At 34.8% G+C, this 115,343-nt stretch carries 105 protein-coding genes and 1 pseudogene (1 of these 106 running past the window's edge); 64 read left to right on the forward strand and 42 right to left on the reverse strand.

The features are described 5' to 3' along the window. From kdpB to PGH12_RS02330, 7 genes are all read left to right on the forward strand, one after another. On the forward strand, positions 1–249 hold the final stretch of the coding sequence (gene kdpB / locus PGH12_RS02300; RefSeq protein ID WP_267598828.1) for a potassium-transporting ATPase subunit KdpB. The gene continues 1,761 nt to the left of window position 1, outside the view; 249 of the gene's 2,010 nt are visible here — the last part of the coding sequence; the start codon falls outside the window, past its left edge; the stop codon is at positions 247–249. Between the two features lie 102 nt (positions 250–351). Beyond that, positions 352–918, forward strand: a complete 567-nt coding sequence (locus PGH12_RS02305; RefSeq protein ID WP_267598829.1) for a K(+)-transporting ATPase subunit C — start codon at positions 352–354, stop codon at positions 916–918. A gap of 318 nt (positions 919–1,236) precedes the next feature. Further along, a complete protein-coding gene (locus PGH12_RS02310) occupies positions 1,237–2,316 on the forward strand; it encodes a porin (protein WP_267598830.1) in 1,080 nt (359 codons plus the stop codon). A gap of 328 nt (positions 2,317–2,644) precedes the next feature. Continuing rightward, positions 2,645–3,769 (forward strand): sensor protein KdpD, encoded by a 1,125-nt coding sequence (locus PGH12_RS02315; protein WP_267598832.1) that lies wholly within the window; start codon positions 2,645–2,647, stop codon positions 3,767–3,769. Next, a complete protein-coding gene (locus PGH12_RS02320; RefSeq protein ID WP_267598833.1) occupies positions 3,769–5,496 on the forward strand; it encodes a HAMP domain-containing sensor histidine kinase in 1,728 nt (575 codons plus the stop codon). The genes PGH12_RS02315 and PGH12_RS02320 overlap by 1 nt, the downstream gene beginning before the upstream one ends. Positions 5,497–5,639: 143 nt before the next feature. Continuing rightward, on the forward strand, positions 5,640–6,338 hold the full coding sequence (locus PGH12_RS02325) for an SDR family oxidoreductase (RefSeq protein ID WP_267598834.1): 699 nt from the start codon (positions 5,640–5,642) through the stop codon (positions 6,336–6,338). A 184-nt stretch (positions 6,339–6,522) separates the two neighbouring features. Continuing rightward, positions 6,523–6,741: a hypothetical protein gene (locus PGH12_RS02330; protein ID WP_267598835.1), complete on the forward strand. Its 219-nt coding sequence runs from the start codon at positions 6,523–6,525 to the stop codon at positions 6,739–6,741. A 73-nt stretch (positions 6,742–6,814) separates the two neighbouring features. Here the strand turns inward: PGH12_RS02330 and PGH12_RS02335 are convergent, their stop codons facing one another. The 4 genes from PGH12_RS02335 to PGH12_RS02350 all read right to left on the reverse strand — a co-directional run bounded on the left by PGH12_RS02335 (position 6,815) and on the right by PGH12_RS02350 (position 11,737). Continuing rightward, positions 6,815–7,222, reverse strand: coding sequence for a hypothetical protein (locus tag PGH12_RS02335; RefSeq protein WP_267598836.1), 408 nt, complete (start codon positions 7,220–7,222; stop codon positions 6,815–6,817). 120 nt (positions 7,223–7,342) lie between these two features. Beyond that, positions 7,343–7,633 carry a DUF3817 domain-containing protein gene (locus PGH12_RS02340; RefSeq protein ID WP_267598837.1) on the reverse strand — a complete coding sequence of 97 codons (291 nt, stop codon included), beginning with the start codon at positions 7,631–7,633 and terminating at the stop codon, positions 7,343–7,345. Between the two features lie 107 nt (positions 7,634–7,740). Then, a complete protein-coding gene (locus PGH12_RS02345; RefSeq protein ID WP_267598838.1) occupies positions 7,741–9,006 on the reverse strand; it encodes an NAD(P)/FAD-dependent oxidoreductase in 1,266 nt (421 codons plus the stop codon). Positions 9,007–9,253: 247 nt separating this feature from the next. Then, complete coding sequence (locus tag PGH12_RS02350) at positions 9,254–11,737, reverse strand: hypothetical protein (protein WP_267598840.1); 2,484 nt, start codon at positions 11,735–11,737, stop codon at positions 9,254–9,256. 133 nt (positions 11,738–11,870) lie between these two features. Here PGH12_RS02350 and PGH12_RS02355 point away from each other — a divergent pair, with 133 nt between their 5' ends. After that, entirely contained in the window at positions 11,871–13,013 is a 1,143-nt protein-coding gene (locus tag PGH12_RS02355; RefSeq protein ID WP_267598841.1) for a 1-acyl-sn-glycerol-3-phosphate acyltransferase, read from the forward strand. Between the two features lie 7 nt (positions 13,014–13,020). On the opposite strand, the gene PGH12_RS02360 is transcribed toward PGH12_RS02355, so the two are convergent. Continuing rightward, positions 13,021–13,245, reverse strand: coding sequence for a hypothetical protein (locus tag PGH12_RS02360; RefSeq protein ID WP_267598842.1), 225 nt, complete (start codon positions 13,243–13,245; stop codon positions 13,021–13,023). A 277-nt stretch (positions 13,246–13,522) separates the two neighbouring features. Here PGH12_RS02360 and PGH12_RS02365 point away from each other — a divergent pair, with 277 nt between their 5' ends. The 12 genes from PGH12_RS02365 (at position 13,523) to PGH12_RS02420 (ending at position 29,694) form a co-directional block, all read left to right on the forward strand. Then, complete coding sequence (locus PGH12_RS02365) at positions 13,523–14,992, forward strand: hybrid sensor histidine kinase/response regulator (RefSeq protein WP_267598844.1); 1,470 nt, start codon at positions 13,523–13,525, stop codon at positions 14,990–14,992. Between the two features lie 4 nt (positions 14,993–14,996). Next, positions 14,997–18,620 carry a response regulator gene (locus PGH12_RS02370; protein WP_267598845.1) on the forward strand — a complete coding sequence of 1,208 codons (3,624 nt, stop codon included), beginning with the start codon at positions 14,997–14,999 and terminating at the stop codon, positions 18,618–18,620. 15 nt (positions 18,621–18,635) lie between these two features. Then, positions 18,636–19,001, forward strand: coding sequence for a response regulator (locus PGH12_RS02375; RefSeq protein WP_267598846.1), 366 nt, complete (start codon positions 18,636–18,638; stop codon positions 18,999–19,001). Further along, the gene (locus PGH12_RS02380) at positions 19,002–19,832 is read left to right on the forward strand and encodes a CheR family methyltransferase (protein ID WP_267598848.1); all 831 of its coding nucleotides are present in this window, start codon (positions 19,002–19,004) and stop codon (positions 19,830–19,832) included. Between the two features lie 6 nt (positions 19,833–19,838). Continuing rightward, a complete protein-coding gene (locus tag PGH12_RS02385) occupies positions 19,839–20,420 on the forward strand; it encodes a chemotaxis protein CheB (protein ID WP_267598849.1) in 582 nt (193 codons plus the stop codon). A gap of 18 nt (positions 20,421–20,438) precedes the next feature. Next, positions 20,439–20,804 (forward strand): response regulator, encoded by a 366-nt coding sequence (locus tag PGH12_RS02390; protein ID WP_267598851.1) that lies wholly within the window; start codon positions 20,439–20,441, stop codon positions 20,802–20,804. Positions 20,805–20,978: 174 nt separating this feature from the next. After that, positions 20,979–23,309, forward strand: a complete 2,331-nt coding sequence (locus PGH12_RS02395; RefSeq protein ID WP_267598852.1) for a TonB-dependent receptor — start codon at positions 20,979–20,981, stop codon at positions 23,307–23,309. 4 nt (positions 23,310–23,313) lie between these two features. Next, positions 23,314–24,120 carry a DUF4249 domain-containing protein gene (locus PGH12_RS02400; RefSeq protein ID WP_267598853.1) on the forward strand — a complete coding sequence of 269 codons (807 nt, stop codon included), beginning with the start codon at positions 23,314–23,316 and terminating at the stop codon, positions 24,118–24,120. A gap of 330 nt (positions 24,121–24,450) precedes the next feature. Further along, positions 24,451–25,044 carry a (2Fe-2S)-binding protein gene (locus PGH12_RS02405; RefSeq protein ID WP_267598854.1) on the forward strand — a complete coding sequence of 198 codons (594 nt, stop codon included), beginning with the start codon at positions 24,451–24,453 and terminating at the stop codon, positions 25,042–25,044. Continuing rightward, positions 25,041–26,018, forward strand: coding sequence for an FAD binding domain-containing protein (locus PGH12_RS02410; RefSeq protein WP_267598855.1), 978 nt, complete (start codon positions 25,041–25,043; stop codon positions 26,016–26,018). The genes PGH12_RS02405 and PGH12_RS02410 overlap by 4 nt, the downstream gene beginning before the upstream one ends. 40 nt (positions 26,019–26,058) lie before the next feature. After that, complete coding sequence (locus PGH12_RS02415; RefSeq protein WP_267598857.1) at positions 26,059–28,275, forward strand: xanthine dehydrogenase family protein molybdopterin-binding subunit; 2,217 nt, start codon at positions 26,059–26,061, stop codon at positions 28,273–28,275. Between the two features lie 231 nt (positions 28,276–28,506). Further along, a complete protein-coding gene (locus PGH12_RS02420; protein ID WP_420710319.1) occupies positions 28,507–29,694 on the forward strand; it encodes a PQQ-dependent sugar dehydrogenase in 1,188 nt (395 codons plus the stop codon). Positions 29,695–29,754: 60 nt separating this feature from the next. Here the strand turns inward: PGH12_RS02420 and PGH12_RS02425 are convergent, their stop codons facing one another. Both PGH12_RS02425 and PGH12_RS02430 read right to left on the reverse strand, forming a co-directional pair. Further along, entirely contained in the window at positions 29,755–30,918 is a 1,164-nt protein-coding gene (locus PGH12_RS02425) for a cytochrome-c peroxidase (RefSeq protein ID WP_267598859.1), read from the reverse strand. 102 nt (positions 30,919–31,020) lie between these two features. Beyond that, the gene (locus PGH12_RS02430) at positions 31,021–31,398 is read right to left on the reverse strand and encodes a DoxX family protein (RefSeq protein WP_267598860.1); all 378 of its coding nucleotides are present in this window, start codon (positions 31,396–31,398) and stop codon (positions 31,021–31,023) included. Between the two features lie 194 nt (positions 31,399–31,592). On the opposite strand from PGH12_RS02430, the gene PGH12_RS02435 reads away from it, so the two are divergent. Together PGH12_RS02435 and PGH12_RS02440 are read left to right on the forward strand one after the other, a co-directional pair. Next, positions 31,593–31,859, forward strand: a complete 267-nt coding sequence (locus PGH12_RS02435; protein ID WP_267598861.1) for a hypothetical protein — start codon at positions 31,593–31,595, stop codon at positions 31,857–31,859. Between the two features lie 137 nt (positions 31,860–31,996). Next, positions 31,997–32,704: a DUF421 domain-containing protein gene (locus PGH12_RS02440; protein ID WP_267598862.1), complete on the forward strand. Its 708-nt coding sequence runs from the start codon at positions 31,997–31,999 to the stop codon at positions 32,702–32,704. An 84-nt stretch (positions 32,705–32,788) separates the two neighbouring features. On the opposite strand, the gene PGH12_RS02445 is transcribed toward PGH12_RS02440, so the two are convergent. The 7 genes from PGH12_RS02445 to PGH12_RS02475 all read right to left on the reverse strand — a co-directional run bounded on the left by PGH12_RS02445 (position 32,789) and on the right by PGH12_RS02475 (position 38,218). Then, a complete protein-coding gene (locus PGH12_RS02445; protein ID WP_267598864.1) occupies positions 32,789–33,211 on the reverse strand; it encodes a hypothetical protein in 423 nt (140 codons plus the stop codon). 354 nt (positions 33,212–33,565) lie between these two features. Continuing rightward, positions 33,566–34,273, reverse strand: coding sequence for a lycopene cyclase domain-containing protein (locus tag PGH12_RS02450; RefSeq protein WP_267598865.1), 708 nt, complete (start codon positions 34,271–34,273; stop codon positions 33,566–33,568). Position 34,274: 1 nt separating this feature from the next. Next, a complete protein-coding gene (locus PGH12_RS02455) occupies positions 34,275–34,733 on the reverse strand; it encodes a sterol desaturase family protein (protein WP_267598866.1) in 459 nt (152 codons plus the stop codon). 1 nt (position 34,734) lies between these two features. After that, positions 34,735–35,202, reverse strand: a complete 468-nt coding sequence (locus PGH12_RS02460; protein ID WP_267598868.1) for an SRPBCC family protein — start codon at positions 35,200–35,202, stop codon at positions 34,735–34,737. 28 nt (positions 35,203–35,230) lie between these two features. Then, complete coding sequence (locus PGH12_RS02465; RefSeq protein WP_267598869.1) at positions 35,231–36,067, reverse strand: phytoene/squalene synthase family protein; 837 nt, start codon at positions 36,065–36,067, stop codon at positions 35,231–35,233. 11 nt (positions 36,068–36,078) lie between these two features. Continuing rightward, the gene (gene crtID, locus PGH12_RS02470) at positions 36,079–37,542 is read right to left on the reverse strand and encodes a bifunctional phytoene desaturase/3,4-desaturase (protein ID WP_267598870.1); all 1,464 of its coding nucleotides are present in this window, start codon (positions 37,540–37,542) and stop codon (positions 36,079–36,081) included. A gap of 1 nt (position 37,543) precedes the next feature. Then, entirely contained in the window at positions 37,544–38,218 is a 675-nt protein-coding gene (locus PGH12_RS02475) for a MarR family winged helix-turn-helix transcriptional regulator (protein WP_267598872.1), read from the reverse strand. 803 nt (positions 38,219–39,021) lie between these two features. On the opposite strand from PGH12_RS02475, the gene PGH12_RS02480 reads away from it, so the two are divergent. From PGH12_RS02480 to PGH12_RS02505, 6 genes are all read left to right on the forward strand, one after another. After that, the gene (locus PGH12_RS02480) at positions 39,022–39,651 is read left to right on the forward strand and encodes a TetR/AcrR family transcriptional regulator (RefSeq protein ID WP_267598874.1); all 630 of its coding nucleotides are present in this window, start codon (positions 39,022–39,024) and stop codon (positions 39,649–39,651) included. An 86-nt stretch (positions 39,652–39,737) separates the two neighbouring features. Continuing rightward, the gene (dnaX, locus tag PGH12_RS02485) at positions 39,738–40,823 is read left to right on the forward strand and encodes a DNA polymerase III subunit gamma/tau (RefSeq protein ID WP_267598876.1); all 1,086 of its coding nucleotides are present in this window, start codon (positions 39,738–39,740) and stop codon (positions 40,821–40,823) included. Positions 40,824–41,059: 236 nt separating this feature from the next. Further along, positions 41,060–41,446 carry a DUF8439 domain-containing protein gene (locus tag PGH12_RS02490; protein WP_267598877.1) on the forward strand — a complete coding sequence of 129 codons (387 nt, stop codon included), beginning with the start codon at positions 41,060–41,062 and terminating at the stop codon, positions 41,444–41,446. A 372-nt stretch (positions 41,447–41,818) separates the two neighbouring features. Continuing rightward, positions 41,819–42,901, forward strand: coding sequence for a chorismate mutase (locus PGH12_RS02495; protein ID WP_267598880.1), 1,083 nt, complete (start codon positions 41,819–41,821; stop codon positions 42,899–42,901). Between the two features lie 99 nt (positions 42,902–43,000). Further along, positions 43,001–43,927: a ribosome small subunit-dependent GTPase A gene (rsgA, locus tag PGH12_RS02500; RefSeq protein WP_267598882.1), complete on the forward strand. Its 927-nt coding sequence runs from the start codon at positions 43,001–43,003 to the stop codon at positions 43,925–43,927. A 330-nt stretch (positions 43,928–44,257) separates the two neighbouring features. Next, positions 44,258–44,674 (forward strand): nucleoside-diphosphate kinase, encoded by a 417-nt coding sequence (locus PGH12_RS02505; RefSeq protein ID WP_267598884.1) that lies wholly within the window; start codon positions 44,258–44,260, stop codon positions 44,672–44,674. 365 nt (positions 44,675–45,039) lie between these two features. On the opposite strand, the gene rpe is transcribed toward PGH12_RS02505, so the two are convergent. Both rpe and chrP read right to left on the reverse strand, forming a co-directional pair. Beyond that, a complete protein-coding gene (gene rpe / locus PGH12_RS02510; protein ID WP_267598886.1) occupies positions 45,040–45,690 on the reverse strand; it encodes a ribulose-phosphate 3-epimerase in 651 nt (216 codons plus the stop codon). A gap of 82 nt (positions 45,691–45,772) precedes the next feature. Then, complete coding sequence (chrP, locus tag PGH12_RS02515) at positions 45,773–46,849, reverse strand: chryseobasin maturation metalloprotease ChrP (RefSeq protein WP_267598887.1); 1,077 nt, start codon at positions 46,847–46,849, stop codon at positions 45,773–45,775. A gap of 52 nt (positions 46,850–46,901) precedes the next feature. Here chrP and PGH12_RS02520 point away from each other — a divergent pair, with 52 nt between their 5' ends. Next, the gene (locus PGH12_RS02520; RefSeq protein WP_267598889.1) at positions 46,902–47,609 is read left to right on the forward strand and encodes a DUF4294 domain-containing protein; all 708 of its coding nucleotides are present in this window, start codon (positions 46,902–46,904) and stop codon (positions 47,607–47,609) included. Between the two features lie 19 nt (positions 47,610–47,628). Here PGH12_RS02520 and PGH12_RS02525 read toward each other — a convergent pair whose 3' ends face one another. Both PGH12_RS02525 and mnmC2 read right to left on the reverse strand, forming a co-directional pair. Further along, positions 47,629–48,045 (reverse strand): NUDIX domain-containing protein, encoded by a 417-nt coding sequence (locus PGH12_RS02525; protein ID WP_267598891.1) that lies wholly within the window; start codon positions 48,043–48,045, stop codon positions 47,629–47,631. Between the two features lie 133 nt (positions 48,046–48,178). Continuing rightward, a complete protein-coding gene (mnmC2, locus tag PGH12_RS02530) occupies positions 48,179–48,853 on the reverse strand; it encodes a tRNA (5-methylaminomethyl-2-thiouridine)(34)-methyltransferase MnmC2 (RefSeq protein ID WP_267599328.1) in 675 nt (224 codons plus the stop codon). Positions 48,854–48,937: 84 nt separating this feature from the next. On the opposite strand from mnmC2, the gene PGH12_RS02535 reads away from it, so the two are divergent. The 3 genes from PGH12_RS02535 to PGH12_RS02545 all read left to right on the forward strand — a co-directional run bounded on the left by PGH12_RS02535 (position 48,938) and on the right by PGH12_RS02545 (position 51,860). Then, positions 48,938–50,011, forward strand: a complete 1,074-nt coding sequence (locus PGH12_RS02535) for a branched-chain amino acid aminotransferase (RefSeq protein ID WP_267598892.1) — start codon at positions 48,938–48,940, stop codon at positions 50,009–50,011. A 252-nt stretch (positions 50,012–50,263) separates the two neighbouring features. Then, positions 50,264–50,776, forward strand: coding sequence for an FKBP-type peptidyl-prolyl cis-trans isomerase (locus PGH12_RS02540; protein ID WP_267598893.1), 513 nt, complete (start codon positions 50,264–50,266; stop codon positions 50,774–50,776). Between the two features lie 79 nt (positions 50,777–50,855). Further along, positions 50,856–51,860: a peptidylprolyl isomerase gene (locus tag PGH12_RS02545; protein ID WP_267599329.1), complete on the forward strand. Its 1,005-nt coding sequence runs from the start codon at positions 50,856–50,858 to the stop codon at positions 51,858–51,860. Between the two features lie 344 nt (positions 51,861–52,204). On the opposite strand, the gene PGH12_RS02550 is transcribed toward PGH12_RS02545, so the two are convergent. After that, positions 52,205–54,007 (reverse strand): ABC transporter ATP-binding protein, encoded by a 1,803-nt coding sequence (locus tag PGH12_RS02550; protein WP_267598894.1) that lies wholly within the window; start codon positions 54,005–54,007, stop codon positions 52,205–52,207. Positions 54,008–54,169: 162 nt separating this feature from the next. Between PGH12_RS02550 and PGH12_RS02555 the strand changes: the two genes are divergently transcribed. Then, a complete protein-coding gene (locus PGH12_RS02555; RefSeq protein ID WP_267598896.1) occupies positions 54,170–54,748 on the forward strand; it encodes a hypothetical protein in 579 nt (192 codons plus the stop codon). 103 nt (positions 54,749–54,851) lie between these two features. On the opposite strand, the gene PGH12_RS02560 is transcribed toward PGH12_RS02555, so the two are convergent. Then, positions 54,852–55,631, reverse strand: coding sequence for a DUF6261 family protein (locus tag PGH12_RS02560; protein ID WP_267598897.1), 780 nt, complete (start codon positions 55,629–55,631; stop codon positions 54,852–54,854). Between the two features lie 448 nt (positions 55,632–56,079). Here PGH12_RS02560 and PGH12_RS02565 point away from each other — a divergent pair, with 448 nt between their 5' ends. Next, on the forward strand, positions 56,080–56,628 hold the full coding sequence (locus PGH12_RS02565) for a hypothetical protein (protein WP_267598898.1): 549 nt from the start codon (positions 56,080–56,082) through the stop codon (positions 56,626–56,628). A 39-nt stretch (positions 56,629–56,667) separates the two neighbouring features. Next, a pseudogene (locus tag PGH12_RS19095) lies at positions 56,668–57,072 on the forward strand (retropepsin-like aspartic protease); the annotation flags it as partial. Positions 57,073–57,917: 845 nt separating this feature from the next. On the opposite strand, the gene PGH12_RS02575 reads toward PGH12_RS19095, so the two are convergent. From PGH12_RS02575 to PGH12_RS02600, 6 genes are all read right to left on the reverse strand, one after another. Further along, positions 57,918–58,319 carry a hypothetical protein gene (locus tag PGH12_RS02575; RefSeq protein ID WP_267598901.1) on the reverse strand — a complete coding sequence of 134 codons (402 nt, stop codon included), beginning with the start codon at positions 58,317–58,319 and terminating at the stop codon, positions 57,918–57,920. 4 nt (positions 58,320–58,323) lie between these two features. Beyond that, complete coding sequence (locus PGH12_RS02580) at positions 58,324–59,721, reverse strand: M28 family peptidase (RefSeq protein ID WP_267598903.1); 1,398 nt, start codon at positions 59,719–59,721, stop codon at positions 58,324–58,326. Between the two features lie 309 nt (positions 59,722–60,030). Then, positions 60,031–61,272: a DUF1015 domain-containing protein gene (locus PGH12_RS02585; RefSeq protein ID WP_267598904.1), complete on the reverse strand. Its 1,242-nt coding sequence runs from the start codon at positions 61,270–61,272 to the stop codon at positions 60,031–60,033. Positions 61,273–61,279: 7 nt separating this feature from the next. Then, a complete protein-coding gene (locus tag PGH12_RS02590) occupies positions 61,280–62,239 on the reverse strand; it encodes a D-2-hydroxyacid dehydrogenase (RefSeq protein WP_267598905.1) in 960 nt (319 codons plus the stop codon). A 110-nt stretch (positions 62,240–62,349) separates the two neighbouring features. Next, positions 62,350–63,414 carry a 3-phosphoserine/phosphohydroxythreonine transaminase gene (gene serC / locus PGH12_RS02595; RefSeq protein WP_267598906.1) on the reverse strand — a complete coding sequence of 355 codons (1,065 nt, stop codon included), beginning with the start codon at positions 63,412–63,414 and terminating at the stop codon, positions 62,350–62,352. Between the two features lie 121 nt (positions 63,415–63,535). Next, a complete protein-coding gene (locus tag PGH12_RS02600) occupies positions 63,536–63,886 on the reverse strand; it encodes a 4Fe-4S binding protein (RefSeq protein WP_267598907.1) in 351 nt (116 codons plus the stop codon). A 59-nt stretch (positions 63,887–63,945) separates the two neighbouring features. Here PGH12_RS02600 and PGH12_RS02605 point away from each other — a divergent pair, with 59 nt between their 5' ends. The 3 genes from PGH12_RS02605 (at position 63,946) to PGH12_RS02615 (ending at position 66,292) form a co-directional block, all read left to right on the forward strand. Beyond that, a complete protein-coding gene (locus PGH12_RS02605; RefSeq protein WP_267598908.1) occupies positions 63,946–64,980 on the forward strand; it encodes an acyl-CoA reductase in 1,035 nt (344 codons plus the stop codon). 147 nt (positions 64,981–65,127) lie between these two features. After that, a complete protein-coding gene (locus PGH12_RS02610; protein WP_267598910.1) occupies positions 65,128–65,595 on the forward strand; it encodes a peptidylprolyl isomerase in 468 nt (155 codons plus the stop codon). Between the two features lie 13 nt (positions 65,596–65,608). Next, complete coding sequence (locus tag PGH12_RS02615; RefSeq protein ID WP_267598912.1) at positions 65,609–66,292, forward strand: Bax inhibitor-1/YccA family protein; 684 nt, start codon at positions 65,609–65,611, stop codon at positions 66,290–66,292. Between the two features lie 138 nt (positions 66,293–66,430). Here PGH12_RS02615 and PGH12_RS02620 read toward each other — a convergent pair whose 3' ends face one another. The 3 genes from PGH12_RS02620 to PGH12_RS02630 form a co-directional block, all read right to left on the reverse strand. Further along, on the reverse strand, positions 66,431–66,679 hold the full coding sequence (locus PGH12_RS02620) for a DUF6952 family protein (protein WP_027375263.1): 249 nt from the start codon (positions 66,677–66,679) through the stop codon (positions 66,431–66,433). Positions 66,680–66,681: 2 nt separating this feature from the next. Then, positions 66,682–66,987: a thioredoxin family protein gene (locus PGH12_RS02625; protein WP_229984819.1), complete on the reverse strand. Its 306-nt coding sequence runs from the start codon at positions 66,985–66,987 to the stop codon at positions 66,682–66,684. Between the two features lie 124 nt (positions 66,988–67,111). Next, the gene (locus tag PGH12_RS02630; RefSeq protein ID WP_267598916.1) at positions 67,112–67,744 is read right to left on the reverse strand and encodes a peroxiredoxin; all 633 of its coding nucleotides are present in this window, start codon (positions 67,742–67,744) and stop codon (positions 67,112–67,114) included. A gap of 203 nt (positions 67,745–67,947) precedes the next feature. Between PGH12_RS02630 and PGH12_RS02635 the strand changes: the two genes are divergently transcribed. Continuing rightward, positions 67,948–68,124, forward strand: coding sequence for a bacteriocin-like protein (locus PGH12_RS02635; protein WP_267598918.1), 177 nt, complete (start codon positions 67,948–67,950; stop codon positions 68,122–68,124). A 41-nt stretch (positions 68,125–68,165) separates the two neighbouring features. On the opposite strand, the gene PGH12_RS02640 is transcribed toward PGH12_RS02635, so the two are convergent. Then, a complete protein-coding gene (locus PGH12_RS02640) occupies positions 68,166–69,356 on the reverse strand; it encodes a pyridoxal phosphate-dependent aminotransferase (protein ID WP_267598919.1) in 1,191 nt (396 codons plus the stop codon). Between the two features lie 209 nt (positions 69,357–69,565). Between PGH12_RS02640 and rsmG the strand changes: the two genes are divergently transcribed. The 4 genes from rsmG (at position 69,566) to PGH12_RS02660 (ending at position 73,905) form a co-directional block, all read left to right on the forward strand. Continuing rightward, a complete protein-coding gene (gene rsmG / locus PGH12_RS02645; RefSeq protein ID WP_267598920.1) occupies positions 69,566–70,201 on the forward strand; it encodes a 16S rRNA (guanine(527)-N(7))-methyltransferase RsmG in 636 nt (211 codons plus the stop codon). A 64-nt stretch (positions 70,202–70,265) separates the two neighbouring features. Further along, entirely contained in the window at positions 70,266–70,673 is a 408-nt protein-coding gene (locus PGH12_RS02650; protein WP_267598921.1) for a hypothetical protein, read from the forward strand. Beyond that, positions 70,673–71,209, forward strand: coding sequence for a DUF922 domain-containing protein (locus PGH12_RS02655; protein ID WP_267598922.1), 537 nt, complete (start codon positions 70,673–70,675; stop codon positions 71,207–71,209). Before PGH12_RS02650 ends, PGH12_RS02655 begins: the two co-directional genes overlap by 1 nt. Further along, positions 71,206–73,905, forward strand: coding sequence for a PD-(D/E)XK nuclease family protein (locus PGH12_RS02660; protein ID WP_267598923.1), 2,700 nt, complete (start codon positions 71,206–71,208; stop codon positions 73,903–73,905). The genes PGH12_RS02655 and PGH12_RS02660 overlap by 4 nt, the downstream gene beginning before the upstream one ends. 49 nt (positions 73,906–73,954) lie before the next feature. On the opposite strand, the gene PGH12_RS02665 is transcribed toward PGH12_RS02660, so the two are convergent. The 4 genes from PGH12_RS02665 to PGH12_RS02680 all read right to left on the reverse strand — a co-directional run bounded on the left by PGH12_RS02665 (position 73,955) and on the right by PGH12_RS02680 (position 79,235). Then, on the reverse strand, positions 73,955–75,898 hold the full coding sequence (locus PGH12_RS02665; protein ID WP_267598924.1) for a T9SS type A sorting domain-containing protein: 1,944 nt from the start codon (positions 75,896–75,898) through the stop codon (positions 73,955–73,957). A 137-nt stretch (positions 75,899–76,035) separates the two neighbouring features. Beyond that, entirely contained in the window at positions 76,036–77,214 is a 1,179-nt protein-coding gene (locus PGH12_RS02670; protein ID WP_267598925.1) for an acyl-CoA dehydrogenase family protein, read from the reverse strand. 70 nt (positions 77,215–77,284) lie between these two features. After that, a complete protein-coding gene (locus PGH12_RS02675) occupies positions 77,285–78,025 on the reverse strand; it encodes an NUDIX hydrolase (protein WP_267598926.1) in 741 nt (246 codons plus the stop codon). Positions 78,026–78,047: 22 nt separating this feature from the next. Then, positions 78,048–79,235, reverse strand: coding sequence for an MFS transporter (locus tag PGH12_RS02680; RefSeq protein ID WP_267598927.1), 1,188 nt, complete (start codon positions 79,233–79,235; stop codon positions 78,048–78,050). Between the two features lie 177 nt (positions 79,236–79,412). Between PGH12_RS02680 and PGH12_RS02685 the strand changes: the two genes are divergently transcribed. The 9 genes from PGH12_RS02685 to PGH12_RS02725 all read left to right on the forward strand — a co-directional run bounded on the left by PGH12_RS02685 (position 79,413) and on the right by PGH12_RS02725 (position 92,969). Beyond that, positions 79,413–82,340 (forward strand): SusC/RagA family TonB-linked outer membrane protein, encoded by a 2,928-nt coding sequence (locus tag PGH12_RS02685; RefSeq protein WP_267598928.1) that lies wholly within the window; start codon positions 79,413–79,415, stop codon positions 82,338–82,340. A gap of 11 nt (positions 82,341–82,351) precedes the next feature. Continuing rightward, a complete protein-coding gene (locus tag PGH12_RS02690) occupies positions 82,352–83,920 on the forward strand; it encodes a RagB/SusD family nutrient uptake outer membrane protein (RefSeq protein ID WP_267598929.1) in 1,569 nt (522 codons plus the stop codon). A gap of 1 nt (position 83,921) precedes the next feature. Further along, the gene (locus tag PGH12_RS02695; protein WP_267598930.1) at positions 83,922–85,337 is read left to right on the forward strand and encodes a glycoside hydrolase family 30 protein; all 1,416 of its coding nucleotides are present in this window, start codon (positions 83,922–83,924) and stop codon (positions 85,335–85,337) included. A 164-nt stretch (positions 85,338–85,501) separates the two neighbouring features. Then, positions 85,502–87,724 carry a beta-glucosidase BglX gene (bglX, locus tag PGH12_RS02700; RefSeq protein ID WP_267598932.1) on the forward strand — a complete coding sequence of 741 codons (2,223 nt, stop codon included), beginning with the start codon at positions 85,502–85,504 and terminating at the stop codon, positions 87,722–87,724. A 343-nt stretch (positions 87,725–88,067) separates the two neighbouring features. Further along, positions 88,068–88,880, forward strand: a complete 813-nt coding sequence (locus PGH12_RS02705) for a glycoside hydrolase family 16 protein (protein ID WP_267598933.1) — start codon at positions 88,068–88,070, stop codon at positions 88,878–88,880. 59 nt (positions 88,881–88,939) lie between these two features. Continuing rightward, on the forward strand, positions 88,940–90,379 hold the full coding sequence (locus PGH12_RS02710) for a glycoside hydrolase family 30 protein (protein WP_267598934.1): 1,440 nt from the start codon (positions 88,940–88,942) through the stop codon (positions 90,377–90,379). 199 nt (positions 90,380–90,578) lie between these two features. Continuing rightward, positions 90,579–91,052 (forward strand): hypothetical protein, encoded by a 474-nt coding sequence (locus PGH12_RS02715; protein ID WP_267598935.1) that lies wholly within the window; start codon positions 90,579–90,581, stop codon positions 91,050–91,052. Beyond that, the gene (locus PGH12_RS02720) at positions 91,006–91,590 is read left to right on the forward strand and encodes a terpene synthase family protein (protein WP_267598936.1); all 585 of its coding nucleotides are present in this window, start codon (positions 91,006–91,008) and stop codon (positions 91,588–91,590) included. The genes PGH12_RS02715 and PGH12_RS02720 overlap by 47 nt, the downstream gene beginning before the upstream one ends. Positions 91,591–91,766: 176 nt before the next feature. Next, the gene (locus tag PGH12_RS02725) at positions 91,767–92,969 is read left to right on the forward strand and encodes an IS256 family transposase (RefSeq protein ID WP_267598937.1); all 1,203 of its coding nucleotides are present in this window, start codon (positions 91,767–91,769) and stop codon (positions 92,967–92,969) included. Between the two features lie 856 nt (positions 92,970–93,825). Here the strand turns inward: PGH12_RS02725 and PGH12_RS02730 are convergent. Together PGH12_RS02730 and PGH12_RS02735 are read right to left on the reverse strand one after the other, a co-directional pair. Next, positions 93,826–94,632 (reverse strand): enoyl-ACP reductase FabI, encoded by an 807-nt coding sequence (locus PGH12_RS02730; RefSeq protein ID WP_267598938.1) that lies wholly within the window; start codon positions 94,630–94,632, stop codon positions 93,826–93,828. A gap of 121 nt (positions 94,633–94,753) precedes the next feature. Beyond that, a complete protein-coding gene (locus PGH12_RS02735; protein ID WP_267598940.1) occupies positions 94,754–95,053 on the reverse strand; it encodes a hypothetical protein in 300 nt (99 codons plus the stop codon). A gap of 350 nt (positions 95,054–95,403) precedes the next feature. On the opposite strand from PGH12_RS02735, the gene PGH12_RS02740 reads away from it, so the two are divergent. Continuing rightward, a complete protein-coding gene (locus PGH12_RS02740; protein ID WP_267598941.1) occupies positions 95,404–96,546 on the forward strand; it encodes a phage tail-like protein in 1,143 nt (380 codons plus the stop codon). 38 nt (positions 96,547–96,584) lie between these two features. Here PGH12_RS02740 and PGH12_RS02745 read toward each other — a convergent pair whose 3' ends face one another. After that, the gene (locus tag PGH12_RS02745; protein ID WP_267598942.1) at positions 96,585–97,439 is read right to left on the reverse strand and encodes a nucleoside phosphorylase; all 855 of its coding nucleotides are present in this window, start codon (positions 97,437–97,439) and stop codon (positions 96,585–96,587) included. 205 nt (positions 97,440–97,644) lie between these two features. Between PGH12_RS02745 and PGH12_RS02750 the strand changes: the two genes are divergently transcribed. From PGH12_RS02750 to PGH12_RS02760, 3 genes are all read left to right on the forward strand, one after another. Beyond that, positions 97,645–99,429, forward strand: coding sequence for a cytochrome-c peroxidase (locus tag PGH12_RS02750; protein WP_267598943.1), 1,785 nt, complete (start codon positions 97,645–97,647; stop codon positions 99,427–99,429). Positions 99,430–99,665: 236 nt separating this feature from the next. Then, positions 99,666–101,813: an alkaline phosphatase PhoX gene (locus tag PGH12_RS02755; RefSeq protein WP_267598944.1), complete on the forward strand. Its 2,148-nt coding sequence runs from the start codon at positions 99,666–99,668 to the stop codon at positions 101,811–101,813. Positions 101,814–101,870: 57 nt separating this feature from the next. Further along, complete coding sequence (locus tag PGH12_RS02760; protein ID WP_267598945.1) at positions 101,871–102,770, forward strand: leucine-rich repeat domain-containing protein; 900 nt, start codon at positions 101,871–101,873, stop codon at positions 102,768–102,770. A 1-nt stretch (position 102,771) separates the two neighbouring features. On the opposite strand, the gene PGH12_RS02765 is transcribed toward PGH12_RS02760, so the two are convergent. Then, positions 102,772–103,095 carry a translation initiation factor gene (locus PGH12_RS02765; protein ID WP_229984884.1) on the reverse strand — a complete coding sequence of 108 codons (324 nt, stop codon included), beginning with the start codon at positions 103,093–103,095 and terminating at the stop codon, positions 102,772–102,774. A 613-nt stretch (positions 103,096–103,708) separates the two neighbouring features. On the opposite strand from PGH12_RS02765, the gene gpmI reads away from it, so the two are divergent. From gpmI to PGH12_RS02790, 5 genes are all read left to right on the forward strand, one after another. Next, on the forward strand, positions 103,709–105,250 hold the full coding sequence (gene gpmI, locus PGH12_RS02770; RefSeq protein WP_267598946.1) for a 2,3-bisphosphoglycerate-independent phosphoglycerate mutase: 1,542 nt from the start codon (positions 103,709–103,711) through the stop codon (positions 105,248–105,250). 148 nt (positions 105,251–105,398) lie between these two features. Beyond that, complete coding sequence (locus PGH12_RS02775; RefSeq protein ID WP_267598947.1) at positions 105,399–106,379, forward strand: acyl-ACP desaturase; 981 nt, start codon at positions 105,399–105,401, stop codon at positions 106,377–106,379. A 97-nt stretch (positions 106,380–106,476) separates the two neighbouring features. Then, positions 106,477–106,908 (forward strand): BT0820 family HAD-type phosphatase, encoded by a 432-nt coding sequence (locus PGH12_RS02780; protein WP_267598948.1) that lies wholly within the window; start codon positions 106,477–106,479, stop codon positions 106,906–106,908. Positions 106,909–107,067: 159 nt separating this feature from the next. Next, positions 107,068–107,877, forward strand: a complete 810-nt coding sequence (gene map / locus PGH12_RS02785) for a type I methionyl aminopeptidase (protein WP_267598950.1) — start codon at positions 107,068–107,070, stop codon at positions 107,875–107,877. Beyond that, positions 107,877–108,644: a class I SAM-dependent methyltransferase gene (locus PGH12_RS02790; protein ID WP_267598951.1), complete on the forward strand. Its 768-nt coding sequence runs from the start codon at positions 107,877–107,879 to the stop codon at positions 108,642–108,644. Before map ends, PGH12_RS02790 begins: the two co-directional genes overlap by 1 nt. A 49-nt stretch (positions 108,645–108,693) precedes the next feature. Here the strand turns inward: PGH12_RS02790 and PGH12_RS02795 are convergent, their stop codons facing one another. The 3 genes from PGH12_RS02795 to PGH12_RS02805 all read right to left on the reverse strand — a co-directional run bounded on the left by PGH12_RS02795 (position 108,694) and on the right by PGH12_RS02805 (position 110,456). After that, a complete protein-coding gene (locus tag PGH12_RS02795) occupies positions 108,694–109,413 on the reverse strand; it encodes a T9SS type A sorting domain-containing protein (protein WP_267598952.1) in 720 nt (239 codons plus the stop codon). A gap of 88 nt (positions 109,414–109,501) precedes the next feature. Next, the gene (locus tag PGH12_RS02800; protein ID WP_267598954.1) at positions 109,502–109,828 is read right to left on the reverse strand and encodes a DMT family transporter; all 327 of its coding nucleotides are present in this window, start codon (positions 109,826–109,828) and stop codon (positions 109,502–109,504) included. A 64-nt stretch (positions 109,829–109,892) separates the two neighbouring features. After that, entirely contained in the window at positions 109,893–110,456 is a 564-nt protein-coding gene (locus tag PGH12_RS02805; RefSeq protein ID WP_267598955.1) for a Crp/Fnr family transcriptional regulator, read from the reverse strand. A gap of 215 nt (positions 110,457–110,671) precedes the next feature. Between PGH12_RS02805 and era the strand changes: the two genes are divergently transcribed. The 3 genes from era (at position 110,672) to PGH12_RS02820 (ending at position 114,608) form a co-directional block, all read left to right on the forward strand. Next, positions 110,672–111,547: a GTPase Era gene (era, locus tag PGH12_RS02810; protein WP_262147215.1), complete on the forward strand. Its 876-nt coding sequence runs from the start codon at positions 110,672–110,674 to the stop codon at positions 111,545–111,547. A gap of 66 nt (positions 111,548–111,613) precedes the next feature. Beyond that, on the forward strand, positions 111,614–112,042 hold the full coding sequence (locus tag PGH12_RS02815) for a DoxX family protein (RefSeq protein ID WP_267598956.1): 429 nt from the start codon (positions 111,614–111,616) through the stop codon (positions 112,040–112,042). 163 nt (positions 112,043–112,205) lie between these two features. Then, entirely contained in the window at positions 112,206–114,608 is a 2,403-nt protein-coding gene (locus PGH12_RS02820) for an alpha/beta hydrolase family protein (protein WP_267598957.1), read from the forward strand. Between the two features lie 53 nt (positions 114,609–114,661). Here PGH12_RS02820 and PGH12_RS02825 read toward each other — a convergent pair whose 3' ends face one another. Then, complete coding sequence (locus PGH12_RS02825; RefSeq protein ID WP_267598958.1) at positions 114,662–115,180, reverse strand: GNAT family N-acetyltransferase; 519 nt, start codon at positions 115,178–115,180, stop codon at positions 114,662–114,664. Positions 115,181–115,343 lie beyond the last annotated feature (163 nt).

The following is a 115,343-nucleotide window of genomic DNA, read 5'->3' on the forward strand; positions in this document are numbered from 1 at the left end:
ATTCCTGCTTTGCAAGGTTTAAATATTATGAATCTTCACAGTCCGGAAAGTGCAATTTTATCGGCAGTCATCTTCAATGCAATTATCATTCCTATCTTGATTCCGTTGGCATTGAAAGGGGTGGCTTATAAACCAATCGGCGCATCTGCGTTGCTGAGAAGGAATTTGTTGATCTTCGGATTGGGCGGAGTCGTTATTCCTTTTATCGGAATTAAAATCATAGATATTATCGTTTCATTATTTTTCTAAATAGCTCACAGGCACGGCAGGAAGAAACTTTTATCATGCAACTTTTCGTCCTTTTAACTATCTCAATTCTTCCTGTTTCATGCCTTTTTAAATTATTATCAAATGAAAAAACATATTTTACCAGCAATTAAACTGACCGCTTTGTGCATTGTTTTTCTTACCATTGTTTATCCGATATCCATCTGGGCGATTGCTCAGCTTTCGCCTAATCAGGGAAAGGGAGATTTAATAAAACATAATAATAAAACTTACTATTCGAATATCGGACAGTCATTCACAAGCGAGAAATATTTTAATTCCCGTCCTTCGTCAGTTGATTACAATGCAGCAGGTTCGGGAGGAAGCAACAAAGGTCCATCGAATGAAGAGTATTTAAAACAAGTTCAGGCTCGTATCGATACGATTTTGATGAAAAATCCTGGAATTGTAAAGTCAGATATTCCGGCAGATTTAGTGACAGCCAGCGGAAGCGGATTGGATCCTAACTTTTCTGTGCAGGCAGCCAAAATTCAGGTTAAGAGAATTGCAAAGATCAGAAATATTGATGTAGAAAAAATTAACAATCTCATCATTCAGAATACTGAAAAGCCCTTGATCGGTCTATTTGGTCCTGAAAAAATAAATGTTCTCAAACTGAATATCGCACTCGACCAATTAAGCGGGAAGTAATTTTTAATACTCAATATTTATCATCGTGAGTTTTATTTTTAAATCCGCTGTGCATTAAAATCTTTAAATTCCTAAAATAAGTGAAACGCCTTTGTTTAAATTAAAGATTGTATTTGTGAAAAAATCTTAGTTTTTCTTTGCGTTAAATTAAACGCAAGGTTAAACAAAAGATAGGGAAAACTGTTTACTTTAAAGAAAAACAAGGCCACTTCGTTTATTGAAGAAATACAAATATTTGCATTTAACTACGTTTAAAGTTTTTAAAAAATCTGCAATAGATTTTTAAATGAAATTCTAAAATTTTTTAATTTAAATTCAATGAAAAAAATAATATTTGGACTTTTAGCATTGTTAAATTTTTCTGCAAAAGCTCAGAGTGATTCACTTAAAAAACCACTTACAATCAGTGGATATGCAGAAGTTTATTTTCAGGCAGATTTTAATAATTCTAAAAACAATAGCCGTCCGTCATTTATATACAGTCATAATCGTAATAATGAGATTAATGTAAATCTTGCATTTATAAAAACAGGGTACAATACAGATCAGATCCGTGCAAATCTTGCAATTGCTGCGGGAACTTACATGAATGCCAATTATTCTGCTGAGCAAGGGGTCATGAAAAATATATATGAGGCAAATATTGGACTGAAGATTTCGAAAAAACATAATATCTGGATAGATGCGGGAATTTTTCCTTCACATATCGGCTCCGAAAGTGCAATCGGAAAAGACAATTGGGCGCTTACAAGAAGTCTTGCAGCCGACAATTCTCCATATTTTGAGACGGGAGCAAAAATTTCTTATACTTCGGAAACAGGAAAATGGTTTGTCAGCGGTTTGGTGCTCAACGGATGGCAAAGAATTCAGAGAGTTGACGGAAATTCTACGCCTGCATTCGGACATCAAATTACATTTAAACCTAACGAGAAACTGACCATCAACAGCAGTTCGTTTGTAGGAAATGATAAACCCGACAGCATAAGACAGATGAGATACTTCCATAATTTGTACGGAATTTATCAAATAATTAAGAAGATAGGAATCACAGCCGGATTTGACATTGGTGCCGAACAAAAGTCGAAAGGAAGCGAACAGTATAATATTTGGTATACGCCTGTTTTAATTGCTAAATTTTCTCCTACAGAAAAATTCAGTATTACTGCGAGAGGAGAGTATTATCAGGATGAGAATGGTGTAATCATTTCAACAGGAACAGAAAATGGTTTTAAAACATTCGGATATTCCTTAAATGCTGATTATCAGATTTTGCCGAATCTTGTATGGCGAACAGAAATTAGAAATTTAAACAGTAAAGATGCTATCTTTATGAACAGAACTGATGCGTTTAATAAAAATAGTTTGACGGCAACGACGGCATTGGCCATTTCATTTTAGTAATTAGTATATATACTTAAATATAGGTTGTGCATTATTTAGACGCCATCGATTAATTCACATATAATTAAAAATTGTATTTCCTTGTTAAATGAAATGCCATTGTCTATCTTAAAAAAGCATTTACTGTAAAAGCTTTGTTTTACCTAGCGATTAAAAAACGCAAGGTTTGACAAAAAAATTGAGAAAGTAGTGAAAAATAAGGTAAACGAGGCCGTTTTACTTATTTGCGAAAGACAAAGATTTAAAACGATATGGCTGTTACCCAAGTGTAATTTGAAAACCTCAAAGGTCTTAAATACCTGATATAAAATAATCATTTCTAAAAATGAACGAATCAAAAAAATCTGCCGAAGAATTTCTGCATCTCATCAACAGCGCAAAACGCGGCAAACTGAAAATTTACATCGGGATGAGTGCGGGCGTAGGGAAAACATACAGAATGTTGCAGGAAGCTCACGTACTTCTTCAAAACGGAATTGATGTAAAGATCGGGTATGTGGAAACGCATAACCGGAAGGAAACTCACAGTTTACTGGAAGGTCTGCCTATTATTCCCAGAAGAAAATTATTTTACAAAGGCAAAGAACTTGAGGAACTTGATGTTTCTGCAATTATCGTTCTCCGTCCTGAGATTGTGATTATTGATGAATTGGCTCACACCAATATCGAAGGAAGTAAGAATAATAAGCGTTGGCAGGATGTGATGGAAATTTTAGATGCCGGCATCAACGTTATCAGTGCTGTAAACATTCAGCATATTGAAAGTCTGAACGAAGAAGTGAAAGCTGTTACCGGAATCGAAGTAGCAGAAAGAATTCCGGATACTATACTTTCTGCGGCAGACGAGGTTGTGAATATTGACCTCACGGCAGATGAATTGATCTCCAGATTAAAAGAAGGTAAAATCTATGATCAAACTAAAATACAGTCTGCCCTCAATAATTTTTTTAAAAACGAAAATATTCTACAGCTCCGTGAGTTGGCTCTAAAAGAAGTTGCATCACAGGTCACAAGGAAAGTAGAAACGGAAATTGTTACCGGAAAAGTTTTAAAGAAAGAAAGATTTCTAGCCTGTATCAGTTCGAATGAAATTACTGCAAAAAATGTAATCCGGAAAACTGCAAGACTGGCAAACTATTACAACAGTCAGTGGTTTTTGCTCTACGTGCAGGTTCCCAAAGAAAGTGCCGACAGAATCGCCCTGAATAAACAGCGGCATTTGATTAATAATTTCAGGCTGGCAACCGAATTAGGCGCAGAAATTATTAAAATTCAAAGTAGAAATGTTGCAATGACTATTATGGAACAGTGTGAAGAAAGAAAAATAACGACCGTATGCATAGGAAAACCTCATATTGATATCTGGAGAATTATTCTTGCGACAGATACTTTTAATTCTCTTCTCAAAAGACTTTCAAAACAAAATGTAGATTTAGTAATTTTGTCGTAATGAAGATAAAAACAAAGCTTAATGCAGGAGTCGGTCTTCTGTTTTTGATGATTATTATACTTTCTGCACTTGGCGGATGGTTTATCTACCAGCTGAAAAAAGACACGCAGAATATTCTGGTTGCCAATTACAATACGTTGCAGTATTCCAGAAATATGCTTTTGTCTCTGGAAGAGATAGAAAGAGACCCTTTTTCGGTAAAAGAATTTCAGAAAAACCTTAATCTTCAAAGCCAGAATATTACTGAAAGCGGAGAAAGAGAAGCGACCCGAAATATCATTAGCCATTTTTCAGATTTAAATAAAAATAGACACGATGCAAATTTAAAATCGGTCATCAGAAAAGATATTGCCGAATTGATGCAGTTGAATATGAATGCGATTCAGATTAAAAGCGGAATTGCCAACACAACAGCAGAAAATGCAATTGCGGTAATTTCTGTCGCGGGGACGCTCTGTTTTCTGATTGCTTTTACTCTCATGATCAATCTTCCTTCAAATATTGCCAATCCTATACGCGAGCTCACATTCAGCATTCATCAGATTGCACAGCAGAACTATAGAGAAAGAGTTAGGTTTGAGGGAAACAGCGAATTTGGCGAACTTGCAAAATCGTTTAATACCATGGCTGAAAAGCTTCAGGAATATTCTGAAAGCAGACTTGATAAAATTTTGAAGGGGAAAAAGCGTATAGAAACGCTGATAGACAATATGCACGATGCCGTCATCGGAATAGACGAAAACAGGAAAGTTCTTTTTGTAAACGACCAGGCTTTAAAAATAACAGGACTAAAAAAAGATCATTTTATAGGAAAACTGATTCAGGATGTTGCGGTAGGAAATGATTTGGTGAGAGATTTAATAAGAGAAATTATAGATCCTCTAATAAGCAAAAAAGCAGATTCTGAGCTTTTGAAGATTTTTGTAGAAGGCAAAGAAAATTATTTTGAAAAGGAAATTTTAGACATCAACGTTTTACCAACCGGAGAAGATGACAAACGTTTTATCGGGCAGGTAATTATGCTGAGAAACGTGACTCCGTTCAAAGAACTTGATCTCGCAAAAACTCATTTCTTGGGAACCGTTTCACATGAATTTAAAACTCCGATATCTTCTATTCAAATGGGTGTGCAGTTGCTGGAGAACGAAAGAATAGGAAACCTTAATGACGAACAGCAAAAATTGGTGCTCGGAATTAAAGATGATACAATCAGACTTTTAAAAATTACTGGCGAACTCCTGAATCTTACCCAACTGGAGACTGGAGTGGTAGAGTTGAATATAAAACCTGCAGAAATCAAAACGATGGTTGAGAGCGTAATTGCAGCCAACCAATCTGCTGCAGATTTTAAAAATATTAGTATAAAGTCTGAAATTGACCCTAATCTAAAATTTATTAATGCTGATTTCGAGAAAACATCTTGGGTTTTGAGCAATATTCTGTCTAATGCAATTAGATATTCTTATGAAAATTCGAATATCGAAATTTGTGTAAAAAATGATCAGAACCAAATTCAATTTTCTGTGAAAGATCAGGGCTATGGGATAGAAGAGCAATATCTTGATAAAGTCTTTACGCGATATTTCAGAATTCCCGGCACCAAAGCAGACGGTACTGGTTTGGGTTTGAGTATCAGCAAAGAATTTATTGAAGCTCAGGGCGGAAAAATTTCTGTTAAAAGCGAAATAGGTGTCGGAAGTATTTTTTATTTCAGTCTAAAAGCTTAGATGACAATAAAAACTTTGATTTGAATACAAAATTCCTGATTCTCACTACATGGTAACGTTTTGTCTTTAGGATCTTTGTTCTGTGAAAATGATTTAGATAAGAAAATCTTACGATCAGAAAAAAAAATATAAATATCTCTATTATGGAAATTAAAAATTCGAAAGTTATCATTACAGGCGGAACAACGGGAATTGGCTATGAAACCGCAAAATTATTACGGTCATTGGGAGCCGAAGTTGTTATTTGCGGACGAACCGAAGAAAAAGTGAATACCGTTGCAAAAGAGCTGGACGTTTTTGGAATAAAAGCAGATGTAAGCATCGAAAAAGATGTCGACAATTTATTTAGTTTTGCATTTGAAAAACTTGGTGGACTTGATATTTTGATCAACAATGCCGGTCTCGGCTTCATGAGTTCGCTCACCGAAACTTCAACTGAAGATTTTATGCGTATCTGGGAAACGAACACAAAAAGTACATTTCTCTGTGGAAAACTCGCTGCTCAATATTTTATCAAACAAAATTCAGGAAACATCATTAATATTTCGTCGATGGGTGCAGTGAAAGGTTTTATGAACGGTTCTGCTTATGTTTCCAGTAAAGCTGCGATTTCCGGACTCACAATGTGCTGGCAGATGGAACTTAGGAAGCATAATATTCGCGTAATGCAGGTAAACCCAAGTGAAGTGATAACAGAGTTTGCCGAAAAAATTGGCTACGAATCTGTGGATACTGAAAGAAAACTTAAAGGTTTGGAGATTGCGCAGGTTATCGTATCAATGCTTTCCATCAGCAATATTGCTTTTCTTCCGGAAGTGAATGTTTGGGCGACGAACCCTTAATTTTTTTTTTGCTGAAATAATATTTTTCGGAAATCTACATATTTTCAGCGATTTTAAAAGTGTTGAAATTTATTTTCGTTTTAAATTAATAATAAATGTGTATTGTTTTCGATATTTTTAGATTTTGGTAGACAAATTGCTTATAGTTAAATCATAACCAGTTCTAATCATAAAAACTATACTTATGGATATTTCTTATTACGAGTTTACCAATCTGCCTGACGAAATGCAATTTGATATAGTATTGAGACAGGGAAAAATGATTAATGAAAGCACAGTGAGCAACTCAAGATATGTTTTGTATGAACTTTCAAGTTTTTCTGTAGAAATTATTTATAGTTTGTCGAAAAATAAAATAGCAGGGAAAAACATATTTTTGAACAGAGCTGCATATTCTGCCTGATTAAATTTAAACGTAAAATATAAAAGACTCGATTGAATGCAATCGAGTCTTTTTTCTTAGTAATAATTTATGATCACTTTATTCTGTGATAAATAAATTTGGTCACAAGTGCTCCAAAAATATAATAACCTACAGTCATCAGTTTTTTCTGAGTATTTTCTGCGACAGGATCGTCATTAAGACCCAGTTTTTTTGGAAGTGCAATCGCTCCCACACCGGCAAGCAAACCTGAGGTGAGATCATTTTTGGTCGCAGTAGTTGCATAATAAATACCGTTACTGATCACATCTCCTACAAGTGTGGCCGCATAGAGATTATTCTCTCCTGTAATATTAATTGATGTATTGTCTGTGATCTTTAGGAGAGCCTCTTCACCGACTTCGTTGATGTGAGGAACGTTAGTAAAATTTTTCCTGATGGTCTCATGTAGAATGTTGAGCGCAATGGCACCGCCTAATCCTGCTAAAATTTTCTTGTACATAATATTTTGAATTTGTTGATTTGGTATAGAAGAAAGTCTGTTACTTCCTACCAAAACTGATTCAAAATTTAGACCATAAAAAGACTCATCTTCAATTTCGACCTTGAATTTTAATTAAAGCTACCTGATGTTTTCATATTCTTTTTTCAAACTCTTATCAAGGTAAAAAGGTACGAACGGCAAAACTGAACCGATTAAATAAATAATCACTCGCTTAAAACTCCATCTATACTTTATTGTTGCCGCAAGAAGAACTGCTGCAAAAACTAAAAATAAAACACCGTGAATCCACCCAAAATATTTCACTGCTTCATTGATGTTAAAAATATATTTTAAAGGCATCGCAATGAAAAGAAGAATCAAATAAGAAACCCCTTCAATAAGAGCTGTTTTTCGATAAAGATTAATCATGTCTATATTAAAAAAAAATACTGAATTTCTTGCAAGATAGTATATTCAAGTTTGACAGACAATTTATAAATGTTATTCAGTTCTAAATCTTGTGCATGATAATTTAGCTAATTATCTGTATTTCTTTTAGGATACAAGATCATTCGAATTGAAGGATTGTTGGTGATAAATAACCTGAACCAATCTAGCGCCAGTCTTATTTTGCTTCTGAAACTCACCAACGGTATTACATGAATAAAAAGCCAGGTAAGCCAAGCTATAAATCCGTTAAAAGAGAATTTCGGAAGATCTACAACCGCATTGAATTTTGAAATAATCGCCATACTTCCTTTATTATTATACGAGAATGGAGTGAGTGTTTCTCCTTTTTCCATTTTCTTAAAATTTTTACCTAAATTTTTTGCCTGTTGTATGGCAACCTGTGCAAGCTGAGGATGACCTTTTGGAAAATTTTCATCAGTAAGCTGAAGACAGATGTCACCTAAAGCAAAAATATCGTTCGTATGATTTACTTTATTGAATGCATCAACAGCGATTCTTCTTCCTTTTACAATACTTTCTGCGGGTAGACCGGGAACTTCTCTGCCGATTACACCCGACGTCCAGATTAAAGTCTCTGTCTCGATAAAATTTCCGTCAGAGAGCATTACTTTTTTGTCTTTATAATCTTTTACAGAGACGTTGAGGATAATCTTCACTCCGAGGTTTTTTAGTTTATCGTACGCAGTTTTCTGCGCCATTTTGCTCATCGGCGAAAGAAGGGAAGGAAGAGCGTCAATAAGATAAATACTTGATAGGCTCAATTTCATTTCCGGGTATTCTTTTTCAGCAATATATTTTCCCATCTCAGCAATCATTCCTGCTAATTCTACACCTGTGGGTCCGCCGCCGGCAATGACGATATTTTGTAGACGTTGAGCAATCCGAACATCTTTGTTTCTGGCAGCTTCCTCAAGGGTCAGAAGCATATGGTTTCGAAGATATAATGCTTCTTCTATGCTTTTCATCGGAAGGCTGCATTTTTGTACATTTTCCATTCCGAAAAAATTTGTTTCTGTTCCCATAGATAAAATCAGATAATCATATGAAAGATTTCCGGTATCTGTTTCAATAGTTTTACTTTCAGGATTTACTTTTACAAGACTACCCATATGAAAGTGTACATTATCAAAATTGTCAATCATCTTTCTGAAAGGGTAACTGATATTGGTCGCCTGGATAAAAGATGTTGCAACCTGATAAATGAGAGGGGGAAAAAAATGGTAGTTGTTTTTGTCGACTAAAGTGATTTTAAAACCAGGATCGTTTTTCAGTGATTTAATAATATGCACACCGGCAAATCCGCCGCCAACGATGATAATATGCTTTGCCATAAGTAAGAGTTTTATGTGTGATATATTCTTCAACAATAAGACCAAAATTACCGGATCGCCTTGCTAACTTTAATAATGTGTTGATGCAGAACTGTAATACTTACCATAAAAATGAAAAGCCCTCTCCGAAGAGAAGGCTAAAAACACAAATGATGAAAAAAAATTATACCATATAGAATGGTATAACGGTGCAAATTTAAGTCAAAAATTTCGCAATTCGAAACGTTTGATCATGTTTTTGTTTTTTTTAGATAAGATATTTCTTTAAACCCTCCATGATTCCTTGCCAAAGCATACTGAAAAAACTTCTGTCAGATTCCCTTTCTTTCTCAATAACAACATGATCAGGTTCTCCGGTAGACTCATTTTTTATAAACCAATTGGCTATAGTGTTGAGTAGCTTTCTTTCATTTCCTTTTTTGTTAAGGAGATTCACATACATTTCGTTGTATTTAAAATAAAATTTACCACCAATTCCTGCATCAGTTCCCTGGTAATCAAATTTTAGATAATCGATATTTCCATCAAGTGTTACGTTGAGGTAAGGTCTTACGAAAAGATTTACGTTATCTGCGGAAAGTTTTTGAATATTTCCTTTAATGTAAAACTGATCATTGGGATTCATTACATCAAATTTCCAATTAATTGTTGTGTTTGCCGTTCCGTAGAAAGCAAAATTTGCATCTGCTGTAATGGTGGTTGGTCTGCCTTTAATCTTTCCGTTGTTGACGTTGCTGATATCAATAAAAAAGCGGTCGAAAGTTAACTTTCCGGGAATTTTGCTGTTCTCAGCATTCTCTTCATACGTAAGATTTGAATTTCGTATAGCAACATTTTTTACAAAAAGAGGAATTTTAACTTCGCGAAGTTTTTTACTGAAAAGGTATCGCGCGGCATCATCATCGGGTGGTGCGAGATCATGGTAAATGCCACACTTCAAACCGTCAATATTTACTTTGCTGATGTCAATCACCGGGTTTTTAATCAATTTTGAATTTAGATCTGTAATTCCGATTTTTTTGACCGTGATCGTATAAAGATCAGTCTCTTTTGCAATGACTTTGCTGAATGCTGCTCTAGAGTATTTCGGAAGATACTGAAGACCAGTCATGTCGGTTTGCTTACCGGTATTTTTTACTTCATCAACTTTTAATGTGTAATATTTTCCTGCATCCAGAAAAACTTTTTTTGCAATCACAGAATGATTCTTAATTTCAAATGGCAAATCATTTTTCAGGTATTGATTTCCGGAAATAATACGGTTTACCACAATGTCAAACTTCCCTACCGACAATTTTTCTTTTCCCAGAGCCGACTGGGATAATTTTCCGTTAGCAATTTTTATAAATCCAAGATTCAATGCAAATTCAGGAACCTCAGAGTCGGCCTTTTTACTTTTAGATTTTTTACTTGCCGAAATTATTTTAACCTCAGGATTTCTAATTTCCAAGCCCGCAATATTTACATTCAGTTTTTGACCGATATATTTAGTCTTGTTATTGATGATTTTTATTTCGTCTGTAGTGACGTTGAAAAGATCTTTATTTGTACTCTTGCCCAAAGCAGCCATCTGAAATTTCTCAATAAGAATATCAGAATTTTTTGATGATATTTTCTTTATCTTCACGGCTTGCAGCGCGTTTGCCTTAAGGTAAATATTATCAGCTTCTATATCATGATTGGTAAATCTGAAAGGTATTTTTTCTTTTACAGTATTTTTATCAAAAACAATATTGGTAAGTTTAAAATTAAAATTATCTATCGATGCTGTTTTATCTTGATCAGCCTGTAGAACCACTATTTTTCCTTTTTGGAAACTAATGTTCTTCATGCCGATCTTCATCTCAACTTCTTTAGGATTTTTTTCTTTTTCTACTATGTTTTTTCCTGTTGAGGTTACTTTTAAATCAGGTTTTGTAAATGTGATGTCTGAAACAATCAAAGAATCTTTGCTGATATTAAAATCTGTAGCTAAGAGTCGCTCTGATGCAAAGTCAAAAACATTTTTCGAATTATATTTTGCAGGATTCTGTATAGGAATAAGATGGAATTTTGTTAAATCCAAAGTTTTATTAGCAGCAAAAATCTTATCTGAACTTATTTGATAAAAATCATTTACACCTATCTTTATATCCTCCGCATCTATTTTAAATTCTTTAAAAGCAAAAGGAATTTTAGAATCATCTTTATTCTGCTCAATATCTTTCAGTTTTACATTGATGTTTTCTCCGGTAAAGACAGGTTTTCCTTCAGCATTCATTATTTCTGCAAATACATTACTTACAACAATATTATTGATATGAATATCCGGTTTTTCAGATTTTTCCTTTTGTTTTTCAGACTTCGGTGCAAGACGCATTTTGATGTCTGAGTCCTGAAGCAGAAATTGATCTGCGGTATATGATTTGCTGAAAATGGCTTTCCATACCCCAAAATCAGTTATCTGAATCTTTTTGATATTGCCTTTTATCTGAGTGATTTTTTTGTCATCAGGATTTTTGGTTGAAATCTTCAGATCTGTAGCAGTAAAATTCCCTGAAATCAAACTTAGATTAAAATTTTTCAACTCTAGTTTGTAAGGTGTTTTACTGTTGACAAGATCGGGAAGTTTTTTCTGTAAGTAAAAATCTAGTGCGAAAGGAAATATTGCTAAAAGCAGAACAATAGTTGCAGTAATTCCCCAAAACCATTTTTTGCGGTTGCTTCTCGGGGCAGAGTTGTTTTTTTTCATCGGTTATTGATCAGACATATACACTAAACAAAACGTATTCCAATTTGTGACATACTAATCTGTTTAAAGTTACTATGGTGTCGTCAAAATTTTTTCGTTCTTTTGCAAACTGTAAATAAAAGTTAGTATTTCAATGTCTAAATTTGATGCGATAAGGTCTTTTTACGACCACGAAGTCAATGAAGCCGTACAAAGTATCGTCCGCCATCCTATGATGAAAGCGCTGATGAATTTTACTTTTCCTGATACCGATGAAAAAATTTGGATAGATCAACTGAAAGTTACGGACTCAATTTTTGATTTTCAGAAAAATTTTATCTCGCATACCATCAGAAAAATTCTGGAAACAAGTTCTCAGGGGTTAACGACATCAGGATTCGAGAAGTTAGATAAAAATACTTCATACCTTTATATTTCAAATCACAGAGATATTGTTTTGGACACTTCTTTGCTCAATTTGGTTCTCCTGGAGAAAGATTACATAATGACATCTTCAGCAATAGGCGATAATCTGGTGGAGCAAAATTTTCTGCATATTCTCGCCAAACTAAACCGAAACTTTCTGGTTCAAAGAGGGTTGTCTTTGCGTGAGCAACTAAAAAGTTCGCAACTGATGTCTGATTATATTTACGACCTTCTAAAATCTGAGAACCGATCTGTTTGGATTGCTCAGCGTGAAGGCCGTACAAAAGACGGAAACGATGCAACACAGCAGGGTGTTTTAAAAATGTTGGCGATGGCGTCACAACACCATTCTTTGGCTGAATTCTTTAAGAATCTAAAGATTGTTCCTCTCTCAATCTCTTATGAATATGATCCCACCGATGTTCTGAAAATGCCACAGATATTGGCAAAACAGAAAGACGAAGTGTACATCAAAGCAAAAGATGAAGATTTTACGACTATGATGAGTGGAGTACTGGGTCAGAAAAAACGAATTCATCTGCATGCAGGCGATGTGCTTGATTTTGACCTAGATGCAATATCTGCTTCGCAAGATAACAAAAACAAACAGCTTCAATCGATCGCTCAACTTATTGATGAATCAATTATCAGAAATTATAGACTTTGGCCAACAAACTATATTGCTTATGATATTATAAATCATACAGATAAGTTCTCGGATAAATATTCTCAGCAGGAAAAACTACTTTTTGAGCGTCGACTGGAAATGCGGATTGATGTTGATGACGAAGTTCTGAAAAATGGCTTTCTGTCGATGTATGCAAATCCTGTTAACAATCAATTGAGGTACACTGAGAAATTATTTAATTGAATTTAATTTAATTCTCCTTTTTAAAACTCACAACCTCGTATTCTCCGTCTGTACAATATTTTTTACAGCTTTCATCGTTAAATTTTTCAGGATTTTTCGTGAAGTCTTCGATGTATTTGTAGCTCTCGTCAGTATTTGCAGGAGTTATAACGATATGATATAATTTTAGGATAGAGTCGTCTGCTTTTTCTACAGATTCTTTTTTGTGTTGTAAAGCTTCTTTGTAATTCATAATATTTTTTTAAGACAATAGAATAAAGTGTGCCACTTTATAAGATTTACGATTAATTTTTTGTGATAATAAATCTAATTTTCCTAGTATTTATATAAAGAATGCTAATTTTTGCGATTGATGAGAATTTAAAAATAACATGTTATGATGTATTTGATTCTCTACTTAATAATTTTTTGCTTCAAGATTGTTAAAATAATAATATGTTTTTTAAAAATTTGTCAGTATTTTTGGTAACTGATGAAGTATAACCTGTTTCCAGATTATTTTACGTTTTATGATTTTAATTGTCGATGATAACCAAAACAATATATATTCTTTAAAAAAGCTTTTAGAATCGAAAGATTTTCAAGTAGATACAGCCAATTCCGGTGAAGAAGCACTGGGTAAAGCTTTAAAGAATAATTATGCATTAATTATTTTAGATGTTCAGATGCCGGGAATGGATGGCTTTGAGGTTGCCGAGACCTTTGCAGGATACAGCAAGACAAAAGAAATTCCTATCATATTCTTATCTGCCGTCAATACAGACAAAAGATTTATCACAAAAGGATACAATTCCGGTGGGATGGATTATGTGACTAAGCCTATAGATCCTGAAATTTTAATGCTCAAAGTAAAGACATTCTACAATCTTCAGGAGAACAATCTTGCCATGAAGAAGACCAAAGAAAGTCTGGAGATGGAAGTAAAAGGCAGACGTGAAGCGCAGGTTTCTATGAAGTCTGAAATTGAACATTTTCATCTGATGCTAGAGGCATTGCCGCAGATTGCATTTACTTTAAATCAGGATGGTATCGTCAATTTTGTTAATAAAAAATGGTTTGAATATTCTGAATCTGATCAGCAGTTTCCAGATACGCATCCGGACGATCTTAATATTGAAGAGGAATTTCAAAGATGCAGGAAAAACGGAAAAGCACTCGAATTGGAGATCAGAATTAAAAATCTTGATTCCGGAGATTACAGATATCATTTATTGAGAATGTCGCCGGTTTATCAAAACGAAAAGGTAAAAAACTGGGTAGGAACATTTACAGACATTGAAGATCAGAAAAAAGTTGAGAAAGAAAAAGATGAGTTTTTAAGTATTGCAAGTCACGAACTCAAAACGCCTTTAACGAGTATCAAAGCTTATATGCAGTTGCTTGACAGAAAATTAAAGCTCAATACAGAAAATACTGAAGCTGTTTTTGTCGCTAAAGCTTTAGATCAAATAGAAAAGCTTAACACATTGATTACGGATTTATTAGATGTGTCAAAAATTGAAAACGGGAAGCTTAAAATAAACAGAAAACCGGCCGATCTGGAAAAACTTATTCATAATACGATCGATACTATTCTTCAGACCAATGATAATCCTAATGTGAAAATTGAGCGTCATATTGCAAATATTAATCAGCTCATATCATTTGATGCGATTCGTATTGAGCAGGTTCTAATTAATTTTTTAACCAACGCAATCAAATATTCTCCAGAAAACAATCAGGTCATTGTTACAACTTTTGTAGATGATGACGAGGTGAAGGTGAGTGTTACAGACTTTGGAATAGGCATTCCTGAATTTAAGCAGGAAGCAGTTTTCCGTAAATTTTACCGGGTAGAAGAATCGTCGGTGCAGTTTCAGGGAATGGGCATCGGTCTCTACATCTGTTCAGAAATCATCAAACAACATCACGGTACGATAGGTTTATCCAGCAAGCTTGAAGAAGGATCTACTTTTTATTTTACATTACCATTAAATTAATTTTATGCCGAAAAAAGTTATAAGAAATCTTCAATTTGGGATTGGATTTTCCTTACTTATTTTAATTGCGAGTTCGGTCGCATCATATTGGAGCATCAAAAATCAGATGCAGCACCGCGAAAGCGTTTCAAAGAGCAGAAAATCTGTAACAGCAGTAAAAGATGTTTTGATTGCACTTTTAGATGCAGAAACAGGAAATCGTGGATATCAACTCACCGGAAGAGAAAGTTTTTTGGATCCGTACAATGCAAGTTTGCAAGAATATTCCAAATCTATGGAACGCGTAAGATCTCTCGAAATAACTGATCCTTCACAGCTTGCACGTCTGAAAAATCTTGAAGAAAATGTTGATGCGAATATCAATAACCTCAAGTTGTTTGTAGATAACAAGCGTAAAGGCTTGGAAATGACGCAGCAACAGATTGAGATGAGTAAAATTTACATGGATAAATGTAGATCTTTGGTTCAGGATTTTGTGAAGTTTGAGGAAAGCGAACTTGCAAAAAAGAATGAAGATCTTGACAGCTCATCAAAAACCACTGTGCTTTTTATTATTTTTTCATCCTTAGCAGCAATTCTCGTTACTGTGTTTTTCTATGTGAAATTGCGAAACGATCTACTGAGAAGAGAAAGGCTGGAAAACGCACTGAAGACTAAAGATCTTGAGATCTCAAGAAGGGTAAGCGTCATTCAGCAGGTTGCAAACCGGGTTGCAAACGGCGATTATACTCAAAAACTTACAGACGATTCTGCAGATGATCTGGGCGATCTTGTAGAATCTCTCAACCATATGACAGATTCTCTTAAGAAATCTTTTGACGAAATTAATAAAACCGACTGGAGACAGAAAGGTCTTGCTTTATTAAATGAAGCTTTGGTTGGTAATAAATCTGTGAAGCAGATCAGCAATGATTCTCTTAATCAGCTTATTGAATACGGAAATTGCATCAATGGAGCAATTTATCTCATAGACGATGGCAAATTAAAACTAAACGGTTCATTTGGTTTAGAAAATACGATGAAACAGTTCTTTGAACCAGGCGAAGGTATGGTAGGGCAGGTGTTTGTTCAGAAAAAGCCGAAAGTTTATAATGATTTAGATGAAAATGATTTTGCGGTAACTTTTGCCAGCAGTAAAGTTAAAGTAAATGCAATTCTTTTGCTTCCGGTAATGTCTGACAGACAGACGGTTGGTGTATTAGAATTAAGCTCAGCCGAAAATTTTGATCAGGATAAAATTGAATATTTTGTAGAAGGCTGCAGGAATGTTGCTATTGCGATAAGAGCTGCAAAAAGCCGTGAAAAAGAACAGCGTTTACTAGAAGAAACTCAGGCGCAATCTGAAGAGTTGCAGGTTCAGCATTCTGAGCTTGAAAATCTTAACACAGAACTTGAAGCACAGACTCAAAAACTTCAGGCTTCGGAAGAAGAACTGAAAGTGCAGCAGGAAGAGCTGATGCAAACCAACACCGAGTTGGAAGAACGTTCAAAATTACTCGAAGAAAAGAATCAGCTCATTGCAGAAAGAAATATTGAAATTCAAAGAAAAGCAGAAGAATTAGCATTAAGTACACAATATAAATCTGAGTTTTTGGCTAATATGTCGCACGAACTGCGTACACCTTTAAATTCTATCTTACTTCTTTCTCGTCTGATGGCAGAAAATCCGGATGAAAATTTAAATGAAGATCAGATAGAATCTGCGAAAGTGATCCAAAGTTCCGGAAGCAGTTTGTTGACTTTGATTGATGAGATTTTAGATTTAGCCAAAATAGAATCTGGCAAAATGTCTCTTGAGTACCAGAATATTGAAATCGGTGAAGTTGTAAAAGATCTTAAAAATTTGATGAATCCTTTAGTTAAAGAAAAAGGAATTGAATTTAACATCAATATAGAAAATGATTTGGAGAAAACCCTTGAAACTGACCGTTTACGTTTGGATCAGGTGTTGAGAAATCTCTTATCTAATGCATTAAAATTTACCAAGGAAGGAAGCGTAGAGTTAAATATCAAAAAAGACCCAAAAAACAGCGATTTTATAGTCTTCTCGGTAAAAGATACGGGAATCGGAATTCCCGATGATAAACAGAAAATCATCTTTGAGGCCTTCCAGCAAGCTGATGGATCTACGCAACGTAAATTCGGAGGTACAGGATTGGGATTATCGATCAGTCGTGAGATTGCTAAATTATTAGGAGGTTATTTAGACCTAAAAAGTAAGGTCGGCGAAGGAAGTGAATTCAGTCTCATCATTCCGAAAAATGAGAAATTGAAGGTAATCACAGCCAGTTCAAATACCAGTTCTGATCAAAATTTATTGGATGTGATTCTTGAGGATGTTGAAGAAATAAAACATATCATAGATTCTGACGAGCACAATATTTCTGAGATCATCAATCATTTGGAAATACCTGATGATGTGGAGGATGACCGAGAAAATATTTCAAAAGATGATAAGGTGATTCTCATCGTAGAAGATGATACAAATTTTGCAAAAGCTCTATTGAAATATGCAAGACTCCAGAATTATAAAGGAGTTGTAGTTGTACGTGGAGATTTGGCTTTGTCTGCGGCGATGCAATACCATCCGAATGCAATTTTACTGGATGTTCAGCTTCCTGTGAAAGATGGCTGGAAGGTAATGGATGAGCTGAAATCTAATCCGCATACAAAACCGATTCCGGTTCATATGATGTCATCACTTCATGTAAAACAGGAAAGTCTGATGAAAGGGGCTATCGATTTTATCAACAAACCGGTTGCTTTAGAACAAATGACAGACGTTTTCAAAAAGATTGAAGAAGCGTTGCAGAAGTCTCCCCAAAAAGTTTTAATTGTAGAAGAAAATGCTAAGCATGCAAGTGCATTATCCTACTTCCTAAGTAACTTTGATATCTCATTATCAGTTGAAGATAACGTAGAAGACAGTGTGAGAGCGTTCAATACAGATGGAGTAGACTGTGTAATTTTAGATATTGGCGCAAACAGGAGAAATGCCTATAAAATTATAGAATCTATCAAAAGCTATGAAGGATTAGAAAATCTGCCGATCATTATATTTACCGAAAGAAATCTTTCTACATCCGAAGAGCTGAAAATAAGGCAGTACGCAGATTCAATTGTTGTAAAAACTGCTCATTCTTATCAGAGAATTTTAGATGAAGTAGGGTTGTTTTTGCATTTGGTAGAAGAAAAAAACAGCTCGGTTGAAACGATAAGAAATAAAACTTTAGGTTCATTAACTGAGGTTTTGAGCGGTAAAAAAATACTGATCACCGATGACGATGTGAGAAATATTTTTTCTCTTACGAAAGCTTTAGAAAAGTATAAAGTTGAAGTTGTTTTGGCGATGGATGGCGTTCAGGCTTTAGAACAGATCAAAGAACATCCTGATGTAGATGTTGTTTTGATGGATATGATGATGCCGAATATGGATGGCTACGAAACCATTCAGGAAATCAGGAAAATGCCAAAATTCAGGAGACTTCCTATCATTGCTGTCACCGCAAAATCGATGATTGGTGACCGTGACAAATGTATCGAAGCAGGCGCTTCAGATTACATTACAAAGCCTGTGGATATCGATCAGTTGCTGTCTCTCCTTCGGGTTTGGTTATATGAAAGTTAAATCATCAATTATCTTATGAACAAGAAAATTTTGATTGTGGATGATGATCCGCGAAATATATTTGCTTTAAAACTAACACTGAAAGCTCGCGGTTTTCAGATGGAAACGTCTACAATGGCACAAGAAGCGATTCAGATTTTAAAGAATAATCCCGACATCGGCGTAGTACTGATGGATATGATGATGCCCGATATGGATGGTTATGAAGCTTTAAGAATCATAAATAAAACCCCCTCGATACAACATATTCCTGTAATTGCAGTAACTGCGCAGGCAATGGAAGAAGACCGCCAAAAGTGTCTGGATGCTGGTGCGAGAGATTATGTGAAAAAACCGATCGATGTAGATAAATTATTAACCGCTATCGAAAAACTGTCGTAAATGCTGGAACCGAGTATCGTAAAAGACCAGGAAATTGAATTTCTCATAAAAGACGTGTACGACCTGTACGGATACGATTTTTCTATGTACAGCAGAGCTTCTTTTAAAAGACGTGTGAACAGGATTTGCCTTATCGACCGTTTTACAAGCTTTGCCGAATTACGATATACGATTATTAACGATCCGGATTATCTAAAGCATTTCATTGAAGAAATTACGGTGAATGTAACAGAAATGTTCCGCGATCCTTATTTTTTCAAAAAATTAAGGGAAGAAATTTTACCTCAGCTGGGAACTTATCCTCTGATAAGAATCTGGGTTGCGGGTTGCTCTACCGGTGAAGAAGCGTACTCTATGGCCATTTTGTTGAAAGAGGCCAATCTTTATCATAAATGTCTGATTTACGGAACAGACATTAATCCGTCAGTTTTAGAAACGGCAAGATCAGGCGTTTTTCCGATGAATCAAATGAAAGTGTATTCCGAAAATTATATACAGTCTGGTGGTAAAGAAGATTTTTCAGATTATTATACAGCAAATTACGACAGCGCGAGATTTGATAAAAGTCTTCAGGAAAAATTAATTTTATCAACTCATAATCTGGTCTCAGACAGCTCGTTCAACAGTTTTCAGCTGATTATCTGCAGAAATGTGATGATTTATTTTGAAAAGGCTTTGCAGGAAAGAGTTTTTCATCTTTTTGACGCAAGTCTGGAGAATCTTGGTTATTTGGCTTTAGGATCAAAGGAAACTCTTCGGTTTTCAAATTTAGATAAATTTTATCATCAGATAGAAGATCAGAAGATCTGGAAAAAACTTGATCCTAATTAAACTAATATGGAAACATCAGAAAAAACAGAATTAGTGGTCATTGGAGGATCTGCAGGAAGTCTGCAGGTTATTCTGGCGATGATTAAAAATCTGAACGAAAACTTAGGTTTTCCGGTTTTGTTGGTGGTTCACAGAAAGGCTTATTCCACGAGTATTTTGCCAACATTACTGCAGCAATTTACTTCAATGGAAGTTATTGAGATTGAGGATAAAACTGAAATTTTTAAAAATAAAATTTATATAGTTCCCGCAGATTATCACTTGCTTTTTGAAGATAAAAAAACGGTTTCTCTAGACAGTTCAGAAAAAATGAATTACTCCAGACCGTCTATTGATGTCACCTTCAAATCTGCCGCCGAGACTTTCGGTGAACATTTGGTAGGAGTTCTTCTTTCGGGAGCCAACGCAGATGGAGTGGAAGGTCTCAATTATATTAAAAAAAACAATGGCAAAGTGTGGGTTCAAGATCCGGATACTGCAGAAGTAGATTATATGCCAAGACAAGCAACCGTACGAGTAGAATACGATTTGCTGATCGAGCAGAAGAATCTTGCAGAATATGTAAATAATTTAAATAGAACTAAATAGAAAATTAACAATAGAAATATGAACAGAAAGAAAATTTTGATTTTTGATGACGATAAAGTTATTCTCGAAGTGATCAGTATTATTTTTGAGGAAGGCGGTTATGATGTCGAAATTTCAGAAACCTCACACGATATTATACAAAAGGTTTCGCAGTTTCAGCCGGATGTAATTTTGATGGACAACTGGATTCCGAATATCGGTGGTGTAGAAGCAACCAAACTTTTAAAGAGTCATGATGACTACAAACACATTCCCGTCATCTATGTGACGGCTAATAACGACATTGTAGCTCTTGCTAAAAGTGCGCAGGCTGATGATTATGTCGCAAAACCTTTTAATCTTGAAGATCTTGAAGAAAAGGTAGCAAAACATATAAAAGACTAATTATTAAAGAATAATATTCCTCATTTAAAATGGGGATTTTTTATGAACAGGATTTCACATTGCGAAAACAATTTTAAATATAATAATCCGTTTATTCACTTTCGTGCCCATTTAATTAAAGCTTATCTTTAGACATTTAATCTTTAAAAAATTATTTCTAATAAACATTTAATAATGCAAACAACTTATTGTAGAATTTTTGCCACAATCGGACTTTCGGTTTTCAGCATGACAGCTGTTGCGCAGGAACGGAAAACCATTAGCGGAACAGTGCGAGACGGAAAAAACGGCGAGCTCATTATAGGAGCCACAATAAAAGTAGAAGAAGACCCGAGCATTAATATCACAGCCAACGAATATGGGTTTTATTCGCTTTCGCTTCCACAGGGAAACTATACAATCGCTGTTGCATTCGGAGGTTACCAAAATTACCGACAGACGGTACAACTTGATCAGAACGTAAAATTAGATTTAATTCTTTCTCAGGAAACAGAACGTACTGCCACAATTGATGAAGTCATTATTTCGGCAGTTAAAAAAGATAAAAACCTTACGTCTGCGCAGATGGGAACGGAAACGTTGAGCATTAAAAGTATCGAAAAACTTCCTGTTCTCTTTGGCGAAAAAGATGTTTTGAAAACAATTCAGTTATTGCCCGGAATCAAAAGCAATGGTGAAGGCAGCAGCGGATTCAGCGTGAGAGGTGGTGCTACAGATCAGAATTTAATTTTATTGGATGAAGCTCCGGTTTACAATGCATCACATTTATTAGGATTTTTCAGTACATTCAATAGTGACGCGCTGAAGGATGCAAGCATTATTAAAGGAAACAGTCCTGCACAATATGGCGGTCGGCTTTCTTCTGTGATGGATATTAAGATGAAAGACGGAAACAATAAAGATTATAATGTAAACGGAGGTATTGGTTTGATCAGCAGTCGATTGAGCGTAGAAGGGCCTCTTCAAAAGGAAAAATCATCATTTATTGTTTCAGGACGACGGACTTATGCTGATGTTTTTCTGAAGGCGACAGATGATTTTAAAGACAGTAAGCTTTATTTTTATGATTTAAATTTAAAAGCCAATTATCAGATTAATGAAAACAACCGTCTTTATGTTTCGGGATATTTTGGAAGAGATGTTTTAGGATTAGGAAATACTTTTGCGACAGATTGGGGAAATACCACTGCTACAGTACGTTGGAACAGTATTATCAACAGTAAATTATTTTCAAATACTTCACTTATATATAGCAACTATGATTATAAAGTGAGCCTTTCGAGCAACAATAATACTTTTGGTTTGGATTCACAAATTCGGGATTGGAATCTGAAGCAGGATTTTAGCTGGTTCGCCGGCAATAAACATTCAGTTCGTTTTGGTTTGCAATCAATATATCACACGATTACACCGAGTAGTGCTTCCGGAACCAGTGTGAGCAGTTTTCCGAGAAACTCCAGATATTCCTGGGAAAATGCACTTTATATTAATGATGATTATAAAGTCACAGAAAAGCTTACTGTAAATTATGGTCTCAGATTATCCATGTTCAGTGTTTTAGGCGGCGATAGGTTTAACCTTTATGACAACGGAGTTTTAACAGGAAGTAAATTTTTGGAAAAAGGAAAATTCGGAAACACATATGTAAATCTAGAACCTAGAATTACGGCAAATTACAGAATTAATGAAGTAAGCAGCATCAAAGGAGGTTACGCAAGAAATACGCAGAATCTTCATTTGCTAAGCAACAGCAGCAGCGGAAATCCTACAGATCAGTGGATCGGCAGCAGCTATTCTGTGAAGCCGGAAATTGCAGATCAGATCAGCGCAGGGTATAGCAGAAATTTTAATAACAATAATTATGAGATCAACGCAGAAGTTTACTACAAATCGATGCAGAATCAGATTGATTTTAAAAACGGAGCAGAAATAACTTTTGATGCAGCGGCAGATGTAGAAGCAGAATTACTGTTCGGAAAAGGCAGAGCGTATGGATTAGAATTGATCGCCAAGAAGAAAAGTGGAAAGCTTACAGGCTGGGTTTCTTACACTTTGTCAAAAACCGAAAGAAAAATAAATGGCATCAATGATAACGAATGGTACAATGCGAGGCAGGATAAAACACATGATTTATCAATGGTTGCAACGTATGAGCTCAATCCGAAATGGTCATTTTCAGGATTGTTTGTCTATAGCACAGGAAATGCGGTGACTTTCCCGACAGGAAAATACGAACTGCAGAACCAGACTATTTTTCAGTACAGCAGTCGAAATGCCGACAGAATGCCTGCATATCACAGAATGGATTTGAGCGCAACCTATGAGCCGAATAAAAACAAACGCTGGAAAAGCTCGTGGACATTCGGTATCTATAATGTATACGGAAGAGAAAATGCTTACACCATCGCATTCGAAGATAATCCCGACAAACCAGGCACAACAAGAGCAGTTCAAACCTCGCTTTTTAAATTTGTACCAAATATTACTTATAATTTTAAATTTTAATTCGATGAAAAATTTATTTTTAATAATAATCTCTCTTTTTTTATTTGCAGGTTGTGAAAAAGAAATTGATCTCGACCTTGATGATAAAAGCGGAAGCATCGTCATAGAAGGTAATATCACAGATCAGGATGGGCCGTACTACGTGAGAATTACAAAATCTGTAGCTGTTACAGCAGATAATATATATCCTATTATAGGCAATGCTGTTGTAATTTTAAGTGATGATGCGGGACAGAATGAAGTACTGAAGCACGTTGGTGAAGGATTCTATGAAACAAATACCTTTACCAGTGCACCAGGAAGAACGTATACTCTTAAAGTTTCTGCGGAGGGAAAAGAGTTCACAGCAAAAAGTACAATGCCTCAACCTGTTGTGCTTGATGGTCTTCAGCAAGATTCTTTTATGGTTGGCGGCGAACTTTCATATACACTTTTACCCATATTTACTGATCCTCAGGCTTTGGGAAACAGATATCTTTTCAAATATTCAGTGAATACTTCTGGGGAAATTTTTGAAGCTTTTTCTGACAATGTGAATAATGGTGTGGTCAATCAGAGACCTTTGTTACTTCCGAATGATGACGAAGATGGCGAAAGCGAAAAAACTAAGGTCGGAGATACAATTTATGTCGAAATGCAGTGTATAGATACCAATGTGTATACTTATTTTACCTCTTTACTACAGATTATCGATGGCGGCGGCCCTGGCGGCGGAATTACACCTTCCAATCCACCAAGCAATATCAGCAACGGTGCTTTGGGATATTTCTCAGCCCATACGGTGAGTAAAAAAACATATGTCATTCAGTAGTTTAATTTAGTTTAAATATATCTTCCGGCGAAAATCAGTTTTTGCTGGATTTTTTTAGCGCTTAATTTATTTTAATTATAAATAACAGCAGATCATGATAAGTAAAGCATGAATTACCATATTCTGGCAAACTTTCATTAAATTTGAAATAACATGAGGTTGCTAAATTTAAAATTAAACTATTTTCATGATCATTAACGACTGAAAATTACCATTTTACATTTCTACGGAAAGACAAAATGATGGTAGGCTTTTAATGTTAAATCATAAATCAACTAAATAGTTTTAAAATAAAAATACGGCACTTTTTCAATCATAAAATTATCAGATATGTCTGACCATACGAATCAAAGCAGAAGATCCTTTTTAAAAAGCACTGCAATTGTAGCAATATTTGCTTCAATCCCAACGTCAGTAAAAGCTTTTTATAACGATGTAAAAGATTTTATACTTCCTAAAAAGAGTACAATACCGATTAAAATTTCGGTTAACAAAAAAATACACGACCTAAAAGTTGACAGCCGATCTACACTTCTGGATGTTCTACGTGAAAATCTTGATCTTACAGGAACTAAAAAAGGCTGTGACCATGGGCAATGCGGCGCATGTACCGTTCACATTGACGGTGAAAGAGCACTGAGTTGTCTTACTCTGGCGGCTATGGTTCCGGGGAAAGATGTTACGACGATTGAAGGTCTATCAAGTGGCGACAAACTGCATCCGATGCAGCAGGCATTTATTGAATGTGACGGTTTTCAGTGCGGATATTGTACTCCCGGACAGATCATGTCAGCAGTTGCCTGTGTAAAGGAAGGTAACACAAATTCTGTGGAAGAAATTAAAGAATTTATGAGCGGAAACCTTTGCAGATGCGGAGCCTACAACGGAATTGTTGAATCGATACAAAAAGTAGCAGCCTTATGAAACCATTTATATTCGAAAAAGCAAAAAATTCTGTTGAGGCTTTAAAGTATAAAACAGCAGAAAAAAATTTCATTGCAGGCGGAACCAATATTGTTGATCTGCTTAAAAAAGATATTGCCCAACCCGACGGAATAGTTGACGTTTCTACAGCTTTATCTAATGAAATTAAACTGTCAGAAAAATCAGTAACGATTGGCGCAATGGCCAGAAACACGGCTTTAACAACCAATTCTGATTTATTAAAAAAATTTCCACTCATTAGCAAGGCTGTTCTTGCCGGAGCCTCACCACAAATCAGAAATATGGCAAGCACCGCAGGAAATTTATTGCAAAGAACGCGCTGCCCTTATTTTTATGATGTGACAACACCATGCAATAAAAGGCAGAAGGGAAGCGGCTGCAGCGCCCTGAATGGTGACAATAAAATGAGTGCGATTGTTGGCTACAGCGACGAATGTGTTGCAGTTCACCCTTCTGATCTATGTATTTCCTTAGTTGCTTTGGATGCCGATGTACATGGTGTAGATTCTAAAAATAAACAATTTAAAATTCCATTTAAAGATTTTCACAAATTACCCGAAAATACACCGTGGTTAGACAATAATTTACCACAAAATTCTCTGATTACACATATTGAAATTCCAAAAAATGAATTTCATAAAAAGTATGCTTATGTAAAACTTCGTGAAAGAACTTCATACGCTTTTGCGATGATTTCTGTGGCATCAGCTTTAGAAATGGAGGGAAATATAATAAAAAATGCAAGATTGGCATCAGGGGGAGTTGCCCATAAACCGTGGCGTTGGTACGAAGCCGAAGACTATCTGAAGGGTAAAAAAGCTTCCGGTGAAGTCTTTAAAAAAGCTTCGGAGATTGTTGTAGAAAAAGTGAAACCGCTTTCTGATAATGCTTATAAGGTTCCGATGCTCCAAGGTGCGGTAGAACTTGCATTGCATAATGTTGTAAATTTATAATGAGACAGTTTTATTTCTAATAATTTTAAAATTTAAAAACATGGGATTTTTTGATGATGAAACTGCATTTACAGTACCTTCCGAGGGTCGTGTGGAAGCTCTAGCAAAAGTAAGAGGACAGGGAAAATATGCCGCAGAATATAAAGCAGATAATCTTTGCTATGCAGTTTTAGTAACCAGCGAGATCGCTTCTGGTAAGATAAAAGCTATTAATATAGATCAGGCAAAGCAGGCTGAGGGAATTTTAGATATTATTTCACATCTCAGAAAACCAGCCGTTCCGGGATTTGCTACTGAGGCTAAGATTAAAGAATCTAAATTTGGTTTGCCTGTTTTTTATACCGATACAATATATTTCAAAGGTCAACCTGTGGCATTGGTGATTGCTGAGACTTTAGAGGAAGCAACATATGCAGCGTCTCTGGTGAAGGTAGAATATTCTGCAGATTCATTTGAAGTAGATTTCAATAAAGCTAAAAATTCTGCAGAATTGAAGCCTGCCGGAAAGGAAAGAGGAGACGAAAAAAGTTGGAGCAATTCACCATTTTTTGTAGATCAGGAATATGGTATTGCAGCAGAAATTCACAATCCGATGGAAATGCACGCAACTATTGCAGATTGGTATGCAGATAACAAGCTAAGGATTTTCGATAAGAATCAGGGTGTGAACAGTGTTCAGAAAACGTTCGCCGGATTATTTGAAATACCTGTAGATAATATTCAGGTGATCAGTGAATTTGTCGGCGGCGGATTTGGCTCTGGTTTAAGAGTCTGGCCGCACGCATTAGCTGCTATTTTAGGTGCAAAACAAGTGAAAAGACCTGTCAAATTAATGCTTACTCGTCCACAAATGTTTCATTCAGTAGGCTACAGACCGGCTTCCTGGCAAAGAGTGAAGTTAGGAGCCAATAAAGAAGGTAAAATAACTGGGGTTTTGCATCAGGCAAAAAACGGTTGTGCGATATATGATCCTTTCAGTGAAGGCATTACGCGGGTTTCAAGATTGATTTACCAGTTTGATAATCTTAAAACCGACAATGCTGTGGTTCCGTTAAATCTAAGCGCGCCAACTTGGATGCGTGGTCCAGGCGACTGTACCGGCGATTTTGCAATTGAAAGCGCATTAGACGAAATGAGCTATCAGCTTAAAATAGATCCTGTTGCCTTGAGATACAAAAATCTGGCTCTGGAAAAAAATCCCGAAACAGGATTGCCGTGGTCAACCAATTATTTAAAAGAAGCCATAGAAAAAGGTTCCAAAATGATAGGTTGGAATCTCAGAAAGCCAAATCCCGGAGCAATATCCGAAGGAGATTGGAAAATAGGTTACGGAATGGCTGTCGGAATGTGGAATGCAGGAAGAAATAAAGCAAGTGCCGGAATCAAAATGACCAAAGACGGAAATATTGTTCTGCAGAGCGCAATGACGGATATCGGAACGGGAACTGGAACAGGAATGCAGAATATCATGCATGAATCTTCCGGAATTTCTAAAAACAAAATCACCATAGAACTTGGAAATTCTGACCTCCCGCCGGCAGGTAGCCAAGGTGGAAGTACAGGTTTGTCTTCCATTAGCGGAGCTGTGGTTGCGGTAAGTGATGCATTAAAATTAAAACTTGCTGAGTACGCTTCAGTTTTTAATCAAAAGTTTAAAAATGCCAATATTGTAGATATCATTCTTTCAGATAAAGGAGTTTCGTTTCAAAAAGAAGGTGGAAATTTCATTTCGTACGAGGATATTTTTAATAAAAACAATTTAAAAACAATAGACGTAGAAGCTACATCAGAAGCTGGCGAAGAAAAAAAGAAGTTTTCATTTTGTTCGTCGGCGGCTCATTTCTGCAGAGTAAAAGTCAACATAAAAACAGGAAAAGTAGTTATTGATAAGATGGTTGTCGTGGTAGATGGCGGAAAGATCATTAATGAAAAGCCCGCAGCAAATCAGATTTCAGGTGCTGCTGTAGGAGGAATTGGTATGGCACTGATGGAGAAAACTTCGGTTGACGAAAAGGTGGGAGGTCTTATTGCAAATGATCTTGCAGGTTATCATTTTCCCGTCAATGCCGATGCGCCGATTATTGAAGTGGCATTTATCAACAAACCCGATAACAATCTGAACCCTAGTGGTGCAAAAGGTTTAGGAGAAGTAGGAATCATCGGTGCAGCGCCCGCAATCGCTAATGCCATTTTTAACGCTACAGGAAAAAGATTCAGGAATTTACCGATTACTCCAGATTTACTTATTCAAAAATAGAATATATTCAATGTAAAATAAAATAAAGTCCTTTAATAAATGTTAAAGGGCTTTTTGCTTTATATTTTAAATTTTTAAACCTTTTAAATATTTTGTACGATTTCTATTGGCTTAAACTTTGATGTTCTCACTCTTAAAAATTAAGCTCAAATGCTAATTTTGAAGAAAATCATAATTACTTAACACCAAATTTTAAATATGAAACTGCATTATCTAATGATGGCTTCGTCGATGCTTTTAATCAACTGCACAGATGATTTAGAAGAAAATACAAGAAACGGCGAAACATTTCTACCTGTAGAAAGTAATCCCGCAAATACCAATTACGCTCCCGCATTTGCAGGTCAGACAAGAGTAAATGCCGTGAAGACATTGATACCTTATCAGAAAACGATTCTTACTTCATCACTTTCTTCACCTTGGGGAATTACGAGTCTTCCCGACGGAAGATTATTAATTACACAGAAAACCGGGACAATGCGTATTGTCACCAATACCGGAACAGTAGGAAATCCGATTACTGGCTTGCCTGCGGTGAACTCTACAGGACAAGGCGGTTTGCTGGGACTCTGCATTGATCCACAATTTTCTACCAACAGAATGATTTATTGGGTGTTTTCGGAAAACGTAACTGGCGGAACGGTAACTGCTGTTGCTAAGGGGAAACTTTCAGATTCTGAAGCGGTCATAGAAAACCCTACGGTGATTTACAGAGCAAATCCTTCTGCTTCCACAGGTAATCTACATTATGGTGGGAGAATTTTATTTGATTCTTCAGGAAATCTTTTCGTAAGCACAGGCGAAAGATCTGATCTGTCAACAAGACCGTTAGCCCAATCCGTTTCTGCAGCGATAGGAAAAATTATAAGAATTACAAAAGATGGCCAGCCAGCTGCAGGAAATCCAACGTTTTCGCAAACCGGAGCTTTACCGGAATTGTATAGTATAGGTCATAGAAATCCACAAGGCTTGGCAATACATCCTGTCACAGGAGATCTTTGGCAAGGAGAACACGGCCCGAAAGGTGGAGATGAGATCAACCGCATCCAAGCAGGAGCAAATTACGGCTGGCCTACAATAACGTATGGAATTGAGTATAGCGGCGGAGTAATAGGTGATGGCATTCAGCAACAAACTGGTATGCAACAACCGGTTTATTATTGGGATCCTGTAATTTCGCCAAGCGGTATGACATTCTACCGGGGCAATAATATGCCTGAATGGCAAAACAATCTTTTCATAGGTTCTCTTAGCGGGATGCATATTGTGAGATTAGTGATCGAAAATAATAAAGTCGTAGGTGAAGAACGATTGTTGGCTGATGAGAATCAGCGCTTTAGAGATATAACTCAAGGTACGGATAATGCTTTGTATGCAATCACAGATGCAGGCAGACTTTACAAAATCAATAAGCAATAGAACAATTTTTTTGAAACTAAATAGCGCAGAATACCTAATCTATAGTGTCTGCGCTATTTTTTATTTCGGAAGTTTAGGCGGTAGAGGTCTTGCTGTAGGCGTGCTTAAAGTTCCCAAAAAAGATTCCAACTGCAACATTTCCTCTTTAGTCAATTCCAAAAGTTTTAGCATATCAGATTTTTCGGAAATTAGTTGCTTTCCTTCAAAAAGAGTAGATCGATTTTTATATGATTCAGGATTTCCCATATTATAAAAATTAATAACTTCAGATAAAGTATTAAAAGAACCACGATGCATCCACGGTGCTGTTTTTACCACTTCACGCAAGGTGGGAACTCTGAATTTACCTACATCGACAGATTTTTTTGTAATCAGATATCGCCCTAAATCTTCGTCGTCTGAGCTTAGCAAAGAAGTTCCGTCATTTTCAAAAAGATTGTTTGAAAAATAGCCGGAATTGTGGCAGTTCATACACTGAGCCTTTGTGCGGAAAAGGTGAAGACCCATCACTTCATCATCTGTAAGAGCATCTTTTTCACCATCAATGAATTGATCAAATCTGCTTTGCGGACTAACAACAGTTCGCTCAAATGTCGCAATAGCTTTAGCAATTCTGTCTTTAGTTATTTTTTTATCACCAAAAGCTTTTTCAAAAAGCATTTCATAACCCTTTACTTTAATAATTTTTTCTGTTGCGATATCAATATGTTCAGACATTTCTGATTGATCCTCAATTGGTATTTTTACTTGATCTTCAAGCGATTGCGATCTTCCATCCCAGAACATAGATTTTGTATAAGCGACGTTCATGATCGTCATCGCGTTTCTTCTTCCAAGTTGCCTGTCGTGACCAAAAGATAATCTTCTGTTATCAGTCCATCCTAATTCAGGATCATGGCACGATGCACAAGCAATTTGATTAGAGCCGGAAAGTCGAGGATCATAAAAAAGTGTTCTTCCTAAAAATGCTTTCTCTTCAGAATAGGGATTGTCTGCTGGAAACTCAACTTCTGGTAAGTGTCCGATTTCGGAAAATACGGTTACTGAAGGATCCAGAACTGGTTTTGGCCACTTCAAAGTATCATTAGATGAATAGGCAAATCTTAACTGATCAAGAAATGATTGTTTCTTTTTTAAATCTTTATAAGTTCTGTTTTGCAGACAGTTATTTAATAAAGTGATACCTACAAATAAAAATAAAACCCAACAAAGCCAGTTTTTCATTCATTATTAATTTTAGCAAAAATAATTAATCTGACTATAAATCTGATTTTTAATTATTTGAAAAAAATTATAAAAAAATGAAAAATTATTAATGATAAATGCTTATTTTTTCATTGACTTCAATGCCCAGCCAATAAGCAAAGGCTGGATGAATAATCTGGCCATTCTACGCTGATCTGTATCTAAACCAAAACCGTCTTTACGGTCTTTATACTGTGAAATATTTCCAGGAAATACGGCAGTGAAAAATGCTGCTGTAAGCTTTCCCAAAATATTGCGATATTTCTTTGGAGTTGCAATTATTGTGGCTCCCAAGGCGATTTCAACGACTCCAGAGTAAACTACAGTGTCATCTTTTTTTAAAGGAACCCAATCGGGAACCTGTGCCTGAAATTCTTTTCTGGCAAAAGTAAGATGCCCGATTCCTGCTGTAATAAGCATCGCTCCCAATGCAATTCTTGATATATTTTTAGCGTCCATAATAGTATTTTTTCTTGATGTACTTCATTCAGACAAAATTCAGACCAGTCTCCGTTAGAAATTACATTTGTATTTAAAGTAGAGCAATATTTAGTAGTCAAATAAATTTTCATATTATATTGATAATGTGACTCTAATCATAATATTTTGCTGAAATTTTCGTATCTTAGCAATCACTACCAAATCTTTTTATTATGGAACGAATTAAATTTTTTCTGGACGACGAACAATCGCAGAGAACCAAAGAGCCAGCCGGCAAAGAAGGTATGGATTTTAGCGAAATAAAGAATTTTTTATGTGAAGTTGATAATTACAGTTTTGATCAGATCAGACTGAGATTAAAACCAAATCGCAAAAAAATTGTTATCGATGTTGCTACAGGAATACAATATCCTGCTTATAACGACTTTATGGCAAAGATCCAGCAAAGTAAATATGGAAGTTATTTTGATTTGAAATAAAATTCAATCATATTCATCCATATTAAATATTTATATTAAAAGTGAGAACCTCCAAATCTAAGCATATAGATTTGGAGGTTTTTTATTAATACGCTTTCTGTGGCTTATTTTTGGTATTATTGCTGAAAATTATATTTATGTATCTCGCTGTGATTTTAGATTTTAGCTGGAAAGAATTCCTCTTGGGAGGCGAAGAGTGGATTTTTTTAACGGAAATCATCTTGCGTACCCTTATAATGTTCATTACGATTATTGTCGGTTTGCGCATACTTGGTAAAAGAGGTGTGAAGCAATTGTCTCTGTTTGAACTTGTTGTCATCATAGGATTGGGTTCTGCAGCGGGTGATCCCATGTTTTATAAAGACGTTGGAATTGCATCATCTATCGTTGTTTTTATTGTTATTATCTGTTTTTACAGTTTTATAACCTACCTGATCGGAAGATTTAAAAGATTTGAAAATTTATTAGAAGGCAAATCTATCGCCCTTATTGAGGATGGAGTTTTTTCAATTGATAATTTTAAAAAAGAGAATTTAGGAAGTGACGAGTTTTTTTCCGAATTGAGATTAAAAGGAGTTTCACACCTTGGCCAGATAGAAATCGCTATTGAAGAGACCTCCGGAGATATCAGCGTATTCTTTTTCGCTGATGATGATGTGAAATTTGGTTTACCGATAATGCCTGGTTCTCTTCTTAATCCGTTGAAATTTGTAGAAAATTCAGGTTATTATTCTTGTACATTTTGCGGATTTACTGAAGAAAAATCATCCGGAAATGGAGGGAAATGCAAAAAATGCGGAAAGCAAAACTGGGTATTGGCTAGTAATAAAAAGCGAATTACATAAATCAAAAATAAAATCCCCGAATTAAAACATTAGTTCGGGGATTTTCAACTTAAGATATATATAATTTAGATTTGGTCACTAATACTAAGCTACTGCCTCGTTTTTGAAAATGTTTTTCAATGTAGTTTCAGTGTCTCTGCCGAAAAGGCTTGAAAAAATATTCTGAAACTCGTGAATGTATTTACATCTGATTGAGTTCCCGTAGATTTTAAGACCTTCTACAATCTTTTTAGAATTCAAATCTATATCATACTTAATGAATGATTCTGGTCTTTCATATCTAATTCTGTGATCTGAGCTGTATGTTCTTGTGAAACCCAATTTCTCTAGCCAGTCTTCATTGATCGTGATTGGTAGAATAGAATCTGCAGGTACAGCCAGATGTTGATAATCATTCTCGATCTTCACTGAATATTCATTTTTTTCGTTCTGAAAAATTTCTGTAATCGTAAAAATCTGGCCTTTATAATCTACCAGATTTTTAATTTTTAAATCTGTAACGTTCATAATATTTGTGGTATAAGTGGTTTAATAGAGCAGTTGCAAATATTATGCCCTACATTGAATGTGTGGTATGTAAAATTTAATAATAATCTCTTATTTTTAAATATATCACTTTCTATATTGTTATAATGATTTGAGGTTTAAATTAAATACCTTCAAGATTACCAATATTCACATATTTAGCAATCAAAAAACGCTAAATATTATTGAATCAGTAAATTGTTTGTAAAAAGAAAATAGCGGTAAAGTCTCAAAAAACATTCTACACTTTTAAGCCGCTGATAATTGATAATTTACCATTATTTTGATCAAAAGTTAAACTCTATCGGTAAATTAACGGCTGTCTGTAATGTACCATTAAGCTACAATTACATCTTCAGATTCTTTGCTCTTAAAACGGTAAAAGAGATAAAGATTCCATAAAATCATTTCATAACCGTAAATACTGTCTTCAATTGGAATCGTAAAAATTCTAATTCCAATGATCTGTTCTGGATTATAGTTGACAATGGGCGATTCTAATCCCGTTCCGGTTAGTATTCCGTTTACCGCCAAAAACCCGGGCATTAATATTAAATAAATTAATGATGCCTTACCAAGCCAAGAAACTTTTAGAATAAAATATAATGTAAAAAGGCTTATTGCTGAAGTAAGAAATGTAATGAAAGGATAGATTTTATCTTCGAAAACAACAGACAGGCACAGTAAAATAACTATAAAAACAATCACGAAAATTTTTTCTAGTGTTGGATTCCAGTCAAGTTTAAAAAATTTATCTAAACAAAAGTATGTGAAAACGCATGAAAACGGAATGCAAATAAAAAACATAAGTTCTTCTACAGGAAGTCCGAACAGTCTGCTTCCGATGAGATATTGGTCATTAAACCACCAAACTCCAATTTTTGTAAACCATACATCCCACGCAATAAAAAAAACGGCAACCAGAAAAGATGCCATTGTGAATGCCTTAAAATGCCTGTGAAATTTTATTTTTGGATGAAACGAAAATAAAAAACAGATGATTACCGTAAAAAAATTGATCGCTAGATAGGTATACTGCCACATGCTATTTTTTATTTTTATTAAAATACATTTTAAAATATTTTACGGGAACCCAAAGAAAGCCAAAACATTCTCCAAATTCTTTACCAGTATGTTTGTGGTGTTGTTTATGAGCCCGTCTTATCGCCAGTAGATAAGGATTTTGAGTATCTCTCAAAAGCTTAAATCTTTGATGTATAAAGATGTCATGGACGAAAAAATAGGCCATGCCATAAACAGTGATTCCTATAGCAATGTAAAAATATTCATTAAAACCATTGATGGTACCATAGTACATCAAAGCAATCGTAGGAATTGCAAAAATGGCAAAGAAATAGTCATTTCTTTCCATATGACCATCATTGCTGTGGTCGTGATGATCTCTGTGAAGTGACCATAAAAAACCATGCATTATATATTTGTGAACCAGCCATGTAATTCCTTCCATAATGAAGAATGTGGCGACAACGATCAGAAAATTCATATTAATTGGTTTTCTGGTTAAACATTTTTTCTAAAATATCAAAACGATAACTGAAAATGTGCTCTAGCTTACTTTTAACGAAGATGCTGTGAGCAATTTCGCCTAAAAATCCCATTGGCAATTCGTAATCTACAGTATCCTTTATGAGAACTCCTTTTTCATTCGGAATAAATTCATGAAAATGATTCCAAAGTTTATAAGGTCCTTTTTTTTGAAAATCTGTAAAACTGCTTTGATGATTCACCTGTGTGATCTCTGTTTGCCAGTCCATTTTAATACCAAGCAAAGGCGAAACGTAGTAATCAATAATCATTCCCTCATATATTTCGTCACTTTCCATCTTTGTGCGGACTGTGAAATTCATATCCTTTGGAGTTATTTTAGAGAGATTATTTGCCCATGAAAAGAATTTCCATGCAGTTTCTATATCACAATTTAGCTGTTGTTGCTTCTTTAGTTGGTGTACCATTTTTCTTTATTAAAATAAATTTTTAATCTTATAAATATGACATTTTGTACTGTACGTAGCTGCTCATCATCAACGAAAACTTTTTGCCGTTTGAGATTCTGATTCTCTGATTGATGATCTTTTTTGCAGGCGTTCTTTTGATTTTTCTGAATAATGAAATGTAATATCTGTATGCGAGATAAACACCAAAACGAGATGAATTAGGAAGATTTTTAATGCCTTCCAAAGCTTCTCTGAATTCCTGCTGAATATCATTCTCAATCTGTAGTTTCACAGAATTATCAAACGATGAGATATCAACATCAGGAAAGTAAGTACGGCCAAGAACCTGATAATCATCTTTTAAGTCTCTCAAAAAATTAACTTTCTGAAAAGCTGATCCCAATTTCATGGCAGAAGGTTTTAAAATTTCATACTGCTCTTTATTTCCATCAACAAAAATATGAAGGCACATAAGACCTACAACTTCTGCAGAACCTAGAATGTACTGTTTGTAAAGGTCAGAATTGTAATCTATTTTCTGAAGATCCATTTCCATACTGTTTAGAAACTGGTATATTAATTCGAGATCTATTTCGTAACGGTGAATTGTTTCCTGAAAACATTGCAAAATAGGATTCAGCGAGATCTTTTCTTCCAAAGCCTGATTGGTCTGTTCTCTAAAACGTGTGAGTAGAGTAGATCTGTCGTAATCGTGAAAACTGTCTACAATCTCATCAGCCAATCTTACATATCCGTAAATCGCATAAATTGAGTTTCTTATCTGCGGTGACAATGCCAAGATTCCTAATGAAAAACTAGTACTGTACTGCTTTGTGGTTTGTTTACTGATCTTATAAGAGAGATCGTCAAATAGTTTTTTCATAATGATCCTGGTTATTTATTGGCTTCCATGGCGGCTATTTTTCCTGAAATGATTGATGGCGGAACTCCCGGTCCCGGAACCGTCAACTGTCCTGTATAAAATAAATTGCTTACTTTTTTATTTTTCAATGAAGGTTTCAGTACTGCTGTTTGAGAAAGAGTATTTGCCAAACCGTACGCATTACCTTCATAAGCATTGTAGTCTTCTTTAAAATCTTTTATGCAGTAGCTCTTTTTATAATCTAATTTTGATTTTAAATCTAAAGCTCCGGTATGTTTTTCTAACCGGAGAACCATTTCATCAAAATATTTTTCTCTTGTTTCTTCACTGTCATCCAATCCTGTTGCTACAGGCATCAGAAGAAAAACGTTTTCACAATTTTCCGGAGCTACACTTTGGTCAGTTTTTGACGGACAGCAAACATAAAACAAAGGTTTTGTAGGCCACTTTTTATCGTCATAAATTTCTGTGGTATGAAGATCCAGATCATTTTCAAAAAACAACGTATGATGTTTTAAATGAGGGATTTTTTCTTTAAACCCTAAATAATAGATGAGACATGAAGGAGCAAAAGTTCGTTTTTTCCAGTATTCTTCTGTGTAATTTCTATACTTTTCTTCAATCAGCTTATTTTCTGTATGATGATAATCTGAAGACGCAATAACAGTATCAAACTGTATTTCTTCTCCATTTACTGAAATTGCTTTTGCTTTGTTTTGATCAATTTTTATAGACTCAACTCCGGAATTTAAATGAAATTTAACTCCCTGTGTTTTAGCAATATCTGCCATCGCATCAATTATTTTTGAAAACCCTCCCATAGGATACCACGTGCCGAGTTTGTAACCTCCGTAATTCATTAAACTGTATAATGCGGGAATATTTTTTGGCGCGGCACCAAGAAAAATCACAGGAAATTCCATCAACATAATTAGTTTGGGATCCTTAAAATATTTACGTACGAACCGATGAAAATTTGATAATAGATCTAATTTTAAAGCACTTTTAGCGATCTTCGGCGAAACAAATTCAAACCATGAATGGCAGGGTTTATGTACAAATTCTTTCATACCAACCTCATACTTATATTGTGCGTCGTTCATGAATTCGTCAAGTTTAACACCTGCACCGATTTCTGTAGCTTCAAAAAGATTTTTCATCTCTTGATAGTCATGAGGGATCTGCATAGTACCTTCAGAAAAAACCATTTCAAATTGCGGATTCAAAGGCTGCAATTCAAAGTAATCTGACGTTTTTTTACCAAAATCTTTGAAGAAATCTTCAATGATATCAGGCATCCAGTACCAACTTGGTCCCATATCGAAAACATATCCGTTATCGGTGACGAATTTTCTTGCTCTTCCGCCAAGGCTGCTGTTTTTCTCAAAGACATGCACCTCATTTCCTTGTTTTGCGCTGTATGCTGCGGCAGATAATCCTGAAAATCCTGATCCTATAATCGCTATTTTCTTCATACTAATTATTTTCTATTGAGAAATCTTTGTAAACTGTTGCTATAAGATCTTTGCTGTCTATGTTTCTGTGGTAAATAGGATGGTGAAATTGGTCTAGCTTATTCAGAATACGAATCAGCTCCATCTTTTCTGCATGGCTGAGATTTCCGGAAACAATTTTGGTAGCTTTACGTATTTGATCCATTTGTTTATCTAGGGTTTTTAGTCCTTTTTGAGTTACTTCTATGATTTTTATTCTTTTATCTTCCACAGAATCGCTTTGTTTTATCCATCCCTTTTTCAAAAGTCTGTTGATGATAAGAGTGCCAACAGGCTTTTCATGAATGTTTTTTTTGATCAGGTCAATTTTAGACATCGCACCAAAAACTTTTAGATTAATAAGGTAAATGAAATCTTCCTGCGTCGAGAATTCCGATCCTGAAATGGCAGACTTCGAATATGATTTTGCGTATCTTGTCAAATGAATTAGAAGCGTGCTGATCGCACTTTCTGGGCTTCTGCCTTGTTGTTTACCTTCCCAGTCAGTTGTTATTTCTTCAGATTTTGTTCTCTCAAATTCCTGATCAAATATCCATGCTTTAAAACCCTCAACAGTTGAGGGATAAGAAGAATCTTTGTTTTGTTGTTTGAATTCTTCTATAAGGGAAACCGCATCTTTAATTAAATCAAAATCCATCTGCGTAAATTTAGTATATAAATATACTATAATTTTAATTTAAGGTTTATTTATATTTTAATCACTATCAAAAAAGATTCCAAATTTGACATAAATGAATATAATTATTAAAAGAATCAAGAATTCATCTTATTTTTACCACAATCTATTCATAACTCGATTTATGAATTGGATGAAATGAAATATGAAATACTAAATTGCTTTTTTAATAATCAAAATCTTTAAATTGAAAAATTGTTTTGTATAATTTTTATCAATTAAGATGACGACGGATTTTATAGAAAGCAAAATATTACCATATCATACTTTGATAATATTGATATATTATTATCTGTTTTTATGTGTAGATAATGAAAATAATATGAGTAAATTTGATAAGCCATAAATTTATTTTAAATTAAATTTTAATTAAATTTTACTGTTAATAATATTTGGTATAATTTTAGTGACGAAAAAACTACCTTAAATGAAATACTAAGGTTCAAATCTTTAAATAGTTTTTATTATATCGTGAATAACAAACTAACGATTAAAATATAAAAATTTTTGTTGACAATTTTGGTAATTAAGCTGAGTTGAATTTTATTTTAGTATTTCAGAGCCAACCAAATCCAAAACAATATTAATATCGTATTTATTATAAATCTTTTCAAGAAAGTGGGAAATTTAGAACTTCTTATTTTTTTGACGGGAAAATGGTGATGTGTGCAGATAATTATACTCAATAATATATCTTGCGAATTTCACTTTTTATTTTTAATGAAAATAAATCGACTGCTTATTGCAGTTTTAAATAATAAACGATGCCTAGAAAAGTTGTACAAGGTCCCATCAGGGATAAGGAGAAAACAAAACAAAAACTGCTGAATGCAGTTGGTAAAATTCTGAAAACCAAAGGTTACTCAGGATTAATGGTCAGTAAAATTGCTGCTGTAGCCGGCTTTGATAAAAAGTTGATCTACGAATATTTTGGTAGCACAGACAAACTTATTGACGAATATATAAGATCTCAGGATTACTGGAGTAAAGTTGACGAAAAGGAGATGAATGTCGATCTTTCTGACGGTGGAAAAGAAATGTCTAAAATGGCTTTGCTGAACCAGTATGAAAGTCTTAGAAAAAATAAAGAACTTCAAAAGATCGTCGTTTGGGAACTTTCTGAAAGCAGACCAATTCTTAAAAAGTTATTTGAGCAAAGAGAAGAGATTGGTGAAGGCCTTTTTACCAATATTACTGACCCTCATTTTGGTGAATCATCCGATGAATATAGAGCAATTACTGCTTTATTAGTAGCAGGAATATACCATCTAAATCTTTACACTGCTTACAACGGCACTACATTCTGCGGAATAGACACCAAAAGCGAAGACGGAAGGAAGAAAATTGAGAAAGCGATCGTCGATATCATTGATTTTGCTTATTCGAAGAAATAATTACCTTTTGTAACAATGGTGTTAGATTGAATCTGAATTTGAAAATTATACTTTCAAATTAGAACAATATTTCTTACTTTTGGGCTATGGAAAATTTCATCGTATCTGCAAGAAAATACCGTCCGCAACAGTTTAATACCGTTGTTGGGCAATCTCATATTACAGATACGTTAGAGCATGCCATTGAAGAAAATCAGCTGGCGCAGGCTCTGCTTTTCTGTGGCCCACGTGGAGTGGGAAAGACAACTTGTGCCCGAATTTTAGCCCGAAAAATCAACGAAAAAGACGGTTCAGTTTCGGAAGATGGTTTTGCATATAATATTTATGAATTAGATGCGGCTTCTAATAACTCTGTTGATGATATTCGCGAATTGATCGATCAGGTACGTTTTGCGCCACAGGTTGGTCAGTACAAAGTGTATATTATTGACGAGGTGCACATGTTGTCTTCAGCAGCTTTTAATGCATTTTTGAAAACTTTGGAAGAGCCGCCTGCTCATGCAATATTCATTCTTGCGACTACAGAAAAGCATAAGATCATACCAACGATTTTGTCCCGATGTCAAATCTATGATTTTAAGAGAATTACAATTCTTGATATTCAGGAACATCTGAGAGGTATTGCTGAGAAAGAAAATATCAGGTATGAAGACGATGCCTTATATCTGATCGCTCAAAAGGCAGATGGTGCTTTAAGAGATGCTCTTTCGATTTTTGACAGACTATCAACTTTTTCTCAAAAAAATATTACTCTAGCAAAAGCTGCAGAAGTTCTCAATATTCTTGATTATGATCAATATCTTAAAATTGTCGATTTTGCAAAAGAGAGTAAGATTCCAGATGTTCTTTTTGCCTTTAATGAAATTGTAAAAAGAGGTTTCGATCCGCATATTTTTATTGCTGGCCTCGGAAATCATTTCAGAGATTTAATGATGGCTCAAAACTCATCAACGATTGATCTGATTGAAGTAGGCGAAAAGACAAAATCTAAATTTGTTGATCAGGCTCAAAAGTGGAACGCCCAGCAATTGATAGATGCAATTGAAATTTGTAATCATGCAGATATTAATTATAAGAATTCAAAAAATCCCAGATTAACAGTGGAGATCGCTTTAATGCAATTGGCATCTCTATCGGCGGCAGGAGATTTTGCTAAAAAAAAAAGTTCATAATATTAGCTCCTTTTCTTCATGAAAAACAAGCTGTAAAATTACCATCCGAAGTTCAGGAAAAAAAGGAAGAAAAAATAGAAAGTGTAAAAGAAGCACAAACTTCTCCCTTAGCTTCTCCGGAGGCTGTAATCAAAACTGCTTCAAAGCCGCTTTCAAGACCAAAAGTTTCATCTGCTTTTAGTATCAATTCGTTTATTAATAGGGAAGAAACGCAGGAAACGGTAGAAACTGTTGCGGTGAAGAATGATCAATTGCAGGAACAGCATTTCACTGAAACGGATCTTCAGGCAGAATGGAATTTACTACTCATGCAGCTAAAAACTACAGATCCTGTTGTTCATAGTGCCATTAAATCTTTTAAGCTATTAAAGGTCGATGAGAAGAAAATCGAGATTCAGTACCCTTCAAGTTCAGCAAAATCAGAATTTGATAAGGTGAGTCCAGAGTTTTTCAATCACTTCAGACACAAGGTCAATAATCACTCAATCGTATTTGATTTTAAGCATGAGCCTCAGAATTTGCGACAGGAAGTGCTTACCACAAAGAAAATATTTGAAAAATTTACCGAAATAAACCCATTACTTAAAGATCTTGATGATTTAATGAAGTTTGATTTAACTTAATTTTATATATTTGTGGAATAATTAGCCAGAAACTATTTTCGCGCGCTAATATTTTACTTTAAAACTAAAAATATACTTATCAATATTCAAAGTGGAAAAATTAGTATTCCCAAACCTGTCTAATTTTACACCTGCTAATTTCTTTAGCAGTTATTTTAGTTTTTCATTTTATTACTACAGAAATTTTAGAACGTATTATCGATTTTATTGGTATAGTTAACTGAATTTTCTTTCTCAAAAAAAATAGGAAAATAATAATTTCCTTTCCTGATTTAAAAACAACGTTGTACATCATTTTTTGAAAAGAATTATAAAGTCTCTTTATAAGGAAGCTCGCGTTGATGTACATCACTTAATAAAAATACTTACAATATGAATTTAAAAGAATTAAAAAACGACTGGATTGCGGAATTTCCACAACCTATGATGATCGCAGGGCCATGCAGTGCAGAAAGCGAATCCCAAATGCTTGAAACAGCTAAAAGAATAAAAGATACGAATGCGCAGGTGCCGATTTTTAGAGCCGGTATCTGGAAACCGAGAACAAAACCGAATGGTTTTGAAGGCGTTGGTGTAATTGGTTTAAACTGGTTGAAGAAAGTAAAGCATGAATACGGTTTTAAAACTGCTACAGAAGTTGCCAATGCACATCACGTTGCCGCAGCTTTGGAAGCAGATGTAGATATTTTGTGGATTGGTGCACGATCAACAGTAAACCCTTTCACTGTGCAAGAGATCGCTGAAGCTTTAAGAGGAACGGAAAAAACAGTTTTGGTAAAAAATCCTGTTAATCCGGATTTAGCATTGTGGATTGGCGCTTTGGAAAGGCTTTTAGGACAGGATATTAAAAATTTGGGCGTCATTCACCGTGGATTTTCAACTTACCAAAAAACAAAATACAGAAATAATCCCAATTGGCAGATTGCTTTAGATTTTAAAAGCCAATATCCAAATATTCCGATGCTTGTAGATCCTTCTCACATCTGCGGTAATAGAACAGGGCTTGCAGATATTACCCAGGAAGCACTAAACGTAGGATATCAAGGTGCAATTATTGAAACTCACTCAAATCCTGATGAGGCCTGGAGTGATGCCTCACAACAGATCACGCCTGAAGTTTTAGCAGATCTGATTTTAAATTTAAAAGTGAGAAATTCAGATTTGGCAGGTTTTGACGATGTGATGGGACGACACAGAACTTTGATTTCAGATTTAGATTTTCAAATGATTGAGTTGCTTGCCCAGAGAATGCAGATTTCTGAACAGATTGGAAAGCTGAAAAAAGAGAACGACATTGCCATCTTTCAGCCGGAACGTTGGAAGGTAATTACAGAATATGCTGTACAAAAAGCCAAAGAAACGGGAATGTCACAAGATTTTATTGAGAAAGTTTTCAAGGCGATTCACGAAGAATCTATTGAAAAACAAAATAATATTATGACTGACAAAATATAATCAGGAAGTAGGTAACAGGGTGAGATTAAGATTGGTAATTTAAGCTTAAACTAATTCCTGTTACCTAAATCCTAAATTCTTATATTTGCATTCATATATATGAAAGGAAAAATCATTAAATCTACAGGAAGCTGGTATCAGGTTTTGGAAATGGAAACCGGTAAAATTTTTGAGGCGAGAATTCGTGGAAAATTTAAACTGATCAAAACCAGACTCACCAATCCTCTTGCTGTGGGAGATTTTGTTGAATTTCAATTGGAACAGGATGATATTGCGTGGATTACAAAGATTGAACCTCGCAGCAATTATCTCATCCGAAAAGCAGTCAATCTTTCAAAAGAAGCTCACATAATTGCCTCGAATATAGATATAGCATGTTTCATTTTTACTTTGAAGCATCCTGAAACATCTTTCGGGTTTCTCGATCGTTTTCTCGCTTGTTGTGAAGCTTACAACATAAAACCTCTTATTCTTTTTAATAAAATTGATGTGCTGAACGAGGAGGAAATAGAAGTTGTAAAAGACATTCAGTTTCTGTATCAGGAAATAGGATACGACAGTTTAGAAATTTCTTCATATTCAAAATTGAATCTCGAAGATTTGCAGGAAGTTTTGAAAGATCAGACTTCTGTGTTTTTCGGACATTCAGGATGTGGAAAATCAACATTGGTAAATGCTTTACAGCCGGATCTCAATCTTCGTACTTCGGAAATTTCGGACACACATCTTAAAGGGAAACACACAACAACTTTTGCGCAAATGCATTTCTGGCACTTTGGCGGAAATGTTATTGATACACCTGGAGTAAGGGAATTTGCAATGATCGATATTGAGAAAGAAGAAGTGCAGCATTATTTTCCAGAGATATTCAGAAAAAGAAAAGAATGTAAATTTCATAATTGCATGCACATCAATGAACCCAAATGTGCTGTTGTGGCGGCTTTAGAAACAGGTGAAATTCAATATTCTCGATATTCTACCTACATCAAACTGATGGAAGAGGCTGAAGAAAATTTTCAAAACTAACTTTTCGATCCCAAATATAAATTTCTATTTTGTTCAATTGCTTACAATTGAAGCAATATATTGTGCATGTTATTTGCGAGATCAAATAGAATTACGATATATTTAAGAAATAGTGGTTATTTTTGCAAATAAAAAACCCAGCCGAAGCTGGGTAAAAACTAATAACCATGAAAACTCAAATTAAACATGAGAATCGAAAATATAGTTGCAATTAGCATGCCAAAAGAAAAAATTATTTTTCTTAAAAAGCGTTATATTATGTTAAAAAAAATTAAAAATTTAATTTAGATATTTTTTGTAATTTTGTGCCATTCAAAAAAATATACATTTATGTCAAACATTACGTTCACTATGATTAAGCCTGATGCTGTTGCAGATGGACATATCGGTGCGATTTTAGGAAAAATTTCAGAAGGAGGTTTTAAAGTTAAAGCTCTAAAATTAACTCAGCTTACTGTTGCTGATGCAAAAAAATTCTATGAGGTACATGCAGAAAGACCGTTCTACGGAGAATTGGTAGACTTCATGAGTTCAGGACCGATCGTTGCTGCTGTTTTAGAAAAAGACAACGCTGTTGAGGATTTCAGAACTTTAATTGGAGCAACAAATCCTGCTGAAGCTGCTGACGGAACTATCCGAAAAATGTTTGCCAGAAGCATCGGAGAAAATGCTGTACATGGATCAGATTCTGATGAGAATGCTCTTATTGAAGCGCAATTCCATTTTTCAGGAAGAGAGATTTTTTAACTAAAATCTTAAAATATAAAAATCCGGATATTTCTTCCGGATTTTTTTTTGACATTAAGTTTGAGATGTTTCTACAATTTCTATTTTTCAAATTCACTAAAATACATGGTCATATTTGTCAAAATGCGAATCATACTTTAATATCAATTGATAATTAAATAAAATATTTTTTTATCATGAAAATACCGTGTTTTTACGGATGTTTTTGTTTTAAATAAAGTGCGATCTTTACATCAGTTAAAAAGAGACTCAAATTAACAACTAGGCATCGTTAACTGAACATCATTAACTAATAGAACTAATAACCATATTTACTCTTAACCTGAGAACAAATAGCAGCTTTCATTGGCTGCTTTTTGTGTGATTTATACTTTAAGGAGTTCGATAGTTCGTTCAGGATTTTCTGTAGAGAAAACGGCATTCCCCGCAACCAATACATCCGCTCCGGCTTCAAAAAGTTTAGATGCATTATCAAGATTTACACCACCGTCAATTTCGATCAATGCTGTAGAATTATTGCTTAAAATTAAATCTTTGGTTTCTGCGATTTTCTTGTACGTATTTTCAATAAACTTTTGCCCTCCAAACCCGGGATTTACACTCATTAATAATACTAAATCAACATCAGCTATAATATCTTCCAGCATTAAAACAGGCGTAGAAGGATTTAGAACAACTCCGGCTTTTGCACCTTTACTTTGAATTAAATTAATTGTTCTGTGAAGATGTGTACACGCTTCGTAATGTATCGAAACTAAATCTGCACCGTAATCGATGAATTCTTCCACGTATTTTTCAGGCTCAACGATCATTAAATGCACATCTATGAATTTTTTTGCGTGCTGCTGAATGGTTTTCATCACCGGAAACCCGAAAGAAATATTAGGAACAAATCTTCCATCCATTACATCAACATGCAACCAATCGGCTTGTGAATTATTGAGCATTTCGATATCTCTTTGCAGATTCCCAAAGTCTGCGGATAATAGGGAAGGAGCAATTAGCTTAGTTTTCATTTTTTACTTTTATACTTAATATTAGACTTTCTGAACAAGTATGAAGAAATTTAAAGTCTTTCTTTCTGTTCTTTTATTTCTATTAATGATATTTCAGTTTCATTTCAGGCTGAATATTAAGAAGAGTTTCGTAAATCAATTGAATCACATTTCCTACATCTTCTTTCGAAACCATTTCTACCGTAGTATGCATGTATCTTAAAGGCAGAGAGATTAATGCACTTGGTACGCCACCGTTAGAATGTGCAAAAGCATCGGTGTCTGTACCTGTTGCTCTGCTTGCTGCGGCTCTTTGATAAGGGATTTCTTTCTTTTTTGCAGTGTCAATAATGAGCTCTCGGATGATGTGATGAACGCTTGGTGCGAAGAAAACAACGGGGCCGTTACCGCATTTTTGGTCACCCTCTTTTTTCTTTTCGATCATCGGTGTTGTTGTATCGTGAGTAACATCGGTTACAATTGCTATATTTGGTTTAATGGTATCTGCAATCATATCTGCACCGTACAACCCAACTTCTTCCTGTACAGAATTGGTAATATAAAGACCAAACGGAAGTTGTTTTTTGTTCTCCTTTAAAAGTCTCGCAACTTCAGCGATCATAAATCCACCAATTCGGTTGTCTAAAGCTCTGCAAACAAAATAGCGGTCATTCATTTCGAAAAATTCATCAGGATACGTAATCATGCATCCTACAAAAATTCCTAAATCTTCCACTTCCTGTTTACTTGTAGCTCCACAATCGATGAAGATATTTTCAATTTTTGGTGTCGGCTCGTCTTGATTTGCGCCTCTTGTATGAATCGCAGGCCAACCGAAAACACCTTTTACTATGCCTTTTTCACCGTGAATATGTACGATTTTAGAAGGAGCGATCGTTTGATCTGAGCCGCCGTTTCTAATGACATAAATAAGCCCGTCATCTGTAATGTAATTGACGTACCACGAAATTTCATCTGCGTGAGCTTCAATGACCACCTTAAATTCAGCTTCAGGATTGATGATTCCATAGCAAGTTCCATAGTGATCAACTTCTATTTTATCTACGTAGGGAGTGATGTAATTCATCCAGACTTCCTGGCCTTTGTGTTCGTAGCCTGTTGGCGATGAAGTATTTAAATATTTCTCTAAAAATTTCAAAGATTTCTTCTCGAATTTCATATTTAAGGAATGATTTTTGTAGTTAAATTTCGTTATAATACGTGTAAAAATAATGAAATTTCATAAATTCACCTTCCTTTTTCTTGTCTTTTTTAGCGTGATCATCTTCGGTCAGCAGAGAGATTCTGTTATTGCAAAGCCTCTTAGCCAATATCCGCAAGATCAATTAAAGACTGATGAATTTGGAAATAAGTTTTTCTACGATGAGAGACAAAAAGCTAAGATCTACGAGATCAATGGCGAGACTGTCGTGGTAATGGATGAATTGGTTTTGCTTAATAAGCCAAAATTTAATAATCAACTAGACAAAAACTACTATCTTTTTCTCAATAAAAAATTATACAGGGTTTATCCTTTGTTTTTAACTGCTTTGCAACAGTACCGTGACATTCAAAAAGAAATGTTGGTAATGGATACTTCTGCTAAAAGAAAATATGTGAAAGACCGACAAAATATGCTGGCAGATCAATATGAAAAGCAGCTGAGAGATCTTACGACTACTGAAGGGCAGGTTTTTGCAAAACTGATGAATCGCGCAACGGGTAAAAATGTTTTCGAAATCATTAAAGAAATGCGTGGCGGATGGAGTGCATTTTGGTGGAATGTGAAAGGCAAAATGGCAAATATCGATCTTAAGGATCAATATAATCCACATAAAAACAGAACGGATGAATTTTTAGAATCTTTATTACAATCCAATTGGAATTCAGGTTATTTACAACCTTATCTCGGAGCGAAAGATTTTAAAGTTTCTCCATAAAATAAATTCCTGTAAATTTTTACAGGAATTTTTCTTTTAATTTATCAAAAACGATTTTATCAACAGGCAGTGTAAAAGGATTGATTTCAGTGTTCAAAGGAAGCCATTCAGTTCTTTCTATACAGGGATCAAGAATTAAAAAATCTTCTTCATTCGTGATTTTGACCATATAATATATAGTAAGGAGTTGTTCGTTTTCCCGGAATCTTGAAACCAAAAAATCTTCCTGAGTATAAAGATGTTCTATTATTTCAATTTTTACATTTAGCTCTTCATCAAATTCACGGTGAAGACATTCGGTCAAGCCTTCGCCAAATTCCAATCCTCCACCTGGAAATTTTAATAAAGGCTGTCCAGCATATTCTTCAAATAGAGTCAGGACTTTATTGTCTTTTACCGCACAAGCATAAACTCTCACGTTAATCTTATCTATCATATTTCATATTTTGTAAAGCTAAAATAGGGAAAATAGTTAAAAGTTAAGAGTTATCACAGACGAATTATGAGTTTTCAAAATATGTAGTTCTTATTAGAGTACCCACTATTACTAATAATTTATTTCCTGTAATTTATAACTTTATTGCATTGATCATTTCTCTTTTTCCCGGTGGTCCCTGTTTTTTTTGCACGTCAAAATTGAGCTCTTTTAAAATTCTGCGGACACTGCCTTTCGATGAATATGTTGTTAAGAGTCCGTTGATTTTCATCTTATCTGCAACCATTTCAAATAAAGGCTTTTCCCAAAGATCAGGCTGCACTCTCGCTCCAAAACAGTCATAATAAACCAGGCTTATATCAGGTAATTCAATATTTTTCAGATCAAAGAAGTCGCATTGAATCTTTTTAAGATTAAAACCCTTAGTAATTTCTACCGATTTTTCCCAGTCAGTTTGATGAATTTTTCGATAAATATTTTTTAATTCTGTGTTATCAAAATGGTCGAAATAAGCTAAACTCTCAATCTCGTGGTCATTTATCGGATATTTTTCGAGCGTATAATAATTGATGATATGATTTTTGTCAGTTTTTAAATATTCATTAATTGTAACTAAAACGTTTAAACCTGTTCCAAAACCGAGTTCTAAAATGTTAATTTCGTAATCATTTATTAGATTTAATCCGTTTTTAATAAACACGTGTTCAGCTTCCTGTAACGCACCGTGATGAGAATGGTAATTTTCATTTAAATCACTGATAAACAATGTTTTGCTGCCGTCGTTTGTTGTCCTGATTTCTCTGTCCAAAGTATTTTTTTTCAAATTTACTTCAAAATTTTTATATTTGGAAAATTATGTTAAATTTGTAGAACATCATAAAAATTTTAAGAAATGATAATTCAAAAAACAGAAAACTCTAGAATTTCTACTTTCGATCCCAATAATTTTTCGTTTGGAAATACTTTCAGTGATCACATGATCATCTGTGAATATGAAGACGGTAAATGGGGCGATGTGAAATTGGTTCCTTACGGTCCTCTTTTGTTTACTCCTGCAATGATGGGTGTAAATTACGGGCAGGCTTGTTTTGAAGGCATGAAAGCTTATAAAGACAATGACGGACAGGTTTTCCTTTTCAGGCCCGAAAAGAATTTTGAGCGTATCAATAAATCTGCAAAGCGTCTTGCAATGCCGGAAGTAACTGAAGAGATTTTTTTAGATGGTCTTAAAGCTTTGGTAAACATCGACAGAGAATGGATTCCTCAGGGTGAAGGTAATTCTTTATATATCAGACCTTTAATTTTCGCAACTGAAGAAGCACTTAAAGCAAGAGTTGCTAATAAATATATGTTTGCAATTGTGGCAACACCGGCAAAAATGTATTATACAGAACCAGTATCTGTGAAAATTTCTGATCATTATTCAAGAGCAGCGAGCGGTGGAGTAGGTTCTGCAAAAGCAGCGGGAAACTATGCCGCTTCTTTTTATCCGACGCAGTTGGCAATGGAAGAAGGATATGATCAGATCATCTGGACTGATGATGCTACTCATGAATATTTTGAGGAAAGCGGAACAATGAATGTTTTCGTAAGAATTAACGATACGATTTATACGCCGCCTACATCTGAGAAAATATTAGACGGTGTTACTAGAGACAGCTTTATTCAACTTGCTAAAAAAAGAGGTTTCGAAATAAAAGTAGAGCCAATTATGGTGAAAGACGTGATTGCAGCTCAGAAAAACGGAACTTTGAAAGAAGTTTGGGGAGTAGGAACAGCGGTTGTTACCACAGTTTTTCAGGCTTTGGGTTACAATGGTGAAAAACTAGAATTGCCGAGACTTTCAGATGAAGAAAGTTTTGCAGTGACCTTGAAAAATGATCTTGTGAATCTACAGACCAACCATTCTGAAGATCCTTTTGGATGGAGAGTTTTGGTTGAAAAAGATGTTTTAGAGACAGCTTAATTTCTAATCAAATAATATATGAAGCCAGGATTTTCCTGGCTTTTTTTCTTTCTGGTTTACAGGTTAATTTTTAAGCTGATTGAGCAGATTTTTTTGAAGTGAATTGATCGGCGTTGTCATCAAATCATCGAGATTTTTAGAAACAAAATTTTGAGATTATATTAATATTTTAAAAATTTTCAAACTTTATTTTAATAAATTCATCAAGTTTTGTTAATGATTCCCGAAATGCGTATTTTCGCAAAAGTTTTTATGAAAAAAATACTTCTCATTGCCGCATTAGCTCTTATAAGCTGTAAAAGAAATACTCCACAGGTACATCCGCCTGTTGGTGGTGTTCTTAGTAAGAGTGATCTTGATGTCTCTAGAAATCGCATGAAAAATCTTAACGCACTGGAGAGAAAGCAGATTCAGGATTGGGTGAATAATCAGGATATAAAGTTTTATCCAACTCAGCTCAATTATTGGACGACGGTAGAAGGGTTTGATAAGAGGCAGAGACGTCCGGATGATTCGCCGATTTCTTATTCTTATGATCTTTATGATTTTGATCAGACTAAGATTTATGACAAACCAATTCAGCGAAATGATGCAAGTTTCGGACATTTTGATGAATTAAAAGCAGTAGAAAATGCATTGAGATATATGCACAACGGAGAAGAAATTACATTGCTGGTACCGTCATCACTCGCATACGGAACCTTTGGAGACGAAAATAAAATAGATAACGATATTCCTTTAATTATTAAATTAAAAGTTTTATAAAATGAAATTGTTTAACAAAAATATAATTCTGGCAGCTGCAAGTGTTTCGCTGCTAAGTTGTACACCAATTTATAAGAAAATGAACGTAGACAAAGAAACTTACGAAGGGCTTAAAGACGGACTTTATGCCAATCTTCAGACTACTCAGGGTAACTTGATTGTAAAATTTGAAGACAAAAAATCACCAGTTACTGTGGCTAACTTTGTTGGTCTTGCAGAAGGTAAAATTGATAACAAAGCTAAAGCAAAAGGAGTTCCTTTCTATGACGGAACAATTTTTCACAGAGTAATCAAAGATTTCATGATTCAGGGAGGTGATCCTCAGGGAACAGGAATGGGCGATCCCGGATATAAATTCGAAGACGAGAAAAACGATCTTAAACATACAGGGAAAGGTGTTTTGTCGATGGCTAACTCGGGACCAAATACCAACGGTTCTCAGTTTTTTATTACTGAAATAGCGACTCCGTGGTTAGACGGCAAACATACGATCTTCGGAAAAGTGGTGAAAGGTGACGATGTGATTGATAAAATTGCTAACGTAGAAAAAGGTGCTCAGGATAAACCTAAAACTGATATTGTGCTTGAAAAAGTAAGCATTTTCAGCAAAGGTGATGAGTATAAAGGGTACGACGCTGCAAAAACTTTCACTGAAGGAAAATCTAAAATCGCTGCAAACAATAAAGCGATGGCTGAAAAAGCTGAAGCTGATGCAAAAAAAGCAATAGAAGATCTTAAAGCAGGAATGCAGGTTACCGAATCTGGTCTTTATTACAAAATAACAAAAAAGACTGAAGGTAAAGCTCCAAAAGCTGGCGATAATGTTCAGGTACATTATGCAGGTAAGCTTACCAACGGAACAGAATTCGATTCTTCATTTAAAAGAAATGAACCTCTAGAATTCCCTGTAGGAACAGGAAGAGTAATCAAAGGATGGGACGAGGGAATTCTTTTGTTAAAAGAAGGTGAAACTGCTACTTTGTTGATTCCACCAGCAATGGGTTACGGTGAGAGAGGTGCAGGAGGAGTTATTCCGCCAAATGCATGGTTGATCTTCGATGTAGAATTGGTAAAGGTTCCATAATCGAAATTGATATAAATTAGGAAGCCGTCTCGTGAGAGATGGCTTTTTTTGTGTAAATATTTTAACGTAATTAAGTTCGAAAATATATTCACTAATTTGAGATAGCGCTCCATTCTTTAGTTACAGGTTATTCTACACAGATTTTGCTCCTCTGGAGTAAACCGCTTTTCACAGTCTATTAGAATTGAATTTATTGAAATACAGTCAATAAATTTCAGAGAATTTCTTGTTATACCAATTTCTCCGTTAGGAGCAATATCTGTGTAGATATAAACACCACAAAAAGATGCGTTCCGTAGGAACGCTATCTCATTTTCTTTGAGACTGTTTAATTCAAATTTAATTTAAACAATCTGCGTAATTACCTTTCTCTCCCCGATCTGCTGTCTCCACATTGCATAGTACAATCCTTTCAAATCGAGAAGATTCTCATGCGAACCGGTTTCAATAACCTTGCCACGCTCTAAAACATAAATTCTGTCAGCATGCATTATTGTGCTTAGTCGGTGGGCAATCAATACTGTTATTTGCTCTTTTTCTTCGGAAATATCTCTTATCGTTGATGTGATTTCCTCTTCTGTAATACTGTCTAAAGCAGATGTTGCTTCATCAAAAATCAACAAGTTGGGTCTTCTTAGCAAAGCTCTTGCAATGGCAATTCTTTGTTTTTCGCCACCGCTCAGTTTTAGTCCGCCCTCGCCGATGATCGTGTTGATTCCGTTGTCTGCTCTTGCGATGAGAGAAGTTGCGCTCGATTTTTTTAAAGCTAAATCCAGATCTTCTTCCGTCGCATTAGGATTTACAAATAAGAGATTTTCTTTTATGGTTCCGGCAAAAAGCTGCGTATCCTGAGTTACGAAACCTATCTGATTTCTAAGTTCGTCAAAATCAAACTCATTACCGTTGATGGTGTTATAGAAAATCGCGCCCTCTTTAGGTCTGTACAATCCGACCAATAATTTTACCAATGTACTTTTACCGGAACCGCTTGGCCCTACAAAAGCAATGGTTTCTCCGTTTTTAACTTCAAAAGAAATATCATTTAGAGCTTTATAGGAAGAACTTTGATGTTTAAAAGAAACATTTTTAAATGCCAGTGCTTTAATTGCGCCGATCTGTTTAGGATTCTGTGGTTTTTCTTCAACGTCTTTCTTCATCAGGGTATCAAAATTGTGAAGCGATGCTTCAGCTTCACGATAAGAAATAATGATGTTTCCTATTTCCTGCATCGGTCCGAAGATGAAAAATCCGTAAAACATTAATGATAAATATTGTCCTGGAGTTACAATGTTTCTGAAAATTAAAAACAAAAGAGTAAGCGTAATCAGCTGTTGCAGGAAATTCACCATCGTTCCCTGAATAAAACTTAATGAGCGGATGCTTTTTACCTTTTTAAGTTCTAGCCCAAGAATTTTGTAGGTGTTGTTATTTAAACGTTTTACTTCCTGTTTCGTTAAACCTAAACTTTTTACAATTTCGATATTACGCAGACTTTCTGTAGTACTTCCTGCTAAACCTGTTGTTTCGGTAACGATTGTTTTCTGAATATTTTTAATTTTTTTGCTTAATAAATTGGTAATAAAAGCAATAAGGAAAATTCCGACTACATAAACCGGCATGATCGACCAATGCAAACGGATGGCGTAGATCGACACGAAAATAATACTTACCAGAATCCCAAAGAATATATTGATAAAGTTGGTGATAAATTTTACCGAATCTTCTCTTACTTTCGTCAGGATAGAAAGCGTTTCACCACTTCGCTGATCTTCAAATTCCTGATAGGGAAGTGCCATCGAATGCTGCAGACCGTCAGTGAAAATATTGGCTCCGAATTTTTGGGTTATCACATTCACAACGTAATCCTGAAATGCTTTTGCAATTCTGCTGATCATCGCAGTACCAATCAGCAATCCCAGGAAGTAAAATGCTCCGTGGTACAGATCGGTTCCGTAGAGATATTGATCCAGCGTTCTTGCTGCGTTCTTTTCTTTATCAAAATGATTGGGATGGGTGACCAATTGATCGAGGATATTTCCTGTAATCGCAGGGCTGAATAAAGAAAAAACCTGATTGATCGTTGCCAATACCAATGACAAAATAAGCAACCATTTGTGTGGTTTTAAATAATATAATAATGTTTTCATCTTTTCTAAAAATCTGGGGCAAAATTAAGGATATAAATCGGATAGAGTGTGGTATTATTTTGAATTAGAACATAAGATTTTATCAATGTAATAGATGTAAAATTACATATATTTGAAACCAGAAATCTTAAACAAAATTCTTCTAATAATTTTAAAAATACTATGTACAAAACCAAATTTATTACTGCATTATTGATCTTGTATACTTGGTTTTCGTTTGCGCAGACAAAGGTGACTACCGATGATCAGGCAATCAGAAAGTCTCTCGTTTATTTTGTGAATACCATTAAATACAAAAAAATAGATCAGTCTGTAGAGTGTATCTATCCTAAATTTTTTACCGTAGAACCAAAAGAAAAAATCACTCAGCTTTTGAATATGACGTACAATAATCCTTTCATAAAGGTTGAAGTAAAAGATATGAAATTCGGAAGCATTGAAAAGCCTGAACTGATCTCAGGCGAATATTTTTCTGTTGCCAATTATTACCTGACAATGAAAGGTGACGTAAGCGCAATGAACGAACAGATGAAGAAAAGTATAGGTGAAATGATGACCTCAAAATATGGTAAAGCCAATGTAAAGTATAACACCAAAGAAGGCTCTTACGTAATCACCGCCCCGATGAAGATGGTTGCAGCCTCTAAAGATAAAAAAACGTGGAAGCTGGTTTTTGCTGATAAGGAATACAAAACAAGGTTGGTGAAGGTGTTGCCAAAAAAGGTTTTGGATAAGCTTTAGAAACTTAACAAATGAATTTGTTAGTGAAATAAAATATAAGTTATCAAGACTTAATTAATAGTTAATTATAACAAAACCGCCCCTTCTCAGGGGCGGTTTTAGTTTAAGACTTCTCTACATCACTCTTTTTTCCGGTTCTCCTTGCCAGTACAACGGTAGAGAAATAATTTCTTCCGTTGTTGATGATGGCGAGGACGTCTTTGTAATAAGCATCATCTTTTACCGTTGCTAGGGTTGCAATATAAGTGGTCATTTTTTTGTAATCTGCTGCTAGAGATTTTCTTAATTCTTTGACATCAAAAACTACTTTCTGCGATGTTTTGTAAGAGCGCTGACCAAAAAGAGTATTGAAAGCCGTGTTAGAATCTGCAAGTTGATTGATGAATTTTACAATTCCCATCGTTGCAACGTGCGAAGTATAGTCGGAGGACTGCAGTCTTGCGACAAGCGAATTCAATTTATTGGTTTCAGCTTCGTAAGATTCATCTTCTACCTCCTTGTACTCAGACAAAAGCATATGCAAACTTGCATGGGCAGCAATTTCAGATTGAATTCTGGAATTTCTGTAAGGTTTCAGAGAATCGCGCAGAGCTTTCATATCTAGATCTCTGGTATGGTCGAATTCGCCAATCTGTTTTGATTCTTCACTTGCCCTGATCTGATCCAGTGCAGCATTATACGACGGAATCTGCAACTGCAAAGCATTGTACAGCTTTTTAAAATCTGAATCAATAGTCACATCGAGAGACGAGCTGGCGAAATCTTCAAAAAATCTTACGATCAACTGACCGAATTCTGCGTGGGGTAGACGTGATGAGTCTAAAGGAATGAGTTTTTGCATCATTGTTTTTAGGTTTTTGTTATTTGATTTATCTTCATCCATATGATGAGAAAATTTTTTTTTACATTAAATATTTATAAAGCCGTCGGAAGTTCCGACGAGGCAAAGTAGTAAAAGGAAAGCCTGTCGGAAGTTCCGACGGGGCAAAGTCGGAAAAGGAAAGGCTGTCGGAACTTCCGACGGGATGAAATGAAATCGGATAAGGCTGTCGGGATTCCCGACGAGGCAAAGTAGGAAAAGGAAAGGCTGTCGGAAGTTCCGACGGGGCAAACTGAATGTCGGGCGAGCAATTGTGCCACTTTTTTTCATCGTATTTAATTTGTGTTGATCAAAAATATTAAAATTTTTCTATAGACGATGCTATTCTGTTGAAATTTAATGATGAAATCTTCTAAACTGTGTTTTATTTGATTCAAGCTTACAAAGATTTTGAGTCATAGTGCGATTAATTATGTATTTTTAAAAACATAAACTTTGCAAACTTAGAAAGATGAGAATTTTTATTTTATCGTTCATGCTCTTATTGTGTACCTCGTGTGCCAGTGAGGGAATAGAATTCAGAACCAAAAACTATCTGAAAATCTATAACGACGAGCTGACCGTAAAATTGATTCCGAGGAAAAAAACAGCGAAAGTAATATTGACCTATTATGATACGGTTTTTGAAACCAATGCACCCAAGAAACCCAGAATCCTTCGTATCGCTAATAATCGTAAAAGAAAAACCGTCACAAATATCTCTGTTCAAAAATACAAAGACATTATAATTTCTTTTAAAAAAATTGACGAGAATCTTCTAAAATATCCCAAGACCGGTATAGATTCTCTGGGAAATTCCTATATAATTTCACCATGGCCAGATTCTCCATCCACCAAAATCATATATAAAAGCAGACACGAAAAAAAAGAGATATCTGCACGTGGACTCCATACAGATTATGGCGATTTTTTTACAACTTCTAAAATGATGTTAGAAAATGCGAATGTACCAATCGACAGCTTGTATACATTTGGTTTTAAGAAAAGAATTATTGAATAAATCTCCCGATTATTTCCTACTTTAGTGGAAAATACCATCATGAAGAAAAGTTTTTTTCTGTTTTTTATTTTCTATCTTACAGTTTTCTCAGCGCAGGGAAAGAGGTTTTTTGAAACCGGCGAAGCGGTTCTTAAAAATGATGTCGAGAAAATCAATCTTACATTTGCCAACGATTTACCTTTAATTAAAATAAGCATCAACGGAAAACCTTATCAGTTTATTTTTGATACAGGAGCTCCAACTGTTATTTCAAATGCAGTCTATAACGAACTGAATCTTAAGAAAAAACATAGAAGTAAGGTCGGCGATTCCCAAAGAAATAAGCAGGAACAGATTTTTACTGTGTTACCGGAGATGACGGTTGATCAGATTATTTTTAAAAATATTGGTGCCGTGGTTGTAGATCTTCAAGATCCGGAATTTGTATGTCTGAAAATTGACGGTATCATAGGAGCCAATCAAATGGCAAAACTTTTCTGGAGGATCAATTATTCTGAAAATATGCTGGAAGCGACAAAAAATATTGAAAATTTCTCTCAGGAAGGTTACGAAACGGTTTTCAACTTTAAACCAAAGCCGCAAAAAACACCTGTAATTACTTCTGAAATTTTAAATAAAAAAATCAATCTTAATTTTGATACCGGATTTACCGGAGCAATAAAGATTTCGGATGATAATTTTGATAAGGCTGAAAAAGTGAAATTTATCGAAACGTATGGTGTTAATTCGGTAGGTGCTTTCGGAACGGGAAAGCCACTTTCGTCATATCATTTCAGAGCGGATGAACTGCAGCTTGCCGGACAAAAATTCGGCAACGAAATCGTAATGACCGGAAATGCTAATCTTTTAGGAAACGAATTTCTGAAAAACTTTAAATTCATTATCGATTGGAAAACCAATAAGGTCTATCTGCAACGTATTAAAAAAATTCCTGCCAAGCTCGAATCGTTCGGTTTTGCCTATCGGTTTATCGACTTTAAAGCTAAAGTGGTACTGGTCTTTCAAGGACATCAAATTCCTCTGAAAATTGATGATGAAATTCTAAGCATCAACGGCGTAAGCTTCGAAAATTTAAACAAAGAATCTTCATGTCAGTATTTGCTCAACAGAGTAGAAAGTGCCGCAGATTCTATTGAAGTAAAAGTAAAAAGAGCAGGGGAGATTTTAGATTTTACACTGACTAAAAAGGAGTTTTTAAATTGATATGAACTTCTAATACCGTCAATTCGAGTAGGTTTTTGAAGAAAAGCGTATCTAGAATAGTTTAGTATTGAAAACTGTGAATTTTATTATTCCGCATAATTCCCATCTTCGATTATATATCCTAATAATGTTGAATCATTATCATACATTAATTTAAGCCTTACAAAACCATTAGGATCGATCCAGCCCTGTTTTTCTTCTATTTCATAGGTTTCGTAACCATTACAATCAGTAGATATAGGTCTGTCTATTAAATTTATAACTTCACTTTTTTTTGTTCCCTTTTTAGCATGATTATATGGGAAAACAAGAACGTTTTTGATAAGATCATCAAGCATCTTTTTTCTGTGATTTTCACCGTACAATCCGTTTTCTATAGGTTTCCATTTTTGAGAATCAAATTTATTAGATTCAATTTTTTCCTCACATCCAGAAATTGATAACAGCATTAAAAGTAATGAAAATTGCTTTGAAAGAATATTTTTCATGTAGTTACCAATTCTTATCAATCATAAAAACCATCTGCGTCATCACAACCGCTCCCAAAAGCAATTCTCTCTTGTTGACTTTATCGAAAGTATCCTTTTCGGAGTGATGGTAATCAAAATATCTTTGAGTATCTACCACCAATTCTATTAATGGAATATCGAGTTTCTTAAGCGGCGCAATATCCTGAATGGCATAAGTCTGGTCAAAATCGTACACGCCGTAAGGAAGGAAATATTCTTTCCATGGGAAGATCAAACGTCGTCTCTGTGGTGACATATCCAAAGAAAAACCTCTCGGAGAATACCCTCCGGAATCTGAACCCAAAGCGATGATATGCTTTTCATCTTTCTTTTTTACCTGCGCTGCATACGTTTCTCGGCCCTGTCCGCCATTCTCACTGTTGGCATAGAGTACAACTCTGATCGTATGATTATTATCGTAACCCAAAGCTTTGAATGTTCTTAAAACTTCCAGACACTGAACAACGCCAGAACCGTCGTCATGAGCGCCTTCTGCGAAATCCCAAGAATCGAGCTGAGCTCCCAAAACAATCACTTTAGAATCTTTCTTTCCCGGAATTTCTCCGATGATATTATGATTGATGGTGTCGCCTTTAGATTCGGCGGTCATGTTCAATTTTGCTTTTACGGTTTGTTTTTTCAAGAGTTTTTCCAGCTCGTCTGCAGATTTTACTCCAATGGTTACGGCAGGAATTTTTACCTTGTCATCCGGTTCGTAATAGATCTGTTTGGCATGCGGAATATCGTCTGAAGCCGTCGTTAATGATCTTATTATTAATGCTTTTGCACCCTTTTTTCCGATTACAGATGCGGAAAGTAATTTAGATTTAGCGGCAATTAAATAAGAATCTACGGTACTTACAATTTTCTGATCAATAGGGTAGTTGACGAAAATGATTTTGTCTTTCACCTGCGCGCTGGTGAGATTCACAAGTTCCTGTACATCGTTCACCAGAAGAATATCATAAACCATATCTTTTCCGCCAGTGCCTTCTGAATTTCCGAAAGAAAGCATGCGGATGTTTTTCCATTCGCCGTTTCCGGCTTTAATCTGTAGAGATTCTCTTCCTCTTATCCATATAGGAACTCTCACTTCCTGTTTCCAGATGTTTTCCGCGCCAGCTTCTTTAAGGTTTTTCTCTGCCCATTCTGTAGCTTTAGCATAGCCAGGAGTTGCGCTGAACCGCGGACCAACACCTTTCGTGAGTTCGCCAAGATTATCGTATGCGGTTCCGTTGGTCAGTATTTCATCTGATATTTTTTTAAATTCATCAATATAGTTGAATTTCGGGATCGGCTTTGGTTTTCTGACTGACTTCTTTTGAGAAAATAAAAATCCACTGAAAAAGAGTGAAAATAAGATGAGCAGAATTTTTTTCATTGTAATGAACTTCTTTTCGGTGAATAAAAATAAAGAAAAATTTAGTAATTCTGAGAGATAATACTTTTTAGTAATGCTTTTTAATGCAAAGGTCGCAAAGCTCTTTTTTAATGCTAACTGTTTTTAATTTCGCAATAGCATTCTACTCAGCTAAGACCACAAAGCGTTTTTAAAGTAAATATTGACCTTAATAAAAATCCTCAAAATTATTCTCTTTAGCTTTTTAAGAAATAATTTTGAGGAAATATGATTTATGAATTTTCAACTTGAAAGGTTTGCAATAGCCAAAAGCTAATTCCTAACAGTCAATTACTTCATGTCGTACATTAGCAATGCAGTTACCAGTTTTGGCTCAATAAAAGTGCATTTTGGTGGCATACGAAGTTTTAAATCTGAAATTTTAATCATATCATTAAAACTTACAGGATAAATTCCAAAACCAACTTTTCCTTCACCGTTATCTACTTTCTCTTTTAAAATCTTGATGCCGTCGATGTTTGAGTTTCCTTTTACGTAGGAAATCTGATCAGAACTGTCTGAATCTTCAATTTTGAGTATATCTTTTACAATATACTTATCTAAAAGGTGATGGTCTAGATTATCTAAAGACATTTCCTGAGAACGGAGATCATGCTTTACGTGCAGAGAATAGAATTTCCCATCAATATACATAGAAATGTGAAATTTCTGTGACGGAAAATAGGGGGTCTGTTCTTTCTCGTGAATTAAAAAGTATTTTTCGAGACTTTTAAGAAATTCTTCAGTAGTCAGGTCTCCAATACTGCTCACAATCCTGTTATAATCGTGAATTTTTATCGATTGGTTGGAAACGATGAAGCTGTATACAAAATTATATGCTTCCGTTCCGTTGTGCTTTTTGTTTTTGTCTTTCAAACGCTTTGCATGAAGCGCTGTAGAACCGATTCTGTGGTGTCCGTCGGCAATGTAGAAAGAATCAATCTGATCAATCACTTCCTTAAACTGCTGAAGTTTCAGACGGTTATCGATCCGCCATATTTTATGTCTGATCCCAACCGTATCAACATGATTGAAAATAGGAACGTTTTTTTCCTCATGATTCATCAGCAATTCAATCTTTGAATTGGATGGATAGGTTAACAATACAGGCTCTGCCTGAAGATTTACCTTATCTAAATAATGAGCTAATTTTTCTTTTCTCTGTGGAATTGTACTTTCGTGTCTTTTGATTTTTCCGGCCCAGAAATCTTCAATACTTGCCAATCCCAAAAGCCCTCTGAAAACCTGTTTGTTTGGATAAATCTGTTCGTACAAGTAATATGAAGAGCTATCCTGAACGAGTGTTTTTTCATCGAGAAGTTCTTCAAAAGTTGAACGAATTTTCCTCAAATTCCGGTCGACATCTTTAGATTTACTTACAACATAAGGTTTAATCATATTGATGTAAGTCTTTTCTTTTTGTGCTTTTTCAGCGATTTCAGCCTGTGTGAAATTATCTAAAGGATGAGTAGGAAATGTAGCCTCATGATCTTTATGAGGTCTTATTCCGCGGAAAGGTTTAAAAACTGGCATATATAATTTATAGTTTCTTTTTAATCTCAATAATCTGCTCTGCAAGCTCCACACCAATTTTTTCCTGAGCATCTATGGTATTTCCACCAAGATGTGGTGTGAGAGAAAGGTTGGGATTCATCAATAAAATAAGCTCGGGAGTTGGTTCTGTTTCAAAGACATCCAATGCTGCTCCTGCTACTTTCCCAGATTCGATAAAATCGAGGAGAGTGACTTCATTTATCACACCCCCTCTTGCAGTATTTACAATATAGACACCGTCTTTCATTAATTCAAACTGAGGAGTGTCTATGATATATTCATTCGTTTTAGGCGTGTTGATGCTGATGAAATCTGTGTCTTTGTAGAATGCATCAGAATCGTTGGTGGAGGAAATTTCAAAATCAACGGTCTGTCCGTCAAAGAAATTTAAACTGATGGTTTTAGTTTTCGGTTTTCTTGTAAGAACTTTTATTTTCATTCCTAAAGAAATTCCCATTTTCACAACTTCCTGTCCGATACCTCCAAATCCTATAACACCCAAAGTTTTCCCCGAAAGCTCAAATGCATTGTTAAAAGATTTTTTCAACGCATTAAAATGAGTGTCTCCTTCCAGTGGCATCAGTCTGTTGGATTCGTGAAGAAATCTTGCCAGCGAAAAAAAGTGTGCAAATACCAACTCGGCAACCGATCTGGAGGACGCGTTTGGCGTATTAATGATATACAAACCTTTTTCTATAGCATATTCAACATCAATATTATCCATACCGATACCGCCTCTTCCAACGATTTTTAATCCCGGACAAGCATCAATTAAATCCTGTCTTACTTTGGTAGCACTTCTTACCAAGAGAACATCAACATTATTTTCATTAATGAAATTAATAACGTGATCCTGCGCAACTCTGTTTTCAAGAACTTCAATTCCTGCTTCTTTTAAGGCAAGTTCGCCTGCTTTGGAAATTCCGTCGTTAGCTAAGACTTTCATATTGTAATTTTAGATGTTTAGATCCGGAAGTTAGATTCATAATTTTAGTCTGAAAATCTTGCTTCCGAAATCTTTTAATCTTTTTTAAATTTTGTGTTGCCTAATTTAAGCTATTTTATTGACTTCATCACATCAACCAAAACCTGCACACTTTCAATAGGTAAAGCGTTGTACATACTTGCTCTGTAACCACCTAAACTTCTATGACCATTGAGTCCGCTGATTCCCGCTGACTTCCATGCAGAATCAAATTCCTCTTTTTTGCTGTCATCTAGCAATTTAAATGAAATATTCATTAATGAACGGTCTTCTTCTACGCAGAATGTTTCAAAGAGCGGATTACTGTCGATTTCGCTGTATAAAAGTTTAGCCTTAGCTTCGTTTCTAGCTTCAGCACCGGCAATTCCTCCGTTGTTTTCCAAATGTTGCAAAGTAAGCAAAGACGCATAAACCGGGAAAACCGGTGGAGTATTGTACATAGATTCTTTTGAAATATGCTGCGAATAATCTAAGATCGAAAACATATTTTCTCTTCCTGTTTTACCCAAAATTTCTTTTTTGATCACTACTAAAGTTACTCCCGCAGGTCCCATGTTTTTCTGAGCTCCGGCGTATATCAAATCAAATTTAGAGAAATCTAATTGTCTTGAGAAAATATCAGAACTCATATCGCAAACCATTAAAGTATCCACTTCAGGGAACGACTTCATTTGAGTTCCGTAGATTGTATTATTTGAAGTACAGTGGAAATAATCGTATTCTGAACCTACCGTATAATCTTTTGGGACGTACGAATAGTTTTCTTCTTTCGAAGAACCTACAACATCTACCGTTCCTACTTTTTTAGCTTCCTTGATAGCTCCCGCAGCCCAAGTTCCGGTATCAGTATAAGCAGCTTTTCCGCCAACTTTCATTAAATTATAAGGAACCATTGCAAACTGCAGACTTGCGCCACCTCCCAGATATAAGACTTCGTAATCATCTCCCAAATTCATCAGCCTTTTTACAATTGCACGAGCTTCATCCATTACCGCAACAAAATCTTTGCTTCTGTGCGAAATTTCAAGAAGTGACAAACCGATTCCGTTAAAATCTAAAATAGCTTCTGCAGATTTTTCGAAAACTTCCTGTGGTAAGATACATGGTCCTGCGCTGAAATTGTGCTTTTTACTCATAATTTACTTTTTATTTTGAAAGATTTCTGATTGTAAGAATCTGATCTTTCTTATTATAGATGGAGAATTTTTAAATATAAAGTTAAAAAAAACCGTCTCATAATGCATGAGACGGCATTGTTTATTCACCGTGTAAGAATGCTTTTTTGCTAAGCAGTGCTTCTTCTGATTCTACGTGATCTTCATCCGGAACACAGCAGTCTACCGGACAAACTGCGGCGCATTGAGGTTCTTCATGGAAGCCTTTGCACTCTGTACATTTATCAGTAACAATGAAGTACACATCGTCACTTACCGGTTCCTGTGGAGAATCTGCATTTACAGTTAAACCCGATGGTAATGTTACAGTACCTTTCAACTCGGTACCTTCAGAAGCTTTCCAGTCTACTGCTCCTTCATATATTGCATTATTGGGACATTCCGGTTCACAGGCGCCACAATTAATACATTCATCAGTTATTTTAATAGCCATCGCTAATTTTTTTTAAATTTGCACAAAATTACAAAATTTTCCCCACTTTTACAGTAATTATGAATATCGAAAAGCAAGTTTTAGGCCTTATTAAATTAAGTGAATACATAAAAGCATATTTATTAAAAGATTCTGAAGATTATAATGAATATGATTCTGAATTTGAAATGATTCTGAAAAAATCTGAGATTGAAAATCCGTGGTTTACGATGGATAATCAGAAATTTGCCTTAAAGCAATGGTCAGATTTACTAACAAAAGATAATATAAACTCCTGGTTGAGCAGTTATTCTCCTTCCAAAACAACAAAAAAAGTCGGGCTAATTCTTGCTGGAAATATTCCTTTGGTGGGATTGCATGATGTGATTTCTGTGATTGTGAGCAATCATAGTCCGCTGATCAAATTATCATCAAAAGACAAGCAAATGCTTCCTTTTCTTTTAAAAAAATGGAAAGAATTCTCAGATAATGAGATTGAATATGAATTTGTTGAAAGGCTTGTAGATTTTGACGCTGTTATCGCGACGGGAAGCAATAATACAGCAAGGTATCTGGAATTTTATTTTAAAAATCATTTAAGCATTATCAGAAAAAACAGAACTTCGGTTGCTGTGATAAAAGGTGACGAAACTGAAGAAGAACTGAAGCTTCTTGCTCAGGATATTTTCCGGTATTTTGGTTTGGGTTGCAGAAATGTGACGAGACTTTTTATTCCTGAAGATTTTGTGATTGATCTGGTTTTTGAAAGCTTTATTGATTTTAAAGAAGTTATCAATCATAATAAATATGCCAACAATTATGATTACAATAGAGCGGTTTATTTGCTGAACCAAGACAAGTTCTGGGATAATAATTTTGTAATGCTGAAAGAAGATGAAAAGCTTTTTAGTCCGTTGTCTGTAATACATTTCAGCAGATATTCTTCTTTGGAAGGTGTGAAAAATTTCATTAATGAAAATGAAAAAAACATTCAGTGCGTCGTTGGTAAAAATGATTTGGGAATTGAAACGGTGAATTTTGGTGAGGCTCAGAATCCCGGACTTGATACCTATGCAGATAATGTAGATACGATGCAGTTTTTGGAGGTAATTTAAGTTTATTTTCTCGCGCAGATTTTGCTGATTTGGCAGATTTGTTTTTAATCTAAAAGTTTGCGTATGTTTGAAATTGGTGGGATTTTAAAAAATTAAGCGGTCTCTTAAATTTTATTACTAAATTTACCTGTCACGAAAAAATATTTAATGAAAAAAGCAACAATCATCCTTTCCTTTTTAGCATTCCAGCTGAGCTTTGCGCAGAAGGTGAAAAAAGCAGAAGTAATAAAAGATAATCGAACCACTGAGCAGAAATTAGAACTTTCGAAAGCACAGAAAGAGCTTTTCAATGGGAAATTTGAACAATTTATCACTGCATTGAAAGCATCTGATAAAAGCACCATGGAAAGTTTGATGTCTGATAAGACGAAATCTAAAGTGACCGACAAAGTTTATGAAAATCTTAATCGAGACATTGATTTTAAAAGGAAAATAGTAATTTATAAAACCGGTTACAGATCATTTATGACCGGAGAGAATTTCCCTATGATTCAATATAAATATGCGGATGATCAGACAGAGCCTTCTCCAAAAGAAATTATTACTGCAGTTTTTGAAGAGGATGGGAAGATAATGGGTATAAAACCTTACAAACAATCAGACGAAAATAAATAAACTACTATAAATTATGATTTCAAATGTTTTAGTCGCTCACTCTACGGATGTTGAGAAGGCAAGTTTTTACAAAAAAACATATCTACACGTTGCTTTTGCAATTTTGGCTTTTATCGGAGTTGAAACTCTTTTGCTTAAAACTGTTCCGGCAGAATGGATTTACATGATGTTTGCTCAGAAATATGCATGGCTGTTAATCATTGGTGTTTTTTGGTTGGCTTCATTTTTAGCTTCAAAATGGTCTTTGTCGCAAAGTAAATCTACCCAATATTTTGGTCTAGCATTTTACGTTGTACTTGAGGCAATCATTTTTCTTCCGCTGATTTACATTGCAGTTATTCAGTCGGGAGGTCAGGTTATTTTTCAGGCCGCGACGTTAACGATTGCTATGTTTGCAGGAATTTCTGCGATTGCTTTTACTTCAAAAAGAGATTTTTCTTTTCTTAGAAATATTATTGTGATCGGAGGTTTTCTAGCTTTAGGATTAATTGTTGGCGGAATTGCTTTTGGATTCAACTTAGGACTTTGGTTTTCTGTCGGAATGGTAATTCTTGCTTCAGCAACGATCTTATACCAAACCAGTAAACTGAAAGATTCTTACAGTACAGATCAATATGTAGGAGCTTCTCTTCAACTTTTTGCTTCTATCATGTTGCTATTCTGGTACATCTTAAGTATTTTAAACAGAAGAAGCTAATTGAAAGTGATAAATTATAAGTTTTAAATTATAAATTTTCAAAACTCTTAAACCAAAAAAATCCTGATGTTTTCATCGGGATTTTTTGCTATTTAAGAATTTATATTCTTAAATATTTTATCTTTAAATAATTTAAAACTATTTATCAATCGATCCTAAAACCTTTTGAGCAAAAGAGTTCAAAGCATCTTTCTCGCTCATACCGTTTTGTACATTAGCATGAACTTCTAATGCTCCGCAGATATTGGTAATCAATTCTCCGGCAACATTTAAATCTTCTTCGCTTGTACCTCTGAATTCACTGAAACTTTCTAAAACTTCTAAAGTTTTTTCAAGATTTTCAGGAGTTTGGTTCTGATAAAACTGTCTTATTACAGGTAGCTTCATAATTACAATTCATTAAATAAATTAATTAAACTTTCTGCTTGGTTAGATTGAACCTGATTCACCAATTCACCATTTTTAAAAATCGCAAACGTTGGTAAATTATCAACTTTAGCCAGTTTTCTGCTTTCAGGAAGTTTTTCTGCATCTACATATAAAAATGGAATTGCATCGTTTTCTGAAGCTAATTTTTTAAATTTAGGCTTCATTATTCTGCAGTTTCCGCACCATGTAGCGCCGTATTGCACCACTACTTTCTCATTGTCGCTTACAATATTTTGAAGCGTATCTTCTGTTAATTCTGTATACATAATTTCAATTTGAAATTTGGAGTTTTATTAATTTGAAAATGGTAATAAATAGAAGATGAGATAATTTTTAAGTAATCAAGTGATTAATTTTCAAATTATCTCATCTTCAAATTAACACATTATCTTAGTTCTTTGCTAAATATTCAGCAGTAGAAGTTCTGTCAGCTTTCATTGCATCTTTTCCTTCTTCCCAGTTTGCAGGGCAAACTTCACCGTGCTTTTGAACATGCGTGTAAGCATCGATTAATCTTAAATATTCTTTTACGTTTCTTCCTAAAGGCATATCATTTACAGACTCGTGGAATACTTTTCCTGTTTCGTCAATAAGATAAGTTGCTCTGTAAGTTACGTTTGAACCTGTGAAAAACTCATTACCTTCTTCGTCGAATTCAAGATCCTGATCTACAATATCTAATAGATTTGCCAATTGCCTGTGAGTATCAGCTAAAAGCGGATAAGTAACTCCTTCGATACCTCCATTGTCTTTTGAAACATTTAACCAAGCAAAATGCACTTCGTTTGTATCACAAGAAGCACCAATTACTTTGGTATTTCTTTTTTCAAATTCACCTAAAGCTTCCTGGAAAGCGTGAAGTTCAGTCGGGCAAACAAAAGTAAAATCTTTCGGATACCAGAACAAAATCACTTTTTGTTGGTTTTTTGTAGTTTCTTCGAAGATGTTGATTTTTAGATCATCACCCATTTCAGACATTGCATCAATCGTTACGTTTGGAAATTTTTTACCTACTAAAGACATAATTTTCTAATTTTTGATTTATAATTTAATGATGCAAATATATAATATTTTCATCTATCGAAAAAATGAATTTTGATAAATAAAATCTATAATAGTTTTTAATTCAGCAGCAATTATGAAGTTTAATATTTTAACCGATTTATAAAAAATAAATTACTAGCTTTGAGATTACAGAAATAAGTTTCACCACCAAAATCATTACTATGAAAAATCTTAAAACGCTTTCAAGAAAAGAACTTAAAAACATCAAGGGAGCAGCTTCAAACTCGAAATGCCCCGCAGGAAGGTATTATTGTACGGAAGCTGATGTTTGTGTCGCGATTAATGAAGAATGCTACATTATCGTGCCGGAAACACCTTTTGAAGGAGGTTCTCTTTAAATTAATTTAAAAAAGTTCTTCCGCTAGGAAGAACTTTTATTTTAAACATTGGCAAGCAATTCTTTTATTCGTCTCATTGCCTCCCGCAGATCTTCTTCCGAAGCAGCGTAAGAAAATCTTATACATTCCGGACTGCCAAATGAAACTCCGCCAACGCAACCAACATGAGCGTTTTCCAAAATATACATTGCAAAATCATCTGCATCTTTAATTTCTGTTCCATTCAGGGTTTTCCCGATATAATAGGAAATGTCTGGGAAGAAATAAAACGCAGCCTTTGGTAAAAGAACTTTAAATCCCGGAATTTCTTTCATTAAATCAAACATCACATTTCTTCTTTGCTCGAAAGCATCAATCATGTATTTATATTCTGAAGGATCTGTTTTTAAAGCAACAATTGAAGCTCTCTGAGCAACGGTATTTGCACCGCTCGTCATCTGTCCCTGAACTTTTTCGCAAGCTTTTGCCAGCCATTCCGGACACGCAGAGTAGCCGATTCGCCATCCTGTCATTGCGAAAGCTTTTGACATTCCGTTGATTACTGCGGTTTGTTCGTAAATTTCCGGAAACTGAGCGATTGAGGTTGTTTTTGTTTCGTAATTGATGTATTCGTAAATCTCATCAGAAATAACTGTTACGTGAGGATATTTTGCGATGACCTTTGCTAAAGATTTTAGTTCATCAAAAGTGTAATATCCGCCGGACGGATTACAAGGTGAACTGAAAAGGATTGCTTTGGTATTATCGTTAATCGCTTCTTCAAGTTGCTCCGCAGTAATTTTAAAATCTGTGACATAGGAAGTGGGAAGCATGACCGAATTTCCTCCCATCATTTTTACCATTTCATCATAGCTTACCCAATAAGGAGTCGGAAGAATTACTTGATCTCCGTCATTAATAATTGCTGCTAAAACATTGATAATTGATTGTTTAGCACCATTTGAGACACAAATTTGTGTCGGTTTATAATCTAGCTGATTGTCTCTTTTTAATTTATCTGAAATTGCCTGGCGCAGTTCTAAAAACCCCGGAACGGGAGAGTAGTGACTGAAGTTCTCGTTAATAGCATCAAAAGCTGCCTGTTTTATATTATCCGGAACATCAAAATCTGGTTCGCCCAATGTCAAAGAAATTACGTCAATTCCGTTGGCTTTCATTTCTCTTGCCTTATTTGACATGACGAAAGTCTGCGAGTATCCTAGTCTGTTTACTCTGTCTGAAAGTTTATTCATTTATTCTTTTTGTCGTTTTAACAAATATATAAAAGTTAATTAGAATGAAGTACTTATTAGCTTTATTGTTTTAAAATGATGGTTTTATATAGATTTTAAAAGAGAATGAAATTGCTTTTAAATAAATTTCAATAAGATTTAAAACTTCTTTTCTCCAAAGAAGTTTTTTTTATATTTTAAACTTATTTTTGCTTTTTATATTCAATATTATGTCAGCAGAGTTAATCCAAAAGTATTTTCCGGAGCTTTCCGAAACACAAATAGGGCAATTTTCAAAATTAGAAAGCCTTTATGGTGAATGGAATGAAAAAATAAATGTAATTTCTAGAAAAGATATGGAGTCGCTTTATGAGAAGCATATCCTACATTCTCTGGGTGTTGCAAAAATTATGGAGTTTGCTCCCGGAACAAAAGTTTTAGATGTAGGAACCGGTGGTGGTTTTCCTGGAATTCCTTTAGCGATTCTTTTTCCTGAGACTAAATTTACTTTAATTGATTCCATTGGAAAGAAAATAAGCGTCGTAAATGCAGTTGCAGAAGGTGTTGGATTAACTAATGTTACGGCAATCCACGGAAGAGCTGAAAAAGTAAAAGAAAAATTTCATTTTGTCGTAAGTCGCGCTGTTACCCAAATGCCTGAGTTTTTAAGATGGCTGAAAGGAAAATTCGAAAAAGAACAGTTTAACCCAAAACACAATGGCGTTTTGTATTTAAAAGGAGGAGATTTAGCAGAAGAACTTGCCGGACTTAAATGTGAACTTTTTAATCTGAAAAACTATTTTGAAGGAGAGTTTTTTGATACTAAAAAGGTTGTTTATTTATCAAAAGGTAATTTTAATTCGTAATTTAACATTTCAAAGGAATAATTTTTGATAATTTACGTTTAATAATCATAAATTTTTAAATAAGATGAAAACATTGTTTAATACAGCTTTATCAGTAATCTTTATAGGACTTTCTTTTGTTTCTTGTAATGAAGATGATGATTATGAAACCATTCAATCCACAGAAAAGGTAAAAATCGACAGTGTAAAAATTGTAAATGATACAATGGCTGTTTTCGGAGTACAAAGCATAAGAACTTATTCTACCTATGCTTCTCAATGCGAAGGTTTTTACGGTTATGACTATGTGCATTCGGGTAATTTCGCAAGAGATGTCACTGCTTATAAGTATCTTACGAATGGTTCTTGTACGCAGGCGAATCAGGTTTCAGTAAATCAGATTAATTTTAGTCCGCAACAGACAGGAACTTACACTTTTAAATTTTGGAAAGGTGATAACACCTGGATAACGAAAACAATTGTTGTAGAATAATGAAGTATGTTTTTTTGGTTTTATTTTTGATTTCCAACCTGTTATGGAGCCAGAGAGTAGAGTGGGAAGAAGATAAAAGGTTGGCTTGGAATAATTTTAAAAGCAAACAAAATAATCAGCACGGAAAAGATATTGTAGCGTATACGCATTGCGGCTGGGTTTATTCGGTTGTGAAATCTTCAAACCCAAAAGGTGCTGCAAAGATAAATATAGAAACAATTTTTAACGAAGATAAATCCTGGAAAGACGATAAGCGCATCAACGACTATGTGCTAAACCACGAGCAAAAGCATTTTGACATTGCAGAAATTTATGCCAGAAAAATCAGAAAAGAGATTATTTTCAAAATAAAAACTAGCGGTGATTTTGATAAATATTTTCAGACAATCTATAATCGCATTCTAAAAGATTACAAAAATTTTCAGGCACTTTATGACGGTGTTACGGAACACGGTATGAATAAAGAAAAGCAGTCTGAGTATGATGCAATGATAAGCGCCGAGCTAGAACAATTAAAAGACTATAAAAAACCTTGAAATTCTTAAATAAAATAATCAGCGAATTACTGTCTCAAAACAGTAATCTTTCAGAATTTAACATTGTTTTGCCAGGAAAACGGCCGATCGTATTTATCCGCCAAATTTTAGAAGAAAATAATTATTCAGGATTTCTACCAAACTTTTTCACCATAGAAGATCTGATTAACGATATTGTTGATCAGCAGTCGATTCAGGGGATTGCTTTGTGGCTTTTCTCTTTCGATGTATACAAGACTCTCGGTCTTATCCCTAACGACGATTTTTCAGAATTTTTAAAATGGTTTCCTACGCTTCAGAAAGATTGGGATGATATTTTGAAATTTTCGGATAGCGACGAGGCGGTCTTGCAATATATGTTTGACGAAGAAAGAATTAAAGAATGGGCGCAGGAATTGGGAGATCAGGAAGATGTTCCTAGAAAAAAGTTTTTGAATTTCTGGCGGAATATGAATGTTTTTCTACCGGTTTTAAAACAAAAACTGAAAGAAAAAAATTGGGTAACTCCCGGAATGATTCATGAAGCAGCAAAAGCTAAAATCGTTGATTACGCAAAAACGACTAAAGGTAATTTTGTTTTTTGTGGTTTCAATGCCTTCACTCCGGTTGAAGAAAAATTAGTGAGAAATCTTTTACAATGGAATAAAGCGCAGTGTTTTTTTCAGGCAGATCATTACTATTTTGATGATGAAAGACAGGAGGCAGGGAAATTTCTAAGAAGTCATAAATTGTGGAAAGAATTCAATGACAGTAGGGCTTTTAGTTGGATTGAAAATGATTTTAACCAACAGAAAAATATTAAGATCTATGAAGTTTCCGGAAATGTAACCCAAACAAAAGTTTTACCAGATCTTTTTAAAAATATTGATAATAAAACTTTTACCAATACAGCCGTTGTTCTGCTTGACGAAAATCTCTTGCCTGCAAGTCTTGATGTGATGCATGAAGTTGAAAACCTGAATATTACAATGGGTTTTCCTTTGAAAAATCTATCGTTTTCTAATGCAGTAAAACAACTTTTTTATCTTCAGAAACAGCTTGATAAAAACAAATCTTCCTATTATTATCGCGATGTATTTCCGATTTTAGAAGAACTGCCTAAAACTGATGAAGACGAAAAAGTAATTATTAATTTTAAATCAAACATTGAAGAGCGGAACATTGTTTACATTTCAAAGAATCTGATCCACGAATTATTGCGTGATCTGTCTTACTTTAATTTACTTCAAAAGGCTGATTCCGGCTATCATTTTTTAGATATTTTAATTGAATATTGTCAAAGGATTAAATGGACGGAACTAGATGATATACAGTACGAAAACGTATCTCACTTCGAGAATGCATTTAGGGTCATAAAAAATCAGATTACACCTTATGGTTTTGAGATAAAAATGGAAACTCTGGAAATCCTGATTAATCAGCATATCAATTCCGAAAGCATCGATTTTCAGGGTGAGCCGCTAAAAGGTCTTCAGTTAATGGGACTTTTAGAGACGCGTCTTTTGAATTTTGAAAATGTGATCTTGCTTTCTGTTAATGAAGGAAAACTTCCCCTCGGAAATTCACAGAATACGTATATACCATTTGACATCAGAAAACACTTTGATCTGCATACTTTTCTTGAGAATGACAGTATTTATGCTTATCATTTTTATAGACTGATTCAGGATGCAAAGAATGTTCATTTAATGTTTAATGCTTTAAGTTCCGGAGTTAACACGGGAGAAAAGAGCAGATTTATTACACAGATTGAGATGGAAAGTTCACATAAAATTGAACATCTTATTGTTGAAAATACTTCCGAACCGATCACAAGCAAGCCAATTGAAATTTCAAAAACAGAAACCGTCATGCAGCAGCTTGAAAAATGGAAAGAAAAAGTATCAGCATCTCACCTTACAACTTACCTTTACAATCCCATTGATTTTTATTTATCTAAAATTTTAAATACATCTGAAACGGATGAAATTGAAGAAGAATTATCAATAAGAAATTATGGTAATTTAGTTCATTATTCACTTCAAGAAATTTATGAAGTTCTGAAAGGTAAAAATCTAAAAGTTAGCGACTTAGAAAAGTCAATTACACGAATAGATGAATATCTTAATATTGCCATTGAGAAGCTAAAACATCAACCGGAGTTTTATGATAAGGGCATGAATTACATTCACAAGGCGATCGCCAAAAAGGTAATTACTAATATTCTCAATTGTGATCTTGATCTGATAAAACAGGGAAATTCTCTTGAAATAATTGATATTGAAAGAAAGTTCGAAAGTGTAGATTTCTATTTGGATGATGTGAAAAAAGATAAAGTTTCTTTCTTTGGGTTTATCGACAGGATAGACCGTTTGAACGGAACAGTACGAATTATCGATTACAAAACAGCAAAGATTAAGAATTTAACTGTAAAAATAGATTCAGAAAACAGAGATCATTATTTTCATAAAGATGAACGTAAACAGGCTTTACAACTTTGTATTTATCAATATGTAGTTCAGAGTTTGCCAGAGTTTTGGGGTTTCCCGATTGAAACCGGAATCTGGAGTTTTTCTGATGCTAAGAAAGGTGTTACCTCTCTCGAATTTGCTCAGGGAAATCTTGATGATGCAATGACATCAGTAAAAAGTCTGATCATGGAAATATTAAATCCTGAAATCAGTTTTAAAGAAAATATAAAATCATATTCTTATTAAAAAAATGCACCTCCATTGAGGTGCATTTTCAGTAAGTTGTAATGCGGAATTATATCTTTATTTTTCTGTTGATCACTTTTCCGGTTTGTGTAGTAATCTGAACCACATAAACACCTGATTCTAAAGCTTTAGACTCAAAATTGTTTAGCTTCATATCCTGATTTTGAATCAAAGTTCCGGAAATACTGTAGATTATAACGTTTTTAAGCTCAGTTTTTAATCGAATATTAATTTTGTTATTTTCTGTAAATATATCAACATCTTCTGTTGAATCTAAGCTTCCAATTCTCTTATTAAATTGCAGACTGTAAAAAGAAGTCAATATTTCAAATGTATAATCTTTACTTTCAATATTCTTTAGATTTATACCGTTATTAGTTGAATATTCATCCTGTGAAATTGATTTGATTAAGTTTTTGTTCTCGTCAAAAATATTAATTAGAATTAATTCTTCGGGATTTATTTTTAAGCTTAGGATATTGTTGTTTTCTGACTTAACGATTTCGTTATCAGTAACTAATTTGGGTCTTTGTCTTACATAAGGAATTGTTTTTACGTTGTTGTTTTCAGAAACTTTCAAAAGGTAAATTCCATCTTCTAATAATGAAAGATCGTTATTTTTTAACTCCTTTCTCTCTGATTTTTCTTTATTCATGTCTGTAACTCCCAAAAGGGTCATGCTTTTTAAATCAGGTTTTATTTGAGAGTAAGTCAGAAGATCTGCTTTGTTTTGATTTTCAGACTGTTTTGATGTCAACATTGCCCATTGATTTAAAAGACCGCCGCTTCTCAATGTGTTGAATTTTGCATTTGATGCAAGAACAAAAGGAGCTATTCCTCCAATGTGTCCCAAAGGTCCCCAATAAAAGGCCTCAAGTTTATGTTTGTTGAGATCCCACCACGGGTAGTAACCTCTCTGAGTATCAATTGTTTTTGAAGTGTTTTCAGGATGAATTGCTAAATCGATAGTAGAATGTCCCAAAGTCATTGGTGTTTTGTTGTACCAATCGTAAACATCATTAGATTTTAAATATTTTCTCAATTCATTATTGCTGTTATAGGTCACGTCATTAACAAAACTGTTTGTGAAAAGTTTTCGCCACAAAAACGGCCCCCAAAGCAATCCGCCATTATCCTGAAGTACATGATAATTGTATCTTTCAAGATATTCTGGCGAAATGACCTCAGAAATATTGTTTGTATAAGTTTGATAACCTATTTTATTACAGGTATTTAAAACGTTTGCAATGAAAGACGTGAATGGATAAAAATCCTTCTCAAATACACCTTTTTGAAGCGTTACGCCAGAGAAATCGTAAGGGCCGTCTCCCATATATGCGTACTTGAATTTCAAATTTGAAGGATTCGAAATGTTAAGCTTTTTCAATGTCGACATCGCTGCGTGAGCACCCTGAGAATATCCGGCCAGAAAATATTCGTCGTAACGTTTTACATTCAATTGTGTAAGAACTTTGTTGGCAGCAGTAACAAAATCGATGGTTGCAGAAGCTTCGGTAGGATAGTGCACGTAAGGATGTACTCCTTCACCAGAACCCATTCCTACATAATCGGGAGCCATCAAAATATATCCGTTTAAAACATAAGAAAGCTCTACAACAAATCCCGCGTACAAAACGCCTCGTAGATTAGAAGGCACGTTGTCACGACTATCGGTTGTACCATGGTCAGAAACTACTGTTGAAAGTTTGTAATTTACATTCGGGTACATCAGAAGTCCAGTTGCTTTTACCAGATTGTTGTTTTCATTTTTTGTGTAGTACGTAATTTTGTAAGCCTTCAAACCAATGTCAAAACCATTCAGATAATTAACAAAATCCGGTGAGTTTTGCTCGCCAAGATTATTAGAAAGAAATCCTGCAACTCCCTGTGGAGTAAGATTAAGTTTTTGTTCAAAACTGAAAATGTCTCCGGCCTGTTGCGAAAAATAGAATGACGCGGTAAGACTTAAAAATAAAGTAGATAATTTTTTCATGTTTATATTTTTCAGTTAAATTATGATTTTCCTGTAAATAATACATGAATTTTAATAAGAACAGCTATTCGGTGAATATTAATTAATAAAAAAGTCTGATCATTGATCAGACTTTGTCTAATTAAAAGTTTAAAACTTTAGAAAGCATTAAATCCTGTGATATCAAGACCGGTAATCAATAAATGGACATCGTGAGTTCCTTCATATGTGATTACTGACTCAAGATTTGCAGCATGTCTCATCATCGGGAACTCGCCCATAATTCCCATTCCGCCAAGAATCTGTCTCGATTCTCTTGCAATATCAATCGCCATTTTTACATTATTTCTCTTCGCCATTGAAATCTGCGCAGGAGTTGCCTTATGATCATTCTTTAACATTCCCAATTGTAAGCAAAGCAATTGAGCTTTAGTGATTTCTGTTAAAAATTCAGCTAATTTTTTTTGCTGCAACTGGAAAGATCCGATTGGTTTTCCAAACTGTCTTCTCTCTTTAGAATACTGAACCGCAGTGCAATAACAGTCAATTGCTGCACCAATTACACCCCATGAAATTCCGTAACGTGCAGAATTTAAACAAGATAAAGGTCCTTTGAGTCCGGTAACTCCTGGAAGGAGATTTTCTTTAGGAACTTTTACATTATTAAATACCAATTCTCCGGTTTTCGATGCTCTCAAGCTCCATTTATTGTGTGTTTCAGGAGTTGTGAAACCTTCCATACCTCTTTCAACAATCAATCCCTGTACTTTTCCGTCTTCATTTTTAGCCCAAATCACAGCAATGTCGCAAAGTGGTGAATTGGTTATCCACATTTTGGCTCCGTTTAAAAGATAATGATCTCCCATGTCCTTAAACTGAGATTCCATAGAACTTGGATCTGAACCGTGATTAGGTTCTGTAAGACCAAATGACCCAATCATTTCACCGGAAGCTAATTTGGGTAAATATTTTCTTTTTTGCTCCTCAGAGCCAAATTCATTGATCGGGAACATCACCAAAGAGCTTTGTACAGAAGCTGCTGAGCGTACTGCAGAATCTCCTCTTTCCAATTCCTGCATGATTAATCCGTACGAAATCTGATCTAAACCTGAACCGCCATATTCTTCGGGAATGTAAGGACCTAATGCACCTATCTTCCCCAATTCTTTCATTAATCCGGGCAAATCTGTGTGATCCTGAGCAGCTTGATCGATATTTGGCATTACAGAACTTTCTACCCAATCTCTTACAGATTGACGGATAAGCTTGTGTTCTTCGGTAAGTAACGCGTCAATTCCGTAGTAGTCGGGAATTGTCGTAAGAGGATAATATGACATGAAATATAATTTTCCTAAAAATAGTACTTTTCCTTATGTCTGTGAAAATTTTTTTAAAAAAAGACAAAAACTATTCTTTTATAAACTTATATAAAAAAGGAGCTTTATTTGCCGAACCGTCATAGAGTTTTTCGAGTCGTTCAAGAGAGTTCATACTCAGTATTTTACGTTGGAAATTATTTCTCCTGAATTTCTCTCCTAAAATTGTTTCGTATAAAGACTGGAGATCCTTCATAGTAAATTTTTCGGGTAATAAATTACTGGCAGCGATCTGAGTATCAATATTTTTTCTTAAATATTCTAATCCTTCCGCAATCACTCTGTCGTGATCAAACGCCATATCAGGAAGTTTATTAACCTCAAACCATGCGCAGGTTTCGTTAAAGGCGTCAGGAAAAGTATTCGCTAATGAAAAATCTATGAGACTGCAGTAACCGACGGTAATGAATCGCTGCAAGATCCAGTGATCTTTGGGTACATCGATACCTTTATTATTTATTAAAGTTTCGTGAACGTTATTTTTTGTGCGGTCTAGGCGTCCGAAAGTATGAAATTGCTCCAGAAAAAGACCTTTAAGGTGAGTTCTTTCAAACAAAACGCGGTCAGCGGCTTCTCTGAGATCTTCGTCTATGAATACAAATCCGCCGGGAAGAGACCACAGATTTAGATCGTGGTATTTTAATAATAGTACTTTGAGGATGTTATCATGAAAACCAAAAATTGTGCAGTCTACCGAAAGATTTGGTATAAAGTCTTTACTTTCAACAAGTTCCTTTAGCGTTTCAATATTTCTGTTATGGTCAGTTTTCATGGGGTAAAAATAAAATTATTTTTCAGTTTTTCTGATAATCTTGTTTGAAATATAAAAAACTTAGAACAAATATGATCAAAACTGCTCCCAAGATATAGAGCGAATAGAATGTTAGTAATTGATTTTCAAATAGAACGGACATCAATACGGAACTCACAGAACTTCCCAATGAAGAGAATATTACAATTACCGATGTGAAGGTGTTTATTTTGTGACTGTCTATTTTAGATATCATTTTGGAATTAATGACGGGATAGAGCGGGGACAAAAATAAGCCTATGACAGGGAATAAATATAGCAGTATTTCTGACTGACCGGAGCCAAAGTACTGAATTAGAAAAATAGTGCTCAATAGAGTGATAATGCAAAGAAGACAGCACCTAAAATATTTTACGAGAGAATATCTTTGGATAATATTTGCGGTAATTATTCTTCCAAGATACGAGAAGACAGCGAGCATTGAGGATGCCTGAATCGCAAAAAATGAATTTACGTGCAAATGTGTTTTATAGAAAGTAGGTAACCACGAATTAAAACTTTGCTCTGTAAAAACGATGAAAAATACCACGCCGAAAAACAATACGACAGAAGTCTTTTTAAATGAAATGAGATTTGATAAAATATTGGTTTTTAAATTTTTATCTGCTTCTAAGATATTGATTTTTGATAGTAAGTAGATAGTAATTAAAGAAACTAATGAGATGAAAATAAAGCCAAATTTCCAATATTCTGAATATTCACTTGCAATGAGCCAGCCAAATCCCACATTTACAACGAAGATTCCTATCATAAATGAAGCTTCTACATTATTCATGGTTTTTGCAAGATCTTTTTCTTCAGTGATATTGTTTCTGATCATACCATAAACGCAGATTTTGCCAATCGCAAAAGAAGTTCCAATAATTGCAAACCAAAGTTTATAAAACCAGAATACCTGAACAAAAGGTAATATCAATGAGCAAATTCCGACGATGCTTAAGGCGAGTATTAGAGATTTTTTAGTTCCGAATTTGCTGATAAAATTTACAGCAAATAATGAGATCAAGGCAATTGGTAAATCTTTGAACGCTTCCAGAAAACCAAGTTTATCGTATCCTATATTTTCTTGTGAAAGCTGCAAAATAACAATTCCCATACAATTTAAAACCATTGAAAAAATAAAGAACGTTAATCTCAGCGGAAGCGATATATTGGTAGTATTGATGCTCATTTTGGGGACTAAATTTCGTCGTTTTTAATGAAATATTAAGACTTTTAACATGTAGATTATGCCTTTGAAGCCCCAAAAATAGTGGAAAAATTAAAATAATTGTGAATAATATGTTAAATAATTAAAAAATAATATATTTTTATTGTCTCAATTTGAGAATTAAAAAACTAACTGTATATGAATGTAAAAATATCAAGAAGTTTGGGAGCAATTGCCGTATTGTATTTTACTGCAAATTTCCATGCCCAAAACACCACTACAGACACAATTCAAAAAGAACAGAAAATTGAAGAAGTAGTGATGATTGGTTACGGTACTCAAAAAAAGAGTAATGTGACGGGAGCAATATCGAGTCTAAAGGCTTCAGACTTGGAAGATATTCCTGCCGGAAGACCAGAGCAGGTTCTTCAAGGCCGAGCTGCCGGAGTAAGTGTTATATCAAATTCTGGACAGCCAGGATCTGCAGCAACTGTGCGAGTACGTGGTATTACCAGTTTTGGAGCAGGAAGTAATGATCCACTTTGGGTTGTAGACGGTATCGTTGTTGACAATATTGCATGGCTAAATCAGGCTGACATTGAAGGAATGGAAATTCTTAAAGATGGAGCTTCTGCAGCAATCTATGGAGTTTCGGCAGCACGAGGAGTGATTCTTATCACAACAAAGAAGGGAGCTAAAGGTAAATTAAATCTTTCTTATAATGGATTTTTCGGTGTTGGAAGTGCTGCTAAAAAACTAGACTTACTGGATGCTACCCAATATGCAAATATTATTAATGAAGCAATTTCCAATGATAATATGTACAGTAGTAATCCAAATCCACTGACGTTTGCAAACCCTAATTCATTCGGAAGAGGTACAGATTGGCAGGATGTGATTTTTAACAGTGCTCAGCGTTCTTCTCATGATTTCAGTATCAGTGGAGGAAGCGATAAATCTACGTTCTACACTTCTTTTGGATTATACGAGCAGCAGGGTATTGTAATGCGCGATATTTCAAATTATAAAAGATTAAATGCAAGAATCAATTCAACCCACAAAGTTCTTAATTGGCTTACAATCGGACAAACTTTAGCGTATACTCATGTAAAAGCGCAGGGAATTAATGAGAATGGTGAATTTGGGGGGCCGCTAAGCTCAGCGATCAACTTAGACCCAATCACTCCCGTGACAGTTACAAACGGAATTGCCAATCAGCTTTTCCCAAGCGACTACAATAATCCGTTTATCGTTAGGGATGGTTTTGGTAACCCGTATGGTATTTCGCACTTTGTAAATAAAGAAATGTCTAATCCATTGGCATTCCAGCAAACTCAGTTGGGGAGAAATAGATATTCAGACGATTTTATTGCCAATGTTTTTGCAGAAGCTAAGTTTTTGAATCATTTCACATTTAAATCAAGTATAAACGGGAAGCTATCGTACTGGGGAAATCAAGGATTTACTCCGAAATTTTATTTGAGTCCATCTTATAAAAACGATACATTCAACAGTCTTTTCAGAGAAACACAAAAAAGATTTGACTGGAATACTGAGAATACATTAAATTATCAAAACAAGTTTGGGGATCATAATTTAAGTGTATTATTGGGGCAGGGATATTACGAGTTTAATATTGCATCTGGTCAGAACACAACCTACACAAATCTTCCGGTTAACAGTTGGGAAGATGCTTCATTCAATTTTGATATCGCACCGGAAAACAGAACAGGTAATGCTTGGGATGGAAAAGAGACTCATAAGACTTCATATTTTGCAAGAGTAGTTTATGATTACAGAAATAAGTATTTGTTCACAGGAACAATGCGTAGAGATGGTTCTTCAAAATTTGGTAGAAATAATCACTGGGGAAATTTCCCGGCAATGTCATTAGGTTGGAATTTGTCAAATGAAAATTTCTGGAGAAAAAATAATATTGTGAACAGTGTAAAACTAAGAGGAGGATATGGTGTCTTAGGTAATGATGGAATTGATGATTTTCAGTTTGCCAGTTTCTTAGTTCCTGGAAGTAATTATTCTTTTGGAAACAATAATATCAATATAGGATATGCCCCAAGTACATTAGAAAATCCAGATTTGAAGTGGGAAAGAACTTCTCAATTAAACTTTGCAGTTGATCTGAAATTATTACAGAATTTCGATCTTACAGTAGATGTATATAGAAAAAAATCAACAGATATTTTAAGAAGAGTTAATATTCCCGGTTATGTTGGGGTAACAAATAATCCTTGGAGAAATATTGGGGATATGAACAATGATGGTCTTGAAGTAAGTCTTGGATATAAAAAGAATTGGGATGACTTCACCATCAGTGCGAATGGAAATTTCGGATATCTTAAAAATGAGATAACAAGATTAGAAGATGGTAAAGATTTTGAAAATTTCGCATCTTTTCAATCAATGGGAGCAGTTTCTAGATTACAAATTGGTGCAGCTTATGGTTCGTTTTTCGGATATCAAAATGCAGGAATTTTCCAAACTCAGGCAGAGATTGACGCTTATAAAAATGCAAATGGAGGTTTAATTCAGCCCAACGCAAAACCTGGAGATTTCAAACGTACAGATGTGAACGGTGATGGTAAAATTACAGAAGATGATTATGTGAATTTGGGTAATTCGGTTCCAAAATATACTTTTGGTTTCACATTAAATATGAATTACAAAAATTTTGATTTCATGATTTTTGCTCAGGGGCAGGCAGGAAACAAAATTTTCCAAGGTTTGAGAAGGCTAGATATTCAGGATGCTAACTATCAGACTGCAATTTTAGATCGTTGGACTGGTGCCGGCACGTCAAACACTGTTGCAAGAGTAACTAGAGATGACCCTAATCAAAATTATACAAGAATGTCTGATTACTATCTTCAAAAAGGCGATTATTTACGTCTGAAATTAGTACAGATTGGATATACACTACCTAAAAACATTTCTGAAACCATTGGTGCAAGTAAGGTAAGATTCTATGTGACTGGCGAAAACCTTGTTACATTTACAAAATATACAGGTTACGATCCTGAAATTGCCGGAGGTGATACTTTTGGTATAGACAGAGCTTATTATCCTCAATCTAGAACTTTCCTTTTTGGTGCTAATGTTCAATTTTAATTAAAGAAAAAATGAAAAATAAAAGATTTTTATATAAAAGTTTATCGGTGTTGCTTTTAGCGGGAGCAACTTTCGGTGCCGTTTCTTGTAATGATTCTAATCTTGAAGATGTAAAAAATACAGGAACATTTGATACAGAAAATTACTTTAAAAACGAAGAGCAGTCCTTTAGCGGATTGGTTTCTGTTTACGATTTATTGAGAAAGTATTCTGGTGGTTTTGAAAACGATGTTACATTTTTTAATGCAGCGTCCGATGATTTTTACTCAGGAGGTGGTAGTTCTACAGATGGAGCTGGTATTCAGGGAATGTCTAATTTCACAATCAACCCCATCATCATGCCCGCAAGTTATTGGAGAGATTATTATCAAGGCATTGCTAGAGCAAATCTTTTGGTTGATAGAATTCCAAATGCCACTATGAATGATCAGACCAGAAAAAGGTTTGTTGCAGAAGCAAAGACATTGCGATCTTTATACTATTTTGAATTGGTAAGAATGTTTGGCAGAGTTCCTTTAATTCTGATTCCTATTAAATCAAATGACGATTACTATAATATTCCACAAGCAAATGTGGCTGATATTTACACACAGATACAATCAGATATTCTAGCATCTATAGCTGACCTGCCGATGACGGCTTCTGGTGCGGAAAAGGGTAGAATAACGCAAGGAACAGCACGCGCTATTTTGGGTAAAATTTATTTGTATAATAAAAAATACAGCGAAGCAGCAGCTCAATTTGAAATGGTGAACGGAACTCCCGGAGGTACTAGCCAATATGGTTACAAATTAGTTGCCAATTTTGCAGATTTATTTAAAATTGGAGCCAGCAATGAAAGTATTGATCCTTACAAGTTTAGCACTGAGTCTATTCTTGAAGTTATGCACACGAACAAAGGAAATTCAGACTGGAGTTTCTGGGGTTCAGGAAAAGATGAAGGAAATTCAGTCAATCAGATGGTTGGTATTATTTCGTACGGTAAAGTAACACCTCCTCAAGGTGCTCCGGCTAATAATGCTCCAGAAATGGTTTCGGGATGGGGATTCAATCCAATGACAGTAGACTTATTTAATTTTATGCAGGGTGATCCTCGTTTGGATGCTACTGTTTTTAATGCTAAAAAGCTAGTTCAAGATGGAAAAATCACGTATTCGGGAGGATATAGAGATACCGGATATTTCTTAAATAAGTACATGCCTAGAGAAGTGGATAAATCTATTTTACCCGGCACACCAGAGTTGAACTTCCGTCAAAATTATATCGCCATAAGACTTGCAGATACTTACTTGATGGAAGCAGAAGCATTGAATGGTTCCGGATCGCGAGCTCAGGCTTTATTAGATGCCGTAAGAGCTAGAGTTGGCTTAACACCAGTTCCAGTTTCAATGCAGGCTATCAAAGACGAAAGAAGAAGAGAATTGGCTGGCGAAGGTCACAGATTCTTTGACTTGGTAAGATGGGGTGACGCTCCTGCAAAATTAGGTGCAAGAGGATTCACTGCCGGGAAAAATGAAATTTTACCAATTCCTTTTAATGAGCTTACAAACACAGCTCTAGTACAAAACCCTAATTACTAGAATGAAATTTCATAAATCATATAGTTTCTTTTTAAAGAGTACTGCACTGCTATTCAGCGGTGTGGTACTTTTATCTTTATCGTCATGTAAAACTAGTAAAGTTCAAATTTGGCTTACTAAAGGTGATGAAAGTGTAAAATTACAACAGCAAACTCCAATAAGTTTTGTAAATAATTCTAATAACTTTCAAAATATTGAAATTGATGACACTCAAAAGTTTCAATATGTTGATGGTTTTGGATATACATTAACGGGCGGAAGTGTCGAGGTGATTAACCGTCTTTCAGCAGCAAAAAGAAAGGCTTTATTGAACGAAATTTTCGGAAAAGAAGAAAATTCTATCTCCATTAGTTATTTGCGATTAAGCATTGGCGCATCAGATTTGGATGGTGAAGTTTTTTCTTACAATGATCTACCTCAGGAACAAACTGATCTAACGTTGTCTAAATTCAGTCTCGCAAGAGATAAAAATTTAATTGCGATGTTAAAAGAAATTTTAACAATCAATCCAAAAATTAAAATCATAGCAGCGCCTTGGTCTCCTCCGGTTTGGATGAAAGATAACGGGAAATCAATTGGCGGAAGCCTGAAACCTCAATTTTATGATGTTTATGCAAGATATTTTGTAAAATACATCCAGGAAATGCAAAAAGAAGGAATTACAATCGACGCAATAACTCCTCAAAATGAACCGTTACATCCGGGAAACAATCCCAGTTTGTTAATGGTTTCTAATCAGCAGAGAGATTTTATTAAGCAAAGTTTAGGACCGATTTTTAAGGCAAATAATATTAAAACTAAAATTGTCGTTTACGACCATAATTGTAACAAACCCGAATATGCCATCAACATTTTAAATGATGCTGAAGCTAACCAATATATTGACGGTTCAGCTTTTCATTTATACGAAGGTGATATTTCAGCTTTAAAAACAGTTCACGATGCTCATCCAAATAAAAACCTTTATTTTACCGAACAATGGACGGGTGCCAAAGGTACTTTTAATGAAGATTTGAACTGGCACACCAAAAATGTTATCATCGGTTCGATGAGAAATTGGAGCAAAATTGCTTTAGAATGGAATTTAGCTAATGATCAGGAATATAAACCACATACTGCAGGAGGTTGTACAGAATGTAAAGGTGCAATTACAGTTTCAGATAAAGAAAACTTCACAAGAAATGTAGCGTATTATATTATTGCCCATGCATCAAAATTTGTTCCGGCCAACTCTCAGAGAATTTCTTCAACGCAGACAGATCAGCTTTCAACAGTTGCTTTCAAAACTCCTGAAGGAAAAACTGTTTTGATTGTTCAGAATTATAGAAAGAACGACGAAAATTTTAACATTAAATATAAAAACAAAGCAGCCTCTGTAACCATTTCGGGAAGCTCGGTTGCTACTTATGTTTTTTAGAATTATATGCAAAACAATTATCAATTTTTAAATTTATTAAACTTTGTGTTCTTTGCTAAGTAGAACGCCTTTGCGAACTTAAAAATCAACAGAATTATTTGCAAAAAATCTTTGTGGACTTTGCGTTAAAATTAATTTAAAGCTTCGAGAAAAAATAAATTACAATGAAAAAACTTTATTTCATATTAGCATTTACAGTATTAGGATTCAATTCTTTTGGACAAAAAACAATTGACCAAAAAGTTTCTGAGTTGTTGTCTAAAATGACCTTAGAAGAAAAAGTAGGACAGTTGGTGCAATACAGTGGTTTTGAATATGCAACCGGGCCACAAAATTCCAATTCTGCGAGTGTTTTAGATGAAATAAAAAAAGGTAATGTGGGTTCTATGTTGAATGTAGCAGGAGCAGAAGAAACCAGAAAATTTCAGGAGTTAGCTTTAAAATCAAGATTGAAAATTCCTTTGTTATTCGGTCAGGATGTAATTCATGGGTACAGAACAACATTTCCCGTGAACCTGGGTCAGGCTGCGAGCTGGGATTTAGGTTTAATAGAAAAATCAGAAAGAATTGCCGCAACAGAAGCTTCTGCGTACGGAATTCACTGGACTTTTGCACCAATGGTTGATGTTGCCAGAGATCCAAGATGGGGTAGAGTAATGGAAGGTTCTGGTGAAGATACATATTTGGGAACTTTAATTGGTTTAGCAAGAATCAAAGGATTTCAGGGGAAAGGTCTTGGAAATCTTGATGCGATTATGGCTTGTGCAAAGCATTTCGCAGCGTATGGAGCGGCAGTTGGCGGAAGAGATTACAATTCTGTTGATATGAGTTTAAGACAATTGAATGAGACCTATCTTCCTCCTTTCAAAGCTGCTGCTGAAGCGGGTGTTGCTACTTTTATGAATTCTTTTAATGATATCAACGGAATTCCGGCGACGGCAAACAACTATATTTTAAGAGATCTTTTAAAAGGAAAATGGAATTATAAAGGTTTTGTCGTATCAGACTGGGGAAGTATTGGCGAAATGGTTCCTCACGGTTACGCAAAAGATAATAAAGAAGCTGCAGAAAAAGCAATAAATGCGGGAAGTGATATGGATATGGAAAGCCGTGCGTACATGGCTGAACTTCCTAATCTAGTTAAAGAAGGAAAAGTTGATCCAAAGTTGATTGACGATGCAGCAAGAAGAATTTTAGTTAAAAAATTCGAAATGGGATTATTCGATGATCCTTACAGATTCAGCAACGAAAATAGACAGAAAGAACAGTTAAACAATCCGGAAAATAGAAAATTCGGGAGAGAATTTGGATCGAAATCTATTGTTTTACTTAAAAATGAAAAGAACATTCTTCCGCTTTCAAAAACTATAAAAACTGTCGCATTAATCGGGCCTTTCGGGAAAGAAACGGTTGCGAACCACGGATTTTGGTCTGTTGCTTTTAAAGATGATAATCAAAGAATCATCACTCAGTTTGACGGAATTAAAAATCAATTAGACAAAAACTCAACCTTATTCTACGCAAAAGGTGCCAACATTGATGATCAGGACAAATCGATGTTTGCTGAAGCGTTGGAAACAGCAAAAAAAGCAGATGTTGTGATCATGACTTTAGGCGAAGGTTCAGCAATGAGTGGCGAGGCGAAAAGTAGAAGTAACTTACATTTCACGGGCGTTCAAGAAGATTTATTGAAAGAAATTGCAAAAACTGGAAAACCCATCGTTTTAATGATTAACGCAGGAAGACCTTTGGTGTTTGATTGGGCTGCAGACAATATTCCGACCATCGTTTACACTTGGTGGCTGGGGACGGAAGCCGGAAATTCTATTGCAGATGTTCTTTTTGGAACCGTAAATCCTGGTGGGAAATTGCCAATGAGTTTCCCTAGAACGGTTGGTCAGGTTCCGATTTATTACAACCATTACAATACCGGTAGACCGGCGAAAAATAATACCGACAGAAATTATGTTTCAGCTTACATTGATTTGGATAATGACCCGAAATTTCCTTTTGGTTATGGATTAAGTTACACTCAGTTTAAATATTCTGATATGAATTTAAGCTCAACAAATCTTAAAGGAAATCAGACTTTGAATATTAGCGTAATTATTTCCAATACCGGAAAATATGATGGGGAAGAAGTGGTGCAATTGTACATCCGAGATTTGGTAGGGAAAGTTATAAGACCTGTGCAAGAATTAAAAGGTTTTCAAAAAGTTTTCATCAAAAAAGGAGAAAGTAAAACGATCAATTTTACATTGACTCCAGAAAATCTGAAGTTTTTTGACGATCAACTGAATTACGATTGGGAAGGCGGAGAATTTGATATCATGGTCGGAACCGATTCTCATAATGTTCAGGCTAAGAGGATTAATTGGTCAAAATAATATCAACTCATTTACTAAGAGCGGGATGAAACCCGCTTTTGGTGGTAGAAGACATTAATTTTAAATGAATTAAACGCAATTTTTAGTTTTTATATCAATAGTTTTTGCAATGATGAGTCGACAAGAAAAACTTTGAAAATTGATAACAATTAAATTTAATCTAAGAATTTTTGAAGTAAAGATTTAAATATTATAAAGAATAATTTAAGGAGCAAAGAATTGCGACAAAGTCGCTTATCAAGCTAGCTTCATCAAATCAATTTATTGATTAAACCTTTGCTCCTTTAATAAAATATTTTAAAATTAAAACTTTGCGTTAAAAAAATATTGAAGCTAAAAATATATGAAAATTAAACTCCAATACATTATTCACTTTTTAATCGGTGGAACTTTAGTTTTTTCATCATTAAGTTGTGCTTCAAACAAGCCACATTCCGACAGGAAATTAATTTGGAATGACGAGTTTAATGGAAAAGGGTTACCAGATTCCACAAAATGGAATTACGATGTGGGTGGCGATGGTTACGGAAATAATGAAGCTCAGTTTTACACTAAAAACCGTCTGGAAAATGCGAGAATGGAGAACGGAAATCTTGTCATTGAAGCTAAAAAAGAAAACTGGGAAAAGAATAAATATACTTCTGCAAGACTTTTAACAAAGGGGAAATTTTCCTTTCAATACGGAACAATTGAAGTTCGTGCTAAACTTCCGAAAGGTCGCGGAACATGGCCCGCAATCTGGATGATGAGCGAAAATATGAAAAAATGGCCTGATGACGGAGAATTGGATATTATGGAACACGTTGGTTTTAATCAGGGTTATATTCACGCATCGGTTCATACGAAAAAGTACAATCACATTATCGGAACTCAGAAAACAGATACGCTAATTGTGAAAGATGCAAGTGAAAAATTCCATATCTATAAAGCTGATTGGACACCTGAAAGAATTGATGTTTATATTGATAATCAGAAGTTCTTCACGTATGAAAATAAAGATAAAACGTATGAATCATGGCCTTTTGATCAGCCATATTTTATCATTCTAAATCTTGCTGTCGGCGGATTTTGGGGCGGAAAAGAAGGGATTGATGATACTGTTTTCCCTCAGAAATATTATATAGATTACGTAAGAGTCTATGAGAATAAAAAATAAACGATACGAAAATTCCCATTTTATCGGGTTTAAATAAAATAGAAAAAGAAGAAGAAATTATGAAGAAATTAGTAGTAAGCTGTTTTGTAATCGGATTTGCATTCAATGCAAATGCACAAAATTACTGGAAAAAAAATGCAGGAAAAACAGCCAAAGTAATTTTTACCAATGCAAAAACCAATGAGAAAATGGTTGATAAAGGAATGGTGAAATTCGAGAAAATGGCTCAGCCGAAAGAAACGGATGCGTGTATTTTTGTAGATCCTGATTTTAAATATCAAAGATTAATAGGAATCGGGGGTGCAATCACAGATGCATCAGCAGAAACTTTTTACAAGCTTCCAAAGAATAAGCAGAATGAAATCATTGAAGCTTATTATGGTAAAAACGGTTTGGGATATACGGTTGTTCGTACCAATATGAACTCTTGTGATTTCTCAAGCGATTCTTATACCTATGTGACGGAAAACGATCATTCTCTGAAGTCTTTTAATGTTGCGCATGATGAAAAGTTTAAAATTCCAATGATCAAAGAAGCTCAGAAAGCGATCGGTAACAATTTTACCTTTTATTTTTCTCCGTGGAGTCCGCCCGCGTGGATGAAGTCAAATAAAAGCATGCTGAAAGGTGGAAGATTGGAAAACCAAAATTATCAGACCTGGGCAGATTATTATGTGAAATTCATCAAAGAATACGAAAAAAGAGGAATCAATATTTGGGGATTGACCATTCAGAACGAACCAATGGCAACTCAAACCTGGGAATCTTGTATTTACACAGCGGAAGAAGAAGGGGAGTTCCTGAAAAAGAATTTAGGTCCGACGCTCTGGAAAAACGGATACAAGGACAAGAAAGTAATGATCTGGGATCACAACCGTGATTTAATTTATCAAAGAGCAACTACAACTTTAAGCGATCCTGAAACTTCAAAATACGCCCACGGAATTGGCTATCACTGGTATGAAACGTGGAACAATAAAACGCAGCTTTTCGATAATTTATTGGAAACCCAAAGAGCTTTCCCTGATAAGTTTTTGGCTTTTACAGAAGGTTGCAAAGAGCAGTTTGATTTAACTAAAATTTACGATGTAAGTTTAGGCGAATTGTACGGCAGGAATATGATCAACGATTTCAATAAAGGAACTGCTTTATGGACAGATTGGAACGTTCTTCTCGACGAAACAGGCGGGCCAAATCATGTTGGGAATTTCTGTTTTGCCCCAATAATCGCCGATACAAAAACCGGAGAAATTCATTATACTTATGAATATTATTATGTGGGTCATGTATCGAAATTTATCAAACCCAACGCTCAAAGAATCGGAACCTCATCAAATAGAGCTGCTTTAACCTCAACCACTTTCATGAACGAAAACGGACAATTGGTAACTGTCATCATGAATGATTCTGAAAATGACATCGACACCAATCTTTGGATCGAAGGAATGTCGGCAAAATTATCTTCACCTGCACATTCTATACAAACTGTAATTTTATAGACTTCATATTAACATTTTTATTATTAGGATCGGCGGCACCTTTTGTGCCGCCGATTTGTTTTGTTTAATTAAAATATCTATTGCTATTTTACGATCTAAATCGTTGATTACATATATTTTATAATTTCGTTAAAAAAAATCGTGTGGTATCAAATTTAATATTAAATTTAACCTACCATTTAATTAAAACAAAATAATTATGAACGCACTTAGCACAAATGAAAACTTTTATGCTGTTTTACAGCATCTTCCCAAACCAAAGTATCCGTTTCCCGATTTTATTCATCCCGACATGCAAAAACAGAGGGAAGAATATTACGAATGGATCGACAAAGAGTATGCATTTCAGAGCATAGAAGCCAAAGAGAAGCATAAAAAGCATCACCTAACAGATATCGCAGCAAGAGGATGTCCATTTTTAAAAGATTTAGCAGAGTTGCGTCCATTAGCAAATTATACGGCAAACGGCGCGATGATGGATGATTATTTTGATCGTTGTTCGCGTGATGAAATGTATCAAATAATGAATCAAATTATTACTTTACTGTCAGGTGAAGACCCTCACGAGCCCAAAGAAAATGGGATATTCCATTTGTTTTGGGTTTTAAGACAAGATGCTATAAAATGTGAAATTCCTGAAAAAAATTTATACAAGATTTGTAAAATCAATTAAGGATGTTTTGATAGGATATTCGGAGGAAAAAATTTATTACAGAGCAAATACAGTTCCTCCTTTGTCGGTTTATCTCCTTATTAGAGAAGCAACAAGCGGAGTACAGCCTTATTGTGACTATGTAATTTTACAGAAAGAGTACCGAAATCTTCCCGAGGAAGTTTTTGATCACCCTTATATCAAACGTCTTTATAGTCTATGCTCACTAATGATTGGAATTCATAATGATATTATTTCTTTACCAAAAGAACTGATGCGGGAAGGTAATACGATGAATATCGTGAAAGTTCTGCAGAAAGAAAATAATTTATCGTTAATAGACGCTTATAAAAAAGCTATGGAAATTCATGATGACTATCTGAAACAATTCTTAATCCTGCAGGAGCATCTTCCTCCATTCGGCGAGTATCAGAGCAATGTGTATGATTATGTGCAGGATCTTGGCACCATGATTTCCGGAGTATATGCATGGCATACAAATGACACATCAAGATACATTGACGGAGGATATGTTGAAGGCGAATTTTCCGGCTGGTAATTAAATAAAATTTTATTGATTGAAAAACCCATGTAGAATATCATGGGTTTTTTATTTTTCCGGTAGTGTCTCACTAATTGTGTAAGTTAAAAAGTTATTCTGGAAAATTTTGAGCCCTCATAGCTCAAAAAATTTTACGGAAATAACTTTTTATTATTTTTAACCATTACATAGTTATGATAGACAAAGAAGACTTATTAAACAACAAGGATTTCTATAAGTCCTTTAAAAATGGAGAAGACCTAACCTCTTTCTTCAAAGAAATGCATAAGCGAGCTGTAGAACATATGCTTGATGCAGAATTGGACACCCATCTGGATAATGAAAAGCATGAGAAATCCATCACTGGAAATTACAGAAACGGATATGGGACCAAAAAGATAAAATCCTCATTTGGCGAATCTGAAATTAAAGTTCCCCGAGATAGAGAAGGCAGTTTTGAGCCTGCATTAGTCCCCAAAAGACACAACATCATCGATGGTTTGGAGAATATTATTATCTCATTCTATGCTAAAGGAATGAGTGTAAGCGATATTGAAGAACAAATCAAAGAAATGTATGATTTTGAAGTCTCCACATCTACCATCTCACGAATCACCAATGCTGTTGCCAGTGAAGTGGTGAGTTGGCAGAACCGTCCGCTTGAAGATTTATACCTCATTGTCTGGATGGATGGCATTGTTTTCAAGGTAAGGGAAAACTCCAAAGTCATTAATAAAACCGTTTATCTGGCTGTGGGATTAAACCGTGACGGGAGAAAGGAAGTGTTAGGAATGTGGCTTGGAAAAAATGAAAGTTCAGCTTTCTGGATGGGCGTTCTCACAGATTTAAAAGCCCGTGGTGTAGAGGATATTCTCATCACCGCCACCGATAATTTAAACGGATTTACCCAGACTATTCGTTCTGTTTTTCCTGAATCTCAAACCCAAATTTGTGTCGTACACCAAATCAGAAATGCCTGCAAATATGTGGTTTGGAAGGACAGAAAAGAATTTTCTGCCGATATGAAACATATTTACACCGCTCCAACAAAACAAGCAGATGAAGCAGTTCTGGGTGATTTTGCAGCAAAATGGGAAAGCAAATATTCTTATTCTATTGCATCCTGGCGGAATAATTGGGATGAACTGACCGTATTTTTTGAATTCCCTTTAGAGATCCGAAAAATCATTTATACCACCAATTTAATTGAAAACCTCAACGGTAAAATTCGAAAATACACCATAAACAAAATGTCTTTTCCTACAGATGATGCCGTCATGAAATCAGTGTATCTCGCTTTAAAAGAAGCTACTAAAAAATGGACAATGCCAATTCAAAATTGGGGTATTGTTCTTAACCAGTTTATGCTTATTTTTGAACAAAGGCTCAGATTATAAAATCCAAGCCCTAACTTTTTAACTTACACACTTTATGCGATAGTGTCATTTTTCCTAAACTTTCATTACTTAATATTTACCTTATTTCCACAATTCAACAACCCATTCTCAATCCAGAATCCATCTTTAGCTTCGGAGCCGAATCATTCACGTTCAAAACTTCAGAATCTACACTTTGACCTGCATATTCTATTTCCAGAAAATACTCCTGTTCGCTGCCTTCTAGTAGCTGCCTTCCAATTGTTGCCTTTATTGCGGAAATATTCAGAAGGTAATTGTTGTATACCTTTTATGAACTCTCAGTACATAATCATGCTCAAAAACCAGATGATAAGATCTATGGAAAATTTATTCGTCCATCAGAGGGAACAATAACGTATGATTACAAGTTAATTTTATTACTCTATTTTTTCAAGCTTTAGCCATTTATTACTGATAAATCTTCCTGATTTAATAAAGTAAAAATTCTTAATTTTTTTTTATGTACATTGTGTTAATTGTACTATCATTTGAACATATTCCTTCTCCATCGTATTTTAAAATAAATACTTTATCTGTTTTCTTCAACAGAATATTCTCCTTCGCAATAGGCTTGTAGAGAATTATTTGTGTCAAGTTTTAGATATATTTTATTATCACTAAAATGAAATCAAATTTCATGTTAATTTTATTTTCAGTACCTATTTCTTCAACTGTTGTTGTAATTGTATAATTACCACTAAGATAATTTTGTGCACAACTATTAATACACAATAAAAATGTAAACGCAATAACAAATTTTTTCATTATAATTCTTGTTTTACACAAAAAAGCCGAAACAGTAATGTTCCGGCTAAATTATTTTTAAATAAAATATTTACATATCGTATTTTGCAATTACTTTCTGGGTAACTCCTGAACTGCTGAAACCTCCATCATGGAAAAGATTCTGCATCGTTACTTTTTTAGTAAGATCAGAAAATAAAGTTACACAGTAATCGGCACATTCCAAAGCGGTTGCGTTTCCAAGAGGAGACATATCTTCGGCATAACCAAGAAATCCTCCGAAACCTTTTACTCCGCTTCCTGCAGTAGTTACCGTAGGAGACTGAGAAACAGTGTTTACACGCACTTTTCTCTCACCCCAATAGTTTCCGAAAGTTCTGGCAATACTTTCGAGATAAGCTTTGTTGTCAGACATATCATTATAATCAGGGAACGTTCTTTGAGCAGCAATATACGATAAAGCAAGAATGCTTCCCCATTCGTTCATACAGTCTTTTTCCCACGCGGTACGCATTACTTTATGAAAAGAAACTGCCGAAATATCCCATCCTTTTTCTGTCCAGTCGTAATTCATTTCTGTATAATGTTTCCCTTTTCTTACATTTACGGACATTCCTATTGAGTGAAGGATAAAATCAATCTTACCAAATTTTGCAATGGCAGCATCAAAAAGTTTCCCAAGATCTTCTGTAGACGTTGCATCGGCACCAATCACTTCAGAACCGGTTTTTTCTGCTAAACCATTCAGTTCTCCCATTCTCAATGCGATAGGAGCATTTGATAAAATAAACTCAGCGCCTTCTTCATGGCATCTCTCAGCAACTTTCCATGCGATAGATTGTTCATTAAGGGCTCCAAAAATAATTCCCTTCTTCCCTTTAAGTAAACCGTATGACATAATTTTTTAATGTTTAATATTTACAAATGTAGCAATAATTTGTGTTTAGCACATAATAAAAAACGGAGCCTTTGTAAAAAGACTCCATTTTTTTTGAATATATTTAAAAGACTGAATTTTTCTAATTCGTTTTCTTGTTCCATTCTGCTTTTACATCTTCAGCAGCATCTTTCGTTTTTTCCCATGCATCACTTGCTCCGTCTTTTATATCTTCCCAAGTGTCAGATGCATTAGCTTTTACTCTGTCTAGCCAGTCTTCCTGCGTTGCTTCCTGGTCGTTGTCACGCTTTTCTTTGATATAATCTCTCGCTTTGTCTGCCAAATCGCTAACTTTCCATTTTGCGTCATTAGCTGTACTTCTTAAAGAGTCTTCTGTGTTGTTAACTGCTTTTTCTGCTTTGTTATAATCTTGATTGTCCATAATAATAAGTATTTGAGTGTTATATAAATTATAATACACAAGAACCATACCTAAAGAAATAAAAGATTTGTTAATTTTTTCACAATTATTTTAAAAGGAAATTTTAGAGTTTAAGTATTTATTTTACCGAGTGAAATTACAACGAGTGAATCGTCTAATATCCATTAGTCAGTCTGAGTTGATAATAGCATATCGCTACATCACATTAGTAACTGTTTAATATTTATTTGAATCAACATTCACAAATAACATCAATATGTTAATAATTACCACCAATAATTTGTAAAACGTTAATATCATGCTACTTTATTCTATATCTTTGCAAAAACTAAGAAGCTAAGAAACTAAAAATGAAAACTAAATTATTACTTATTTCCCTTCTGTCAGCATTTTCGCTAACGGTAGCAAGGGCTCAGGTTGGGATAGGAACATTAACGCCGGACGCATCTGCAATTTTGCATCTGAGCAATCCAAACAAGGGACTTCTTCTGACGAGTATAGCACTTACTTCCGTAAACGACGCGTCGACAATTCCGTCGCCTGCAACAGGACTTTTAATCTGGAATAATGGACTCGGTGGCTTAGCAGCAAAGGGTCTTTATTATTGGGACAACAGCAAGTGGAATTCTCTATCATCTGCAAATTCATCTGCAAATGTAAACGCATGGAATACTTCCGGAGGAAATTCGGGCTCTGGTTCTGGCGCAAGTACAACCATTTCGATGGGGACTTCCAGCTATGACGATCTCGTTTTGCTAGTTAATAATAACTCTGCTGCAAGATTTGGTGCTAATAATTCAGTAAGTATAGGAATTCAGTCTGCGGCAGCTAACGGTGGAGTAGCGATGGGCCACAATGCGCAGTCAACTTCAAATCAAAGTGCTGCATTCGGTGTTAATTCTATTGCCGCAGGTTACCAGTCGGTTGCACTGGGATATAACGCTAAAACGAACTCAAATAGTGAAACTGCATTAGGATACAATACACTGACAAACGGGCAAAACTCTACAGCTTTAGGTTCTGGCGCGGCGGCCACGGGTCAGTTTTCTACAGCTCTCGGATATGGCTCTTCGACGAATCAGGCAAATGCAATAATCCTTGGGAACTCATTTGCTAACGTAGGGATTGGTACAGATACGCCGAACAACTCTGTAAAAATAGATGTAAACGGACAGTATAAACTTGGCACAAACGGCAGCGTTCACAAAAATCAAATCAGTTTTGAAGTTTGGCCAAATGTGTCAATTACAGGACTGCAATCTGGCCGTACAGATCAGATTACAATAAATATTCCGGCAGGATTTCAGCCGGGTTCTACCAAGGCAAGCATTGTTGTCTCTCCGGCAAATGATTTTGCAGGGAACACAAATTTCGGGTTAAGCAACCCGAGAATGAACTCAGTTTCAAGCCTTACAGTCAATGTCACCAATATCTCAAATGGTAATGCAAATCTGTATTCCGGCCACTTTTATGTTACGATCAGCGAATTTTAAAAAGAAAAAAGGATTCTTATCAAGAATCCTTTGTAAATTTATTTAATAACTCTTTCCAAAACCCATTCTATGAGTCGTTTTTCAGAGTTGTGGTGATCAGACGAAAACTCTCCGCGTCTTCTGTTGGCAATTACATTGTTTACAGTAATTGCTTTATGACCCAAAAGTTTTGCAAATGCATAAATAGCCGATGTTTCCATTTCAAAATTGGTGATTCCGAGATCGTTTAAAGTCTCAAGGAATTGATCATCAAGAGCTTTCAAACGAAGTTCTCTGCCTTGCGGAGCATAAAATCCGGGAAAAGTAGCTGTATTACCGTGATATTTTGCATCTTTAAAAATTTCACCCAATTCTGCCGACCATTCTGAAAAATAAAGCATCGGTTTAATTGTTTCATATGGAAATTTCTGTGTGAAGTTTTTAGAAAATTCGTTCTCAAAATTGTGATCCTTGTAAAAATGCATCAGTCCGTCAAAACCAACTACATTTTGAGTAACCAGCATATTATCGACCTGTACATCAGGATTTACGCTTCCGCAAGTTCCCATTCTGTACAGTTCAAGAGTTTTGTGCTCTGTTTTAAATTCTTTTTTCTGAAGATCGATATTCACCAAAGCATCCAGCTCATTCATCACAATATCAATGTTTTCAGTACCAATTCCTGTTGATAACACAGAAATTCTTTTACCACGTAAAGTTCCTGTATGGGTATAGAATTCTCTTTTGTTTTTTTTAATTTCTACAGTGTCAAAATATTGAGAGACTTTTGGTACACGATCTGGATCGCCCACAAGAATTATTTTTTCTGCGATATCTTCCGGTAGAAGATTCAGGTGATAAACGCTTCCGTCAGTATTAAGAACAAGCTCTGAAGCTGAAAGTTTATTTAGCATAATATTTTTATATAGTTTAAATGATCATCTGTTTTTTACAATTTTAAGGGATTTAAAAGTAATGAATATAAATGAAGCAAAATGTAAACATTATTTAATTTTTCGTTAAAACTGCGGTAATCTTAGGATGATAGTTTTGCAGATGCGAAAATTCACGAAAAATTATCTTTTAATCATCTTTACAGCGATCATTGGTTGCGCAATAATGTCTTTTAATACAGTTGATGAAGGGATAAAAGTTGAAAAAACATTTGTCGAAGAAGGTTTATTAAAATTTAAAATTCAACTTGAAAATTTAAAATCAGACGTTTACCTCTATAAGGAAGATAAAATTACCATCGGAAAACTACAGTCTTCCTTAAAAGATACCAGAAATTCGTACAAAGAAATTGAATTCTACATCGCCTACCATTATCCTGAATTTTCAAAAACACATCTTAATGCAGCTCCCTTATTTAGAATTGAAGCAGCCGGAACTTCTGCTTACACGTTGCCTCCGGAAGGCTTGCAGGTACTTGATGAACTGATTTTTTCTGATGAAGCAGATGACCGGAAAGATAAAATCATCGAAATCACAGATTTTCTGTTCAATAATTATAATAATTTTTATGTAAGTACGATAAAAAATGGCTTAAGCAAAGGAAATAATAAAACTTTAGCTTTAAGAATCGAACTTATCAGAATTTATACGCTAGGATTAACGGGCTTTGATACGCCAGGATCTCTGAATATTTCTGAAGAAGCTTCATTTGCTTTTCGGGGAATGCAAAAGTATATTCAGACCGAATCTTATTTTAAAAATTTCGATACTTCCAAAGCAGAAAAGCTTATCTCAGAAAGCATAATTTATCTCTCAAAAAATCAGGATTTTGAAACATTTGACCGTATAGAATTTTATAAAAAATACCTACAGCCTATATATGAAGAATTGGGTATATGGGATGGGAATTCAGATGACTTAAAAGAGTTTTCTGGTTGGAATGTCAGCAATAAAAACTTTTTCAGCAGCGATTTTCTTGATCCTTATTTTTTTACAATCTTAAAAAGTTCTGAAGATAATAATGAATTGAGAAATTTAGGTAAAGAAATATTTTTTGATGAAAACCTTAGCGACAACGGTAAAATGAGCTGCGCAACCTGCCACCTTCCGGAAAATGGTTTTGCAGACGGTGAAGCAAAATCTCTGAGTAATGCAGAAGGAAAAACGGTTTTGAGAAATTCTCCTTCCTTATATAATGCAGTTTTTGCCAAAAGATTTTTCTACGATATGCGTGCTTTTTATCTCGAACAACAGGCAGAACATGTCATCTATAATAGCGATGAATTTAATACCAGTTACGAAAGCATCATCAAAAAACTAAAAACAAAACCTGATTATAAAAAGGCATTCCGCAAAGCATTCAAAAATGGAGATATTGATAAACAGAATTTCTCTAAAGCCTTAAGTTCGTATGTTTCATCTTTATATTCTTTCGACAGCGATTTTGACAGGTTTATGAGAAGCGAGAAAGAAATTTCAGATGATGCCAAAAAAGGATTCAATCTTTTTATGGGCAAAGCCAATTGTGCAACCTGTCATTTTGCGCCCCATTTTTCAGGTTTGGTTCCTCCGTTTTTTAATGAAAATGAATCTGAAGTTTTGGGTGTGACGAAAAAACCGATTAAAATTTCTCCTTTGGAAATAGATTCTGATCAGGGAAGAATAAAAAGTAATGTCAAAAAAGAAGATTCTTGGATCTATGAAAATTCTTTCAAAACGATGACGGTGAGAAATATTGCTTTAACAAAACCTTACTTTCATAATGGAGCTTTCAATACTTTGGAAGAGGTTTTAGATTTTTATAATGAAGGCGGAGGAGAAGGTTTAGGTTTAAAAATAAAAAATCAGACATTGCCTGCCGACAAACTGAATCTTACAGAAACGGAAATCAAACAAATTATCGCTTTTCTGAATTCTCTGACCGATGTTAGTAAAGCGAAAGTGAAGTAGTATTATTTACGATGAATGTTGTGTATTTGACAATGTTTTTTCAATTTTTTGCAAATAATATTTTAAAAATTTCGCACAATTTATTAGTACAATACGATTCGATTTAACAATAAATTAATGCTCGTAACATTTGGTTTGGGATTTATTAATATTGAGATAGATTTAATTAAAACCCTATTAACAGAGGGTTCATTACAAAAAGATAGTTTTGCAACGATAAATAAAGGTATTAATAAATGAAAAGAAAATTACTTACAGTTGCTGCACTTGCTTTGATGACGAGTACAGCACTTCAAGCTCAGACAACGATATTTCCTTTGGGATCATCTTGGAAATTTAATGATAATGATGTTGCGCTTGTGAGCAGCTGGAAAGATGCAAATTACAACACTTCAGCTTGGCCTTCCGGAAACGGACCTCTAGGATATGGTGATCCTGTAACTACTAGTTTCGTATCAGGTGTTGATACGGCATATCTTACCAAAGATTTTACTGTAAACTTGGCTGATCTTACCAACACTGTGGAATTTGGCGTAAGAAGAGACGATGGTATAATTGTTTATCTGAATGGCGAAGAAGTGGTGAGAGATAATATGAACGCAGGAGTTGTAAATCATGCAGATTTCTCAACCGGAATTGTTGACGGAGCGGCAGAAACAGCCATTAATATTTTTTCTATTCCGAAAAACAAGTTTGTTCAGGGTAATAACAGAATATCCATCGAACTTCATAATAGAAGCGCAACAAGTTCAGATCTTACCATTGATGCTTATCTTAAAAATATAGGAACAGTAATACCTCCCGCAAATACTTGCACCGGAACTCACATCAGCTGTTTTACATCAATTGTTCCAACTGCTCAAACCTCAAAACTCATTATTCCTGCTGAACACAGATTTCAGATGATCTTGAAAGAGGGAGAAGCTTATACAGAAGGTGGCGGTTTCGTTGGAGGACAAAACGATTTTACAGGTTATGTAGCCAAAAATGCAAGTAGTACAAATGGTTATCTTTCGGTAAATCATGAGACCAGTCCTGGTGGTGTGACAATGGCAGAAATCAATTACAATAGTACCTCAAAACTTTGGCAGTTAACAAAATCCAGAGGTGTTAGTTTTTCTGCAACAAGTCTGGTTCAGACAATCAGAAACTGTTCCGGTGGGGTGACTCCCTGGGGAACTATCGTTACAGCCGAAGAATCTGTAACAGGAAATGATACCAATGCAGACGGATACCATGATTACGGCTGGTTGGTAGAAATTGATCCTGCAACCGCCCAGGTAATGTCACATAATGCCAATGGAACAAAAGATAAACTTTGGCAGATGGGAATTATGAATCACGAAAATGTAGTCGTGAATAATGCAGGAACAATTGCATACTACGGCGAAGATGGAGGAACAAACATGGTTTACAAATACGTCATGGATACACCGAATAATCTTGCAGTAGGTAACTTATACGTTTTGCATCTAGATCAGGGAATTTCTGCTGGAAATCCTGTAGGAACTACAGCAACGTGGATTCAGGTTCCGAATAAAACGCAGGCTGACCAAAATAATACACAGGCATTAGCTCAATCATTGGGCGGAACAGCTTTCAATGGAGTAGAGGATGTAGAAATAAGCCCTCTCGACGGAAAAGTTTATTTCACAGCGAAAGGTTTAGACAAAATCTATAGATTACAGGATAATGGTACAACGGCCTCTCAGGTTGAAGTTTTTGCTGGCGGATCTACAACTCAATATTCATTTAATACTGCACAAGGTGTAAAAACTGAATTTTGGGGAGATGGTAATGATAACTTAACTTTTGACGAATTAGGAAATCTTTGGGTTCTTCAGGATGGCGGTAAAAACTACATTTGGGTAATTGCTCCAGATCATACAGCAGCAAATCCGAAGGTGAGACTTTTTGCTTCAATGCCTGCAGGTTCAGAACCTACGGGATTAACGTTCACTCCAGATCATAAATTCGGATTCTTCTCTGTACAACATCCTAGTTCTACCATTGATACTGATACCGATGCTACGGGAAATGTTATCAATTACAAAGGGAAATCTGCAACCATGGTCATTGCCTTACAACAGTTTTTAGGAACAAATGCGGTATTGGGAACTACCGAAACTGTAAAGGAAACAGAAGTAACAGTTTCTCCTAACCCGACAGCAGGATTGGTGAAAATTGACGCTCCGAAAGCTTTGAAAAATCTTGAAGTAACTGCTTACAGTATGGATGGTAAAATTGTTTACCAGAAAAAATTTACAGGAAACAACTCATCTCTTGAGCTGGATTTTACATCTCAACTTCAGGTTTCAAGAGTTTTAATGTTAAACATAGAAGCAGATGGCTTCCAGAAAACCGTGAAAATTCTCAAAAAATAATTACTAATTTTCTTTCAACAGCTGCCGGCAGTTTCTTTGTCGGTGGCTTTTTTTATTATGAAGAAATTACTTTTTACAATCATTTTGCTTTCTGTTTCACAAGTAAAAGCGCAGATTGATCCCATCAAATATCCAACATTTACTGAAATTGATGAGGCTTTAAAAAGCGTTCAACCGGTTTACAGCATCAGTTTCAGAGCCAAAGGAATTTTCAATGTTCCCAAACAGTTAGACCAAATGCAGTCTCTTTTTTTTCTGAATTTGATGGAGAATAATCTGGAAAAAATCGACAATGAAATTTTTGCGTTAAAAGAATTAGAAATTTTAAACATCAATTCCAACAATATAAAGTTTATTCCTGATGAGATCGGGAAGCTTAAGATACTACATACTTTCTCGATAAATCTCAACGGTCTTACGATGATAAATCCTAATGTAGCAAAACTTCAAAACCTTAAAACGGTACACTTTGATGCCAACAATCTGAATGTTTTTCCTGAATCATTGTTAGAAATTCCATCTTTGGAAGAGATAAATCTTAGCAGCAATCAAATTAGTTTTGTTTCGAAAAATTTAGATAAAATTAAAAATTTAAGGTATTTAAATCTTTCAGCCAATCAGATCAATGATTTAGCCGATGTGAAATTTCCTGAAAAAATAAAGTATCTCGAACTGCAGCAAAATACTATCGTAAAACTTCCGGAAGATTTATTTAAATCAAAAAATCTGGAGTTTTTAAATGTCAGCAATAATAATCTGAAAGAAATTTCTCCAAAAGTAGATGGCTTAAAAGGTATTGTCAGTATGAATTTGGCCCACAATCAACTTAGAGACCTTCCAAAAGAATTTAGTCAACTTAAAAACCTGAAAACACTGATTTTAGCAGGAAACCCGATGGAAAAAGAAACCATTAAGAAACTTAAAGAATTGATGCCGCAAACGCAGATTTATTTTTAAATTATCCACCGACTCTCTTTGTTTTAAAACCTAAATCTTTAAGAATAGTCATAATTTTATCACGGTTATCACCCTGTATGATGATTGTGCCGTCTTTCTCAGAACCACCGATTCCCAAAGTGGTTTTTATTTTTTTGGAGATTTTTTTCAGATCTTCTTCACTTCCTTCCCAGCCTTCAACGATGGTTACGGGTTTTCCGTTTCTTCCCTTTTTTTCAAATTTGCAAACCAATGGTTCCTTTTGCTTAAATTGCTCTTCAGGCATCTGAAATTCCTGCTCTTCATGTTCAGGAAAAAGGTTTTTGAGTTGATCACGTAAATCCATGCGGCAAAATTAATAAAATATTTAAAAGGTTTTAAAATTAAAAAACTGAATGATTTATTTTAAACAAAAATCTGTGGGATCTGTGAGAGGTATCTATCCTGCAAATTTTCACAGATGATTGATGCTTAGAATTTAATATTACTTTATTTAACTAGTTGTTCCTTTTAAATCTTTGTATTTCTAAAATAAGTGAAACGGCTTTGTTTACCTTTATTTCAGTATTAAAAAAAAATTCTTAGTTTATCCTTGCGTTTTTTTTATCGCTAAGAAAGACTAAGTTTTTAAAATAGATTTCTTTTTTAAGACAAACAATGGTATTTCATTTAGCAAAGAAACACAATTGTTTAAATATCAATCATTTAAATATATCTTCACAATGCACAACGAGTTTCATTTAATATATTTAAGAAGCTTTTTAGTAAATGATCCCCGGGCAGAGCCCCGAGGTATTCAATGGAAAAGATCTATTTTTTAGTCTTATGAAAAACCATCCGTTTTTCAAACTTTTCCTCTTTTGATCTCGAGGTATTCTCTTCGAATAAAAATTTAAGTTGTTCAAATTCTTGAATTCATTTCTAAATTAATAAATTTGTTTGTAAAAAATAAATTTAGAATGTCAAAAAAAGCAATACTGGCAATACTTGACGGATGGGGTTTGGGTCAAAATCCTGAAGTTTCCGCATTAGCTCAGGCAAACACACCTTTTATAGATAGCTGTTATCAAAAATTTCCTCATACTACTTTAGAAGCAAGCGGTTTGGCTGTGGGACTTCCTCTAGGACAGATGGGGAACTCTGAAGTGGGGCATATGAACCTTGGCGCCGGACGAGTGGTTTACCAAAATCTGGTAAAACTAAACATGGCAGTTGAAAACGGAACTTTGGGACATGAGCAGGTGATTCAGGATGCTTTTGCTTACGCAAAAACTGAAAATAAAAACGTACATTTTATAGGATTAGTTTCCAACGGTGGAGTGCATTCACATATCAATCACCTAAAAGGTTTGCTTTCTGCGGCTAAAGAATTTGGTTTAAACGAAAATGTTTATGTTCACGCATTTACAGATGGTAGAGATTGCGATCCGCATTCGGGACTGGCGTTTGTAGAAGAACTTCAGAACCATATGCTTTATACTACAGGAAAACTTGCGACCGTGATCGGAAGATATTACGCAATGGATAGAGACAAGCGTTGGGAACGTGTGAAATTGGCATATGACGCAATGACGGAAGGTGTTGGTGAAAGAACTACCGATGTGATCTCGGCCATCCAGACTTCATATCATAATGAGGTTACGGATGAATTTATCAAGCCAATAATTCTTGTAAAGGACACGCAGATGGGAAATGTAGTTCCTGTTGCAAAAATCGTTGATAATGATGTGGTAATTTGCTTCAATTTCCGTACAGACAGAGGTAGAGAAATTACAGAAGTTCTTTCTCAGCACGATATGCCGGAATATTTCATGAGAAAACTGAATCTTCATTACGTTACGTTAACAAATTATGACAAAACATATGAAAATGTACACGTTGTTTTTGATGAAGAAGTTTTGAAAGAAACGATGGGCGAAATTCTTGAGAGAAACGGAAAAAGCCAAATAAGAATTGCTGAAACTGAAAAATATCCTCACGTTACATTTTTCTTTTCGGGCGGTCGAGAAGAAGAATTTCATGGCGAAAAAAGATTATTGTGTCCGAGCCCGAAGGATGTTCCTACTTATGATCTTAAACCTGAAATGTCCGCATATGAGATCACAAATTCAATTATTCCTGAATTGGAAAACGGAACTGCTGATTTTATCTGTTTAAATTTTGCAAATACAGATATGGTGGGTCATACAGGAGTTTTTGAAGCCGCTGTGAAGGCTGCTGAAACAGTTGATCAATGTATCGAAAAAGTGGCAACAACTGCTTATGAGCACGGTTACGCTGTATTCATATTAGCTGATCACGGCAATTCTGATGTAATGATCAACGCAGATGGTTCACCAAACACACAACACTCTACCAATCTTGTACCTTTGATCGTGATGGATAAAGATCACGAATGGAATTTAAAATCTGGGAAATTAGGCGATATGGCTCCGACGATTTTATCGGTGATGGGCGTCGAAATTCCGGCAATAATGACGGGAGATATTCTTGTAAGCTGAAAATTTGAAATAATATAGCATAAAAACCGTTGTCTAATAGACAGCGGTTTTTTTTATGATTTTACTCAAAATATTATGAGAGGCATAGAATAGTATGCTCCAAATAATAAAATATTAATATATTTGTAAATTATAAACGTATTTCAGAATGTACAATAAGCTCGTAAGAAAAGAGGTAATGGGTATTTTAGAAAAGGAAGTGGGTTCTTTTCTTGATAAATTTTTGACTCCAATTGAAAAAATATGGCAGCCATCAGACTATTTACCAGATCCTTCAAGTGAAGATTTTAAATACGATTTAGAAGAAATTCAGACTTTTGCTCGCGAGATGCCTTACGATCTGTTTGTCACTTTAATAGGAGACTGCATTACCGAAGAAGCCTTGCCATCTTATGAATCTTGGTTGATGAGTGTTGATGGTATTGATCAGGAAAAAAGCGGGCCGACTTGGGCAAGCTGGATAAGATCTTGGACAGGTGAAGAAAACAGACATGGAGATTTATTGAATAAATATCTTTATCTCTGCGGAAGAGTCAACATGAAACAAATTGAGATTACCACGCAATATTTAATTAGTGATGGTTTTGATATCGGTACAAGTATGGATCCCTATAGAAACTTCGTTTACACAAGTTTTCAGGAAACTGCGACCAATATTTCTCACAGAAGAGTCGGTACATTGGCAAAACAATCCGGAAACGGGAAATTAGCAAAAATGTGCGGAGTTATTGCAGCAGACGAAGCAAGACACGCAAAAGCATACAAGCATTTTGTCGCAAAAATTCTAGAGCTTGATCCTTCCGAAATGATCTTGGCCTTCGAAGATATGATGCGAAAAAAAATCGTGATGCCTGCTCATATGATGAGACAATCCGGGCAAAAAGCAGGAGAACTTTGGGGACATTTTTCAGATGCGGCGCAAAGATGTATGGTTTATACTGGTCAGGATTACATCAATATCATGAAAGATCTGCTAGACGAATGGAAGATTGAGCATGTTACAGGTCTTACTGAAAAAGCTGAAAAAGCACAGGAATATCTTATGAAGCTCCCATCAAGATTACAAAAGATCACAGACAGGGTTTCTACGCCAGATCTTCAGTTTCAGTTTAGCTGGGTAAAAGAGTAATTTTCGATTTAACATTAAATTATAAGTACGAGTGCCGGAGGTTTATTTCGGCACTCTTTAATTATTTATTATCTTTGCAAAGCTAAAAAAGAACAAAATGGTAAGTAACAAAAAAATTGCAGTAGATTTCGACGGAACAATCGTGGATGATGCTTATCCCGGAATTGGGAAAGCTAAAATTTTCGCATTTGAGACACTGAAGAAACTTCAGACGCAAGGATATAGACTTATTTTGTGGACGTACAGACACGGTAAAACTCTTGATGAAGCTGTAGAATTCTGCAGAAAAAACGGAATAGAGTTCTATGCAATTAATTCGAGTTTTGAAGGAGAAGTTTTTGACAGCGAAACGCAATCGCGAAAGCTAGATGCAGACTGGTTTATAGACGATAGAAATCTCGGAGGATTTCCGGGATGGGGAGAAATCTATAATATTATTAACGAAAGAATAGAATTTCGTGTTGAAGGAAAAGAGGTTTTAGCATATTCAAAACTAAAAAAAGAAAAGAAAAAAGGACTTTTCTGGTAAAATAACTTAGAAATTAGAAGTAGATTTTAGAAATTAGTTTTAAAATTTGCTTTTAATCAAAGTTTTTCAGAAGATATAGATATTTGGAAGTGTGCACAATTTAATACAGGAAGTTGTAAAATTATCTTCTAAAATCTAATTTCTAACATCTATATAAAAATGATTCAATTAAAAACAATAGACGAGCTTCGTCTCATGAGAGAAAGTGCTCAGTTGGTTTCCAGGACATTAGGAATGTTGGCAAAGGAAATCAAACCGGGAGTTACCACTTTATATTTAGATAAATTAGCTCACGATTTCATTAAAGATCATGGTGCAGAGCCAGCATTTTTAGGATATGGAGGTTTTCCGTATTCATTATGTATTTCGCCAAACGAACAGGTGGTTCACGGTTTTCCAAGTAAAGAAGAAATCAAAGAAGGCGATGTGCTTTCTGTTGATTGTGGTGCTGTTTTAAATGGTTTTGTAGGCGATCACGCATATACTTTTGAGATTGGCGAAGTAAAACCGGAAATCAAGAAATTACTTAAAGTTACAAAAGAATCTCTCTATAAAGGAATCGAACAGTGTGTGCGAGGAAAAAGAATAGGAGATATTTCGCACGCTATTCAGACTCATTGTGAGAAAGAAGGGTATGGTGTTGTGAAAGAATTAGTAGGTCATGGCGTAGGAAGAAAGATGCATGAAGATCCGCAGGTTCCTAATTATGGAAAAAAAGGGAGTGGTAAAGTAATCAAAGACGGTTTAACGATCGCTATCGAGCCAATGGTAAATATGGGAACTGAAAAAGTGAAATTCCATAATGATGGCTGGACGGTTACAACTCTTGACAACCTTACTTCTGCTCATTTTGAGCATGATGTAGCTGTTATTAATGGCAAACCTGTTTTACTTTCTACTTTTAAATATGTTTACGAAGCTTTAGGAATCGTAAGTGATGAAGAGAAGCCATTTCAAATGGATTTTTAATGAAAAAGCTGACTAAGTTTTTACTTAATAAAATCCCTCGTACGATGCTTATTCAGGTGAGTGTTTGGGCGCGACCATTGATTTATCAATTTTTTAAAGGAGATCAGTTTTTTGATCCGATTGATGGTAGATCGTATAGAAAATTTCTACCTTACGGTTATGGAAAACAGAGAGAAAATGCTTTGTCACCGGGAACTTTAAGCTTAGAAAGACACCGTCAAATGTGGTTGTATCTGCAAAATGAAACCGATTTTTTTATTAAAAATTCTAAAGTCCTTCACATTGCTCCCGAACAGGAATTTCTACGGAAGTTTAAAAGAATGAGCAATCTCAATTATATTTCAGCAGATTTATATTCTCCGATTGTGGATGTGAAAGCAGATATTTTAAATCTACCTTTTGAGAATGATAGTTTTGATGTGATTTTCTGCAATCATGTTTTAGAGCATATAGAAGATGATTCTAAGGCAATGAGCGAGTTATATCGCGTTCTGAAACCTGGCGGATGGGGAATTATTCAGGTTCCTATGAAGAATTCTTTAGAAAAAACCTATGAAGATTTTACTATAAAAGATCCAAAAGAACGTCAGAAACATTTCGGACAATACGACCACGTTCGCTGGTACGGAATGGATTATTTTGACCGTCTGAGAAATGCAGGTTTCGAAACTGAACCAAATTTCTACTCAAAACAATTCAGCGACGCTGAAATTAAAAAATACGGACTTAATCACAATGAAATTCTACCTGTGGTTTATAAAAAATAAAAAAACGTCTTCATATTTGAAGACGTTTTTGTTTGTTTAAAAGTGTGGATTAATCTTTTATGAAAAATTCAGGTTTTAAATTTTCGATCATCAGAATATACTGACCTTTTTGAAAATGACTTACATCGATTCTAATAGATTTTTCTGAAGTAAGGGTTTCATAAACCAGTTTTCCAGAAGTTTCATAGATCTTTAGATTCAAATTTCGTTCAATGTGCTCAACAATCAAAAAATCTTTTGAAGGATTTGGGAACATTCTAAAATTCTTTTTTAGCAAATTTTCTTTTGTACCAAGTATCGAATTGTTGTAAAATATTTGTGTTCCCGTTGTCGGGTTTGTAATAATCAGCGTTTTAGAAGATCCATTGTTTATAATTTGATAACTATATAATGTTCCTGCCGGAACTGGAAGAGACGGATTTCCGACATAAAAGTCACAATTCTTTTGGTCAAAACCCTGTACAGCAGTCATATTTGTTCCCCAATAATCGGCCAATGTGCAACCTCCGCCATTTTTTGTGAAATTGCTGAGTGTTGGGGAAAAAGTAATATTTGATGTAGCCGTATTAAAATATTTTGAGTTAAAAATATATTCTGAGCCATTTTGCGAAAACGTTGACGCTGAAATACTGTAAGCCATTGCAGGAGTGGTTACGTTTTGTCCATTAGTGACTATTTGCGAAATGTACCAAGTGTTGCTAAAAAGTTCAGCATTTTGTGCAGAAACAAGATGACTCAAAAAGGTTAAAATAAATAGATATTTTTTCATGAAAACTTTTATTTAAAGATATTAAATAAAAATAATCTACATATAGTGACATGTGTTAAATTTAATTGATATTTTTTTGTTTTAAAAATTAGTGAGATACAACTTTCAGACCGATCACAGAACCAATTAATGTACAGATAAAAAATATTCTCCAGAAACTTACGGGGTCTTTAAAAACTAAAATTCCCATTAGAACAGTTCCTACAGCGCCAATTCCGGTCCAGACTGCATAAGCCGTTCCTATCGGAAGAGTTTCTGTAGCTTTTATTAACAACAGCATACTGATGGTAAGACATGCAAGGAAACCTGCAAACCACCAATACATTACGTTTCCCGATGTTTCTTTTACTTTTCCAAGACAAGAGGCAAAACCAACCTCAAAAAGTCCTGCAATAATTAAGATAATCCAATTCATATTTACAAATTTATATTACAAAGTTGAGGATTAGATTTTTATTAATATTTTACAAATGATAAAATTATCTTATTTCTGCCCGAATTCTACTCAAACTCACTTGTGTAATGCCAAGATAGGAAGCAATGTGGCCCAGCTGAACTCTCTGCAGAAGATATGGTTTTTCTTTCAAAAGGTCTTTGTAGCGTTCCAGCGCAGTTTTATATTGTCTTGAGATGATTAATTCTTCAGTTTTTACCAGTTCTCTTTCCGCAAATTTTCTGCCCCAATTAGCAATATGAATGTCTTCATTAAAAAACTGTTTCAGTTTTTTTGTTTCCAACTGGTACAGTTCGCAGTCTTCTAACAGTTCAATACTTTCATAACCAGGCTTTTCATCAACATAACTTTTCATAGAAACTATCGGTTCACCTTCAGTCCCGAACCAGAAAGTGATGTCGTTATTTTCTGTAGAAGCATAAGCTCTTACAATTCCTTTTTTCAAAAAATAAACTTTCGTAATTACTTTATCAGATTCCATGAGACGGAAACCTTTAGGACGCTTCACCTCAATAATATATTTTTTCAGTTTTTCTTTTGAAGCCGTTGGAAGAGGGTAGATGTGATCAATAATATCGTCAATATTCATAAAAACTCAATTTAAACAAAAGTTGTATATCAGATGCGTTTTTTCAAATTAAAATTTAGGTAACTCAATTATTAAGAGGTTTCGGCAAATTTAATTTAAGCTAATTTTAATTCAAAAATAGACTTTTTCAAACATCTAATTTTAATATTGATCGTAAGACCGATTTTGTTTTACTAACTTTGCAAATCGTAATAAAAGCGACTTAATATTTTTATATGCATAAAGCAGGATTTGTAAATATCGTTGGAAAGCCGAACGCCGGAAAATCTACCCTACTGAATCAATTAATGGGCGAGAAACTGGCAATTGTAACGCAAAAGGCACAGACAACCAGACATAGAATTTTCGGAATTTATAACGAAGAAGATCTACAGATCGTATTTTCTGATACTCCGGGAGTTTTGGATCCTAAGTACGGTTTGCAGGAGAAAATGATGGATTTTGTGAAAGATTCTTTGCAGGATGCAGATGTTTTTCTATTTATTGTAGACGTTACAGACAAGTCGGAACAATCAGAATTTTTAATTGATAAATTAAATAAAATCCCTGTACCGGTTTTGTTATTGCTAAATAAAATCGACCAGACCAATCAGGAAGGTCTTGAAAAAATAGCGACCGAGTGGCACGAGAGAATACCGAAAGCGGAGATTCTTCCTATTTCTGCTCTGAATGCTTTTAATATTGATGTTATTTTACCAAAATTAAAATCAATGTTACCGGAAAGTCCGGCGTACTATGATAAGGACATGTATACTGACAAACCGGAAAGATTTTTTGTAAACGAGGCAATTCGTGAAAAAATTCTTTTGAATTACGATAAAGAAATTCCGTATTCGGTAGAAGTAGTAACCGAAATGTTCAAAGAAAAAGAAGGAATTATTTTTATCGATTCTATTATTTATGTTGAAAGAGATACCCAAAAAGGAATCATCATCGGTCATAAAGGTGAGGCAATCAAAAAAGTAGGAACCGAAGCAAGAATAGATCTGGAGAAGTTTTTTTCAAAAAAAATTCATTTAAATCTCTTTGTTAAAGTGAAAAAAGACTGGAGAAAAAACGACAGAGATCTGAAGAATTTCGGATACAGATAGACTAAAAAGTCAATATTCATCGTTGTATAAGAAGTTTTTCTTATCTTTAAAGTAAATATTCAATCAATGACCTATTTTAATTCGAAAACTAATCTGGTAATCATAGACGTGGTATTATTAATCGTAAGATTATTCGTAGGATTTGCGATGTTGTCTCACGGTTTCCCAAAATTGCAGATGTTACTGGAAGGTGGTGAGATTAAGTTTTTTGATTTTTTGGGAATGGGTCCGAAAATTTCTCTTATTCTAACAGTTTTTGCGGAATTTGTCTGTTCGATATTTTTAATCTTGGGGCTTTTTACAAGAATAGCAGTAGGATTTTTGATGTTTACCATGATTGTGGCTGGTTTTGTGGTTCACGGTTCTGATGCTTTTGATAAAAGAGAAATGAGTTTGCTTTATCTAAGTATTTATTTTTTAATCATGGCATTAGGCGCAGGAAGATTCTCTATTGATGGTATGATCGAGAAAAAAAGAAGAGCTTCAGAATGGTAAGTTCACTTTAAAAAAATAGAAAAGCGGTAATTTATTTACCGCTTTTTTTGTGTTGAAAGTTTTTAAATATTGATACATAATTTTATAAAACACTCACTTGGTTTCGAATTGTTTCTTTTATGGTTAAATAGTTTTCATTAAATTCGTGCAAAATCAAAAGATAATGAAGATCAAGCTAACTATCTGTCTACTTGCGTTTCTAAATTTGTATGAAGCGCAGGAAAATATCTCATACCAGAAACCATCTGCCGAAATTTTAAAACTTGCAGACTATGAACGGCCGCCAAGTGTAATGACCAATTCGAAAAAAGACTGGATTGTTTTTAGTTACAGGCCAACGTACAAAACTCTGGATGATCTTAATCAGCAGGAAATGAAAGTGGGTGGATTAAGAATTAATCCGATAACCAATATTTCAAGTTCTGTAACGTACTCCAACAACCTGAAGGTACGTAAGATGAACGACAAAACAGAAATTCAGGTAAAAGGTTTACCCGAGAACCCTAAAATTACGAGTACATCATTTTCACCAGACGAAAAGAAACTTGCATTCACCAATACAACCGATAAAGGCGTTGAACTTTGGGTGATAGACTTAGAAACCGCTACTGCAAAGAAAATTACAAAAGATAATCTGAATGCTAATTTAGGAAATCCGTACAGCTGGATGAAAGATTCTCAGAGCTTTTTGATTAAAGTTCTTCCTGAAAACAGACCAAAACTAACAGATTCTTCAAAAGATCTTCCAACCGGACCGATTGTTTCTACTTCAGACGGAAAAGTTTCGCAAAACAGAACATATCAGGATCTGCTTAAAAATCCTCAGGACGAAAAGAATTTTGAAATTCTTACCGCGTCAGAATTGTATCATATAGATTTAAATGGAAATTTAAAAAAGTTTAAAGATCAGGATCTTTTTGCCGGCATCAACTATTCTCCTGACGGAAATTATGTGATGCTCACAACCATAAAAAAACCATTTTCTTATATTGTTCCGCTTAGCAGATTCCCTTCAACTGCGACTGTTTACGATGCAAAAGGAAATGTCGTGAAAATAGTAAATGAAGTTCCACTTACTGAAATTATGCCTAAAGGATTTTCATCGGTCAGAACCGGAAAACGGGATATGACCTGGAGAGCCGATCAACCTGCAACTTTAGTTTTTGCTGAAGCTTTGGATGGTGGTGATCAGGCAAAAAATGTAGATTACAGGGATGAAGTCTTTACTTGGGAAGCACCTTTTAATGCGCAACCGAAATCTTTCTTTAAAACAAAACAAAGATATGAAGGCACAAGCTGGACGAATAATCATTACGCCATTGTTTCCGAAGGTTGGTATGATACCAGAAATACAAAATCTTATTTGGTAGATCTAGACGGCGGTAAATCTCAGATTATCGAGGATAGAAATTATCAGGATGTTTACAGCGATCCCGGAAGTTTTAATACTACAAAAAATGATTTCGGAAGATATGTTTTAGACATGGAAAATGATAAAGCCTATCTTATCGGTGCCGGATTTACAAAAGATGGTCAACATCCTTTTATAGATGAGATGGATATAAAATCTTTAAAAAAGAAAAGACTCTACACGTCGAATCTAAAGGAATCTAAAGAGGAAATAATAGACATCATTAATTCTGCAAAAGGAGAGGTTTTGACGATTCAACAGTCTGCAAATTCATATCCGAATTATTTTAAAAAAAATATAAAGTCGAATAAAGCAGAAGCCGTAACCAATTTTGCCAATCCGTTTGAGAGCATTAAAGATGTTTACAAAGAAGTGATTACCTACAAAAGAAATGACGATGTTACTTTGACGGGAACGCTTTATTTACCCGCAAATTATGACAGAAAAGCTAAAAAAGAAAAATTACCGCTATTAATCTGGGCTTATCCTACAGAATATAAAGATAAAAATACAGCTGGTCAAAATACCCAAAATCCGAATGACTTTACATTTCCTTATTACGGTTCGTTTGTTTACTGGACGACTAAAGGATATGCTGTCTTAGATGATGCCGCGTTCCCAATTATCGGTGAGGGAAAAACAGAACCTAATGACACTTTTATTCCACAGTTAGTCGCCAACGGAAAAGCTGCTATTGATGCGGTAGATCAGTTAGGATATATTGACAGAAACAAAGTTGCAGTTGGCGGACATTCTTACGGTGCATTTATGACAGCCAATCTTTTGACGCATTCTAAAGATTATGCCTGTGGAATTGCCCGAAGTGGTGCATACAACAGAACATTAACGCCATTTGGTTTCCAGAGTGAGCAGCGGAATTACTGGGATGTACCGGAAATCTACAACAATATGTCTCCGTTTATGAATGCCGATAAAATGAAAACGCCGTTATTATTGATTCATGGTGATGCAGATAATAATCCGGGAACGTTTACTTTACAGACCGAAAGATATTTTCAGGCTCTGAAAAACCTTGGAGCACCAGTGAAGATGGTTCTTCTTCCAAAAGAAGCTCACGGATATGTTGCCAAAGAAAACATTCTTCATCTTCTTTGGGAACAAGATCAGTTTCTGGAGAAATGTCTTAAGAAATAAAAGATAAACCTCGCTCAATTTGAGCGAGGTTTTTTGTGCAATTTATAATAATATCAAAGGGACTTTTTCATCATAATATCCGTTTGATCTTCACTTCCAAATTTAAAAATATGTTTGTCAAATTCTACAAAACCATTTTTCTTGTAAAACTGAACTGCTCTGTGATTTTCTTCCCAGACTCCCAGCCAAACATATTCTAAGTCTTTATTTTGAGCAATCTGCAAAGCTTTATCATAAAGAATTTGTCCAACTTTTTTACCGTGAAAATCTTTTGAAACGTAAATTCTTTCTATCTCAAGAGAGTTGTCATCTTGTAATTCGGTTTGAGCAGCTCCGAAGTTTATTTTTAAGTATCCAATCACTTCGTCATGTAATAAAGCAAAGAAAAACTCCGAATCTTCGTTCTCAACTTCTGTCGTTAATTTTTCTATCGTAAAACCTGTCCTCATATATTCTGCCATGTTTTCTTCAGAATTTTGTGGTGAAAAAGTGTCGAAAAAAGTTTGTCTGGCGATTTTTTGCAATTGTTCTACGTTTTCTGTTCCTATTTGTTTTAAAATAATCTCTTCCATGATTTTATTTAAAATTTTTATTTATAATTGAATAAATTACACCTTCCTGATCGTCAAAATTAAATTCCTTTTTGTATTGCAGTACAATTTTCTCTAAAACTATAATGGAAGCAATGTTTTTTTTCATGGCTCTTCCGATAATTAATTTTAAATCTAATCATTA

The sequence above is a fragment of the Chryseobacterium sp. CY350 genome, assembly GCF_027945075.1.
GTDB lineage: Bacteria > Bacteroidota > Bacteroidia > Flavobacteriales > Weeksellaceae > Chryseobacterium.

Excerpts from the sequence above, each read along its gene's own strand:
- PGH12_RS02305 (WP_267598829.1), top strand. The coding sequence starts at position 352 with ATGAAAAAACATATTTTACCAGCAATTAAACTGACCGCTTTGTGCATT.
- PGH12_RS02310 (WP_267598830.1), top strand. The coding sequence starts at position 1,237 with ATGAAAAAAATAATATTTGGACTTTTAGCATTGTTAAATTTTTCTGCA.
- PGH12_RS02315 (WP_267598832.1), top strand. The coding sequence starts at position 2,645 with ATGAACGAATCAAAAAAATCTGCCGAAGAATTTCTGCATCTCATCAAC.
- PGH12_RS02320 (WP_267598833.1), top strand. The coding sequence starts at position 3,769 with ATGAAGATAAAAACAAAGCTTAATGCAGGAGTCGGTCTTCTGTTTTTG.
- PGH12_RS02325 (WP_267598834.1), top strand. The coding sequence starts at position 5,640 with ATGGAAATTAAAAATTCGAAAGTTATCATTACAGGCGGAACAACGGGA.
- PGH12_RS02330 (WP_267598835.1), top strand. The coding sequence starts at position 6,523 with ATGGATATTTCTTATTACGAGTTTACCAATCTGCCTGACGAAATGCAA.
- PGH12_RS02335 (WP_267598836.1), bottom strand. The coding sequence starts at position 7,222 with ATGTACAAGAAAATTTTAGCAGGATTAGGCGGTGCCATTGCGCTCAAC.
- PGH12_RS02340 (WP_267598837.1), bottom strand. The coding sequence starts at position 7,633 with ATGATTAATCTTTATCGAAAAACAGCTCTTATTGAAGGGGTTTCTTAT.
- PGH12_RS02345 (WP_267598838.1), bottom strand. The coding sequence starts at position 9,006 with ATGGCAAAGCATATTATCATCGTTGGCGGCGGATTTGCCGGTGTGCAT.
- PGH12_RS02350 (WP_267598840.1), bottom strand. The coding sequence starts at position 11,737 with ATGAAAAAAAACAACTCTGCCCCGAGAAGCAACCGCAAAAAATGGTTT.
- PGH12_RS02355 (WP_267598841.1), top strand. The coding sequence starts at position 11,871 with ATGTCTAAATTTGATGCGATAAGGTCTTTTTACGACCACGAAGTCAAT.
- PGH12_RS02360 (WP_267598842.1), bottom strand. The coding sequence starts at position 13,245 with ATGAATTACAAAGAAGCTTTACAACACAAAAAAGAATCTGTAGAAAAA.
- PGH12_RS02365 (WP_267598844.1), top strand. The coding sequence starts at position 13,523 with ATGATTTTAATTGTCGATGATAACCAAAACAATATATATTCTTTAAAA.
- PGH12_RS02370 (WP_267598845.1), top strand. The coding sequence starts at position 14,997 with ATGCCGAAAAAAGTTATAAGAAATCTTCAATTTGGGATTGGATTTTCC.
- PGH12_RS02375 (WP_267598846.1), top strand. The coding sequence starts at position 18,636 with ATGAACAAGAAAATTTTGATTGTGGATGATGATCCGCGAAATATATTT.
- PGH12_RS02380 (WP_267598848.1), top strand. The coding sequence starts at position 19,002 with ATGCTGGAACCGAGTATCGTAAAAGACCAGGAAATTGAATTTCTCATA.
- PGH12_RS02385 (WP_267598849.1), top strand. The coding sequence starts at position 19,839 with ATGGAAACATCAGAAAAAACAGAATTAGTGGTCATTGGAGGATCTGCA.
- PGH12_RS02390 (WP_267598851.1), top strand. The coding sequence starts at position 20,439 with ATGAACAGAAAGAAAATTTTGATTTTTGATGACGATAAAGTTATTCTC.
- PGH12_RS02395 (WP_267598852.1), top strand. The coding sequence starts at position 20,979 with ATGCAAACAACTTATTGTAGAATTTTTGCCACAATCGGACTTTCGGTT.
- PGH12_RS02400 (WP_267598853.1), top strand. The coding sequence starts at position 23,314 with ATGAAAAATTTATTTTTAATAATAATCTCTCTTTTTTTATTTGCAGGT.
- PGH12_RS02405 (WP_267598854.1), top strand. The coding sequence starts at position 24,451 with ATGTCTGACCATACGAATCAAAGCAGAAGATCCTTTTTAAAAAGCACT.
- PGH12_RS02410 (WP_267598855.1), top strand. The coding sequence starts at position 25,041 with ATGAAACCATTTATATTCGAAAAAGCAAAAAATTCTGTTGAGGCTTTA.
- PGH12_RS02415 (WP_267598857.1), top strand. The coding sequence starts at position 26,059 with ATGGGATTTTTTGATGATGAAACTGCATTTACAGTACCTTCCGAGGGT.
- PGH12_RS02420 (WP_420710319.1), top strand. The coding sequence starts at position 28,507 with ATGCTTTTAATCAACTGCACAGATGATTTAGAAGAAAATACAAGAAAC.
- PGH12_RS02425 (WP_267598859.1), bottom strand. The coding sequence starts at position 30,918 with ATGAAAAACTGGCTTTGTTGGGTTTTATTTTTATTTGTAGGTATCACT.
- PGH12_RS02430 (WP_267598860.1), bottom strand. The coding sequence starts at position 31,398 with ATGGACGCTAAAAATATATCAAGAATTGCATTGGGAGCGATGCTTATT.
- PGH12_RS02435 (WP_267598861.1), top strand. The coding sequence starts at position 31,593 with ATGGAACGAATTAAATTTTTTCTGGACGACGAACAATCGCAGAGAACC.
- PGH12_RS02440 (WP_267598862.1), top strand. The coding sequence starts at position 31,997 with ATGTATCTCGCTGTGATTTTAGATTTTAGCTGGAAAGAATTCCTCTTG.
- PGH12_RS02445 (WP_267598864.1), bottom strand. The coding sequence starts at position 33,211 with ATGAACGTTACAGATTTAAAAATTAAAAATCTGGTAGATTATAAAGGC.
- PGH12_RS02450 (WP_267598865.1), bottom strand. The coding sequence starts at position 34,273 with ATGTGGCAGTATACCTATCTAGCGATCAATTTTTTTACGGTAATCATC.
- PGH12_RS02455 (WP_267598866.1), bottom strand. The coding sequence starts at position 34,733 with ATGAATTTTCTGATCGTTGTCGCCACATTCTTCATTATGGAAGGAATT.
- PGH12_RS02460 (WP_267598868.1), bottom strand. The coding sequence starts at position 35,202 with ATGGTACACCAACTAAAGAAGCAACAACAGCTAAATTGTGATATAGAA.
- PGH12_RS02465 (WP_267598869.1), bottom strand. The coding sequence starts at position 36,067 with ATGAAAAAACTATTTGACGATCTCTCTTATAAGATCAGTAAACAAACC.
- crtID (WP_267598870.1), bottom strand. The coding sequence starts at position 37,542 with ATGAAGAAAATAGCGATTATAGGATCAGGATTTTCAGGATTATCTGCC.
- PGH12_RS02475 (WP_267598872.1), bottom strand. The coding sequence starts at position 38,218 with ATGGATTTTGATTTAATTAAAGATGCGGTTTCCCTTATAGAAGAATTC.
- PGH12_RS02480 (WP_267598874.1), top strand. The coding sequence starts at position 39,022 with ATGCCTAGAAAAGTTGTACAAGGTCCCATCAGGGATAAGGAGAAAACA.
- dnaX (WP_267598876.1), top strand. The coding sequence starts at position 39,738 with ATGGAAAATTTCATCGTATCTGCAAGAAAATACCGTCCGCAACAGTTT.
- PGH12_RS02495 (WP_267598880.1), top strand. The coding sequence starts at position 41,819 with ATGAATTTAAAAGAATTAAAAAACGACTGGATTGCGGAATTTCCACAA.
- rsgA (WP_267598882.1), top strand. The coding sequence starts at position 43,001 with ATGAAAGGAAAAATCATTAAATCTACAGGAAGCTGGTATCAGGTTTTG.
- PGH12_RS02505 (WP_267598884.1), top strand. The coding sequence starts at position 44,258 with ATGTCAAACATTACGTTCACTATGATTAAGCCTGATGCTGTTGCAGAT.
- rpe (WP_267598886.1), bottom strand. The coding sequence starts at position 45,690 with ATGAAAACTAAGCTAATTGCTCCTTCCCTATTATCCGCAGACTTTGGG.
- chrP (WP_267598887.1), bottom strand. The coding sequence starts at position 46,849 with ATGAAATTCGAGAAGAAATCTTTGAAATTTTTAGAGAAATATTTAAAT.
- PGH12_RS02520 (WP_267598889.1), top strand. The coding sequence starts at position 46,902 with ATGAAATTTCATAAATTCACCTTCCTTTTTCTTGTCTTTTTTAGCGTG.
- PGH12_RS02525 (WP_267598891.1), bottom strand. The coding sequence starts at position 48,045 with ATGATAGATAAGATTAACGTGAGAGTTTATGCTTGTGCGGTAAAAGAC.
- PGH12_RS02535 (WP_267598892.1), top strand. The coding sequence starts at position 48,938 with ATGATAATTCAAAAAACAGAAAACTCTAGAATTTCTACTTTCGATCCC.
- PGH12_RS02540 (WP_267598893.1), top strand. The coding sequence starts at position 50,264 with ATGAAAAAAATACTTCTCATTGCCGCATTAGCTCTTATAAGCTGTAAA.
- PGH12_RS02545 (WP_267599329.1), top strand. The coding sequence starts at position 50,856 with ATGAACGTAGACAAAGAAACTTACGAAGGGCTTAAAGACGGACTTTAT.
- PGH12_RS02550 (WP_267598894.1), bottom strand. The coding sequence starts at position 54,007 with ATGAAAACATTATTATATTATTTAAAACCACACAAATGGTTGCTTATT.
- PGH12_RS02555 (WP_267598896.1), top strand. The coding sequence starts at position 54,170 with ATGTACAAAACCAAATTTATTACTGCATTATTGATCTTGTATACTTGG.
- PGH12_RS02560 (WP_267598897.1), bottom strand. The coding sequence starts at position 55,631 with ATGGATGAAGATAAATCAAATAACAAAAACCTAAAAACAATGATGCAA.
- PGH12_RS02565 (WP_267598898.1), top strand. The coding sequence starts at position 56,080 with ATGAGAATTTTTATTTTATCGTTCATGCTCTTATTGTGTACCTCGTGT.
- PGH12_RS02575 (WP_267598901.1), bottom strand. The coding sequence starts at position 58,319 with ATGAAAAATATTCTTTCAAAGCAATTTTCATTACTTTTAATGCTGTTA.
- PGH12_RS02580 (WP_267598903.1), bottom strand. The coding sequence starts at position 59,721 with ATGAAAAAAATTCTGCTCATCTTATTTTCACTCTTTTTCAGTGGATTT.
- PGH12_RS02585 (WP_267598904.1), bottom strand. The coding sequence starts at position 61,272 with ATGCCAGTTTTTAAACCTTTCCGCGGAATAAGACCTCATAAAGATCAT.
- PGH12_RS02590 (WP_267598905.1), bottom strand. The coding sequence starts at position 62,239 with ATGAAAGTCTTAGCTAACGACGGAATTTCCAAAGCAGGCGAACTTGCC.
- serC (WP_267598906.1), bottom strand. The coding sequence starts at position 63,414 with ATGAGTAAAAAGCACAATTTCAGCGCAGGACCATGTATCTTACCACAG.
- PGH12_RS02600 (WP_267598907.1), bottom strand. The coding sequence starts at position 63,886 with ATGGCTATTAAAATAACTGATGAATGTATTAATTGTGGCGCCTGTGAA.
- PGH12_RS02605 (WP_267598908.1), top strand. The coding sequence starts at position 63,946 with ATGAATATCGAAAAGCAAGTTTTAGGCCTTATTAAATTAAGTGAATAC.
- PGH12_RS02610 (WP_267598910.1), top strand. The coding sequence starts at position 65,128 with ATGAAAAAAGCAACAATCATCCTTTCCTTTTTAGCATTCCAGCTGAGC.
- PGH12_RS02615 (WP_267598912.1), top strand. The coding sequence starts at position 65,609 with ATGATTTCAAATGTTTTAGTCGCTCACTCTACGGATGTTGAGAAGGCA.
- PGH12_RS02620 (WP_027375263.1), bottom strand. The coding sequence starts at position 66,679 with ATGAAGCTACCTGTAATAAGACAGTTTTATCAGAACCAAACTCCTGAA.
- PGH12_RS02625 (WP_229984819.1), bottom strand. The coding sequence starts at position 66,987 with ATGTATACAGAATTAACAGAAGATACGCTTCAAAATATTGTAAGCGAC.
- PGH12_RS02630 (WP_267598916.1), bottom strand. The coding sequence starts at position 67,744 with ATGTCTTTAGTAGGTAAAAAATTTCCAAACGTAACGATTGATGCAATG.
- PGH12_RS02635 (WP_267598918.1), top strand. The coding sequence starts at position 67,948 with ATGAAAAATCTTAAAACGCTTTCAAGAAAAGAACTTAAAAACATCAAG.
- PGH12_RS02640 (WP_267598919.1), bottom strand. The coding sequence starts at position 69,356 with ATGAATAAACTTTCAGACAGAGTAAACAGACTAGGATACTCGCAGACT.
- rsmG (WP_267598920.1), top strand. The coding sequence starts at position 69,566 with ATGTCAGCAGAGTTAATCCAAAAGTATTTTCCGGAGCTTTCCGAAACA.
- PGH12_RS02650 (WP_267598921.1), top strand. The coding sequence starts at position 70,266 with ATGAAAACATTGTTTAATACAGCTTTATCAGTAATCTTTATAGGACTT.
- PGH12_RS02655 (WP_267598922.1), top strand. The coding sequence starts at position 70,673 with ATGAAGTATGTTTTTTTGGTTTTATTTTTGATTTCCAACCTGTTATGG.
- PGH12_RS02665 (WP_267598924.1), bottom strand. The coding sequence starts at position 75,898 with ATGAAAAAATTATCTACTTTATTTTTAAGTCTTACCGCGTCATTCTAT.
- PGH12_RS02670 (WP_267598925.1), bottom strand. The coding sequence starts at position 77,214 with ATGTCATATTATCCTCTTACGACAATTCCCGACTACTACGGAATTGAC.
- PGH12_RS02675 (WP_267598926.1), bottom strand. The coding sequence starts at position 78,025 with ATGAAAACTGACCATAACAGAAATATTGAAACGCTAAAGGAACTTGTT.
- PGH12_RS02680 (WP_267598927.1), bottom strand. The coding sequence starts at position 79,235 with ATGAGCATCAATACTACCAATATATCGCTTCCGCTGAGATTAACGTTC.
- PGH12_RS02685 (WP_267598928.1), top strand. The coding sequence starts at position 79,413 with ATGAATGTAAAAATATCAAGAAGTTTGGGAGCAATTGCCGTATTGTAT.
- PGH12_RS02690 (WP_267598929.1), top strand. The coding sequence starts at position 82,352 with ATGAAAAATAAAAGATTTTTATATAAAAGTTTATCGGTGTTGCTTTTA.
- PGH12_RS02695 (WP_267598930.1), top strand. The coding sequence starts at position 83,922 with ATGAAATTTCATAAATCATATAGTTTCTTTTTAAAGAGTACTGCACTG.
- bglX (WP_267598932.1), top strand. The coding sequence starts at position 85,502 with ATGAAAAAACTTTATTTCATATTAGCATTTACAGTATTAGGATTCAAT.
- PGH12_RS02705 (WP_267598933.1), top strand. The coding sequence starts at position 88,068 with ATGAAAATTAAACTCCAATACATTATTCACTTTTTAATCGGTGGAACT.
- PGH12_RS02710 (WP_267598934.1), top strand. The coding sequence starts at position 88,940 with ATGAAGAAATTAGTAGTAAGCTGTTTTGTAATCGGATTTGCATTCAAT.
- PGH12_RS02715 (WP_267598935.1), top strand. The coding sequence starts at position 90,579 with ATGAACGCACTTAGCACAAATGAAAACTTTTATGCTGTTTTACAGCAT.
- PGH12_RS02725 (WP_267598937.1), top strand. The coding sequence starts at position 91,767 with ATGATAGACAAAGAAGACTTATTAAACAACAAGGATTTCTATAAGTCC.
- PGH12_RS02730 (WP_267598938.1), bottom strand. The coding sequence starts at position 94,632 with ATGTCATACGGTTTACTTAAAGGGAAGAAGGGAATTATTTTTGGAGCC.
- PGH12_RS02735 (WP_267598940.1), bottom strand. The coding sequence starts at position 95,053 with ATGGACAATCAAGATTATAACAAAGCAGAAAAAGCAGTTAACAACACA.
- PGH12_RS02740 (WP_267598941.1), top strand. The coding sequence starts at position 95,404 with ATGAAAACTAAATTATTACTTATTTCCCTTCTGTCAGCATTTTCGCTA.
- PGH12_RS02745 (WP_267598942.1), bottom strand. The coding sequence starts at position 97,439 with ATGCTAAATAAACTTTCAGCTTCAGAGCTTGTTCTTAATACTGACGGA.
- PGH12_RS02750 (WP_267598943.1), top strand. The coding sequence starts at position 97,645 with ATGTCTTTTAATACAGTTGATGAAGGGATAAAAGTTGAAAAAACATTT.
- PGH12_RS02755 (WP_267598944.1), top strand. The coding sequence starts at position 99,666 with ATGAAAAGAAAATTACTTACAGTTGCTGCACTTGCTTTGATGACGAGT.
- PGH12_RS02760 (WP_267598945.1), top strand. The coding sequence starts at position 101,871 with ATGAAGAAATTACTTTTTACAATCATTTTGCTTTCTGTTTCACAAGTA.
- PGH12_RS02765 (WP_229984884.1), bottom strand. The coding sequence starts at position 103,095 with ATGGATTTACGTGATCAACTCAAAAACCTTTTTCCTGAACATGAAGAG.
- gpmI (WP_267598946.1), top strand. The coding sequence starts at position 103,709 with ATGTCAAAAAAAGCAATACTGGCAATACTTGACGGATGGGGTTTGGGT.
- PGH12_RS02775 (WP_267598947.1), top strand. The coding sequence starts at position 105,399 with ATGTACAATAAGCTCGTAAGAAAAGAGGTAATGGGTATTTTAGAAAAG.
- PGH12_RS02780 (WP_267598948.1), top strand. The coding sequence starts at position 106,477 with ATGGTAAGTAACAAAAAAATTGCAGTAGATTTCGACGGAACAATCGTG.
- map (WP_267598950.1), top strand. The coding sequence starts at position 107,068 with ATGATTCAATTAAAAACAATAGACGAGCTTCGTCTCATGAGAGAAAGT.
- PGH12_RS02790 (WP_267598951.1), top strand. The coding sequence starts at position 107,877 with ATGAAAAAGCTGACTAAGTTTTTACTTAATAAAATCCCTCGTACGATG.
- PGH12_RS02795 (WP_267598952.1), bottom strand. The coding sequence starts at position 109,413 with ATGAAAAAATATCTATTTATTTTAACCTTTTTGAGTCATCTTGTTTCT.
- PGH12_RS02800 (WP_267598954.1), bottom strand. The coding sequence starts at position 109,828 with ATGAATTGGATTATCTTAATTATTGCAGGACTTTTTGAGGTTGGTTTT.
- PGH12_RS02805 (WP_267598955.1), bottom strand. The coding sequence starts at position 110,456 with ATGAATATTGACGATATTATTGATCACATCTACCCTCTTCCAACGGCT.
- era (WP_262147215.1), top strand. The coding sequence starts at position 110,672 with ATGCATAAAGCAGGATTTGTAAATATCGTTGGAAAGCCGAACGCCGGA.
- PGH12_RS02815 (WP_267598956.1), top strand. The coding sequence starts at position 111,614 with ATGACCTATTTTAATTCGAAAACTAATCTGGTAATCATAGACGTGGTA.
- PGH12_RS02820 (WP_267598957.1), top strand. The coding sequence starts at position 112,206 with ATGAAGATCAAGCTAACTATCTGTCTACTTGCGTTTCTAAATTTGTAT.
- PGH12_RS02825 (WP_267598958.1), bottom strand. The coding sequence starts at position 115,180 with ATGGAAGAGATTATTTTAAAACAAATAGGAACAGAAAACGTAGAACAA.